Origin of the sequence: Sodalis sp. RH21 (genome assembly GCF_047324175.1) — a bacterium.
Taxonomy (GTDB): domain Bacteria; phylum Pseudomonadota; class Gammaproteobacteria; order Enterobacterales; family Enterobacteriaceae; genus Acerihabitans.
On record NZ_CP178732.1, the window covers coordinates 1 to 115,343 of the forward strand.

General features: G+C 56.3%; 83 protein-coding genes, 13 tRNA genes, 6 rRNA genes, 1 other RNA gene, 2 pseudogenes and 1 riboswitch (1 of these 106 running past the window's edge). Of the genes and pseudogenes, 80 read left to right on the top strand and 25 right to left on the bottom strand.

Annotated features, from left to right (window positions below; genetic code table 11):
* Positions 1–334: 334 nt before the first annotated feature.
* The 7 genes from ACL2XP_RS00005 to birA all read left to right on the top strand — a co-directional run bounded on the left by ACL2XP_RS00005 (position 335) and on the right by birA (position 8,345).
* Positions 335–1,877 (top strand): 16S ribosomal RNA (locus ACL2XP_RS00005).
* 73 nt (positions 1,878–1,950) lie between these two features.
* A tRNA-Ile gene (locus ACL2XP_RS00010) sits at positions 1,951–2,027 on the top strand.
* Between the two features lie 205 nt (positions 2,028–2,232).
* Positions 2,233–2,308 (top strand) — tRNA-Ala (locus ACL2XP_RS00015).
* A 384-nt stretch (positions 2,309–2,692) separates the two neighbouring features.
* Positions 2,693–5,606: ribosomal RNA gene (locus ACL2XP_RS00020) — 23S ribosomal RNA — on the top strand.
* Between the two features lie 111 nt (positions 5,607–5,717).
* Positions 5,718–5,833: ribosomal RNA gene (gene rrf / locus ACL2XP_RS00025) — 5S ribosomal RNA — on the top strand.
* Together the 16S, 23S and 5S rRNA genes with 2 tRNA genes alongside form the textbook arrangement of a ribosomal RNA operon.
* Before the next feature lie 518 nt (positions 5,834–6,351).
* Positions 6,352–7,389, top strand: coding sequence for a UDP-N-acetylmuramate dehydrogenase (gene murB, locus ACL2XP_RS00030; protein WP_413739034.1), 1,038 nt, complete (start codon positions 6,352–6,354; stop codon positions 7,387–7,389).
* Positions 7,386–8,345: a bifunctional biotin--[acetyl-CoA-carboxylase] ligase/biotin operon repressor BirA gene (gene birA / locus ACL2XP_RS00035; protein ID WP_413736596.1), complete on the top strand. Its 960-nt coding sequence runs from the start codon at positions 7,386–7,388 to the stop codon at positions 8,343–8,345. The genes murB and birA overlap by 4 nt, the downstream gene beginning before the upstream one ends.
* Before the next feature lie 42 nt (positions 8,346–8,387).
* On the opposite strand, the gene coaA is transcribed toward birA, so the two are convergent.
* Positions 8,388–9,338: a type I pantothenate kinase gene (coaA, locus tag ACL2XP_RS00040; protein WP_413736597.1), complete on the bottom strand. Its 951-nt coding sequence runs from the start codon at positions 9,336–9,338 to the stop codon at positions 8,388–8,390.
* A 197-nt stretch (positions 9,339–9,535) separates the two neighbouring features.
* Positions 9,536–10,084 (bottom strand): GNAT family N-acetyltransferase, encoded by a 549-nt coding sequence (locus ACL2XP_RS00045; protein WP_413736598.1) that lies wholly within the window; start codon positions 10,082–10,084, stop codon positions 9,536–9,538.
* 357 nt (positions 10,085–10,441) lie between these two features.
* On the opposite strand from ACL2XP_RS00045, the gene ACL2XP_RS00050 reads away from it, so the two are divergent.
* The 15 genes from ACL2XP_RS00050 (at position 10,442) to ACL2XP_RS00120 (ending at position 28,286) form a co-directional block, all read left to right on the top strand.
* Positions 10,442–10,517: transfer RNA gene (locus tag ACL2XP_RS00050), tRNA-Thr, on the top strand.
* 9 nt (positions 10,518–10,526) lie between these two features.
* Positions 10,527–10,611 (top strand) — tRNA-Tyr (locus ACL2XP_RS00055).
* Positions 10,612–10,653: 42 nt separating this feature from the next.
* Positions 10,654–10,780, top strand: a non-coding RNA gene (locus tag ACL2XP_RS00060) — RtT sRNA.
* A gap of 142 nt (positions 10,781–10,922) precedes the next feature.
* Positions 10,923–10,997: transfer RNA gene (locus tag ACL2XP_RS00065), tRNA-Gly, on the top strand.
* A 5-nt stretch (positions 10,998–11,002) separates the two neighbouring features.
* Positions 11,003–11,078, top strand: a tRNA-Thr gene (locus ACL2XP_RS00070).
* A 110-nt stretch (positions 11,079–11,188) separates the two neighbouring features.
* Positions 11,189–12,373, top strand: coding sequence for an elongation factor Tu (gene tuf, locus ACL2XP_RS00075; protein ID WP_413736599.1), 1,185 nt, complete (start codon positions 11,189–11,191; stop codon positions 12,371–12,373).
* Between the two features lie 266 nt (positions 12,374–12,639).
* On the top strand, positions 12,640–13,023 hold the full coding sequence (secE, locus tag ACL2XP_RS00080) for a preprotein translocase subunit SecE (protein WP_413736600.1): 384 nt from the start codon (positions 12,640–12,642) through the stop codon (positions 13,021–13,023).
* Position 13,024: 1 nt separating this feature from the next.
* The gene (gene nusG / locus ACL2XP_RS00085) at positions 13,025–13,570 is read left to right on the top strand and encodes a transcription termination/antitermination protein NusG (protein ID WP_162368659.1); all 546 of its coding nucleotides are present in this window, start codon (positions 13,025–13,027) and stop codon (positions 13,568–13,570) included.
* A 152-nt stretch (positions 13,571–13,722) separates the two neighbouring features.
* Positions 13,723–14,151: a 50S ribosomal protein L11 gene (gene rplK, locus ACL2XP_RS00090; RefSeq protein ID WP_413736601.1), complete on the top strand. Its 429-nt coding sequence runs from the start codon at positions 13,723–13,725 to the stop codon at positions 14,149–14,151.
* A gap of 3 nt (positions 14,152–14,154) precedes the next feature.
* A complete protein-coding gene (gene rplA, locus ACL2XP_RS00095; protein ID WP_413736602.1) occupies positions 14,155–14,859 on the top strand; it encodes a 50S ribosomal protein L1 in 705 nt (234 codons plus the stop codon).
* A 305-nt stretch (positions 14,860–15,164) separates the two neighbouring features.
* On the top strand, positions 15,165–15,662 hold the full coding sequence (gene rplJ, locus ACL2XP_RS00100; protein WP_413736603.1) for a 50S ribosomal protein L10: 498 nt from the start codon (positions 15,165–15,167) through the stop codon (positions 15,660–15,662).
* Positions 15,663–15,728: 66 nt separating this feature from the next.
* Entirely contained in the window at positions 15,729–16,094 is a 366-nt protein-coding gene (gene rplL / locus ACL2XP_RS00105) for a 50S ribosomal protein L7/L12 (protein ID WP_323480557.1), read from the top strand.
* Between the two features lie 447 nt (positions 16,095–16,541).
* On the top strand, positions 16,542–20,570 hold the full coding sequence (rpoB, locus tag ACL2XP_RS00110; RefSeq protein ID WP_413736604.1) for a DNA-directed RNA polymerase subunit beta: 4,029 nt from the start codon (positions 16,542–16,544) through the stop codon (positions 20,568–20,570).
* 147 nt (positions 20,571–20,717) lie between these two features.
* The gene (gene rpoC / locus ACL2XP_RS00115; protein WP_413736605.1) at positions 20,718–24,941 is read left to right on the top strand and encodes a DNA-directed RNA polymerase subunit beta'; all 4,224 of its coding nucleotides are present in this window, start codon (positions 20,718–20,720) and stop codon (positions 24,939–24,941) included.
* Between the two features lie 255 nt (positions 24,942–25,196).
* Complete coding sequence (locus ACL2XP_RS00120) at positions 25,197–28,286, top strand: inverse autotransporter beta domain-containing protein (protein WP_413736606.1); 3,090 nt, start codon at positions 25,197–25,199, stop codon at positions 28,284–28,286.
* Between the two features lie 202 nt (positions 28,287–28,488).
* Here the strand turns inward: ACL2XP_RS00120 and thiH are convergent, their stop codons facing one another.
* The 7 genes from thiH to rsd form a co-directional block, all read right to left on the bottom strand.
* Positions 28,489–29,634 carry a 2-iminoacetate synthase ThiH gene (thiH, locus tag ACL2XP_RS00125; RefSeq protein ID WP_413736607.1) on the bottom strand — a complete coding sequence of 382 codons (1,146 nt, stop codon included), beginning with the start codon at positions 29,632–29,634 and terminating at the stop codon, positions 28,489–28,491.
* Positions 29,634–30,413 carry a thiazole synthase gene (locus ACL2XP_RS00130; RefSeq protein ID WP_413736608.1) on the bottom strand — a complete coding sequence of 260 codons (780 nt, stop codon included), beginning with the start codon at positions 30,411–30,413 and terminating at the stop codon, positions 29,634–29,636. Before ACL2XP_RS00130 ends, thiH begins: the two co-directional genes overlap by 1 nt.
* A gap of 2 nt (positions 30,414–30,415) precedes the next feature.
* Positions 30,416–30,616 carry a sulfur carrier protein ThiS gene (gene thiS / locus ACL2XP_RS00135; protein WP_413736609.1) on the bottom strand — a complete coding sequence of 67 codons (201 nt, stop codon included), beginning with the start codon at positions 30,614–30,616 and terminating at the stop codon, positions 30,416–30,418.
* Positions 30,613–31,383, bottom strand: coding sequence for a HesA/MoeB/ThiF family protein (locus ACL2XP_RS00140; protein ID WP_413736610.1), 771 nt, complete (start codon positions 31,381–31,383; stop codon positions 30,613–30,615). The genes thiS and ACL2XP_RS00140 overlap by 4 nt, the downstream gene beginning before the upstream one ends.
* The gene (gene thiE / locus ACL2XP_RS00145; protein WP_413736611.1) at positions 31,376–32,026 is read right to left on the bottom strand and encodes a thiamine phosphate synthase; all 651 of its coding nucleotides are present in this window, start codon (positions 32,024–32,026) and stop codon (positions 31,376–31,378) included. The genes ACL2XP_RS00140 and thiE overlap by 8 nt, the downstream gene beginning before the upstream one ends.
* The gene (thiC, locus tag ACL2XP_RS00150; protein ID WP_413736612.1) at positions 32,023–33,945 is read right to left on the bottom strand and encodes a phosphomethylpyrimidine synthase ThiC; all 1,923 of its coding nucleotides are present in this window, start codon (positions 33,943–33,945) and stop codon (positions 32,023–32,025) included. The genes thiE and thiC overlap by 4 nt, the downstream gene beginning before the upstream one ends.
* Before the next feature lie 103 nt (positions 33,946–34,048).
* A riboswitch (TPP riboswitch) is annotated at positions 34,049–34,162 on the bottom strand.
* 96 nt (positions 34,163–34,258) lie between these two features.
* Entirely contained in the window at positions 34,259–34,780 is a 522-nt protein-coding gene (gene rsd, locus ACL2XP_RS00155; RefSeq protein ID WP_413736613.1) for a sigma D regulator, read from the bottom strand.
* A 103-nt stretch (positions 34,781–34,883) separates the two neighbouring features.
* Here rsd and nudC point away from each other — a divergent pair, with 103 nt between their 5' ends.
* From nudC to ACL2XP_RS00185, 6 genes are all read left to right on the top strand, one after another.
* Positions 34,884–35,687: an NAD(+) diphosphatase gene (nudC, locus tag ACL2XP_RS00160; RefSeq protein ID WP_413736614.1), complete on the top strand. Its 804-nt coding sequence runs from the start codon at positions 34,884–34,886 to the stop codon at positions 35,685–35,687.
* Positions 35,688–35,721: 34 nt separating this feature from the next.
* The gene (gene hemE / locus ACL2XP_RS00165) at positions 35,722–36,786 is read left to right on the top strand and encodes a uroporphyrinogen decarboxylase (protein WP_413736615.1); all 1,065 of its coding nucleotides are present in this window, start codon (positions 35,722–35,724) and stop codon (positions 36,784–36,786) included.
* 12 nt (positions 36,787–36,798) lie between these two features.
* A complete protein-coding gene (gene nfi / locus ACL2XP_RS00170; protein WP_413736616.1) occupies positions 36,799–37,494 on the top strand; it encodes a deoxyribonuclease V in 696 nt (231 codons plus the stop codon).
* Between the two features lie 58 nt (positions 37,495–37,552).
* The gene (locus tag ACL2XP_RS00175) at positions 37,553–38,143 is read left to right on the top strand and encodes a YjaG family protein (RefSeq protein WP_413736617.1); all 591 of its coding nucleotides are present in this window, start codon (positions 37,553–37,555) and stop codon (positions 38,141–38,143) included.
* Between the two features lie 190 nt (positions 38,144–38,333).
* A complete protein-coding gene (gene hupA, locus ACL2XP_RS00180) occupies positions 38,334–38,606 on the top strand; it encodes a nucleoid-associated protein HU-alpha (protein ID WP_162368642.1) in 273 nt (90 codons plus the stop codon).
* 40 nt (positions 38,607–38,646) lie between these two features.
* Positions 38,647–39,318, top strand: coding sequence for a DUF1481 domain-containing protein (locus tag ACL2XP_RS00185; RefSeq protein ID WP_413736618.1), 672 nt, complete (start codon positions 38,647–38,649; stop codon positions 39,316–39,318).
* 31 nt (positions 39,319–39,349) lie between these two features.
* Here ACL2XP_RS00185 and purD read toward each other — a convergent pair whose 3' ends face one another.
* On the bottom strand, positions 39,350–40,636 hold the full coding sequence (purD, locus tag ACL2XP_RS00190; protein ID WP_413736619.1) for a phosphoribosylamine--glycine ligase: 1,287 nt from the start codon (positions 40,634–40,636) through the stop codon (positions 39,350–39,352).
* A 15-nt stretch (positions 40,637–40,651) separates the two neighbouring features.
* Entirely contained in the window at positions 40,652–42,241 is a 1,590-nt protein-coding gene (purH, locus tag ACL2XP_RS00195) for a bifunctional phosphoribosylaminoimidazolecarboxamide formyltransferase/IMP cyclohydrolase (protein WP_413736620.1), read from the bottom strand.
* 556 nt (positions 42,242–42,797) lie between these two features.
* Between purH and ACL2XP_RS00200 the strand changes: the two genes are divergently transcribed.
* From ACL2XP_RS00200 to yjfF, 10 genes are all read left to right on the top strand, one after another.
* Positions 42,798–44,340, top strand: a 16S ribosomal RNA gene (locus ACL2XP_RS00200).
* Positions 44,341–44,627: 287 nt separating this feature from the next.
* Positions 44,628–44,703: transfer RNA gene (locus ACL2XP_RS00205), tRNA-Glu, on the top strand.
* A gap of 409 nt (positions 44,704–45,112) precedes the next feature.
* Positions 45,113–48,026: ribosomal RNA gene (locus tag ACL2XP_RS00210) — 23S ribosomal RNA — on the top strand.
* Positions 48,027–48,231: 205 nt separating this feature from the next.
* A 5S ribosomal RNA gene (gene rrf / locus ACL2XP_RS00215) occupies positions 48,232–48,347 on the top strand.
* A gap of 105 nt (positions 48,348–48,452) precedes the next feature.
* Positions 48,453–48,529: transfer RNA gene (locus ACL2XP_RS00220), tRNA-Asp, on the top strand.
* A gap of 8 nt (positions 48,530–48,537) precedes the next feature.
* Positions 48,538–48,613, top strand: a tRNA-Trp gene (locus ACL2XP_RS00225).
* A gap of 936 nt (positions 48,614–49,549) precedes the next feature.
* Positions 49,550–50,506, top strand: a complete 957-nt coding sequence (gene ytfQ, locus ACL2XP_RS00230; RefSeq protein WP_413736621.1) for a galactofuranose ABC transporter, galactofuranose-binding protein YtfQ — start codon at positions 49,550–49,552, stop codon at positions 50,504–50,506.
* A gap of 305 nt (positions 50,507–50,811) precedes the next feature.
* On the top strand, positions 50,812–52,281 hold the full coding sequence (gene ytfR, locus ACL2XP_RS00235) for a galactofuranose ABC transporter, ATP-binding protein YtfR (protein WP_413739035.1): 1,470 nt from the start codon (positions 50,812–50,814) through the stop codon (positions 52,279–52,281).
* Positions 52,282–52,295: 14 nt separating this feature from the next.
* Positions 52,296–53,312, top strand: a complete 1,017-nt coding sequence (gene ytfT, locus ACL2XP_RS00240) for a galactofuranose ABC transporter, ATP-binding protein YtfT (RefSeq protein WP_413736622.1) — start codon at positions 52,296–52,298, stop codon at positions 53,310–53,312.
* Positions 53,305–54,345 carry a galactofuranose ABC transporter, permease protein YjfF gene (gene yjfF / locus ACL2XP_RS00245; protein ID WP_413736623.1) on the top strand — a complete coding sequence of 347 codons (1,041 nt, stop codon included), beginning with the start codon at positions 53,305–53,307 and terminating at the stop codon, positions 54,343–54,345. Before ytfT ends, yjfF begins: the two co-directional genes overlap by 8 nt.
* 98 nt (positions 54,346–54,443) lie before the next feature.
* On the opposite strand, the gene hdfR is transcribed toward yjfF, so the two are convergent.
* Positions 54,444–55,262, bottom strand: coding sequence for an HTH-type transcriptional regulator HdfR (hdfR, locus tag ACL2XP_RS00250; protein ID WP_413736624.1), 819 nt, complete (start codon positions 55,260–55,262; stop codon positions 54,444–54,446).
* 121 nt (positions 55,263–55,383) lie between these two features.
* Here hdfR and ACL2XP_RS00255 point away from each other — a divergent pair, with 121 nt between their 5' ends.
* Positions 55,384–55,722, top strand: coding sequence for a DUF413 domain-containing protein (locus ACL2XP_RS00255; RefSeq protein WP_413736625.1), 339 nt, complete (start codon positions 55,384–55,386; stop codon positions 55,720–55,722).
* A 26-nt stretch (positions 55,723–55,748) separates the two neighbouring features.
* Here the strand turns inward: ACL2XP_RS00255 and ACL2XP_RS00260 are convergent, their stop codons facing one another.
* Complete coding sequence (locus tag ACL2XP_RS00260; RefSeq protein WP_413736626.1) at positions 55,749–57,272, bottom strand: YifB family Mg chelatase-like AAA ATPase; 1,524 nt, start codon at positions 57,270–57,272, stop codon at positions 55,749–55,751.
* Positions 57,273–57,285: 13 nt separating this feature from the next.
* On the opposite strand from ACL2XP_RS00260, the gene ACL2XP_RS00265 reads away from it, so the two are divergent.
* From ACL2XP_RS00265 to ilvA, 7 genes are all read left to right on the top strand, one after another.
* Positions 57,286–57,504, top strand: coding sequence for a hypothetical protein (locus ACL2XP_RS00265; RefSeq protein ID WP_413736627.1), 219 nt, complete (start codon positions 57,286–57,288; stop codon positions 57,502–57,504).
* A gap of 130 nt (positions 57,505–57,634) precedes the next feature.
* Positions 57,635–57,736 carry an ilv operon leader peptide gene (gene ilvL, locus ACL2XP_RS00270; protein WP_162367070.1) on the top strand — a complete coding sequence of 34 codons (102 nt, stop codon included), beginning with the start codon at positions 57,635–57,637 and terminating at the stop codon, positions 57,734–57,736.
* A 155-nt stretch (positions 57,737–57,891) separates the two neighbouring features.
* Complete coding sequence (gene ilvG / locus ACL2XP_RS00275; protein WP_413736628.1) at positions 57,892–59,538, top strand: acetolactate synthase 2 catalytic subunit; 1,647 nt, start codon at positions 57,892–57,894, stop codon at positions 59,536–59,538.
* Positions 59,535–59,792 carry an acetolactate synthase 2 small subunit gene (ilvM, locus tag ACL2XP_RS00280; RefSeq protein ID WP_413736629.1) on the top strand — a complete coding sequence of 86 codons (258 nt, stop codon included), beginning with the start codon at positions 59,535–59,537 and terminating at the stop codon, positions 59,790–59,792. The genes ilvG and ilvM overlap by 4 nt, the downstream gene beginning before the upstream one ends.
* A gap of 21 nt (positions 59,793–59,813) precedes the next feature.
* Positions 59,814–60,743 (top strand): branched-chain amino acid transaminase, encoded by a 930-nt coding sequence (locus ACL2XP_RS00285; protein ID WP_413736630.1) that lies wholly within the window; start codon positions 59,814–59,816, stop codon positions 60,741–60,743.
* Between the two features lie 68 nt (positions 60,744–60,811).
* Positions 60,812–62,662: a dihydroxy-acid dehydratase gene (gene ilvD / locus ACL2XP_RS00290; RefSeq protein WP_413736631.1), complete on the top strand. Its 1,851-nt coding sequence runs from the start codon at positions 60,812–60,814 to the stop codon at positions 62,660–62,662.
* Between the two features lie 6 nt (positions 62,663–62,668).
* Complete coding sequence (gene ilvA / locus ACL2XP_RS00295) at positions 62,669–64,213, top strand: threonine ammonia-lyase, biosynthetic (protein ID WP_413736632.1); 1,545 nt, start codon at positions 62,669–62,671, stop codon at positions 64,211–64,213.
* Positions 64,214–64,273: 60 nt separating this feature from the next.
* Here the strand turns inward: ilvA and ilvY are convergent, their stop codons facing one another.
* Complete coding sequence (gene ilvY / locus ACL2XP_RS00300) at positions 64,274–65,194, bottom strand: HTH-type transcriptional activator IlvY (protein ID WP_413736633.1); 921 nt, start codon at positions 65,192–65,194, stop codon at positions 64,274–64,276.
* A 162-nt stretch (positions 65,195–65,356) separates the two neighbouring features.
* On the opposite strand from ilvY, the gene ilvC reads away from it, so the two are divergent.
* The 4 genes from ilvC (at position 65,357) to ACL2XP_RS00320 (ending at position 70,364) form a co-directional block, all read left to right on the top strand.
* Positions 65,357–66,835: a ketol-acid reductoisomerase gene (gene ilvC / locus ACL2XP_RS00305; protein ID WP_413736634.1), complete on the top strand. Its 1,479-nt coding sequence runs from the start codon at positions 65,357–65,359 to the stop codon at positions 66,833–66,835.
* Positions 66,836–67,057: 222 nt separating this feature from the next.
* Positions 67,058–67,336, top strand: coding sequence for a hypothetical protein (locus tag ACL2XP_RS00310; RefSeq protein ID WP_413736635.1), 279 nt, complete (start codon positions 67,058–67,060; stop codon positions 67,334–67,336).
* Positions 67,337–68,697: 1,361 nt separating this feature from the next.
* Positions 68,698–70,101 (top strand): hypothetical protein, encoded by a 1,404-nt coding sequence (locus tag ACL2XP_RS00315; protein ID WP_413736636.1) that lies wholly within the window; start codon positions 68,698–68,700, stop codon positions 70,099–70,101.
* Positions 70,098–70,364, top strand: coding sequence for a hypothetical protein (locus ACL2XP_RS00320; protein ID WP_413736637.1), 267 nt, complete (start codon positions 70,098–70,100; stop codon positions 70,362–70,364). Before ACL2XP_RS00315 ends, ACL2XP_RS00320 begins: the two co-directional genes overlap by 4 nt.
* 45 nt (positions 70,365–70,409) lie before the next feature.
* On the opposite strand, the pseudogene ACL2XP_RS00325 reads toward ACL2XP_RS00320, so the two are convergent.
* Positions 70,410–70,773: pseudogene (locus ACL2XP_RS00325) on the bottom strand (transposase); the annotation flags it as partial.
* Between the two features lie 128 nt (positions 70,774–70,901).
* Here ACL2XP_RS00325 and rep point away from each other — a divergent pair.
* On the top strand, positions 70,902–72,929 hold the full coding sequence (gene rep / locus ACL2XP_RS00330) for a DNA helicase Rep (RefSeq protein WP_413736638.1): 2,028 nt from the start codon (positions 70,902–70,904) through the stop codon (positions 72,927–72,929).
* A gap of 107 nt (positions 72,930–73,036) precedes the next feature.
* On the opposite strand, the gene gppA is transcribed toward rep, so the two are convergent.
* Together gppA and rhlB are read right to left on the bottom strand one after the other, a co-directional pair.
* Entirely contained in the window at positions 73,037–74,530 is a 1,494-nt protein-coding gene (gene gppA, locus ACL2XP_RS00335) for a guanosine-5'-triphosphate,3'-diphosphate diphosphatase (RefSeq protein ID WP_413736639.1), read from the bottom strand.
* 5 nt (positions 74,531–74,535) lie between these two features.
* Positions 74,536–75,831 carry an ATP-dependent RNA helicase RhlB gene (gene rhlB / locus ACL2XP_RS00340; protein WP_413736640.1) on the bottom strand — a complete coding sequence of 432 codons (1,296 nt, stop codon included), beginning with the start codon at positions 75,829–75,831 and terminating at the stop codon, positions 74,536–74,538.
* 118 nt (positions 75,832–75,949) lie between these two features.
* On the opposite strand from rhlB, the gene trxA reads away from it, so the two are divergent.
* The 27 genes and pseudogenes from trxA to ACL2XP_RS00475 all read left to right on the top strand — a co-directional run bounded on the left by trxA (position 75,950) and on the right by ACL2XP_RS00475 (position 102,066).
* On the top strand, positions 75,950–76,276 hold the full coding sequence (gene trxA, locus ACL2XP_RS00345; protein WP_162367082.1) for a thioredoxin TrxA: 327 nt from the start codon (positions 75,950–75,952) through the stop codon (positions 76,274–76,276).
* A 406-nt stretch (positions 76,277–76,682) separates the two neighbouring features.
* Entirely contained in the window at positions 76,683–77,942 is a 1,260-nt protein-coding gene (rho, locus tag ACL2XP_RS00350; protein WP_162367083.1) for a transcription termination factor Rho, read from the top strand.
* Positions 77,943–78,218: 276 nt separating this feature from the next.
* Positions 78,219–79,328, top strand: a complete 1,110-nt coding sequence (wecA, locus tag ACL2XP_RS00355) for a UDP-N-acetylglucosamine--undecaprenyl-phosphate N-acetylglucosaminephosphotransferase (RefSeq protein ID WP_413736641.1) — start codon at positions 78,219–78,221, stop codon at positions 79,326–79,328.
* Positions 79,325–80,371, top strand: a complete 1,047-nt coding sequence (gene wzzE / locus ACL2XP_RS00360; protein ID WP_413736642.1) for an ECA polysaccharide chain length modulation protein — start codon at positions 79,325–79,327, stop codon at positions 80,369–80,371. The genes wecA and wzzE overlap by 4 nt, the downstream gene beginning before the upstream one ends.
* Positions 80,372–80,476: 105 nt before the next feature.
* A complete protein-coding gene (wecB, locus tag ACL2XP_RS00365) occupies positions 80,477–81,607 on the top strand; it encodes a non-hydrolyzing UDP-N-acetylglucosamine 2-epimerase (RefSeq protein WP_413736643.1) in 1,131 nt (376 codons plus the stop codon).
* Positions 81,604–82,866, top strand: a complete 1,263-nt coding sequence (wecC, locus tag ACL2XP_RS00370) for a UDP-N-acetyl-D-mannosamine dehydrogenase (protein WP_413736644.1) — start codon at positions 81,604–81,606, stop codon at positions 82,864–82,866. Before wecB ends, wecC begins: the two co-directional genes overlap by 4 nt.
* A gap of 81 nt (positions 82,867–82,947) precedes the next feature.
* Positions 82,948–83,676, top strand: a complete 729-nt coding sequence (gene rffC, locus ACL2XP_RS00375; RefSeq protein WP_413736645.1) for a dTDP-4-amino-4,6-dideoxy-D-galactose acyltransferase — start codon at positions 82,948–82,950, stop codon at positions 83,674–83,676.
* 4 nt (positions 83,677–83,680) lie between these two features.
* Entirely contained in the window at positions 83,681–84,823 is a 1,143-nt protein-coding gene (gene rffA / locus ACL2XP_RS00380) for a dTDP-4-amino-4,6-dideoxygalactose transaminase (RefSeq protein ID WP_413736646.1), read from the top strand.
* 1 nt (position 84,824) lies between these two features.
* Complete coding sequence (wzxE, locus tag ACL2XP_RS00385) at positions 84,825–86,075, top strand: lipid III flippase WzxE (protein ID WP_413736647.1); 1,251 nt, start codon at positions 84,825–84,827, stop codon at positions 86,073–86,075.
* The gene (locus ACL2XP_RS00390; protein ID WP_413736648.1) at positions 86,072–87,157 is read left to right on the top strand and encodes a TDP-N-acetylfucosamine:lipid II N-acetylfucosaminyltransferase; all 1,086 of its coding nucleotides are present in this window, start codon (positions 86,072–86,074) and stop codon (positions 87,155–87,157) included. The genes wzxE and ACL2XP_RS00390 overlap by 4 nt, the downstream gene beginning before the upstream one ends.
* Positions 87,154–88,497, top strand: coding sequence for an ECA oligosaccharide polymerase (gene wzyE / locus ACL2XP_RS00395; RefSeq protein ID WP_413736649.1), 1,344 nt, complete (start codon positions 87,154–87,156; stop codon positions 88,495–88,497). Before ACL2XP_RS00390 ends, wzyE begins: the two co-directional genes overlap by 4 nt.
* 27 nt (positions 88,498–88,524) lie before the next feature.
* Positions 88,525–89,265: a lipopolysaccharide N-acetylmannosaminouronosyltransferase gene (gene wecG, locus ACL2XP_RS00400; protein WP_413736650.1), complete on the top strand. Its 741-nt coding sequence runs from the start codon at positions 88,525–88,527 to the stop codon at positions 89,263–89,265.
* A 185-nt stretch (positions 89,266–89,450) separates the two neighbouring features.
* Positions 89,451–89,527 (top strand) — tRNA-Arg (locus ACL2XP_RS00405).
* Between the two features lie 91 nt (positions 89,528–89,618).
* Positions 89,619–89,694, top strand: a tRNA-His gene (locus tag ACL2XP_RS00410).
* Positions 89,695–89,709: 15 nt separating this feature from the next.
* A tRNA-Leu gene (locus ACL2XP_RS00415) sits at positions 89,710–89,796 on the top strand.
* Positions 89,797–89,932: 136 nt separating this feature from the next.
* Positions 89,933–90,009: transfer RNA gene (locus ACL2XP_RS00420), tRNA-Pro, on the top strand.
* Between the two features lie 252 nt (positions 90,010–90,261).
* A complete protein-coding gene (locus ACL2XP_RS00425) occupies positions 90,262–90,567 on the top strand; it encodes a SelT/SelW/SelH family protein (protein WP_413736651.1) in 306 nt (101 codons plus the stop codon).
* A gap of 254 nt (positions 90,568–90,821) precedes the next feature.
* Complete coding sequence (locus ACL2XP_RS00430; RefSeq protein ID WP_413736652.1) at positions 90,822–91,214, top strand: DUF4150 domain-containing protein; 393 nt, start codon at positions 90,822–90,824, stop codon at positions 91,212–91,214.
* Between the two features lie 30 nt (positions 91,215–91,244).
* Positions 91,245–91,799: a type VI secretion system lipoprotein TssJ gene (tssJ, locus tag ACL2XP_RS00435; protein ID WP_413736653.1), complete on the top strand. Its 555-nt coding sequence runs from the start codon at positions 91,245–91,247 to the stop codon at positions 91,797–91,799.
* Between the two features lie 33 nt (positions 91,800–91,832).
* Positions 91,833–93,188 (top strand): type VI secretion system baseplate subunit TssK, encoded by a 1,356-nt coding sequence (tssK, locus tag ACL2XP_RS00440; RefSeq protein WP_413736654.1) that lies wholly within the window; start codon positions 91,833–91,835, stop codon positions 93,186–93,188.
* A complete protein-coding gene (gene icmH / locus ACL2XP_RS00445; protein ID WP_413736655.1) occupies positions 93,185–94,378 on the top strand; it encodes a type IVB secretion system protein IcmH/DotU in 1,194 nt (397 codons plus the stop codon). Before tssK ends, icmH begins: the two co-directional genes overlap by 4 nt.
* 16 nt (positions 94,379–94,394) lie before the next feature.
* Positions 94,395–97,940 carry a type VI secretion system membrane subunit TssM gene (gene tssM, locus ACL2XP_RS00450; protein ID WP_413736656.1) on the top strand — a complete coding sequence of 1,182 codons (3,546 nt, stop codon included), beginning with the start codon at positions 94,395–94,397 and terminating at the stop codon, positions 97,938–97,940.
* The gene (locus ACL2XP_RS00455; RefSeq protein ID WP_413736657.1) at positions 97,937–98,950 is read left to right on the top strand and encodes an ImpA family type VI secretion system protein; all 1,014 of its coding nucleotides are present in this window, start codon (positions 97,937–97,939) and stop codon (positions 98,948–98,950) included. The genes tssM and ACL2XP_RS00455 overlap by 4 nt, the downstream gene beginning before the upstream one ends.
* 25 nt (positions 98,951–98,975) lie before the next feature.
* Positions 98,976–99,443, top strand: a pseudogene (gene tssB, locus ACL2XP_RS00460) (type VI secretion system contractile sheath small subunit); the annotation flags it as partial.
* Between the two features lie 72 nt (positions 99,444–99,515).
* Positions 99,516–100,982 carry a type VI secretion system contractile sheath large subunit gene (tssC, locus tag ACL2XP_RS00465; protein ID WP_413739036.1) on the top strand — a complete coding sequence of 489 codons (1,467 nt, stop codon included), beginning with the start codon at positions 99,516–99,518 and terminating at the stop codon, positions 100,980–100,982.
* Between the two features lie 44 nt (positions 100,983–101,026).
* Positions 101,027–101,536 carry an Hcp family type VI secretion system effector gene (locus ACL2XP_RS00470; RefSeq protein ID WP_413736658.1) on the top strand — a complete coding sequence of 170 codons (510 nt, stop codon included), beginning with the start codon at positions 101,027–101,029 and terminating at the stop codon, positions 101,534–101,536.
* Positions 101,536–102,066, top strand: coding sequence for a hypothetical protein (locus tag ACL2XP_RS00475; protein ID WP_413736659.1), 531 nt, complete (start codon positions 101,536–101,538; stop codon positions 102,064–102,066). Before ACL2XP_RS00470 ends, ACL2XP_RS00475 begins: the two co-directional genes overlap by 1 nt.
* Positions 102,067–102,123: 57 nt before the next feature.
* Here the strand turns inward: ACL2XP_RS00475 and tssG are convergent, their stop codons facing one another.
* The 8 genes from tssG to ACL2XP_RS00515 form a co-directional block, all read right to left on the bottom strand.
* A complete protein-coding gene (gene tssG / locus ACL2XP_RS00480) occupies positions 102,124–103,245 on the bottom strand; it encodes a type VI secretion system baseplate subunit TssG (protein ID WP_413736660.1) in 1,122 nt (373 codons plus the stop codon).
* Positions 103,242–105,110, bottom strand: a complete 1,869-nt coding sequence (tssF, locus tag ACL2XP_RS00485; RefSeq protein WP_413736661.1) for a type VI secretion system baseplate subunit TssF — start codon at positions 105,108–105,110, stop codon at positions 103,242–103,244. Before tssF ends, tssG begins: the two co-directional genes overlap by 4 nt.
* Positions 105,103–105,669: a type VI secretion system baseplate subunit TssE gene (tssE, locus tag ACL2XP_RS00490; protein ID WP_413736662.1), complete on the bottom strand. Its 567-nt coding sequence runs from the start codon at positions 105,667–105,669 to the stop codon at positions 105,103–105,105. Before tssE ends, tssF begins: the two co-directional genes overlap by 8 nt.
* A 37-nt stretch (positions 105,670–105,706) precedes the next feature.
* Positions 105,707–106,339 (bottom strand): DUF3540 domain-containing protein, encoded by a 633-nt coding sequence (locus ACL2XP_RS00495; protein ID WP_413736663.1) that lies wholly within the window; start codon positions 106,337–106,339, stop codon positions 105,707–105,709.
* The gene (locus tag ACL2XP_RS00500; protein WP_413736664.1) at positions 106,332–107,438 is read right to left on the bottom strand and encodes a pentapeptide repeat-containing protein; all 1,107 of its coding nucleotides are present in this window, start codon (positions 107,436–107,438) and stop codon (positions 106,332–106,334) included. The genes ACL2XP_RS00495 and ACL2XP_RS00500 overlap by 8 nt, the downstream gene beginning before the upstream one ends.
* Complete coding sequence (locus ACL2XP_RS00505) at positions 107,435–109,954, bottom strand: DUF2169 domain-containing protein (RefSeq protein ID WP_413736665.1); 2,520 nt, start codon at positions 109,952–109,954, stop codon at positions 107,435–107,437. Before ACL2XP_RS00505 ends, ACL2XP_RS00500 begins: the two co-directional genes overlap by 4 nt.
* 42 nt (positions 109,955–109,996) lie before the next feature.
* Positions 109,997–112,471 (bottom strand): type VI secretion system Vgr family protein, encoded by a 2,475-nt coding sequence (locus tag ACL2XP_RS00510; protein ID WP_413736666.1) that lies wholly within the window; start codon positions 112,469–112,471, stop codon positions 109,997–109,999.
* A gap of 96 nt (positions 112,472–112,567) precedes the next feature.
* Positions 112,568–113,206 carry a two component system response regulator gene (locus ACL2XP_RS00515; protein WP_413736667.1) on the bottom strand — a complete coding sequence of 213 codons (639 nt, stop codon included), beginning with the start codon at positions 113,204–113,206 and terminating at the stop codon, positions 112,568–112,570.
* A gap of 307 nt (positions 113,207–113,513) precedes the next feature.
* On the opposite strand from ACL2XP_RS00515, the gene ACL2XP_RS00520 reads away from it, so the two are divergent.
* Together ACL2XP_RS00520 and lpxL are read left to right on the top strand one after the other, a co-directional pair.
* Positions 113,514–114,359, top strand: a complete 846-nt coding sequence (locus tag ACL2XP_RS00520) for a fumarylacetoacetate hydrolase family protein (RefSeq protein WP_413736668.1) — start codon at positions 113,514–113,516, stop codon at positions 114,357–114,359.
* A 468-nt stretch (positions 114,360–114,827) separates the two neighbouring features.
* A protein-coding gene (gene lpxL, locus ACL2XP_RS00525; protein ID WP_413736669.1) for an LpxL/LpxP family Kdo(2)-lipid IV(A) lauroyl/palmitoleoyl acyltransferase crosses the window boundary here: on the top strand, positions 114,828–115,343 show its 5' portion. The gene runs 408 nt beyond the window's last position; 516 of the gene's 924 nt are visible here — the first part of the coding sequence; the start codon lies at positions 114,828–114,830; its stop codon lies off the right edge, out of view.

The following is a 115,343-nucleotide window of genomic DNA, read 5'->3' on the forward strand; positions in this document are numbered from 1 at the left end:
ATAAGAGCTTGTCAGGCCTGAGAAAGTCCCTATAATGCGCCTCCACTGACCGGGAACAAACGCTAACGCGACGCCGGGTCGGCAAGGGGAAAGCGCTCCGCCGCATCACGGGCCGGAGCAAATAAAAGCTTGACTCTTCAGCGGGAAAACGTAATATACGCAACCCGCGCCAGGTGAGTTTTACATCACGCTGGCCATGCTCTTTAACAATTTATCAGACAATCTGTGTGGGCACTCACAAGACGGTATCGAAACACAAAATACCAAGTCTTGAAGAGTGACATACGGTAATTCAAAAGATTAACAGTATGACAATCTTTGAGCATCAAGCTTTTAATTGAAGAGTTTGATCATGGCTCAGATTGAACGCTGGCGGCAGGCCTAACACATGCAAGTCGAGCGGCAGCGGGAAGTAGCTTGCTACTTTGCCGGCGAGCGGCGGACGGGTGAGTAATGTCTGGGGATCTGCCTGATGGTGGGGGATAACTACTGGAAACGGTAGCTAATACCGCATAACGTCGCAAGACCAAAGTGGGGGACCTTCGGGCCTCACGCCATCGGATGAACCCAGATGGGATTAGCTAGTAGGTGAGGTAATGGCTCACCTAGGCGACGATCCCTAGCTGGTCTGAGAGGATGACCAGCCACACTGGAACTGAGACACGGTCCAGACTCCTACGGGAGGCAGCAGTGGGGAATATTGCACAATGGGGGAAACCCTGATGCAGCCATGCCGCGTGTGTGAAGAAGGCCTTCGGGTTGTAAAGCACTTTCAGCGAGGAGGAAGGGGTAGGGGTTAATAGCGCCTATCATTGACGTTACTCGCAGAAGAAGCACCGGCTAACTCCGTGCCAGCAGCCGCGGTAATACGGAGGGTGCGAGCGTTAATCGGAATTACTGGGCGTAAAGCGTACGCAGGCGGTCTGTTAAGTCAGATGTGAAATCCCCGGGCTTAACCCGGGAACTGCATTTGAAACTGGCAGGCTAGAGTCTCGTAGAGGGGGGTAGAATTCCAGGTGTAGCGGTGAAATGCGTAGAGATCTGGAGGAATACCGGTGGCGAAGGCGGCCCCCTGGACGAAGACTGACGCTCAGGTACGAAAGCGTGGGGAGCAAACAGGATTAGATACCCTGGTAGTCCACGCTGTAAACGATGTCGATTTGAAGGTTGTGGCCTTGAGCCGTGGCTTTCGGAGCTAACGCGTTAAATCGACCGCCTGGGGAGTACGGCCGCAAGGTTAAAACTCAAATGAATTGACGGGGGCCCGCACAAGCGGTGGAGCATGTGGTTTAATTCGATGCAACGCGAAGAACCTTACCTACTCTTGACATCCAGAGAAGTTTGCAGAGATGCGAATGTGCCTTCGGGAGCTCTGAGACAGGTGCTGCATGGCTGTCGTCAGCTCGTGTTGTGAAATGTTGGGTTAAGTCCCGCAACGAGCGCAACCCTTATCCTTTGTTGCCAGCACGTAATGGTGGGAACTCAAAGGAGACTGCCGGTGACAAACCGGAGGAAGGTGGGGATGACGTCAAGTCATCATGGCCCTTACGAGTAGGGCTACACACGTGCTACAATGGCGCATACAAAGAGAAGCGAACTCGCGAGAGTAAGCGGACCTCACAAAGTGCGTCGTAGTCCGGATTGGAGTCTGCAACTCGACTCCATGAAGTCGGAATCGCTAGTAATCGTGGATCAGAATGCCACGGTGAATACGTTCCCGGGCCTTGTACACACCGCCCGTCACACCATGGGAGTGGGTTGCAAAAGAAGTAGGTAGCTTAACCTTCGGGAGGGCGCTTACCACTTTGTGATTCATGACTGGGGTGAAGTCGTAACAAGGTAACCGTAGGGGAACCTGCGGTTGGATCACCTCCTTACCGAAAGATGCCTCATTGTGACGTGTCCACACAGATTGTCTGATAACTGTAACGAGCAAGAAAAACCTTCTATAGGCTTGTAGCTCAGGTGGTTAGAGCGCACCCCTGATAAGGGTGAGGTCGGTGGTTCGAGTCCACTCAGGCCTACCAGTTCTACTTACCCTGGTCATTTTCACCGCGGCGTGACCCATGTGCTCACGCACACTGCGTTACTCGCGCCGAAACTGTCTGCGGCTAAGCGAACTGGCTATCGTGCTGTCCCTTATCCCGATGTTCAATTGCTGTGTATCCTTTATGGTGCCCGGTGATTTTTTCGTGGAAAAGACTGGCCGGTATTACGAGGTTTTAACGACTTGGGGCTATAGCTCAGCTGGGAGAGCACCTGCCTTGCACGCAGGGGGTCAGCGGTTCGATCCCGCTTAGCTCCACCATTTCCTTCAGGGCCTGCGTTTGTGACATATGTTTACGGCCTGTGTCTAAGGAAGGGATAGGTAAGATTGTCTGGTTTTTCTTGTTTATTTCAGAGCACACTCTAACGAGTATGCTGCGAAATACCGCTCTTTAACAATCCGGAACAAGCTGAAAATTTGAAATACCATGCTGAGCAAAATCAGTATGCGAGTCTCTCAAATAAACACACCTAAACAGGTCATCGTGTCGATGATGGCCGTGTTGAGGAATGAGCGAGAAAGCACCGGCCAAGGCGCCCGGCGCGCAGTCAGCGCAGTGGACTTGATGTCCATGAGCATGACGAGCACCGCGCAACACCGGCAGGGGCCTTTCGCCGCCATTTCGAAGACATCTTAGGGTTGTGAGGTTAAGTGACTAAGCGTACACGGTGGATGCCTAGGCAGTCAGAGGCGATGAAGGACGTGCTAATCCGCGAAATGCGCCGGTGAGCTGATATGAAGCGCTATCAGCCGGCGATGTCCGAATGGGGAAACCCAGTGCAATTCGTTGCACTATCGTTACGTGAATCCATAGCGTATCGAGGCGAACCGAGGGAACTGAAACATCTCAGTACCTCGAGGAAAAGAAATCAACCGAGATTCCCCCAGTAGCGGCGAGCGAACGGGGAACAGCCCAGAGTCACCATCAGCTTTTGCATCAGGAGAGCGGTCTGGAAAGTCCGGCAACACAGGGTGATAGCCCCGTATCCGAAGGTGCAATGGCTGTGAGCTCGATGAGTAGGGCGGGACACGTGATATCCTGTCTGAAGATGGGGGGACCATCCTCCAAGGCTAAATACTCCTGACTGACCGATAGTGAACCAGTACCGTGAGGGAAAGGCGAAAAGAACCCCGGCGAGGGGAGTGAAACAGAACCTGAAACCGTGTACGTACAAGCAGTGGGAGCCTTGATTTATCAGGGTGACTGCGTACCTTTTGTATAATGGGTCAGCGACTTATATTCTGTAGCAAGGTTAACCGTTTAGGGGAGCCGTAGGGAAACCGAGTCTTAACTGGGCGTCAAGTTGCAGGGTATAGACCCGAAACCCGGTGATCTAGCCATGGGCAGGTTGAAGGTTGGGTAACACTAACTGGAGGACCGAACCGACTAATGTTGAAAAATTAGCGGATGACTTGTGGCTGGGGGTGAAAGGCCAATCAAACCGGGAGATAGCTGGTTCTCCCCGAAAGCTATTTAGGTAGCGCCTCGTGAATTCATCTTCGGGGGTAGAGCACTGTTTCGGCTAGGGGTCCACCCCGGATTACCAACCCGATGCAAACTGCGAATACCGAAGAATGTTACCACGGGAGACACACGGCGGGTGCTAACGTCCGTCGTGAAGAGGGAAACAACCCAGACCGCCAGCTAAGGTCCCAAAGTCATGGTTAAGTGGGAAACGATGTGGGAAGGCATAGACAGCCAGGATGTTGGCTTAGAAGCAGCCATCATTTAAAGAAAGCGTAATAGCTCACTGGTCGAGTCGGCCTGCGCGGAAGATGTAACGGGGCTAAACCATGCACCGAAGCTGCGGCAGCGATACCTTCGGGTATTGTTGGGTAGGGGAGCGTTCTGTAAGCCTGCGAAGGTGGCCTGTGAGGGCTGCTGGAGGTATCAGAAGTGCGAATGCTGACATAAGTAACGATAAAGCGGGTGAAAAGCCCGCTCGCCGGAAGACCAAGGGTTCCTGTTCAACGTTAATCGGAGCAGGGTGAGTCGACCCCTAAGGCGAGGCCGAAAGGCGTAGTCGATGGGAAACAGGTTAATATTCCTGTACTGGGTGTGACTGCGAAGGGGGGACGGAGAAAGCTAGGTTCGCCGGGCGACGGTTGTCCCGGTTCAAGCGTGAAGGTGGAAAGAGCAGGTAAATCCGCTCTTTTATTCAACACTGAGGCGTGATGACGAGCCACTACGGTGGTGAAGGAATTGATGCTACGCTTCCAGGAAAAGCCTCTAAGCTCCAGGTCACATCGAATCGTACCCCAAACCGACACAGGTGGTCAGGTAGAGAATACCAAGGCGCTTGAGAGAACTCGGGTGAAGGAACTAGGCAAAATGGTGCCGTAACTTCGGGAGAAGGCACGCTGGCATTAGGTGGAGGGACATGCTCCCCGAGCCGAAGCCAGTCGCAGATACCAGCTGGCTGCAACTGTTTATTAAAAACACAGCACTGTGCAAACACGAAAGTGGACGTATACGGTGTGACGCCTGCCCGGTGCCGGAAGGTTAATTGATGGGGTTAAGCGCAAGCTGAAGCTCTTGATCGAAGCCCCGGTAAACGGCGGCCGTAACTATAACGGTCCTAAGGTAGCGAAATTCCTTGTCGGGTAAGTTCCGACCTGCACGAATGGCGTAATGATGGCCAGGCTGTCTCCACCCGAGACTCAGTGAAATTGAACTCGCTGTGAAGATGCAGTGTACCCGCGGCAAGACGGAAAGACCCCGTGAACCTTTACTATAGCTTGACACTGAACATTGAGCCTTGATGTGTAGGATAGGTGGGAGGCTTTGAAGTGTGGACGCCAGTCTGCATGGAGCCAACCTTGAAATACCACCCTTTAATGTTTGATGTTCTAACTCCGGCCCGTGATCCGGGTCGAGGACAGTGTCTGGTGGGTAGTTTGACTGGGGCGGTCTCCTCCTAAAGAGTAACGGAGGAGCACGAAGGTTAGCTAATCACGGTCGGACATCGTGAGGTTAGTGCAAAGGCATAAGCTAGCTTGACTGTGAGAGTGACGGCTCGAGCAGGTGCGAAAGCAGGTCTTAGTGATCCGGTGGTTCTGAATGGAAGGGCCATCGCTCAACGGATAAAAGGTACTCCGGGGATAACAGGCTGATACCGCCCAAGAGTTCATATCGACGGCGGTGTTTGGCACCTCGATGTCGGCTCATCACATCCTGGGGCTGAAGTAGGTCCCAAGGGTATGGCTGTTCGCCATTTAAAGTGGTACGCGAGCTGGGTTTAGAACGTCGTGAGACAGTTCGGTCCCTATCTGCCGTGGGCGTTGGAAGATTGAGAGGGGCTGCTCCTAGTACGAGAGGACCGGAGTGGACGCACCACTGGTGTTCGGGTTGTCATGCCAATGGCATTGCCCGGTAGCTACGTGCGGAAAAGATAACCGCTGAAAGCATCTAAGCGGGAAACTTGCCTCGAGATGAGTCTTCCCTGTGGCTTTAAGTCACCTGAAGGGACGTTAAAGACGATGACGTTGATAGGTCGGGTGTGTAAGCGCAGCGATGCGTTGAGCTAACCGATACTAATGACCCGTGAGACTTAACCTTACAACACCTAAGATGTTTAAGAGACGAAAGAATTTTCAGCGACTGTTCCGGATAAAGGCCGATGGTTACCCCGACGAAAGCGGCGGGATAACGGTTGGTTAATCGAATTTGCCTGGCGGCACTAGCGCGGTGGTCCCACCTGACCCCATGCCGAACTCAGCAGTGAAACGCCGTAGCGCCGATGGTAGTGTGGGGTCTCCCCATGCGAGAGTAGGGAACTGCCAGGCATCCAATTGATAAGCCCTCTGTGAAAACAGAGGGCTTTTTCATCTGCTGCAAAAACCGGTCCGCCGGAAAGACGCGGTTATAGCAACTAAAAATTCCCCTACCCTATTTCTTGATAAAATATATCAATTCCGCTACCAATAATTTGGATGAATAAAAAAAGTAATATAAAATTAAATCCGCATAAAATTATATTGTTACTAATCAATAATTTACACAAAGTCATTCAGATAGAAAAACTAGCATAACAATGTAAATATCTTGCCACTGATTATTTTTAGTTATAAACAATATAAATAACCCCACCAAAAGCCAAAACCAATTTCTTATTATCCCCTCGCAACCAGTGCTAAAAAAATATCCCTCATCGCAAAATAAAAATCTTGCATAATACCTCCCCCCATATCAAACATTCAATCGGACGCCGAAAAATTATCACACGCGGCCAGAAAATGTCCCTTACTGGAATCCGGCCTAATCGGGTAGAATAAACCTATTATAGATTTAGAAAGGCTTAACGATCATGACGCACGGTGTGCCGATAAAACACCTAAACACCTTTGCTATCGATGCTACCGCCCAACAGATCGTCACCGCCCATACCGAAGCGGAGTTAACTGCGGCCTGGCAGACAGCCGAACGGCTATCACAACCCGTACTATTGCTGGGAGGCGGCAGCAATGTCCTATTCCTGGAAAACTTTGCCGGCACGGTGCTGCTAAACCGCATCAAGGGAATCGGCGTCAGCGAAGATAATCGGGCCTGGCACCTGCACGTCGGGGCTGGCCAGGACTGGCATGAACTGGTTTCCTATACTTTGGATCGCGGCATGGCGGGTTTGGAAAATCTGGCCCTGATCCCAGGGCGCGTCGGATCGGCCCCCATACAAAACATCGGTGCCTACGGCGTTGAAGTGGAAACGGTATGTGAATATGTCGACCTGCTCGACCTTAACAGCGGCGACAAAACGCGGCTCTCAAGGGCCGAATGCTGTTTCGGCTACCGGGACAGCGTCTTTAAACACCGCTATCGGGGCGGCTACGCCATTGTGGCTGTAGGCTTCATCCTCAGCAAAACCTGGCAGCCGGTGCTCACCTATGGCGATTTAAGGCGCCTGGACAGCCATACCGCAACCCCCCGCCAGGTTTTCGACACCGTTTGCGCCATGCGCCGCGATAAATTGCCCGATCCGACCGTCACCGGCAATGCGGGCAGCTTCTTTAAAAACCCTTTGGTCAGCGCCGACGCCGCGCAAAACTTGCTTAGGCGATATCCCGATGCGCCGCACTACCCACAGCCCGACGGCGAGGTAAAACTGGCGGCGGGATGGTTGATTGATCAATGCGCTCTGAAAGGATATCGCTCCGGCGGCGCGGCGGTGCATGAAAAACAGGCGTTGGTATTAATCAACCATGGCCATGCCTCGGGACAGGATATCGTCACGCTGGCGCATCATGTCCGCCAACGGGTAGCGGAGCAATTTGACGTCTGGCTGGAGCCGGAGGTGAGGTTTATCGGCGCTGAAGGCGAAGTGGATGCGGTTGGAGCGTTATCATGAAAGACATTACCATCCCTTTGACCCTAATCGGGCTGCTTGCCGACGGGGAATTTCACTCCGGGGAACAGTTCGGTGAAACGCTGGGCATGAGCCGCGCGGCCATTAATAAACATATTCAAACCCTGCGCGAATGGGGCGTGGACGTCTTTACCGTACCCGGCAAAGGGTACCGCCTGTATGCGCCGCTGCAACTACTGGATGAAAAAAAAATCCTGCCCCATCTGCCGGGGAAACATATCACCGTATTGCCGGTGATTGATTCAACCAATCAATATCTGATGGAACGCATAGCCCAATTACAATCAGGGGATGCCTGTGTAGCGGAGTATCAGAACCAGGGTCGCGGCCGGCGCGGCCGCCAATGGATCTCGCCCTTTGGCGCCAATCTTTACCTTTCGCTCTACTGGCGGCTGGAGCAAGGCCCGGCGGCCGCTATCGGCCTGAGCCTGGTCATCGGCATCGTCATGGCCGAAGTGCTCCATAATCTGGGCGCGCGGGACGTCAGGGTAAAATGGCCGAATGACTTATATCTGCATGACCGCAAGCTTGCCGGCATTCTGGTGGAAATCAGCGGCAAGGCGGGGGATGCGGCACATCTGGTAATTGGCATCGGCATTAACCTGGCCATGAGGGAATCACCCGATGCGGTGATTAACCAAGGCTGGATTAATTTGCAGGAAGCCGGCATCGAGATCGACCGTAATATATTGGCCGCCACACTGGTCAATGAACTCAGGCAAGCATTGCCGCTTTTCGAGCAGGACGGGTTCGCCCCGTTCCAGAAACGTTGGCAAATGCTGGATAATTATTATAATCGCCCGGTCAAATTGCTGATTGGCGAACGTGAAATCAAAGGCATCGCGCGCGGCATCAACGCCCAGGGGGCGCTGCTACTGGAACAGGATGGCGAGGTGAAACCCTATCTTGGCGGGGAAATCTCGCTGCGCGGGCTGTGATCCCCGCGCGGGTAAAACTGAACGCGCCATGGTTTTGGCGCGCTATTTTCTTAATCGGATATTGTCAACCGCATGGTTCTCGCTTTTGGTCAGAATAAGGCTCGCGCGTTCGCGGGTTGGCAGAATATTCTGTTGCAGGTTTAATCCATTAATTTCTACCCAGAGCTGGGAGGCAATTTGCACCGCTTCCTGTTCCGGTAACTTGGCATAATTATGGAAATAAGAATTAGGATTAGAAAAAGCGCCCTGACGGAATTTCAGGAAGCGGTTGATATACCAATTCTGTAATAAATCTTCCGGCGCGTCTACATAAATGGAAAAATCGACAAAATCGGAAACAAAAACATGATGCGAGCCGTGTTGATAATCCATCCCGCTCTGCAGCACGTTTAAACCCTCCAGAATCAGAATGTCGGGCTGGGAAATGATTTTATTATCGTCGGGCACAATATCGTAAATCAAGTGGGAATACACCGGCGCCGTGACCTGGCTGGCGCCCGATTTAACCTCGGAAACGAAATTGACCAGATTGCGGATATCGTAGGATTCCGGAAATCCCTTTTTCTTCATCAATTCCCGTTCTTTCAACACGCGGTTGGGATAAAGAAACCCGTCGGTGGTGACCAGCTCAACCGAACGATGCTCGGGCCAGCGGCTCAGCAAAGCCTGCAGCACGCGGGCCGTGGTGCTTTTGCCGACGGCCACGCTGCCGGCGATCCCGATGACATAGGGAATATGCTGACCGTTGGTGCCGAGAAATTGTTCCAGCACCGCCTGGCGCCGCAGGTTTGAACTGATATAGAAATTGATTAAACGCGATAACGGCAGATAAATTTCCGCGACTTCGTCAAGGGAGAGATCTTCATTGATCCCTTTGAGTTTTATGATTTCTTCCTGCGTTAGCGTTAAAGGAACCGTATCACGCAAAGCGGCCCATTGCTTTCGGTTGAACTGAAGATAGGGTGTAGTAAGTGATTGATCACGATTTATCATAAGCTTAGCCAGCCTGTTGCGCAGGTCCAACCGGGGCAGCCGAGCCCACCCGGAACGAAAACAAGCTGCATAGTATAGACAGCTTCGTTAACATCGTAGAGTGTTTTTTCTGCTGAGAGTAGGGATTTGTGACAAGACGGAACCGGGGCCAGGCCGAACCGCCGGCCAATCAGGCGCTGGGCCCCGGCTAAGCGTTGCTAGCTGGCAATGGCGCTTATCTGCTGGTCGACCGCAAAAAGACGTTTGTAATAAATTGCGGTGGAGTGGTAGTACCCGTCCGGGGTGCAGGCATAATCAGGAATTTCACCAAGACACCGATATCCCAGCGCCCGATAAAATGTTTCCGCCGCGGAGCCGGACTGCGTGTCAAGATAGATCAAACCCCGTTGCCGCTCCCGCGCTACGCGCTCCAGGGCGGCGATAAGCGATTTACCGATGCCTTCACGCCTGGCCTGGCTATGCACCAGCAATTTTTGAATTTCGGCGCGATTTTGCCCGTTGGGTTTGCCGCACAAGTCCAATTGAATACTGCCGACGATACCGCGCTCATCGCGGGCTATCCAGAGCAAAAGATGGTCTTTGGCCATGGCGGCCCGCAGACTATGGATATAGCTTTCCGCCTCGTCCCGTGTGAGCGTATTGGTATATCCCACCGATGCGCCATGGGCGACGGCGTCAATCAGTAAATCAGCGAGTTCACTGCGGTAGACGGGAAGGGTAGCGGCATTGAGCTGAACGATTTTCATGATGTCATCCTCCGGACTGGGGTATCACAGGAGCTACCCTATATTATTAAGCAATCTCCGTGCCAGGGAAGTATTGACAATGATGGCATCTAATTGATTGATCTGTTGGATGATTAATCGAAAGGTATCGGCAGGCGCGCAATTAAAGTCGGGTACAGGAGAACGGGCGAGCACTCTTTTGGTGCAATGCCGCCCTCATGGCGCGGTAATCCGCGCGGATTTTGCCATCACGCCTGAATAATAATCAAAAATGTGAAACATTTTCAAAATTTGGGCGTTTTCTGAGCGAAAGTGCATTTTACGCAATTTTTTTGTTGCATAGGTCGCCCTCTCTACCTAGAATGCGCTGCACTTGATGCCGGCATAGCTCAGTTGGTAGAGCAACTGACTTGTAATCAGTAGGTCGAGGGTTCGACTCCTTCTGCCGGCACCAAAAAAATCAGGTGGGGTTCCCGAGCGGCCAAAGGGAGCAGACTGTAAATCTGCCGTCACTGACTTCGAAGGTTCGAATCCTTCCCCCACCACCAAATTCGCCGTGGGCAACCAAGGCAATCCCTGACGCAGAGTCAAATCATGCATCAGGGGGAAGGTTGAGAACCTTCGACAAGGTTCGAGTCGAGCAACGCGAGACAACGTCGCTTGCGACGGCCCGAAGGGTGAGGAACGAAGTGACGAATAATCCTTCCCCCACCACCAAATTCGCCGCGGGCAACCAAGGCAATCCCTGACGCAGAGTCAAATCATGCGCCGGGGGGAAGGTTGAGAACCTTCACTAAGGCCCGGAACCAACGAGCCTTTCAACAATCTACAGAAATATCAGGTAGCCGAGTTCCAAGATGCGGGCATCGTATAATGGCTATTACCTCAGCCTTCCAAGCTGATGACGTGGGTTCGATTCCCACTGCCCGCTCCAAATGTGCTGATATAGCTCAGTTGGTAGAGCGCACCCTTGGTAAGGGTGAGGTCGGCAGTTCGAATCTGCCTATCAGCACCACTTCTAGTCTCCCTCCTGATTCACTTTCTGTTAGAAAATAAATTTATCAGGTTTCAGCCTGGTTAATGTGGTGCTACCACCGATTTATTCGTGTCTTAGAGGGACAATCGATGTCTAAAGAAAAGTTTCAACGCACAAAACCACACGTTAACGTCGGTACTATCGGCCACGTTGACCATGGTAAAACGACCCTGACCGCCGCCATCACCACCGTTCTGGCCAAAGCTTACGGCGGCAGCGCCCGTGCTTTCGATCAGATCGACAACGCGCCGGAAGAAAAAGCCCGTGGTATCACCATCAACACGTCACACGTTGAATACGATACCCCCGCTCGCCACTACGCGCACGTAGACTGCCCGGGACACGCCGACTATGTGAAGAACATGATCACCGGCGCCGCCCAGATGGATGGCGCAATCCTGGTGGTTGCCGCAACCGACGGCCCGATGCCGCAAACCCGTGAACACATCCTGCTGGCTCGCCAGGTAGGCGTTCCTTACATCATCGTGTTCATGAACAAATGCGACATGGTTGATGATGAAGAACTGCTGGAACTGGTTGAAATGGAAGTGCGTGAACTTCTGTCCCAGTACGACTTCCCAGGCGACGACACCCCGGTAATCCGTGGTTCAGCGCTGAAAGCACTGGAAGGCGACGAAGCCTGGACGTCTAAAATCATCGAACTGGCCGAAGCCCTGGACAGCTACATCCCGGAACCGGTCCGTGCGATTGACAAACCGTTCCTGCTGCCAATCGAAGACGTATTCTCCATCTCCGGCCGCGGTACGGTCGTGACCGGTCGTGTAGAGCGCGGTGTGGTTAAAGTGGGCGAAGAAGTTGAAATCGTCGGCATCAAAGCCACCATCAAAACCACCTGTACCGGCGTTGAAATGTTCCGCAAACTGCTGGACGAAGGCCGTGCCGGTGAAAACGTGGGCGTGCTGCTGCGCGGCACCAAGCGTGACGACGTAGAGCGTGGCCAGGTACTGGCAAAACCGGGTTCAATCCACCCGCATACCCAGTTCGAATCAGAAGTTTATATTCTGAGCAAAGATGAAGGCGGCCGCCATACTCCGTTCTTCAAAGGCTACCGTCCCCAGTTCTACTTCCGTACCACTGACGTGACCGGTACCATCGAACTGCCGGAAGGCGTGGAAATGGTGATGCCAGGCGACAACATCAAAATGGTTGTCAACCTGATAGCACCGATCGCGATGGACGACGGCCTGCGTTTCGCTATCCGCGAAGGCGGCCGTACCGTTGGCGCCGGCGTGGTTGCCAAGGTTATCGCTTAAGACTGCTGAATTAGTCTTAGAAAGTTATCGAATAACATTTGACGTAGCGCGCAGTAAAAGGGCATCATTTGATGCCTTTTTTCTACGCTGTGACAGAGAACCTATCTCATCAGCGATTTTACGTCATAATCATTGGTGAGATGGGCTCTTCATCAGCGGCGTGAAACTTCGAAGTATTGTTGCTAACAAAGGGCACTCTTCGCTTGGTAGCCTCGCCCTCTGCGGGGCTTAGTTGTTTGTGTGAATCCTACGTGACAGGTTTTTTTATGAGTGCGAATACCGAAGCTCAAGGAAGCGGGCGTAGCCTGGAAGTGGTAAAGTGGATAGCTGTCGCTGTACTGCTGGTGGTTGCGATCGTCGGTAATTATTATTATCGTGATTTTAGCTTGCCGCTGCGAGCGCTGGCTGTCGTGCTGATTATCGCTATCGCTGGCGCCATTGCCTTGTTGACTGTAAAAGGCAAATCGACCGTAGCGTTTGCGCGTGAAGCGCGCACCGAAGTACGTAAAGTGATTTGGCCGACCCGCCAGGAAACGTTACATACCACGTTAATCGTCGCCGCGGTGACCGCCGTGATGTCACTGATTCTGTGGGGACTGGATGGCATTCTGGTCCGTCTGGTATCGTTCATTACTGGCCTGAGGTTCTAAGATGTCCGAAGCTCCTAAAAAACGTTGGTACGTCGTCCAGGCGTTTTCCGGATTTGAAGGTCGCGTATCGCAATCCCTGCGCGAGCATATAAAATTACATGATATGGAAGAGCTGTTTGGCGAAGTCATGGTGCCAACGGAAGAGGTTGTCGAGATTCGCGGCGGCCAGCGCCGCAAGAGCGAGCGCAAATTCTTCCCGGGCTATGTGCTGGTACAAATGGTGATGAATGACGCCAGCTGGCATTTAGTGCGCAGCGTGCCGCGCGTCATGGGTTTCATTGGCGGAACCTCCGATCGTCCGGCGCCTATCAGCGACAAAGAAGTGGATGCGATAATGAATCGCCTCCAGCAGGTTGGCGACAAGCCGCGGCCGAAAACGCTGTTCGAACCCGGCGAATTGGTGCGCGTCAACGACGGCCCGTTTGCCGATTTCAACGGCGTGGTGGAAGAAGTGGACTACGAAAAAAGCCGCCTGAAAGTGTCGGTTTCAATCTTTGGTCGCGCCACTCCTGTGGAACTGGACTTCGGCCAGGTTGAAAAAGGCTGACCGTTCCGCCCATCGATGATTTATAATGCTTGCTCAAGGCGCGAAATTGAACTAGAATTTCGCGCCTTTCGTTTTTATATGCCTGTAGGCATGTAATCGCATTTACACTGGGGAGCCTTAACCGGCGCTATCACCCGCTAGAGGAAATACACATGGCCAAGAAAGTACAAGCCTATGTAAAACTGCAGGTTGCTGCAGGCATGGCGAATCCAAGTCCGCCGGTTGGCCCAGCACTGGGTCAGCAGGGCGTTAACATCATGGAATTCTGTAAAGCCTTCAATGCTAAAACTGAAAGCATTGAAAAAGGTTTGCCAATTCCTGTTGTTATTACCGTTTATTCCGACCGTTCTTTCACCTTCGTTACCAAAACCCCGCCAGCCGCCGTTCTGTTGAAGAAAGCCGCGGGCGTGAAATCAGGTTCTGGTAAACCGAACAAAGACAAAGTCGGTAAAGTAACGCATGCTCAGGTTCGTGAAATCGCGGAAACCAAAGCGGCGGATATGACGGGTGCCGATGTGGAAGCGATGTCTCGCTCCATTGAAGGTACTGCTCGTTCCATGGGCCTGGTAGTGGAGGATTAAGAAATGGCTAAACTGACCAAGCGCATGCGTGTAATCCGCGACAAAGTTGATTCCACTAAGCAATATGACATCAATGAAGCCGTTGCCCTGCTCAAAGAGCTGGCCACCGCCAAATTCGTTGAAAGCATCGATGTTGCCGTAAATCTGGGTATCGACGCGCGTAAATCCGACCAAAACGTTCGTGGTGCCACGGTTCTGCCTAACGGTACCGGTCGTACCGTTCGCGTTGCCGTATTCACCCAGGGCGCTAACGTCGAAGCTGCCAAAGCAGCCGGCGCAGACCTGGTGGGCATGGATGACCTGGCCGATCAGATCAAGAAAGGCGAATTCAACTTTGACGTTGTTATCGCTTCCCCTGATGCAATGCGCGTCGTGGGCCAATTGGGCCAGATCCTCGGGCCGCGCGGCCTGATGCCTAACCCGAAAGTGGGTACCGTAACCCCGAACGTAGCCGAAGCGGTTAAAAACGCCAAAGCCGGTCAGGTCCGTTATCGCAACGACAAAAACGGTATCATCCACACCACCATCGGTAAAGTAGACTTCGATACTGAGAAATTGAAAGAAAACCTGGAATCCTTGCTGGTTGCGCTGAAAAAAGCAAAACCGACTCAGGCCAAGGGCGTGTACATCAAAAAGATCAGTCTTTCTACCACCATGGGTGCTGGTCTGGCTATCGACCAAAGCGGCCTGGCAACGGTTGTTGCTTAATAGCCCTTTACGCGGGCGAAAGATTTGTCTAGAATCTAACGCCCGTTGTTTCGCCATTGGCTGAAGTTTGGCCAGGGCGAACAAATAAAAGATTTTCGGTTGGAGCTTGGCCTTATCCAAGCCTCCGTCCAAGACCGCAGGTGTGTGTCACAGCACTTAATCTTCCTGCGTAGACGGTGACAGAACCTGAATAACATATTCGTTTGCTGGATTCTGCTCACCGTGTTTAGACGCTTACCACCATCTCGGTGATAAGCAGTGAGTCCCGGGTGATTCTCCCCGGCTAAATCCAGGAGCAAAAGCTAATGGCATTAAATCTTCAAGACAAACAAGCGATTGTTGCTGAAGTCAGCGAAGTAGCCAAAGGCGCGCTGTCTGCTGTCGTTGCGGATTCTCGCGGCGTTGCAGTAGGTAAAATGACTGAACTGCGTAAAGCAGGTCGTGAAGCTGGCGTATACATGCGTGTTGTTCGTAACACCTTGCTGCGTCGCGTAGTTGAAGGCACTCCTTTCGAATGCCTGAAAGACACGTTTGTTGGTCCGACCTTAATTGCATTTTCTAACGAACACCCGGGCGCAGCTGCTCGTCTGTTCAAGGCTTTTGCCAAAGACAATGCAAAATTCGAGGTTAAAGCAGCGGCCTTTGAAGGCGAAGTTATCACGGCGGCCAATATCGATCGCCTGGCAACTCTGCCGACTTACGATGAAGCAATCTCACGCCTGATGTCGGCCATGAAAGAAGCCTCTGCAGGCAAATTGGTCCGTACTCTGGCTGCACTGCGCGATCAGAAAGAAGCGGCTTAATCGCCAATTGCTTTCGGTTGTTATTGCGAACGTATAAACACTTTCTGAATTTTAGGAATAATTGTTATGTCTATCACTAAAGAACAAATTCTGGACGCAGTTGCCGAAATGTCTGTAATGGACGTGGTTGAACTGATCTCCATGATGGAAACCAAATTCGGCGTTTCTGCTGCTACAGCTGTTGCTGCTGCTGCCGGCCCGGCTGAAGTTGTTGAAGAAAAAACTGAGTTCGACGTTGTCCTGACCGCTATCGGCGGTAACAAAGTATCCGTTATCAAAGCCGTTCGTAGCGCTACCGGTCTGGGCCTGAAAGAAGCCAAAGACCTGGTTGAATCTGCTCCGGCAACCATGAAAGAAGGCGTGAACAAAGACGACGCCGAAGCTCTGAAGAAAGCTCTGGAAGAAGCTGGTGCTTCTGTTGAGGTTAAGTAAGACCTCCCAGATTGCAGCCTGAATTTAGGCTGATGGCTGGTGACTTTTTGGTCACCAGCCTTTTTGCGCTGTAGGGCGTCAGTGGGGTTTCACACCATTTAGCCACTGATTAGCCTCAATATCTTTCTCTATCGACGACTTAATATACCGCATCCCCTGTAGAACCTCCCTGGTTTAACAAAGTGTGGCGAAATGGTTTAAGAGTGATAGAAACAGGTATTGCGGAAGGGGGTTTTTCTTTCCGAACGTTGCATACCCGATAGATTTCGCATTGCAGGCAGGCGGCAGGCGAGTGAATCCCGAAGAGCTTGCATTAGGTAAGTGATTGGGGTGAGCGAACGTAGCCAACACACGCAATCTGAAAGATGAAGGGTATAAATGGTGTTGCATGACCTGTCCTTCTTGGGCGGACAGAGTGGGTCACTGATCAGCGAGCTGAGGAACCCTATGGTTTACTCCTATACCGAAAAAAAACGCATTCGTAAGGATTTTGGGAAACGTCCCCAAGTGTTGGACATCCCATATCTCCTTTCCATACAGCTTGACTCGTTTCAGAAGTTTATCGAGCAAGATCCGGAAGGGCAGTACGGACTAGAAGCAGCATTCCGTTCTGTGTTCCCCATTCAAAGTTACAGCGGCAATTCGGAACTGCAGTATGTCAGTTACCGTCTGGGCGAGCCTGTATTTGATGTCAAAGAGTGCCAGATTCGTGGAGTAACGTTCTCCGCGCCGCTGCGCGTTAAACTGCGCCTGGTGATTTATGAGCGTGAAGCTCCTGAAGGCACGGTAAAAGACATCAAGGAACAGGAAGTCTACATGGGCGAGATACCGCTCATGACCGATAACGGGACTTTTGTGATCAACGGGACCGAGCGTGTCATCGTATCCCAGTTGCATCGTAGCCCCGGCGTATTCTTTGACAGCGATAAGGGCAAGACGCATTCGTCCGGTAAAGTGCTGTATAACGCACGTATCATCCCTTACCGCGGTTCCTGGCTGGATTTTGAATTCGATCCCAAAGATAACCTATTCGTTCGTATCGACCGTCGGCGTAAGCTGCCCGCAACCATCGTTTTGCGTGCGCTGAATTTCACCACGGCACAGATCCTGGATACGTTCTTTGACAAAGTGGTTTATGAAATCCAAGACAATAAACTGCAAATGGAACTCGTTCCTGAGCGTTTACGTGGTGAAACCGCTTCGTTTGATATTGAATCCAACGGCACCGTCTATGTAGAAAAGGGCCGCCGCATTACCGCGCGCCATATCCGCCTGCTCGAAAAAGACGGCATTGACAAGATTCAGGTACCGGTCGAGTACATCATCGGTAAAGTGGTCGTCAAAGATTACATCGATGAAAATACCGGTGAAATCATTTGTCCGGCCAACATGGAACTGACGTTGGATCTGCTGGCTAAGCTAAGCCAGGCGGGACACAAGCGTATCGAAACGCTGTTTACCAACGATCTGGACCATGGTTCGTACATGTCCGAGACCCTGCGCGTCGATCCGACCAGCGATCGCCTGAGCGCGCTGGTTGAAATCTACCGCATGATGCGTCCCGGCGAGCCGCCGACCCGCGAAGCGGCTGAAAATCTGTTTGAAAACCTGTTCTTCTCCGAAGATCGTTACGATCTGTCAGCCGTGGGACGGATGAAGTTCAACCGTTCGCTGCTGCGTGAAGAGATTGAAGGTTCGGGTATCCTGAGCAAGCTCGACATCATTGAAGTGATGAAGAAACTGATCGATATCCGTAACGGCAAAGGCGAAGTCGATGATATCGACCATCTGGGCAACCGTCGCATTCGCTCCGTGGGCGAAATGGCGGAAAACCAGTTCCGCGTTGGCCTGGTGCGTGTTGAACGTGCGGTAAAAGAACGTCTGTCCCTGGGCGATCTCGATACGTTGATGCCGCAGGACATGATCAATGCCAAGCCTATTTCCGCCGCGGTGAAAGAGTTCTTTGGTTCCAGCCAGCTGTCTCAATTTATGGACCAGAACAACCCGCTGTCGGAAATCACCCATAAGCGCCGTATTTCCGCTTTGGGCCCAGGCGGCTTGACCCGCGAACGCGCCGGCTTTGAAGTCCGTGACGTGCATCCGACCCATTACGGCCGGGTATGTCCAATCGAAACGCCGGAAGGTCCGAACATCGGGTTGATCAACTCCTTGTCCGTTTACGCGCAGACCAACGAATATGGCTTCCTTGAGACGCCGTATCGCCGGGTGCGTGAAAACGTGGTAACCGATGAGATCCATTACCTGTCCGCGATTGAAGAAGGCAACTTCGTTATTGCCCAGGCCAATACCGATCTCGATGATGAAGGCCATTTCATCGACGATCTGATTACGTGCCGCAGCAAAGGCGAATCCAGCCTGTTCACCCGTGACCAGGTGGACTATATGGACGTATCGACCCAGCAGATCGTGTCGGTGGGTGCTTCGTTGATTCCGTTCCTGGAACACGATGACGCCAACCGCGCCCTGATGGGTGCGAACATGCAGCGTCAAGCCGTGCCAACCCTGCGTGCCGATAAGCCGCTGGTGGGTACCGGCATGGAACGTGCGGTGGCAGTTGACTCCGGCGTAACCGCCGTAGCCAAACGCGGCGGCACCATCCAGTACGTCGATGCATCGCGTATCGTGATTAACGTTAACCCCGACGAGATGGTTGCGGGCGAAGCGGGTATCGACATTTACAACCTCACCAAATACACCCGTTCCAACCAGAACACCTGTATCAGCCAGATGCCTTGCGTCTCGCTGGGTGAACCGATTGAACGCGGCGACGTGCTGGCTGACGGCCCGTCCACCGATTTAGGTGAACTGGCCCTGGGCCAGAACATGCGCGTAGCGTTCATGCCGTGGAACGGCTATAACTTCGAAGACTCCATTTTGGTCTCCGAACGCGTGGTGCAGGAAGATCGCTTTACCACCATTCATATCCAGGAATTGGCCTGCGTGTCCCGCGACACCAAGCTGGGGCCTGAAGAGATCACCGCCGACATCCCGAACGTGGGTGAAGCCGCTCTCTCCAAACTGGATGAATCCGGTATCGTTTATATCGGTGCGGAAGTGACCGGTGGCGATATCCTGGTGGGCAAGGTTACGCCGAAAGGCGAAACCCAGCTGACTCCGGAAGAGAAACTGTTGCGCGCCATCTTTGGCGAAAAAGCCTCCGACGTGAAAGACTCGTCGCTGCGCGTGCCTAACGGCGTGTCCGGTACGGTTATCGATGTACAGGTCTTTACCCGCGACGGCGTGGAAAAAGACAAACGCGCGCTGGAAATCGAAGAAATGCAGCTTAAGCAGGTTAAGAAAGACCTGACTGAAGAACTGCAGATTTTTGAAGCCGGCCTGTTTGCCCGTATCCATGACGTGCTGGTTTCCGGCGGCATCGAAGACGAGAAGCTGTCCAAGCTGACCCGTGAGCGTTGGCTGGAACTGGGTCTGAGCGACGAAGACAAACAGAATCAACTGGAACAACTGGCCGAACAGTACGACGAACTGAAGACCGTGTTCGAGAAGAAACTGGAAGCGAAACGCCGCAAGATCACCCAGGGCGACGATCTGGCGCCGGGCGTGCTGAAAATCGTCAAGGTTTACCTGGCGGTCAAACGTCAGATCCAACCGGGCGACAAGATGGCGGGCCGTCATGGTAACAAGGGCGTTATCTCCAAGATCAACCCGATCGAAGATATGCCTTACGATGAAAACGGCGTGCCGGTGGATATCGTACTGAATCCGCTGGGCGTACCGTCGCGTATGAACATCGGCCAGATTCTGGAAACCCATCTGGGCATGGCGGCGAAAGGCATCGGCGACAAGATCAACGCTATGCTCAAACGCCATGAAGATGTGGCCAAGCTGCGCGAATTCATCCAGAAAGCGTATGACTTGGGGGATGATGTCCGCCAGAAGGTGGACCTCAATACCTTTACTGATGACGAAGTGTTCCGTCTGGCTGAAAACCTGAAGAAGGGTATGCCGATCGCAACACCGGTGTTTGACGGCGCCAAGGAAAAAGAGATCAAGGAACTGCTGGAACTGGGCGGCTTGCCTACTTCCGGTCAGATCACCTTGTTTGACGGCCGTACCGGTGAGCAGTTCGAACGTCAGGTAACCGTAGGGTACATGTACATGCTTAAACTCAACCACTTGGTGGATGACAAGATGCATGCGCGTTCTACCGGTTCCTATAGCCTGGTTACCCAGCAGCCGCTGGGTGGTAAGGCGCAGTTCGGTGGTCAACGCTTCGGTGAGATGGAAGTGTGGGCGCTGGAAGCCTATGGGGCGGCGTACACCCTGCAGGAAATGCTGACAGTCAAGTCGGATGATGTTAACGGTCGTACCAAGATGTACAAAAACATCGTGGATGGCAATCATACGATGGAACCAGGTATGCCGGAGTCCTTCAACGTATTGTTGAAAGAAATCCGCTCTCTGGGCATCAACATCGAGCTGGAAGAAGAGTAATTATCCCTGATGGCTTTCAGATTGCAGCCAGAGTGCCTGCGGTTTGACAGATAATGGGGATATCGGCTCGGGTGCGTTCGCACCGGTAATAAGGGCGCCTGAGCGTTTCAGGCGCCTAACAGGTCTAACTCCGACAGGAGCCAATCCGTGAAAGATTTGCTTAAGTTTCTGAAAGCACAAACCAAGACCGAAGAGTTTGATGCGATCAAAATCGCCCTGGCCTCGCCAGATATGATTCGTTCCTGGTCGTTCGGCGAAGTGAAGAAGCCGGAAACCATTAACTACCGTACGTTCAAACCAGAACGTGACGGGCTTTTCTGCGCCCGTATTTTCGGGCCGGTAAAAGATTACGAATGCTTGTGCGGAAAGTACAAGCGTCTTAAACACCGCGGCGTGATTTGTGAAAAATGCGGCGTTGAAGTGACCCAGACCAAAGTGCGTCGTGAACGCATGGGCCATATCGAGCTGGCTTCGCCGACAGCCCATATCTGGTTCCTGAAATCATTGCCGTCCCGTATCGGCCTGCTGCTGGATATGCCGCTGCGTGATATCGAACGCGTGCTGTACTTCGAGTCTTATGTGGTAGTCGAAGGCGGCATGACGAACCTGGAACGTCGCCAGATCCTGACCGAAGAGCAGTATCTGGACGCGTTGGAAGAGTTCGGTGATGAGTTCGACGCCAAAATGGGCGCCGAAGCTATCCAGGCCCTGCTGAAAAACATGGATCTGGAAGCGGAATGCGAAACCCTGCGTGAAGAGTTGCAAGAAACCAACTCTGAAACCAAACGCAAGAAGCTGACCAAACGTATCAAGCTGCTGGAAGCCTTTGTCCAGTCCGGCAATAAGCCGGAATGGATGATCCTGACGGTTCTGCCGGTATTGCCGCCCGATTTGCGTCCGCTGGTACCGCTGGACGGCGGTCGTTTCGCGACCTCCGATCTGAACGATTTGTACCGCCGCGTGATCAACCGCAATAACCGCTTGAAGCGTCTGCTGGATCTGGCTGCGCCGGATATCATCGTACGTAACGAAAAACGTATGCTGCAGGAAGCGGTGGATGCGCTGTTGGATAACGGCCGTCGCGGCCGGGCCATTACCGGCTCCAACAAGCGTCCGCTGAAATCACTGGCCGATATGATCAAAGGCAAGCAGGGTCGCTTCCGTCAGAACCTGCTCGGTAAACGCGTGGACTACTCCGGTCGTTCCGTTATTACCGTAGGTCCGTACCTGCGTCTGCATCAGTGCGGCCTGCCGAAGAAAATGGCGCTTGAACTGTTTAAACCCTTTATCTACGGCAAGCTTGAACTGCGTGGCCTCGCGACCACCATCAAAGCCGCCAAGAAAATGGTTGAACGTGAAGAAGCCGTGGTCTGGGATATCCTGGATGAAGTCATCCGCGAACACCCGGTCCTGCTCAACCGTGCGCCAACCCTGCACCGTTTGGGCATCCAGGCGTTTGAACCCGTACTGATCGAAGGTAAAGCCATCCAGCTGCACCCGCTGGTCTGCGCCGCGTACAACGCCGACTTCGATGGTGACCAGATGGCCGTGCACGTACCGCTGACGCTGGAAGCCCAGTTGGAAGCCCGTGCGCTGATGATGTCCACCAATAACATCCTGTCGCCGGCCAACGGCGAGCCGATTATCGTTCCGTCCCAGGACGTGGTGCTGGGTCTGTATTACATGACCCGCGACCGTGTTAACGGTAAAGGCGAAGGCATGGTATTGACCGGGCCGAAAGAAGCGGAACGCATTTATCGCGGCGGCATTGCCGAGCTGCATGCGCGCGTCAAAGTGCGTATTACCGAGCACGCCAAGAATGAAGAAGGCGAATGGATCGAGAACACGCACATTGTCGACACGACCGTTGGTCGCGCGATTTTGTGGATGATCGTTCCCAAAGGCCTGCCGTTCGCGCTGGTCAACCAGGCGCTGGGTAAAAAAGCCATCTCCAAGATGCTTAATACCTGCTATCGCGTGCTGGGTCTCAAGCCGACCGTTATTTTTGCTGACCAGATCATGTATACCGGTTTTGCCTACGCTGCCCGTTCTGGCTCGTCGGTAGGTATCGATGATATGGTTATCCCGGCCAAGAAAGCGGGGATCATTGAAGAAGCCGAAGCCGAAGTGGCCGAAATCCAGGAGCAGTTCCAGTCTGGCTTGGTGACCGCGGGCGAACGCTACAATAAGGTTATCGATATCTGGGCCGCGGCCAACGAACGTGTTGCCAAGGCGATGATGGATAACCTGTCCACCGAAGCGGTGATTAACCGTGACGGCGTGGAAGAGCGCCAGGTGTCCTTCAACAGCATCTTTATGATGGCCGACTCCGGCGCCCGTGGTTCCGCCGCGCAGATTCGCCAGTTGGCGGGTATGCGTGGTCTGATGGCGAAGCCGGATGGTTCCATCATCGAAACGCCGATCACCGCGAACTTCCGTGAAGGGCTGAACGTACTCCAGTACTTCATTTCCACCCATGGTGCTCGTAAAGGCTTGGCGGATACCGCGTTGAAGACCGCTAACTCCGGTTATCTGACCCGTCGTCTGGTTGACGTGGCGCAGGATCTGGTGGTTACCGAAGACGACTGCGGCACCCATGCCGGCGTGACCATGACCCCGGTTATCGAGGGTGGTGATGTTAAAGAACCGCTGCGTGAGCGCGTACTGGGCCGTGTCACGGCTGAAGACGTCCTCAAGCCGGGCACGGCTGACATCCTGGTTGAGCGCAATACGCTGCTGAACGAACAATGGTGTGACATCCTGGAAGAAAATTCCGTGGATATCATCAAAGTCCGTTCGGTTGTAACCTGCGAAACCGACTTCGGCGTCTGTGCGAACTGCTACGGCCGCGATCTGGCCCGTGGGCATCTGGTCAATAAAGGTGAGGCTATCGGGGTTATCGCCGCGCAGTCCATCGGCGAACCCGGTACCCAGCTGACCATGCGTACGTTCCATATCGGTGGCGCCGCCTCGCGTAACGCCGCCGAATCCAGCATTCAGGTGAAAAACAAGGGTACCATCCGTTTGAACAACGCCAAGTTTGTTGTCAACGGTGCCGGTAAACTGGTTATCACTTCGCGTAATACCGAACTGAAGCTGATCGACGAATTCGGTCGTACCAAAGAAAGCTACAAGGTGCCTTACGGTGCGGTGATGGCCAAGGGCGATGGTTCGGAAGTGGTCGGCGGCGAAACGGTTGCCAACTGGGACCCGCATACCATGCCGGTTATCACTGAAGTGAGCGGTTTCATGCGCTTCACCGATATGATTGACGGCCAGACCATTACCCGCCAGACCGATGAATTAACCGGTTTGTCTTCCATCGTGGTCTTGGATACGGCTGAACGTACCGGCGGCGGTAAAGATCTGCGTCCGGCACTGAAAATCGTTGATGCCAACGGCAATGACGTCCTGATTCCGGGCACCGATATGCCGGCGCAGTACTTCCTGCCGGGTAAAACCATTGTCCAGTTGGAAGATGGTTTGAAAATCACCGGTGGTGATACCCTGGCGCGTTTGCCGCAGGAATCAAGCGGTACCAAGGATATTACCGGTGGTCTGCCGCGCGTTGCCGACTTGTTCGAAGCGCGTCGTCCGAAAGAACCGGCTATCCTGGCGGAAGTCAGCGGTATCGTTTCCTTCGGTAAAGAAACCAAAGGCAAACGTCGTCTGGTTATTTCCCCGATCGACGGTAGCGATGCCTACGAAGAGATGATTCCGAAATGGCGCCAGCTCAACGTGTTCGAAGGCGAACGTGTGGAACGTGGTGATGTGATCTCCGACGGACCGGAATCGCCGCATGACATTCTGCGCCTGCGTGGCGTACATGCCGTGACCCGCTATATCGTCAACGAAGTCCAGGACGTTTACCGTCTGCAGGGCGTTAAGATCAACGATAAACACATCGAGGTTATCGTTCGTCAGATGCTGCGTAAAGCAACCATCGTTAGCGCCGGCGGTACGGACTTCCTGGAAGGCGAGCAGGCTGAATACTCTCGCGTCAAGATTGCCAACCGCCAGCTGGATGCGGACGGCAAGATTGAAATGACCTTCAGCCGCGATCTGCTGGGTATCACCAAAGCGTCGTTGGCCACGGAGTCCTTTATTTCCGCGGCTTCGTTCCAGGAAACGACGCGCGTGCTTACCGAAGCCGCCGTTGCCGGGAAACGCGATGAACTGCGCGGCCTGAAAGAGAATGTCATCGTAGGCCGACTGATCCCTGCCGGGACCGGGTATGCCTACCATCAGGATCGTGCACGCCGTCGCGCGCTGGGCGAAGTGCCGGTAGTGCCGTCGGTTACCGCCGATGAAGCATCCGCCAACATGGCGGAGTTGCTGAATGCCGGATTGGGTGGCAATAACGATAAATAATCGTTATTACACGCTGTATGGCTAACAAGCCGCCCTCAGGGGCGGCTTTTTTTATAGTGAATATAGGAAACATAGATCATAGTTAATTACTATATATAATCTTATGTGTTTTAATTTAAATTTGAATAATTTGAAATATGATTATTCATCATGAAGTCATCATGTTTATCATGTGGATATAGCTCAATCTAGTATAAGTGTATCTGGCTACATTAATTCGTTGCCATATTGTTTTATTATTATGAGATTGAGCTTATGTATATTAAACCCAGGACATCGGTGGGTGAACATCTTACGCAAAAAATGCAGGATCGTTATTCTTGCCGGCGCTGGCGATTCACCGGCTGGTTAACCATTGCCGTTCAACTGGCGCTGCCGCTCAGCGTCTCGTTTACGCCGGCGTTGGCCGCAGTAGATAAACAAAATTCAATACCAACCACGCCTTATGTTTTAGGCCAGGGCGAAACCCCATCTTTCGTGGCTAACAAGCATAATCTGACTCTGGATGAATTACAAAAACTAAATGTTTTCCGTAGCTTTAAACGGCCTTTTGCCTCATTAAGCACCGGGGACGAGATCGATATACCGCAGCGTCATTCCCCATTTTCCATCGATCGAATTAATAATATGCCATCGATTGTAACAGAAGATCGGCTGTCAAGCGCTGCGGGAACCGCTGGGTCATTATTATCTTCAGCCAGTAGCGGTGAGGCTGCGGCGACCATGGCGCGTTCGGCGGTGGCTGGCGAAGCCAATAAATCCGTCGAGCAGTGGTTAAGTCAGTACGGCACTGCGCGGGTCCAGTTGAATCTTGATGAAAAGATGAATCTGGATAAGAGCTCGGCGGATGTGTTGGTTCCGCTGGCGGAAAAACAAAATTCATTGATATTTACCCAATTGGGAATACATAACAATGATAGCCGTAATACCGTAAATATAGGTGTTGGCGGCCGTGTTATATATAATGATTGGATGTATGGTGTCAATACCTTTTACGATTACGACATCACGGGGCAAAATCGCCGACTGGGGGTAGGTACCGAAGCCTGGACCGATTACTTAAAACTTTCCGCCAATGGTTATTTAGGCCTTACCGATTGGCATCAGTCGCGAGATTTCGCCGATTATAATGAACGACCGGCTAACGGATATGACATGCGCGCCGAAGCCTATTTGCCGGCGTATCCGCAATTGGGCGGAAAGCTGATGTTTGAACAGTACCGCGGTGATGAGGTGGCCCTGTTCGGTAAAAATAATCGTCAAAAAGATCCTTATGCCCTGACGGTCGGACTTAGTTATACCCCGATTCCGTTAGTGACGCTGGGCGCCGATTATCGGTCGGGCAGGAGCGGGCAGAACGACAGCAATATCGGCCTGCAATTTAATTACCGTCTGGGCGAACCCTGGCAGTCTCAAATCGACCCCTCCGCAGTGGCCGGGTCCCGTACTTTGGCGGGCAGCCGTTATGATCTGGTGGAACGTAATAATAATATCGTGCTGGATTACCAGAAACAGCAGCAGGTGCGCCTGTCGTTGCCGGAGGCGATAAGCGGTGAGGCAGGCAGCACCACCACCGTCACCGCGCAAGTTACCGCCACCCAGGGATTAAAAAACATCGATTGGGACAGTAGCGCGCTGGCTGCGGCCGGGGGGGCGTTGACCCAGACATCCGCCACCACGGTTGCCCTTACATTACCGCCGTACCGGACTGGCAATAATGTCCATCTATTAAGCGCGGTGGCCTATGATGCAAACGGCAATGCTTCCGAGCGCGCCGTCACGTATATTACGGTACAAGCCCAGGAGGCGAGCGTTGTTTATTCACAAACTACGGCAACGCCTAACGTGCTGTTTGCCGATGGCGTTTCAACCAGCCAAATCGTGGTCAATTTACGCGATGGCGATAATCGTCCGATAGCCGGGCAGGCGGCGCAGTTGAGCCTGGCATTGGAATTCAGCACCGGCACGGCACCCGCTGATTCAACGCGGGGTCGTCAAACCCAGGTACAACTTGGCGAGGTTACTGAAGGCGCTGCCGGTGAATATTCTGTTACGCTGACGGCGGGTACCCGGTTAGGGGACGCGCGGATCGCACCCGTTATTAACGGGCTGGGGCTGGACACGGTACATGTCGCGTTAGTCGCGAGCGGCCTGGATGCAACGCAATCCGGCTTTGCTGCCACCCCCACGACGATTATAGCCGATGATATACAGGCCTCCACCTTGATCTTCAGCGCCAAGGATGCCAACGGCAACGCCGTCAGCGGACTGGATGTGGCATTTGAGGTGAGCAACGTGACCGGCACCACGGTAAGTGATGTGACCGAAACCAACGGCAGCTACAGTGCCACATTAACAGGTGCTACCTCAGGAACGGCGAGCGTGAAGCCGATGATAAACGGTACTGCGATAGGGTCGTTAAGCGCGGCTATCGAGTTGAACCCCGGTTCGATCGATAGTGTGCAATCTACTCTGACGGCAGAACCGAGCGCTATCGTGGCGAATGGTTCGGATAAAACAACATTGAGGTTTACCGCCAAAGATAGCTATGGCAACGCTATTAGCGGGCTAAATGTCGCTTTCGACGTTAGTGGAGTAACCGATACCATTATAAACAGTGCCATCGCCGAACCCGAAGGTGTCTATAGCGCTAAGTTAACCGGGACTACCACCGGTGTGGCAACCGTGGTGCCAAAGGTAGATGGCGTGGTGGTTCCCGGACTCAACGTTGAGCTAACCCTTAGTGCTCCAGCGGCGTTAACGGGTATTTCAGTGAATGGCGCAAACTTCGATATCAATAGCGGTTTCCCAAAAATGGCGTTCGAAGGCGCTACGTTCCAATTACAAGCTAACGGGAGTGTGGCTAATAATAATAAATTTAATTGGTCGTCAGACAATAAAGCGGTTGATGTAGACCAAAACGGCAACATCACTATTAATGATGCAACATCGTCTAACGTAACGATTGAATTATCTGATAAAGTTAACCAATTTAATACAACAAAATTTTCTTTTAAATTAAATGAATGGTTTATTAATAATGGTTCTACTAGAGTTAAAGTACCGGAAGCTGACGCGTGGTGTGCCGCGCAGGGAAATGGCTATAGTACCCCTATTAATACTCAAATAACCATTGATTTCGCCAATCGTAATGCTGCGGGAGGGCTGATCGATGCTTGGGGACGTATGGGCAACTATAGCTCGGGATGGACTAACAATTATTATTGGTTGACCAATATTAATGCTAATGGAAATCGTGCGCCGATCAGCTTTAATTATGGTTGGATGTTAATAAATGAGTCGGAGCATTCCGAGCATTTTACTACATGCGTAAGGAAACTGTAAGTGCAGGCCGGCCCCGTCTTGATGGCCGGGCCGGCGTCATTCCAACGCCACTTTACCTATATATTGCGCAAGACTCAGGTTCGTTAGGGATGCTGATATGTATTCAATAATATAATATTGACCGCGGGCATTGCGTTTGAGTTTTGCCCGCGGTCTGGCAGGCTACTTCACTGGACGGATTGGAGAAGCCTGCGGTCCACCGCTATTCGCATAGACTGCCGGAAGAGGAAACCCGGCCTAAATAACCATCCCAATCCTTCCACACCGGTTGCAGCCCTGCCCGTAACAGCATTTGCGCCACCTCCTGTGGCGAACGATTATCATGGGGTTCAAATTGCTCCAGTTCAGGCGTCCCGCCGGCGTAGCCACCCGGTTGGGTTTTTGACCCCGCGCTGACGCTGTTAACCATAATCGGCACCGCGTTATCCCTGAAGAAGGGCGATTCCCGGGTTGATAACGACAGCTCCACATCCGGGGCCAGTAGCCGGAACGCGCACATCACCTGCAGCAACTGCGACTCATTCATTAACGAGGCCGGCGTAATGCCGCCGGCGCAGGGGCGCAGCCGTGGGAACGAGAGGGAATAGCGGCTTTGCCAGTAGGTTTTTTGCAGATAGAGCAAATGTTCCGCCACCATATAACAGTCGGTGCGCCAGTTATCGGACAGGCCAATCAGCGCGCCCAGGCCGATCTTATCGATGCCGGCGCGCGCCAGGCGGTCAGGGGTTGCGAGCCGCCAGAAAAAATCCATTTTCTGGCCGCGCAAATGATGCCGGTGATAGGTCGCCTCATGATAGGTCTCCTGGTACACCATGACGCCGTCCAGGCCGAGAGTTTTCAGTTCGGCATAATCCTGCTGGGATAACGGCTGGACTTCCATCATCAACGAACTGAAATAGCTGCGGATCAGCGGCACATACCGGCGAAAGTAATCCATGCCGACTTTGGTCTTATGCTCGCCGGTGACCAGCAGCAGGTTATCAAATCCTTTGGCCTTGATGGCCTCGCACTCGTTGATGATTTCCCGTTCATCCAGCGTTTTGCGCTTGAGGCGATTGCTCATGGAAAAACCGCAGTAGGTACAATCGTTGGCGCACAGATTGGAGAGATAAAGCGGTAAATAAAACCCGACGACATTGCCGAAACGCTGCCGGGTCAACTGTTGCGCCCGCTGCGCCAGGGGTTCGATATAGGGCAGGGCCGCCGGTGACAGCAGCGCCATAAAGTCCTGCCGGCTTAACCGGTCGGCGTTAAGCGCCCGTTCGACGTCCCCAGGCGTTTTGGCATTGATTTGTAAACCGGCGTCGTCCCAATCCAATTGGCGCCAACGGGTTTCGAATGTTTCCATCAGGCCGCTCCTTCCGTTTGCCGTAAAAAGCCGGTTAACGGGCTAGTGGCGCTGGCATCCGGCCGGGACGCCGCCAAACCGGCCTGACGGCCCAGCTCGCCGGCTTCCAGCGCTAATTTGAATGCGCGGGCCATGGCCACCGGGTCGCGCGCCACGGCGATGGCGGTATTGACCAGTACGGCATCGGCGCCCATTTCCAGCGCGTCAAGCGCCTGGCTGGGGGCCCCGATGCCGGCATCCACCACCACGGGCACTCCCGCCTGCTCGATGATAATGCGCAGGAAGTCGCGGGTGAGCAGCCCCTGATTGGAGCCGATGGGCGACCCCAGGGGCATCACGGCGGAGCAGCCGGCCTCTTCCAGGCGACGGCAGAGCACCGGGTCCGCGCTGCAATAAGGCAGTACTACAAATCCTTCCCGCACCAGTTGTTCCGCCGCTTTCAGCGTTTCGACGGCATCGGGCAGCAGGTATTTCATATCGGGATGGATTTCCAGTTTTATCCAATGGGTGCCCAGGGCTTCCCTGGCCAGCCGGGCGGCAAATATCGCTTCCTCGGCGGTTTTGGCGCCGGAGGTATTGGGCAATAATTTTACCCCGGCCTGGAGCAGGGCGGGCAGAATGGCATCGGTGCCGTTGCGCAGATCGACCCGGCGCATCGCCATGGTCACTAGCTGGCTGCCCGAGGCGGCAATGGCCTGGAGCATTAATTCAGACGTGGCAAATTTACCGGTGCCGGTAAACAACCGGGATGTAAAGAGAGTATCGGCAATTTTCAACATAATCAGCCTCCGGCTATCGCCTGGAAAAGTAAAATATCATCGCCTTCGTTCACCTGATACTGCGCCCATTGGCTGCGTGGAATGATGGTTTGATTGACCGCCAGCGCGGCGCCCTGGTGCGGATGGCCCAGCTGCGCCAGCATATCCAGCAAGGTCGGCGCGTCATCAAGCTCGACGGGCAAATCGTTTACCGTAATGTTCATCGCGCCGCTCCTTCCCTGCACGGGGCAGGAGCGCAAACCGGGCAATCAGCGGCTCGGCTCAGCCGTACTGTGTGCCAATCCATTGATTTACCATCGAATAGACGCAGTTGTCCGTTAAGGGTGGATGTCATGCCGCACAGGATTTTTATCGCTTCCAGCGCCTGCAAGGTTCCCATTATTCCGACCACCGGGCCCAGTACCCCGGCGGTGCGGCAATTACGCCGGGGTTCGACGGCATCGGGAAACAGGCAGGCATAACATCCGTGGCGGTAGGGAGGCTGCAGTACCAACATCTGGCCGCTGAAGCCGACCGCGCTGGCGCTGATCAGGCTTTTTTGCTGGTGGATGCAGGCGGCGTTGATCTCGTGGCGGGTCTGCATGTTATCGCTGCAATCCAAGACCAAATCGGCCTGCGCCACCGCGTGTTTCAATGTTTCGCCCTCCAGGCGCTGCTGGAGAGGGATGTATTCGCCAAGGGGATTGAGCGCCTGGAGTTGGCGCTGCGCCAGCAAGGCTTTCGGCTGGGCGACATCGCCGCTGCGATATAAAATCTGACGCTGCATATTGCTCAGGTCGAGGTTATCATCGTCGGCCAGCAGCAACCGGCCCACCCCGGCCGCCGCCAGGTATAGCGCCGCCGGCGACCCCAGCCCGCCGAGGCCGGCCAGCAACACGGTGGCGTCAGCCAGTCGCTCCTGCCCTTGCGGGCCAACCTCCTCCAGCAACAATTGGCGGCTATAGCGTAAAAAAGCGCGATCGTTAAGCATTTTCCGCCTCCGCACCTTCGATTTTCTGCAACAACGCGGCGGTGGCCAGCCGCCAGTCATTGGCTTTGGTGATGGCGCTCACCACCGCCACGCCGCCGACGCCGCAGCGCAGCACGTCATCGACTTCGTCGATACCGATACCGCCGATGGCCACGGTTGAAACGCCCCGTAGGCCGGCCACCAGCCGCGCTAAATCGGCCAGGCCCTGCGGCTGCGACGGCATGATTTTGGTCTGGGTCGGGAAAATATGGCCGAGGGCGATATAGGACGGCCGCAGCGTCCGCGCCCGCGCCAGTTCGCGGTCATCATGGGTGGATAGGCCCAGCCTCAAGCCGGCGCGCTGGATGGCCGCCAAATCCGCCGTATCCAGATCTTCCTGCCCCAGATGCACGCCATAGGCGCCGTGTTTAATGGCCAGCCGCCAATAATCATTAATAAAAATCCGCGCCTGATACTGGCGGCCGAGCAGGATTGCGGCTTCGATATCCGGCTCGACCACGCTCTCCGGCTGGTCTTTAATGCGCAATTGCAAGGTGCGCACCCCGGCGTCGAGCAGGCGGACGATCCATACCAGGGAATCCACCACCGGGTAGAGTCCAAGCCGTGGGAGGGTGGGAGCAAACGGCGCGTCGGGAACAATCATTTCGCCACCCCCGTATCTGCGGGCGATAAATACAGCTCGCCGCCGCGGGCGCGGAATTCGGACGACATGGCTTCCATACCGTTTTGCTGAATTTCTATCGCCTGGGCGGCGGCATAATCCCTGACTTCCTGGGAAATTTTCATCGAACAGAATTTAGGCCCGCACATGGAGCAGAAGTGGGCCACTTTGCCGGACTCCTGGGGCAGGGTTTCATCGTGGTAAGCGCGGGCCGTGGCGGGGTCGAGGGCCAGGTTGAATTGATCTTCCCAACGGAATTCAAAGCGCGCCTTGGACATGGCGTTATCGCGGATTTGAGCGCCGGGATGGCCTTTGGCCAGATCCGCGGCATGGGCGGCGATTTTATACGCGATCAGACCCTGTTTCACATCCTCTTTATTGGGCAGCCCCAAATGTTCCTTGGGCGTGACATAACACAGCATGGCGCAGCCGAACCAGCCAATCATGGCTGCGCCGATACCGGAGGTAAAGTGATCGTAACCCGGGGCGATATCGGTGGTCAGCGGCCCCAGCGTGTAAAACGGCGCTTCGTGGCAATGCTCCAATTGCTCGGTCATATTGCGCCGGATCATATGCATCGGTACGTGGCCGGGGCCTTCGATCATCACCTGCACGTCATACTCCCAGGCGATCTTGGTCAGTTCGCCCAGGGTATACAGTTCGGCAAACTGCGCTTCATCGTTGGCATCCTGTATGGAACCGGGACGCAGGCCGTCGCCCAGCGATAGGGATACGTCATAGGCGGCGCAAATTGCGCAAATTTCCCGGAAATGCTCATATAAAAAGCTCTCCCGATGATGGGACAGGCACCACTTGGCCATAATGGAACCGCCGCGGGAAACAATGCCGGTCAGGCGTTTGGCGGTCATCGGCACGTAACGCAGCAGTACCCCGGCGTGGATGGTAAAGTAGTCCACCCCTTGTTCCGCCTGTTCGAGCAGAGTGTCGCGAAAACACTCCCAATCCAGGTCTTCCGCCACGCCGTTGACCTTTTCCAACGCCTGGTAGATCGGCACGGTACCGATAGGCACCGGGCTATTGCGTAAAATCCACTCGCGGGTTTCATGGATATACCGGCCGGTGGAGAGATCCATCACCGTATCGGCGCCCCAGCGGGTGGACCACACCAGTTTTTCCACCTCTTGCTCAATGGATGAACTGACCGCCGAGTTGCCGATATTGGCATTGACCTTCACCAGAAAATTACGCCCGATAATCATCGGCTCCGATTCGGGATGATTAATGTTGGCGGGGATGATGGCGCGCCCTTCGGCTACTTCGCTCCGTACGAATTCCGCAGTGATATCGGCCGGTAAATGCGCGCCGAAGCTTTGCCCGGCATGCTGTTGCAGCAATACATCGCCACGGATGCGCTCCCGGCCCATATTTTCCCGCAGGGCGATAAATTCCATCTCAGGGGTGATGATGCCGGCGCGGGCATAATGCATTTGCGTCACACAGCTACCGGCTTTGGCGCGCCGCGGCGTATGGTTGGGAGCAAAACGCACGTCGTTCAGCCCGTCGTCTGCGCGGCGCTCCCCGGTATAGCGCGAGCTTAAACTGCTCAAGGGTTCGCTATCCTGGCGTTGTTCAATCCATGCCGAGCGCAGGCGATTGAGCCCGGCGCGCACATCGATGTCTACCTGCGGATCGCCGTAGGGGCCGGCGGTATCGTAGACCGGTACCGGCTCGTTGGCTTCATAACGTTGATCGGTTTTATCTCCGCCGATCGGGGTGGGGCTAAGTTGGATCTCGCGCATCGGCACCCGGATATCGGCGCGGGTGCCCTGCAAATAAATACGGCGTGAACTGGGGAACGCCTCGCCTTGCAGGTTATCGATAAATTCCTGCGCCTGGGCGCGCTGCTCGCGGCGGGAAGGGGAGAGATTGGGTGACGACATAGCAATTCCTTAAAATAAACCTCAGGGAAAATTGCTTGTCTGGAGCGCTACGGGAGTAATAAAACGGTGCTGGTGAACCGCTCAAAAAACAAACGGCTAACAGCAATGGATTACTCTTGTTCCCTTCGCGGGCATTAACCCGATCAGGTTCCGCGGATCCCGAATTAACGGTCTCAGCCTGGCGTAATGTACGCGCTAGGCACTCCGACAAGATATATACAGGCTCCGATATGGGGCCAGGGACAACACATCAACTACAATTCATCAACTACGACACATCAACGACAACTCAATATAAACCTTCAAGGGCCGATTAGGCCAGACGTGAAATGTCCGGATTATTCGCGGCCGGCGCAGCGGTAAAATATTCCGCTTTGTATTCCAAGGCTTGCTGGATCAATTTGTCTTCCAGCGCAAAACGGGTAGCCAGGGCTTCGCCGACGCCGGACAGCGCTTGCTGAAATTCCATATAGTTATCATGATCAATGGCCGTTTCCAGCTGGCTGTCATAAAATGACATAATCTGCGTGGTGTTTTCCTGCAACGCCGGATAGAGCTGGGTGCTGATAACACTTTTGGTATCGCTGTTGTCGTTCGAATTCTGGACAATCCGATCGTAAATATGGAAATGGCCGGCGGAAAGGTAGTCCACCAGTTTGTGGCAGAAGTCATCCAGCGCGTCTTCGTCCAGGGGAGTATGCTTTTCTTTATTGGGTTTAAGACCAATCAAATGGTAATACGCCACCAGTAATCCTCTCCGGGCCAGTATCCACTGGTCGATAAGTTCATTACTGCCGCCAACGCGTTGAGCCAGAATGTCCAGCTGGTTGAGCATGATTGACTCCGTCGTAATACGCCGTAATAAAAGTAACGCTGCGTTACTTATTAATAAAAGATAAATTCTAGATTGCCAGCGAATACGAGGTAGTGCAACTAAAATGGAACAACAACTCAGTGGTAGCGAAAACGGCTGGTGGATAGTCAGCCATGAAGGCAAATTGTGGCTGCCCAAAGGGGAACTGCCGTTTGGCCTGGCATCGGCCTGGTCGCTGCAAGGCTTGCAAGCGGCGCCGATCGGGGAATGGGAAGGCGCGCCCGCCTGGTTGATCCGCCAGACCATGCCGCAAGATATGGGTTCGGTCAGGCAGATTATCGATGGGGACGCCGGCCTGTTCCAATTGGCCGGCAGGGGCGTTCAATTGGCGGAATTTTACCGCGCCCACCACTATTGCGGCTACTGCGGCCATATCACGCGCAGCAGTAAAAAGGAGTGGGCCTGTTTATGCGATCATTGCCGTGAACGCTATTATCCGCAGATCGCCCCCTGCATTATCGTGGCGATCCGCCGCGGCGACGATATCCTGCTGGCCCAGCATACCCGCCACCGCGGCGGTATCTATACGGTGCTCGCGGGCTTTGTCGAGGTCGGCGAAACCCTGGAGCAGACCGTGGCCCGCGAAGTCATGGAAGAGACGCGTATCAAAGTGAAAAATGTCCGTTATGTGACATCGCAGCCCTGGCCTTTCCCCCACTCGCTGATGATGGCCTTTATGGCGGAATATGCCGGCGGCGACATCACTCCCGATCGCAATGAAATCCTGGACGCCGGCTGGTTCCGCTACGATGCGTTGCCGCTGCTGCCCCCGCCGGGCACCGTGGCCCGCCGTTTAATTGAAGATACCGTCGCACTTTGCCGGGCCGATCGGGAAAATGACGACCCGCATGCTACAATCCATCCATAACTGCAAGCCATTCATAACTGCAAGGGAACCCTGGATGAATGCGTTGAAAAACGATCGTTATTTGCGCGCCCTGATGCGCCAGCCGGTTGATGTGACTCCCGTATGGATGATGCGCCAGGCCGGGCGCTACCTGCCGGAATACAAAGCGACCCGCGCCCAGGCCGGGGATTTTATGTCGCTGTGCAAAAACGCCGAGTTGGCCTGCGAGGTGACTTTGCAGCCGCTGCGCCGCTTTGCGCTGGACGCCGCGATACTTTTTTCAGACATTCTGACGGTTCCCGACGCCATGGGCCTGGGACTGTACTTTGAGCAGGGCGAGGGGCCGCGTTTTGAGCGCCCGATCGCCTGCAGGGCCGACGTAGTGCGACTACCGGTACCCGACCCCGAGTTGGAACTGGGTTATGTGATGAACGCGGTGCGCACCATACGCCAAAATCTGCGGGGGGAGGTGCCGTTAATCGGTTTTTCCGGCAGCCCCTGGACCCTGGCGACCTACATGGTTGAAGGCGGCAGTACCAAGGTCTTCACCAAAATCAAACACCTGATGTATACCGACCCGGATACGCTGCATCTGTTGCTGGATAAGCTGGCGGACAGCGTAACGCTCTACCTGAACGGGCAAATCCGCGCCGGCGCGCAGGCGGTGATGATTTTTGATACCTGGGGCGGCGTACTGACCGGTGACGCCTACCGCGAGTTCTCCCTGGATCATATGCAAAAAATCATAGATGGCCTGCAGCGGGAAAATGAAGGGCGCAGGGTGCCGGTAACCCTGTTCACCAAAGGCGGCGGCCAGTGGCTTGAGGCCATGGCGCAAACCGGCTGCGACGCGCTGGGCCTGGACTGGAGCACCGATATCCGTGATGCCCGCCGCCGCGTGGGCGGTAAAGTCGCCCTGCAGGGCAATATGGACCCTTCGGTATTGTATGCTCCGCCGCCGCGTATTGAGCAGGAAGTGGCGGCTATTTTGTCCGGCTTCGGTCATGGGGAAGGGCACGTCTGCAATTTGGGACACGGCATCCATCAAGATGTGCCGCCTGAAAACGCAGGTATTTTTGTCGACGCGGTGCACCGGTTGTCGCGTCCCTACCACCAATAGGAGGTATGGGTTATGGATATGGCAGAACTTCGCGCCGAGCAAATTGCTACCGCCGGTAATGTTATCCGCCATGATGCTTTTGATTTCAGCACGCCCGCTATTATCGCCGGGGCGGATGTGGGTTTTGAGCAAGGCGGTGACGTGACCCGGGCGGCGATCGCGCTGTTGCGTTTCCCGACGCTTGAATTGATCGAATACCGGATTGCCCGCATTAAAACCACCATGCCCTATATTCCCGGTTTTCTGTCGTTCCGGGAATATCCGGCGCTGCTGGCCGCGTGGGATCAATTGTCCCAAAAGCCCGATCTGCTGTTTGTCGACGGACACGGCATCTCCCACCCTCGCCGCCTGGGCGTCGCCAGTCATTTCGGCCTGCTGATCGACCAGCCTACCATCGGCGTGGCCAAACGCCGCCTGTGCGGCCGTTTTGAACCGTTAAGCGACGCAGCGGGCGCCAAAGCGCCGCTGATGGATAAAGGAGAGCAGCTTGCCTGGGTATGGCGCAGCAAGCTGCGCTGTAATCCGCTGTTTATCTCAACGGGGCATCGGGTCGGTATGGATAGCGCCTTATATTGGGTGCAGCAGTGCATGCGCGGTTACCGTTTGCCGGAGCCTACCCGCTGGGCGGATGCGGTGGCGTCCAATCGCACCGCGTTTCAGCGCTGGGAACAGGGGCGCAATGAACCGGACTTTTTCGCCCCAGAATAGGGGAACCGGTTAAATTCAGGTACACTGCGGCGCAGATTAAGAGTAATGAGATAGCGCGATGTTACGTAACCCGATACATTTACGTCTGGAAAAGCAGGAAGCCTGGCAGCACGTCGTCTTTATGGCTTCGCTGTGCGAACGGATGTACCCTAATTATCAGATGTTCTGTTTGCAGACCGGCTTTGGCGACCCGGCTATTTACCGGCGGATTCTCGACCTGGTCTGGGAGACACAGGTAGTTAAAGATGCTAAGGTCAATTTTGATTTACAATTAGAAAAGCTGGAAGAATGCATCCCCGCCGCGGATGATTACGATTTTTATGGCGTTTACCCGGCGATCGATGCCTGTGTTGCCCTAAGTGAACTATTGCACTCCCGGCTGAGCGGTGAAACGCTGGAGCATGTTATCACCGTCAGCGAGACGTCAATTCGCACCGTCGCCATGTTGGAAATGACAGAGGCGGAGCGGGAAATGACCGAAGAAGAGCTCAATGTGCTACCCTCAATCGAGCAGGAATGGGATATCCAATGGGAGATTTTTCGCCTGTTGGCCGATTGTGAAAGGCGCGACATAGAATTGATAAAAGGCCTGCGCGCAGACTTGCGTGAGGCCGGAATTAGCAATATTGGGATAAATTTACAGCAATAAGGCAATAAAACGTGATTTAAGACCTGTTTTGCCATGTCTTAATACTTCACATCTGCACCCCGTCTGGTCTACATTTGGGGGGGCATAAAAAAAGTGGCTATCGGTGCGTGTTTGCAGGAGGGTGCCATATTTCGGCATCCCCGTCGTACCCGATGCTTAGCAAGCGATAAACACACTGTAAGGATAACATATGAACAAGACTCAACTGATTGATGTAATTGCTGATAAGGCCGATCTTTCGAAGGCGCAGGCGAAGTCGGCTCTGGAATCTACTTTGGCAGCAATTACCGAGTCTCTTAAAGAGGGTGATGCAGTACAATTAGTTGGTTTCGGTACTTTTAAAATTAATCATCGTAACGAACGCACTGGCCGTAATCCTCAGACCGGTAAAGAAATCAAAATTGCAGCGGCCAATGTGCCCGCATTTGTGTCTGGTAAGGCTTTGAAAGACGCTGTTAAGTAACCACAGTGTGTTGGTGAAAAAAGTAAGCATAGGGGCAACTATGCCCCTTTTGTTTTTACGCCGGTGCGGCTGGGTAGGGCTTATGGCCTGTGCGCTGGCGGCATGTGGTTCCCACCATAAAGCGCCTCCCTCATTTACCGCGAGCGGCTATATTGCCGATCGCGGCGCCGTGCGTTTGTGGCGCAAAGACGACGAGACGCATCAAACGGTTAATCTCGTTAGCGTTTACAGCCCCTACCAGGGCGGAAACACCGTTGTCACCCGCTATCAATACCTGCAAAACGATGTGCGCCAGATTAACCAGACGCAAAGCGGCAGCCATCCCGAGATCGTGCAAATCCGTTTCGATGAACAAGGCAACGCCAGTTTTATGCAGCGTCAGCGCGATGGCCAGCGCGAAAAACTCAGCGACGATGCCCTGGCCCTGTATCAATTCGAGGCCAAACGGTTGCTGGATATCAGCCAGTCCCTGCGGGCGGGCAAAGTGATATTAATCCAGGGGCAATGGCAAAACGGCATGCTGACGACCTGCCAGGGTACTGTGGTCGATCCTGATTTCGATGAGCGTGCGGCGTCATGGATAACGGCGCGGGCCAGGCATTCGACCGGTGCGCTGGGCGTGGCCTGGTTGGAAGCGCCGGAAGGTACGCAATTATTATTGGTCGCCAATGAAAATTTCTGTCATTGGCAACCCAAGAAAAGCGAGCTATAGCCGCAATTGGCGCCTGAACGAGAATTGGTCTTTATTTATTCTCGCGCTCAATTGCCCGATAGCCGATATCCGACCGGTAAAAATAGTCCCTCCAGCCGATGGCCTGCGCCGCCTGATATGCCCTGATCTGAGCATCCGATACGGTCTCGCCCAGCGCGGTCACGCATAGCACCCGTCCACCCTGCGTCACGACCTTGCCGTCTTTAAGGGCGGTTCCGGCATGGAATACTTTTTCCCCTTCAATCTCGCCGGTAGGCAGGCCGGTAATTTCATCGCCGGTGCGATATTCTCCCGGGTAACCCCCAGCCGCCAGCACCACGCCCAGGGCCGGTCGTTTATCCCACAGCGAGCTTTCCCGATCCAGACGGCCTTCGGTGGCGGCCAGGCATAACGCCACCAGGTCGGAGCGCATGCGCAACATGATCGGTTGGGTTTCCGGGTCGCCGAACCGGCAATTGAACTCAATCACCTTCGGTTCTCCCTGCGCATCGATCATTAACCCGGCATACAGAAAGCCGGTATAGACATTGCTTTCGGACGCCATGCCGCGCACGGTCGGCCAAATCACCCGTTCCATTACCCGTTGGTGGATTTCATCAGTCACTACCGGCGCGGGGGAATATGCGCCCATGCCGCCGGTATTCGGTCCGGTATCGGCATCGCCCACCCGTTTGTGATCCTGGCTGGTGGCCATCGGCAAGATATGTTCGCCGTCAACCATCACGATAAAACTGGCTTCCTCGCCTTCCAGGAATTCTTCTATCACAATTCGGTGTCCGGCATCGCCGAAGGCATTGCCGGCCAGCATATCCTGAATAGCCGATTCCGCTTCGGGCAGGGTCATCGCGACAATGACCCCTTTGCCGGCGGCCAGGCCGTCAGCTTTAATAACAATCGGCGCACCTTTACTGCGAACGTAGGCCAGCGCCGGTTCGATTTCGGTGAAATTACCGTATTGCGCGCTGGGGATATGATGGCGGGCCAGGAAGTCCTTGGTGAAAGCCTTTGAGCCTTCAAGCTGCGCCGCCGCTTTGGTCGGCCCGAATACCCGCAGACCGGCCGCGCGAAAAGTATCCACTATGCCCAGAACTAACGGCGCCTCCGGCCCGACAATGGTCAGGCCGATATCATGGCGTTGGGCGAAAGCCAGCAGCGCCGGAATATCGGTGGCATCGATGGCGACGTTTTCCAGCGCCGGTTCCAGGGCGGTGCCGGCATTGCCCGGCGCCACGTAGACTTTATCCGCCTGGGGGGATTGGGCGGCCTTCCAGGCCAGGGCATGTTCACGACCGCCATTACCGATAATCAATATATTCATGGGTAGCTCCTGGGCTTAATGGCGGAAATGGCGCATGTCGGTAAAGATCATGGCGATACCGTGTTCATTGGCCGCGGCGATGACCTCATCGTCGCGAATAGAACCGCCGGGCTGGATCACGCAGCTGATACCGACTGCCGCCGCCGCGTCAATGCCGTCCCGGAACGGGAAAAACGCATCGGAGGCCATGGCCGATCCGCGAACTTCCAAGCCTTCGTCCGCCGCTTTGATGCCGGCGATTTTGGCGGAGTACACCCGGCTCATCTGGCCGGCGCCGATGCCGATGGTCATGTTATCGCGGGCGTAGACAATGGCATTGGATTTAACGAACTTCGCCACTTTCCAGCAAAACAGCGCGTCGCGCAGTTCACTTTCACTCGGCTGGCGCGTGCTGACGATCCGTAAATCCGCCGCACCAACCATGCCCAAATCGCGCTCTTGCACCAGGAGCCCGCCGTTAACCCGTTTGAAATCCAGGCTCGGCACGCGGGCCTGCCAGACGCCGCTGATCAGGACCCGGACGTTTTGCTTGGCGGCCAGGATCGCCAAGGCATCATCGGCAACGGACGGCGCGATAATCACTTCCACGAACTGACGGCTGATAATGGCTTTGGCGGTTGCGGCATCCAGGGGACGGTTGAAGGCGATAATGCCGCCGAACGCCGAAGTAGGGTCGGTTTTATACGCGCGCTCGTAGGCGTCTAGCAGGCCGTTGCCGATGGCCACGCCGCAGGGATTGGCATGTTTGACAATGACGCAGGCGGGCTCGGCGAATTCCTTCACGCACTCCAGCGCGGCATCGGTATCGGCGATATTATTATACGACAGCGCCTTGCCCTGTAATTGCCGAGCGGTGGCCACTGATGCTTCACGCACGTTTTCTTCTATATAGAACGCCGCCAGCTGATGGCTGTTTTCACCGTAGCGCATATCCTGCTTCTTGGTGAAGTTCAGGTTGAGCGTGCGCGGGAAGCGCCCGGAGGGCTCGGTGCCTTCTTCATGATAGGCCGGTACCTGGGTACCGAAATAGTTGGCGATCGTGCTGTCATACGCGGCGGTATGCTCAAACGCTTTAATGGCCAGGTCAAAGCGGGTCGCCAAGGTCAGCGAACCGTCGTGACTATCCATCTCGGCAAGCACCCGCGCGTAGTCGTTGCTGTTTACCACAATAGCCACGTCTTTATGATTCTTGGCCGCGGAGCGCACCATGGTGGGACCGCCGATATCGATGTTTTCCACCGCGTCCTCGCGGGTACAACCCGCGCGCGCCACGGTTTGGGCAAACGGGTACAGATTCACCACTACCATATCAATAGGTTCGATCCCGTGCTGTTGCATGATGGCGTCGTCCTGACCGCGACGACCCAGGATGCCGCCGTGCACCTTGGGATGCAGCGTTTTTACGCGGCCGTCCATCATTTCAGGGAAGCCGGTGTAATCGGAAACTTCAGTCACGGGCAAACCGGCCTCGGCCAATAGCCGCGCGGTGCCGCCGGTAGACAGTAGTTCTATGCCGCGTTGCGCTAAAGACCGAGCGAATTCTACAATACCGGCTTTGTCAGACACACTGAGCAGGGCACGGCGGACAGGACGTGGTTGTTGCATGGCGAATTTATCCCTTGATTGGATAGCTTTAATAAAATCCGGCATGAATTGGCGCTGCTTTCATTAACCTGCCGTCAATTCATGTAAAACCGTAGCGGAGAAAATTTTGCGTGAATTGTAGCGAAAACGATTGCGCGATGCTCGGCAATTTTTGCCTGTCCGCGTTATCTGTGGATAAGTTTGTGCAAAAACAGGTATAAACCCCGGTTTTGCTGTGGAATGCAGCAAACGGTGTTTTTTGCGCAAAATACCTCTTGCGGCTGCGCTCGAAATCCCTATAATGCGCCTCCATCGACCGGGACTGTGAGCAACATCGCAGCGCCAGGAAACGAGTCAGAACGCGGGCCTAAAGGGCTTGACACTGAAAGAGGAAAGCGTAATATACGCCACCTCGCGCCAGACTGATTATAGCGGCGCACTGCTCTTTAACAATTTATCAGACAATCTGTGTGGGCACTCACAAGACGGTATCGAAACACAAAATACCAAGTCTTGAAGAGTGACATACGGTAATTCAAAAGATTAACAGTATGACAATCTTTGAGCATCAAGCTTTTAATTGAAGAGTTTGATCATGGCTCAGATTGAACGCTGGCGGCAGGCCTAACACATGCAAGTCGAGCGGCAGCGGGAAGTAGCTTGCTACTTTGCCGGCGAGCGGCGGACGGGTGAGTAATGTCTGGGGATCTGCCTGATGGTGGGGGATAACTACTGGAAACGGTAGCTAATACCGCATAACGTCGCAAGACCAAAGTGGGGGACCTTCGGGCCTCACGCCATCGGATGAACCCAGATGGGATTAGCTAGTAGGTGAGGTAATGGCTCACCTAGGCGACGATCCCTAGCTGGTCTGAGAGGATGACCAGCCACACTGGAACTGAGACACGGTCCAGACTCCTACGGGAGGCAGCAGTGGGGAATATTGCACAATGGGGGAAACCCTGATGCAGCCATGCCGCGTGTGTGAAGAAGGCCTTCGGGTTGTAAAGCACTTTCAGCGAGGAGGAAGGGGTAGGGGTTAATAGCGCCTATCATTGACGTTACTCGCAGAAGAAGCACCGGCTAACTCCGTGCCAGCAGCCGCGGTAATACGGAGGGTGCGAGCGTTAATCGGAATTACTGGGCGTAAAGCGTACGCAGGCGGTCTGTTAAGTCAGATGTGAAATCCCCGGGCTTAACCCGGGAACTGCATTTGAAACTGGCAGGCTAGAGTCTCGTAGAGGGGGGTAGAATTCCAGGTGTAGCGGTGAAATGCGTAGAGATCTGGAGGAATACCGGTGGCGAAGGCGGCCCCCTGGACGAAGACTGACGCTCAGGTACGAAAGCGTGGGGAGCAAACAGGATTAGATACCCTGGTAGTCCACGCTGTAAACGATGTCGATTTGAAGGTTGTGGCCTTGAGCCGTGGCTTTCGGAGCTAACGCGTTAAATCGACCGCCTGGGGAGTACGGCCGCAAGGTTAAAACTCAAATGAATTGACGGGGGCCCGCACAAGCGGTGGAGCATGTGGTTTAATTCGATGCAACGCGAAGAACCTTACCTACTCTTGACATCCAGAGAAGTTTGCAGAGATGCGAATGTGCCTTCGGGAGCTCTGAGACAGGTGCTGCATGGCTGTCGTCAGCTCGTGTTGTGAAATGTTGGGTTAAGTCCCGCAACGAGCGCAACCCTTATCCTTTGTTGCCAGCACGTAATGGTGGGAACTCAAAGGAGACTGCCGGTGACAAACCGGAGGAAGGTGGGGATGACGTCAAGTCATCATGGCCCTTACGAGTAGGGCTACACACGTGCTACAATGGCGCATACAAAGAGAAGCGACCTCGCGAGAGCCAGCGGACCTCACAAAGTGCGTCGTAGTCCGGATTGGAGTCTGCAACTCGACTCCATGAAGTCGGAATCGCTAGTAATCGTGGATCAGAATGCCACGGTGAATACGTTCCCGGGCCTTGTACACACCGCCCGTCACACCATGGGAGTGGGTTGCAAAAGAAGTAGGTAGCTTAACCTTCGGGAGGGCGCTTACCACTTTGTGATTCATGACTGGGGTGAAGTCGTAACAAGGTAACCGTAGGGGAACCTGCGGTTGGATCACCTCCTTACCGAAAGATACCTCATTGTGACGTGTCCACACAGATTGTCTGATAACTGTATTGAGCAACAGAACGTATGGTTTTGTACGTGAGGCGTCGCCTGACAGTAGGAGAGCAACGCGATGCGTTGTTCGGCTAGAAAAGGGTCGCTGATGTGCACCGTAAGTGTAAGGTGTGGCCTGCAATAGGTGAGCAACGCGATGCGTTGTTCAGCTAGAAAAAGGTCGCTTACTTTCATTAATGAAAGTTTCGCCTTACACGGAAAAGCAACGCGGTGCGTTGCATGCATTTTCCGTGTCCCCTTCGTCTAGTGGCCTAGGACACTGCCCTTTCACGGCGGTAACAGGGGTTCGAACCCCCTAGGGGACGCCAAACCACCTTACGAACTGTCACCCAGACCATTACTCATTGTCTGATCATTTCAGAGCACATTTACGCGTGAAAACGTGCGAGTATGCTGCGAAATACCGCTCTTTAACAATCCGGAACAAGCTGAAAATTTGAAATACCATGCTGAGCAAAATCAGTATGCGAGTCTCTCAAATAAGCAAATCCAAGTTGTTGCCGTGTCGATGGCAACATCTGATACTTTTTCTGTCGCCAAGGTGCGGTTTTTTGACCACGCTGAGGCTAGACGGTGCGAGCGATTACAGGGCAAGGCGCCCGGCACGGAGAAACCGCAGTGGACTGTCTGTCCATGAGGATTTCGAGTACCGGGGCAACGCCGCCATGAAGTCGCGCAGCCCGTCGGACAGAAAAGACAGACATCTTAGGGTTGTGAGGTTAAGTGACTAAGCGTACACGGTGGATGCCTAGGCAGTCAGAGGCGATGAAGGACGTGCTAATCCGCGAAATGCGCCGGTGAGCTGATATGAAGCGCTATCAGCCGGCGATGTCCGAATGGGGAAACCCAGTGCAATTCGTTGCACTATCGTTACGTGAATCCATAGCGTATCGAGGCGAACCGAGGGAACTGAAACATCTCAGTACCTCGAGGAAAAGAAATCAACCGAGATTCCCCCAGTAGCGGCGAGCGAACGGGGAACAGCCCAGAGTCACCATCAGCTTTTGCATCAGGAGAACGGTCTGGAAAGTCCGGCAACACAGGGTGATAGCCCCGTATCCGAAGGTGCAATGGCTGTGAGCTCGATGAGTAGGGCGGGACACGTGATATCCTGTCTGAAGATGGGGGGACCATCCTCCAAGGCTAAATACTCCTGACTGACCGATAGTGAACCAGTACCGTGAGGGAAAGGCGAAAAGAACCCCGGCGAGGGGAGTGAAACAGAACCTGAAACCGTGTACGTACAAGCAGTGGGAGCCTTGATTTATCAGGGTGACTGCGTACCTTTTGTATAATGGGTCAGCGACTTATATTCTGTAGCAAGGTTAACCGTTTAGGGGAGCCGTAGGGAAACCGAGTCTTAACTGGGCGTCAAGTTGCAGGGTATAGACCCGAAACCCGGTGATCTAGCCATGGGCAGGTTGAAGGTTGGGTAACACTAACTGGAGGACCGAACCGACTAATGTTGAAAAATTAGCGGATGACTTGTGGCTGGGGGTGAAAGGCCAATCAAACCGGGAGATAGCTGGTTCTCCCCGAAAGCTATTTAGGTAGCGCCTCGTGAATTCATCTTCGGGGGTAGAGCACTGTTTCGGCTAGGGGTCCACCCCGGATTACCAACCCGATGCAAACTGCGAATACCGAAGAATGTTACCACGGGAGACACACGGCGGGTGCTAACGTCCGTCGTGAAGAGGGAAACAACCCAGACCGCCAGCTAAGGTCCCAAAGTCATGGTTAAGTGGGAAACGATGTGGGAAGGCATAGACAGCCAGGATGTTGGCTTAGAAGCAGCCATCATTTAAAGAAAGCGTAATAGCTCACTGGTCGAGTCGGCCTGCGCGGAAGATGTAACGGGGCTAAACCATGCACCGAAGCTGCGGCAGCGATACCTTCGGGTATTGTTGGGTAGGGGAGCGTTCTGTAAGCCTGCGAAGGTGGCCTGTGAGGGCTGCTGGAGGTATCAGAAGTGCGAATGCTGACATAAGTAACGATAAAGCGGGTGAAAAGCCCGCTCGCCGGAAGACCAAGGGTTCCTGTTCAACGTTAATCGGAGCAGGGTGAGTCGACCCCTAAGGCGAGGCCGAAAGGCGTAGTCGATGGGAAACAGGTTAATATTCCTGTACTGGGTGTGACTGCGAAGGGGGGACGGAGAAAGCTAGGTTCGCCGGGCGACGGTTGTCCCGGTTCAAGCGTGAAGGTGGAAAGAGCAGGTAAATCCGCTCTTTTATTCAACACTGAGGCGTGACGACGAACCACTACGGTGGTGAAGGAATTGATGCTACGCTTCCAGGAAAAGCCTCTAAGCTCCAGGTCACATCGAATCGTACCCCAAACCGACACAGGTGGTCAGGTAGAGAATACCAAGGCGCTTGAGAGAACTCGGGTGAAGGAACTAGGCAAAATGGTGCCGTAACTTCGGGAGAAGGCACGCTGGCATTAGGTGGAGGGACGTGCTCCCCGAGCCGAAGCCAGTCGCAGATACCAGCTGGCTGCAACTGTTTATTAAAAACACAGCACTGTGCAAACACGAAAGTGGACGTATACGGTGTGACGCCTGCCCGGTGCCGGAAGGTTAATTGATGGGGTTAAGCGCAAGCTGAAGCTCTTGATCGAAGCCCCGGTAAACGGCGGCCGTAACTATAACGGTCCTAAGGTAGCGAAATTCCTTGTCGGGTAAGTTCCGACCTGCACGAATGGCGTAATGATGGCCAGGCTGTCTCCACCCGAGACTCAGTGAAATTGAACTCGCTGTGAAGATGCAGTGTACCCGCGGCAAGACGGAAAGACCCCGTGAACCTTTACTATAGCTTGACACTGAACATTGAGCCTTGATGTGTAGGATAGGTGGGAGGCTTTGAAGTGTGGACGCCAGTCTGCATGGAGCCAACCTTGAAATACCACCCTTTAATGTTTGATGTTCTAACTCCGGCCCGTGATCCGGGTCGAGGACAGTGTCTGGTGGGTAGTTTGACTGGGGCGGTCTCCTCCTAAAGAGTAACGGAGGAGCACGAAGGTTAGCTAATCACGGTCGGACATCGTGAGGTTAGTGCAAAGGCATAAGCTAGCTTGACTGTGAGAGTGACGGCTCGAGCAGGTGCGAAAGCAGGTCTTAGTGATCCGGTGGTTCTGAATGGAAGGGCCATCGCTCAACGGATAAAAGGTACTCCGGGGATAACAGGCTGATACCGCCCAAGAGTTCATATCGACGGCGGTGTTTGGCACCTCGATGTCGGCTCATCACATCCTGGGGCTGAAGTAGGTCCCAAGGGTATGGCTGTTCGCCATTTAAAGTGGTACGCGAGCTGGGTTTAGAACGTCGTGAGACAGTTCGGTCCCTATCTGCCGTGGGCGTTGGAAGATTGAGAGGGGCTGCTCCTAGTACGAGAGGACCGGAGTGGACGCACCACTGGTGTTCGGGTTGTCATGCCAATGGCATTGCCCGGTAGCTACGTGCGGAAAAGATAACCGCTGAAAGCATCTAAGCGGGAAACTTGCCTCGAGATGAGTCTTCCCTGTGGCTTTAAGTCACCTGAAGGGACGTTAAAGACGATGACGTTGATAGGTCGGGTGTGTAAGCGCAGCGATGCGTTGAGCTAACCGATACTAATGACCCGTGAGGCTTAACCTTACAACACCTAAGATGTTTAAGAGACGAAAGAATTTTCAGCTTGTAACGGAAGATATAACCAGCAGCCGGTCGAAACACGGACGGGCTGTCAACAACGCGGAGCGTTGGCCTTGCACAGGGGAAATGACAAAATTGCCGGGAGCAATTTTGTACAGCGCACAGCGCTGGCCCGCAGGGCGAGTCTCAGGATGAGACGAGAAATTTGCCTGGCGGCACTAGCGCGGTGGTCCCACCTGACCCCATGCCGAACTCAGTAGTGAAACGCCGTAGCGCCGATGGTAGTGTGGGGTCTCCCCATGCGAGAGTAGGGAACTGCCAGGCATCCATTTAGACCCAGTGTCCTAAAAGACGCTGGTTAACATCTAAAACGGTAGTGATATGCGTTGACCCCGCAATATCGGGTTTTAGATGTAGTACCGAATCGGTGGTGCGGTAGTTCAGTCGGTTAGAATACCGGCCTGTCACGCCGGGGGTCGCGGGTTCGAGTCCCGTCCGCACCGCCACCCTATTTAGGGGCGTAGTTCAATTGGTAGAGCACCGGTCTCCAAAACCGGGTGTTGGGAGTTCGAGTCTCTCCGCCCCTGCCAGATAAAAAAAAGCCCTTCGCTAACGCGAGGGGCTTTTTTTTGCCTTCTTGACTGTAACCGTACAGCACTCAGGCATTGATCGAACGTTGAAAATAACGACTGGCGGCAAGATGGCTAAATTAATGATAGAACTTTCATTCATGAAATTCATATTAAATAGCTCATCGGCTTTAATCAAATAGTAATAAGCCAGTTTCGCGTAAATATAGCCCATGAATGCAGAAAAAAATAATATCCACTCATTCTGGCAGCATATGGAACATATTCTCGGCGGTACTGTTCTGGGAAAACTTCTCACGACCTGAGAACGAGGGCCGCGGGGTTTACAGGGATTTTGATAGGTAAATGAGACCGGCATGCTGGCCGGTTGGCTATGGTTCTCCGCGTACGCTGCCACCGCCGGCTTAAGCGAAGGATTTGCCGTGGTTTTGTCGAGTTTATCTTAGCAGCGCCGATAAGCATGGCCCTCAGGGATCGGTCTTTAAGCTGTGGGCGCGCATAAGTGCCCATGGATAAAAGCAATATTGTCCATGTAAAAAAATCATTTTGACTATGGTAATTTTTATGCTTTGATATCCAGTTGTTATTCCCCGCCCTAACTTACCACCCAAGGTGCGAGAACACGCGTTATTCGCAGCCTCAAATCAATAGCAGTTTTGTACATGCCAGTTTCCTCATTGGTTATGATAATAATTAATTTCATAGTAGGTAATTGCTTATTATTAAAGCATTTATTTTCCTTTCTCAATAAGGCCCGAACAAAAAATATATCCATAACTTGCGGATTTAAATAAAGAATACTGTGACCGGTGCAGCCCTTATTTATCAAAAATGTGATGTAACCCGATATAAAAATACGTTTTTTTGTTTAGTTTTATTATTGCTAGCTATTCTATTGGTATCAGCACCCTTTATGATGATAAGAGGATAATGACTATGTGGAAGCGTTTACTTTTAGTGTCCGCCATTTCTGTTGCCATGTCTTCAGTGGCTTTTGCCGAGTCGCTAACCGTCGGTTTTTCTCAGGTTGGTTCTGAGTCCGGCTGGCGTGCGGCAGAAACCTCGGTGGCAAAAAGTGAAGCACAGAAACGCGGAATTACCCTGAAAATCGCCGACGGACAACAAAAACAGGAAAATCAGATTAAAGCGGTTCGTTCATTCATTGCCCAAGGTGTTGATGCTATTTTTATCGCGCCGGTGGTGCAAACAGGCTGGGAGCCGGTGCTGCAGGAAGCTAAAAGCGCCAAGATTCCGGTATTCCTGCTCGATCGCGCCATTAAAGTAAAAGATGACTCTCTTTATGTGGCGGTAGTCACGGCCGACAATGTCTACGAAGGCCAGCTGATAGGCGACTGGCTGGTTAAAACCGTGGGTAGCAAACCTTGTAACGTGGTGGAATTGCAGGGCACCGTGGGAGCCAGCGTGGCCATCGATCGCAAGAAAGGCTTTGCCGACGCGATTGCCAAAGCGCCCGGTATAAAAATCATTCGTTCCCAATCAGGCGACTTTACCCGCAGTAAAGGTAAAGAAGTTATGGAAAGCTTTATCAAAGCTGAAAACAACGGCAAGAATATCTGCATGGTATATGCGCATAACGACGATATGGTTATCGGCGCCATTCAAGCAATTAAAGAAGCAGGCTTGAAACCCGGTAAAGATATTCTGACGGGTTCTATCGACGGCGTGCCGGATATCTATAAAGCGATGCTGGCCGGCGAAGCCAATGCGAATGTTGAATTAACGCCAAATATGGCCGGGCCGGCGTTTGATGCGCTGGAAAAATACAAGAAAGACGGCACCCTGCCCCCCAAAATCATTAAAACCCAAAGTAAATTATATTTACCCGCTGATGCACAGGCCCAGTTGGACTTGAAAAAAGGTATGGGCTACTAATAACCGAGATGTTGTATCGCGATAAAAGCGATCAAACATTACGTCGTACTTGCTATCCCTTAGGGTTGAGCCGCGGAAGCGGGGCTCAACCTTCAGGGGATACCCATGCTGAATTGCGTGAATACCTCCCGGCGCATTTGTACCTGACGAAGACGTTTCTGCTGCACTTGGCCCTTGGCGCCATCTTCGGCACTGATAGTCGCTGGCCCGATCCTTAACGACATTGTTAAGACTGTTTTTTCGGCTGTGTTTTAGGAGCGATAACCGTGAGTACTAACGATAGTCATGATGATGTATTACTCGAAATCAGCGGTCTGAGCAAAACCTTCCCCGGCGTGAAGGCCCTGGACAATGTGTCGTTAACCCTCAAGCGCGGCGAAATCATGGCGCTGCTCGGGGAGAACGGGGCGGGGAAATCCACCCTGATTAAAGCGTTAACCGGGGTATATCAGCGCGATAGCGGCTCCGTCGTACTCGACGGTCAGGATATCCACCCCAAGAATACCGCCCATGCGCAGTCACTTGGCATCGGTACCGTATATCAGGAAGTCAACCTGCTGCCTAACCTCTCGGTGGCGGATAATTTATTTATCGGCCGTGAACCGCGGCGGTTTGGTTTTATTGATCGCCGGGAAATTAACCGCCGTGCGGAAACGCTGCTCGCCGGGTATGGTTTTTCGCTGGATGTCACCGAGCCTCTGGGACATTTTTCGGTGGCGATGCAGCAAATCGTGGCGATTTGCCGCGCGGTGGATCTTTCCGCCAAAGTGCTCATCCTGGATGAGCCTACCGCCAGCCTTGACGCTAACGAAGTCGAAATGCTGTTTACCATTATGCGGCAGTTGCGCGACCGGGGGATCAGCCTGATTTTTGTCACGCACTTTCTCGATCAAGTGTACAAAATCACCGATCGTATTACGGTGCTGCGCAATGGCGAATTTGTCGGCACGCGCAATACCCGCGAACTTCCCCATATTGAATTGATTAAGATGATGCTGGGCCGCGAACTGGGCGAAAACGCCCTGCAGCGGGCCGGACGAACTCTGCACAGCGATAAACCCATCGTGGCCTTTGAAGGATACGGCAAAAAAAATACCATCGCCCCTTTCGACCTGGAAGTCAGGCCGGGGGAAATCGTTGGCCTGGCCGGACTGCTGGGATCGGGCCGGACCGAAACCGCGGAAGTCATCTTCGGTATACGCGCGGCGGATTCCGGCACCGCCTGGATCAAAGGCAAAAAACAGGCCATACGCTCGCCGAATAAGGCGTCCCGGCTGGGATTGGGCTTTTGCCCGGAAGATCGTAAAACCGACGGCATTATCGCCGCCGCATCGGTGCGGGAGAATATTATCCTGGCCCTGCAGGTGCAGCGCGGATGGCTTCGCCCCATCTCCCGCAAGGAGCAAAATAATATCGCCGAGCGGTTTATCCGGCAGTTGGATATCCGTACGCCCAGCGCCGATCAGCCGATCGAATTCCTGTCCGGCGGCAACCAGCAAAAGGTCCTACTCTCGCGCTGGCTGCTGACCAAACCGCAATTCCTGATCCTGGATGAGCCCACGCGCGGCATTGACGTCGGCGCCCACGCCGAGATCATCCGTTTAATCGAAACCTTGTGTGCCGACGGACTCGCCCTGCTGGTCATTTCATCCGAGCTGGAAGAACTGGTGGGCTATGCCGACCGGGTGGTTATTTTGCGCGACCGGAAACATATCGCGGCCATACCGCTCGATAAATTATCGGTGAGCGCGATTATGAACGCCATTGCCGCCTAAGGAGCGTGAAAGTTATGTCTGGTTCAACGTCACCCGAAACTAAAGTTGTTGTCGCCAGGCGGTGGCCGGTCGGCATGCCGCAGTTGGCCGCCCTGGTGGTAGTGTTAGTGGTTGACAGTATCGTCGCCAATAATTTTTTTTCCATCCATATTCAGGACGGGAGGCTGTTCGGCAGCGTTATCGATATTCTAAATCGCTGTGCCCCGGTGGCGCTGCTGTCGATCGGCATGACCCTGGTTATCGCCACCGGCGGCATCGATTTGTCGGTGGGGGCGGTGATGGCGATTGCCGGCGCGGTTACCGCCACGTTGACCGTGCAGGGGTATAGCCTGCCGGTTATTATCCTGGCGACGCTGGGCGTGGGGGTGCTCTCCGGCCTGTGGAACGGGGTGTTGGTGGCGCTGCTGAAAATACAGCCCTTCGTGGCGACGCTGATCTTGATGGTCGCCGGCCGGGGCGTGGCGCAGCTGGTCACCGAGGGCCAGATTATCACCTTCAATAATCCGTCCCTGTCCTGGTTCGGCAGCGGTTCGCTGCTGTTTTTCCCGGTACCGGTCTTTATCACCTTGATTACGCTGGCCCTGGCCTGGCTGCTGACGCGGAAAACCGCCTTGGGGCTGTTTATCGAAGCGGTGGGGATCAATATCCGCGCGGCAAAGAATGCCGGGGTCAAAACGCGGATTATCGTGATGTCCACCTACGTCCTGAGCGGGCTCTGCGCCGCTATCGCCGGCCTGATCGTGACCGCGGATATCCGCGGCGCGGATGCCAATAACGCGGGTTTGTGGCTGGAACTGGATGCCATTCTGGCGGTGGTGATCGGCGGCGCCTCGCTGATGGGCGGGCGCTTTAATCTTTTACTTTCGATATTGGGCGCGTTGATTATACAGGGGATGAATACCGGTATTTTACTGTCGGGGTTCCAGCCTGAACTGAATCAGGTGGTCAAAGCCGTGGTCGTGCTCTGCGTGCTGGTAATGCAGTCGCCCAAGTTTATCGCTTATATCCGCAGGAGCCGCCGCCATGCTTAAACGTAATCTTCCTTTGGTTATCACGATCGCGGTATTTGTAGTTGGCTATCTTTTCTGCCTGAGCCAGTTTCCCGGCTTCGCGTCGTCGCGGGTTATTTGTAATATCCTCACGGACAACGCTTTTCTCGGCATTATCGCGGTGGGTATGACGTTTGTGATTATTTCCGGCGGTATCGACCTGTCCGTGGGATCGGTCATTGCGTTCACCGGCGTTTTCCTGGCGCGGGTCATCGGCGATTATCACCTGTCGCCGTTGCTGGCCTTCCCCCTGGTACTAATCATGGGCTGCGGTTTCGGCGCGTTTATGGGCTGGCTGATCGATACCCTGAAAATCCCGGCGTTTATTATTACCCTCGCGGGCATGTTTTTTTTGCGCGGTGCCAGTTATCTGGTCTCGGAAGAATCGTTGCCGATCGACCATCCGATCTACGAAACGCTGTCCGGGCTGGCCTGGCAAATTCCCGGCGGAGGGCGCCTGAGCGCCATGGCGGTATTAATGCTGCTGGTGATGGTGTTCGGCATCCTGCTGGCCCGTTATACGCAGTTCGGCAGCCAGGTCTATGCCATTGGCGGTAACGCCACGGCCGCCAATCTGATGGGGGTTTCCACCCGCAGCACCACTATCCGTATTTATATGCTTTCCACCGGCCTCGCCACGCTGGCGGGCATTGTCTTTTCCATCTACACCTCGGCGGGATATGCGCTGGCGGGCATGGGCGTGGAACTGGATGCCATTGCCTCGGTGGTGATCGGCGGCACGCTGCTGAGCGGCGGTATCGGAACGGTATTCGGCACCTTGTTCGGCGTCATGATCCAGGGGCTGATCCAGACCTATATCAACTTTGACGGCACCCTGAGCTCCTGGTGGACCAAGATTGTAATAGGCATCTTGCTGTTTGCGTTTATCACCTTGCAGCGGCTGCTGAACTCGCTGTGGGAGAACAAGCAGAATGCGAAGGTCACGTCCATCCCCATCGCGCGTAATTCCGCGCTCGATACGCCGCGCGGCAACTCGACCGTGCCGCCGGCATAACGGGCCGGCCCCGGGCCTATAACCGGCTTTCAGGGCATCCGGGGCCATTGCCTCTTGTCCCCGCCCATGTGGATAACGGCATGGCGCGCCCTGGGCGGTTACATGACCGGGGTTTTCAGCAATTGGCGAATGAGGGTGCGTTGATCGCTATTTTGTAACCAAACGGCATATAAAGGCCGTACCAGGGGCGGCATATCCGCCACGATGTTCAAGTCGGGATAGAGTTCGGCCCAATGGCTGGGTAAAAACACGCATGCCCCGGTGGCCGGCAGCAGGCTGCGGGCCAGCAGGGCGGAAGTGGTGCTCATGACCGGCAGCGGATGGGCTACCAGCAGGCGGCTTTCGTGGGTATGGAAATCCGCTCCCCACTCCAGCCGGATATAGGGCCGTTCGCCTTCTTCAGGTTCGGCCGAGGCGGTGAACAGGGATAATGAAAAATTACCCAGGAGCTGGCAGGATAATTCTTCCATTTTTGGCGCTTCGGTGGTAATCAGCAAATCTAATTGCCGCTCATGCAGTTGATTTATCAGCGCGTGGCGCAACGCGATACGGGCCTCCAACTGTAAAGCGGGGCGCTGTTGATATAATAATTGTAACCATTGTCCAAGCCACGTTTCCCAAAGTGACGCGGTGGCGCCAATGGATAACAGGTTATGCTGCAGCGAACTCGTCACGTCTTTTTTGGCCAGTTGCCAGGTGGACATCAGATTTTCCGCATAGGGCAACAGCCGCTCTCCCGCTGGCGTCAGCCGGATATTATTACGGTGCCGGGTAAACAAACTGACCCCTAACTGCGTTTCCAATTGGCGTATGCGAAAGCTTATCGCCGACTGCGTCAGATAGAGCGCTTCCGCCGCGCGGCCAAAGTGTCGCGTCCTGCTAACTTCCAAAAAGGTTTTCAGTAATTCCGTGTCCATGGCTATCTCCAAAATTTTTTTATCGTTATGATTTAAATGTTTTGTTTTACAGAAAGTCAAGCCTATCTAATACTCCGCGCCATAAACAGTACGGCTTGTGAAAGGATGGGGAGCGCTTAAGATGGCGGACAGCTTTTCTACTACCAATCGTTATTTCGATAACAAGAATTACCCGCGCGGGTTTTCCCGACACGGACACTTCACTATTCGGGAAGCTCAACTGCTGGAACGTTGCGGCCATGCCTACAACGATCTGGACAGCGGCAAGCGTGAACCGGTAACCGAGGAAGAACAACAATTCGTGGCGGTATGCCACGGGCAGCGCGAACCTTCCACGGAACATGAGAAAGTCTGGTTTAAGTATATCGAACATATTCGCCGGCCCAAGCGGTTTCATACCCTGTCGGGCGGGAAACCGCAGATGGATGTGGTGGAAGACTATACCGACAGCGAAGATTAATTCCGGCATGGGGCGCTGGCCCCATGTTATTCCATTTGCAGCCAAAGTTGTTGCAGCAAACGATCGATACTGCGATAACTTACGGCCTCCGCCAGATGACCGCGTTGTATCTGAGTTACCCCCGCCAAATCCGCCAGCGTACGCGCCACTTTCAGCGTCCGATGCCAGGCCCGCACCGACAGTCCCAGTTTTTCCATCACCGTTTCCAGGAACACCGCATCCTCTTCGCTGAGGCGGCAATGTAAAGCCACGTCCTGATTATTCAGATGCGCGTTGATTTTTTGGCAGCGCCGCAGCTGAATGAGCCGCGCCTCCTGCACCCTGGCCCTGACCGTTGCGCTGGTTTCACCCGAACGGCACTGTTGGCGCAGCATGCCCGGCGGCAACAGCGGCACTTCGATGGACATATCGAAGCGATCGAGGAAGGGCCCGGACAACCGGTTGAGGTAGCGTAAGGTTTGCTGGGGCCCGCTGCGGCTATGCACGCCCTTATGATCCCCCGAGGGGCTGGGGTTCATCGCCCCGACCAGTTGGAAGCGCGCCGGAAGCAGTACCTTGGCCTGCGCGCGGGAAATAGTGATTTCCCCGGCTTCCAGCGGCTCGCGCAACGCATCGAGCACCCGCCGTTGAAATTCCGGCAGTTCGTCAAGAAACAACACCCCGTTGTGGGCCAGCGAAATTTCCCCCGGGCGGGGCAGGGAACCGCCGCCGACCAGCGCCGCCATCGAGGCGCTGTGGTGAGGCGCGCGAAACGGCCTTTGGCGCCACTGAACGAGTGCGGCGGCAGGATTCGTCAGGCTGGTAAGCGAAGCGGTCTCTATGGCCTCTATATCGCTTAAGGGAGGCATTAATCCGGGCAGCCGGCTGGCCAACATGGTTTTACCGGTGCCGGGCGGGCCGATAAGCAGCAAATTATGGCCGCCGGCGGCGGCAATCTCCAGCGCGCGTTTGGCCTGCTGCTGGCCGGTAATATCGTTCAGGTCGGTGCCGCCATATTCCACGGGCGCAGCGTCGGCGGCGGGAACGGACGCCAGTTCGCCCTGGTTTTGCAAAAACCGGCACACCTCCTGCAAATGGGCAGCGACCAGCACGCCGCTGTTGGGCACCAGCCCGACTTCGCTGCGGTTATGGTGCGATAGTATCAACTGGCGCCGCGCCGACGCCGACGCCAGGGCGGCGGGAATGGCGCCCTGCACCGGCCGCAGCTCCCCGGACAGCGCCAGCTCCCCCAGGAACTCATGATCGGCCATTTTTTGCGCCGGCAACTGCTCCGACGCGGCCAGAATGGCCAGGGCGATAGGTAAATCATAGCGGCCGCCCTCTTTAGGCAAGTCGGCCGGCGCCAGGCTCACGGTAATGCGCCGCGCCGGAAAGTCGAAACCGTTGTTGAGCAGCGCGCTGCGCACCCGGTCGCGCGCGCCCTTTACCGTTGCGTCGGGCAGTCCCACCAGGGTAAAGCCGGGCAACCCTTTACTGATATGGGCTTCCACCGAGATCAACGGCGCCTGGATGCCGATTGACGCACGGGTATAAATCAACGCTAGCGACATGGGCGCTCCTTGCATGATGTCAACCTGGCCTCTTATCATGCCCGGCCCGGGCGATAAGCGTTATGGCAATGGCGCGGAATGCGGAGCGCATCCGAAAAAAATCACCCCTGTTGCCCTTTTTGCCGGTGCGGATGCGACCCGCTTCATACGGTTATGCGCTGGCGGTAACCCGCGGCTGCGGGGTAAGCAGAGCGGGAGAATGAAAAAAATTCATGAAAAGACAACTTATTGAAAGCTAGCGCAATTACGCTATTTTTTACCCCAGCCTCCAGACGTGAAATTTAAAAAAAGGTTGTCAGTATCCCGAAAACTGTGATAACTCTGTAGGTATTCATTCGACCAGAAGTAATGAAACCTCTTATATGAAAGCCTTTGTCCAAGTGATTAGCCTAGTCGTGATTAGCGTGGTGGTGATTATAATCCCACCGTGCGGGGCTGCACTTGGACGAAGAAAAGCTTACTAAACAAGCTTAAATCTCAAGAAGACCCCCGCACCGAAAGGACGGGGGTTTTTTTTTGGCTGATTTTCATGACGACAAAAATGCGAAATGAATAAGGAATATAAAATGGAAAATAGCATAAAATCCTGTTCTCACCGCAGACCGGCGGGGAACTGACTATGAATGGTGCTCAGTGGGTAGTACAAGCGTTGCGCGCACAGGGTGTGGATATGGTTTTCGGTTATCCCGGCGGGGCAATAATGCCGGTATACGACGCGCTCTATGACGGCGGGGTGGAGCATCTACTTTGCCGCCACGAGCAAGGCGCGGCCATGGCGGCGATTGGCTACGCACGAGCCACCGGTAAAGTGGGCGTATGTATCGCCACTTCCGGCCCGGGGGCGACCAATTTAATCACCGGCCTGGCGGATGCCCTGCTGGATTCCGTTCCCCTGGTAGCCATTACCGGCCAGGTGGGATCGTCGCTGATCGGTACCGATGCCTTTCAGGAAATCGACGTATTGGGTTTGTCCCTGGCCTGCACCAAACACAGCTTCCTGGTAGAGACCCTGGCCGAACTGCCGGCCATCATGACCGAAGCCTTCGCTATCGCCAGCAGCGGCCGCCCGGGCCCGGTATTGATCGATATCCCCAAGGATATCCAGCTTGCCACCGGCGATCTGGACCCGCACTTGGTCAGTGTTGACGATCAGGCGGGGGTTATCCAGGGCGATTTGGCCGCGGCCCGGGACCTGCTGCGCCAGGCGCGCAAGCCTATGTTATACGTCGGCGGCGGGGTTGGCATGGCGCGCGCCGTGCCGGCGCTGCGGGAGTTTATCGCCCGCACCGGCATGCCGAGCGTGGCGACCCTTAAAGGCCTGGGCGCGCCGGATCGCGATGACGCGTGTTATCTGGGCATGCTGGGGATGCACGGCAATAAGGCCGCCAACCTGGCGGTGCAATCCTGCGACCTGCTGATGGCGGTCGGCGCCCGCTTTGACGATCGGGTTACCGGCAAACTCAACGCCTTTGCCCCTCATGCCAAGGTGATCCATTTGGATATCGACCCGGCGGAATTGGGCAAATTGCGCCAGCCGCACGTGGCGCTGCAGGGAGATTTGAACCGGTTGTTCCCGGCCCTGGCGCAGGCATTATCCATTGACGACTGGCGTACCGAGACCCGGGCGCTGAAGGCGGAATATCAATGGCGTTACGATCATCCGGGGGAGGCGATTTACGCCCCGGCATTACTGAGGTCGCTTTCGCAGCGCGCGCCGGCGGAAACGGTGTTCACCACCGATGTCGGCCAGCACCAGATGTGGGCCGCCCAGCATATGAGTTTCAGCCGCCCGGAAAATTTCATCACTTCCAGCGGCCTGGGCACCATGGGATTCGGCGTGCCGGCGGCGGTGGGCGCGCAGGTAGCCCGGCCCCAGGACACCGTGGTTTGCGTCTCCGGCGACGGTTCGTTTATGATGAACGTCCAGGAGTTGACCACCATCAAACGAAAACGGTTGCCGTTGAAAATCGTCTTAATCGATAATCAGCGATTAGGCATGGTTCGACAGTGGCAGCAATTGTTTTTCGACGGACGCTACAGCGAAACCACTCTTACCGATAACCCCGATTTCCTTATCCTGGCCAGCGCATTTGATATCCCCGGCCAACGAATTACCCGTAAAGACCAGATTGATGCCGCGCTTGAGGCGATGTTCACCCATCAGGGACCCTACCTGCTGCATGTCTCCATCGACGAACACGAAAACGTCTGGCCCCTGGTGCCACCCGGCGCCGGCAATGAAACCATGCTGGAGAAATTATCATGATACAACATCAGCTTTCCATCGAGGCGCGTTCCCGCCCGGAAATCCTGGAGCGCGTTTTGCGGGTGGTTCGCCACCGCGGATTTCGCGTTTGCGCATTAAATATGGCGCCACAAACCAATCCGGAATGTATAAATATTCAATTGACCGTTGCAAGCCTGCGTCCGGTCGATTTACTGTCTTCACAACTAAGTAAACTTATGGATGTCGCCTGTGTCGAGATCCAGCAACTGACATCACAACAAATACGCGCCTAAGGCACGAGTAAGGAAAAGAAAATGACGACGAAGAAAGCTGATTTTATTTGGTTCAACGGCGAGATGGTGCCATGGGCGGAGGCCAAGGTCCATGTGATGTCCCACGCGCTGCATTATGGATCGTCAGTCTTCGAAGGTGTGCGTTGCTATGACTCGCATAAAGGGCCTGTGGTGTTCCGCCATCGCGAACATATGCAGCGCCTGCGTGATTCCGCCAAAATTTATCGTATGCCGGTTACCCAAAGCGTGGATGAGTTAATGGAAGCCTGCCGCGCGGTGCTGCGCAAGAATAAACTGGTGAGCGCGTATATCCGTCCGCTGGTCTTCGTGGGCGACGTCGGTATGGGGGTCAATCCGCCGCCGGATTACACCACCGATGTGATTATCGCCGCCTTCCCGTGGGGCGCGTATCTGGGTGAAGACGCCCTGGATCAAGGTATCGACGCCATGGTCTCCTCGTGGAGCCGCGTCGCCGCCAATACCATCCCCACGGCGGCCAAGGCCGGCGGCAATTATCTCTCCTCCATGCTGGTGGGGGCCGAAGCCCGCCGTCACGGCTATCAGGAAGGGATCGCGCTGGATGTCCACGGCTATGTTTCCGAAGGCGCCGGGGAAAATCTGTTTGAAGTAAAAGAGGGCATTCTGTTTACGCCGCCGTTTACCTCGTCCGCCCTGCCGGGCATTACCCGCGACGCCATCATCAAACTGGCCAAAGACGCCGGCATTGAAGTGCGCGAACAGGTCTTGTCCCGCGAGTCGCTGTATTTGGCCGATGAAGTCTTTATGTCCGGCACCGCCGCGGAAATCACCCCGGTGCGCAGCGTCGACCGTATCCAGGTGGGCATCGGCCGCTGCGGTCCGGTGACCAAGCAACTACAGAAGGCCTTTTTCGGCCTGTTTACCGGTGAAACCGAAGATAAATGGGGCTGGCTTGATCCGGTCAACAACTAATAATAATACCTTATTGCCTAGCAGGCGGCGTACGCCGCCTGCCGAAAAGATAAACTGGAGTATTGAGCATGCCTAAGTACCGTTCCGCTACCACCACCCATGGCCGCAATATGGCCGGCGCCAGAGCCTTGTGGCGCGCCACCGGTATGACCGATGACGATTTCGACAAACCGATCATTGCCGTGGTGAACTCCTTTACCCAATTTGTGCCGGGCCATGTCCACCTGCGCGATTTGGGTAAACTGGTTGCCGAGCAAATCGAAGCTTCCGGCGGCGTGGCGAAAGAATTCAACACCATTGCGGTGGATGATGGCATCGCCATGGGACACGGCGGCATGCTGTACTCCCTGCCGTCGCGCGAGCTGATTGCCGACTCGGTGGAATATATGGTCAATGCCCACTGCGCCGACGCCATGGTGTGCATTTCCAACTGCGATAAAATCACCCCGGGGATGCTGATGGCGGCGTTGCGCCTTAACATTCCGGTTATTTTTGTTTCCGGCGGCCCGATGGAAGCCGGCAAAACCAAGCTGTCCGATAAAATCATCAAACTCGATTTGATTGACGCCATGATCCAGGGCGCCAATCCGAACGTATCCGACGCCGACAGCAACCAGATCGAACGTTCCGCCTGCCCGACCTGCGGGTCGTGCTCCGGTATGTTTACCGCCAACTCCATGAACTGCCTGACCGAGGCCCTGGGCCTGTCCCAGCCGGGCAACGGTTCGCTGCTGGCGACCCATGCGGATCGCCGGCAATTGTTCCTTAACGCCGGCAAGCGCATCGTCGAGTTAACCAAACGTTATTACGAACAAGACGATGAAAGCGCGTTGCCGCGCAGCATCGCCTGTAAAGCAGCGTTTGAAAACGCCATGACGCTGGATATCGCCATGGGTGGCTCCACCAATACCGTGCTGCATCTGCTGGCGGCGGCGCAGGAGGGGGAGGTGGATTTCACCATGGCGGATATCGATCGTTTATCCCGCCGGGTGCCGCATTTGTGCAAAGTGGCGCCGAGCACGCAGAAGTACCATATGGAAGATGTTCACCGCGCCGGCGGCGTGTGGGGCATTCTGGGCGAATTGGATCGTACCGGCCTGCTTAACCGCGACGTCACCAATATTCTCGGCCTGAAACTGCCCGAAGCCCTGCGCCGCTATGATGTCATGCTGACCGACGACGCCGAAGTGAAAAGCATGTATTCCGCCGGTCCGGCCGGTATCCGCACCACCAAAGCCTTTTCGCAGGACTGCCGCTGGCCGTCCCTGGATACCGATCGCAAGGAAGGCTGTATCCGCTCCCGTGAATTCGCCTACAGCCAGGATGGCGGGCTGGCGACGCTGTACGGCAATATCGCCCTAGACGGCTGTATCGTGAAAACCGCCGGCGTGGATAAAGGCAGCCTGCTGTTCCGCGGCCCGGCGAAAGTCTACGAAAGCCAGGAAGAGGCCTCCGAGGCGATTCTCGGCGGTAAAGTCGTGGCTGGCGATGTAGTGGTGATTCGTTATGAAGGGCCGAAAGGCGGGCCGGGCATGCAAGAGATGCTCTATCCCACCACCTACCTTAAATCCATGGGGTTGGGCAAACAGTGCGCCTTGATCACCGATGGCCGCTTCTCCGGCGGCACATCCGGCCTGTCCATCGGCCATGTATCTCCTGAAGCCGCCAGCGGCGGCCTGATCGGCCTGGTGCGCGACGGCGATATCATCGATATCGATATCCACGGGCGCAGCATCGTATTGGACGTGGCGGACAGCGAATTGGCCGCACGGCGCGAAGCGCAACTGGCGCGCGGCGCCGCCGCCTGGACGCCGGTAAACCGCGTGCGCCAGGTGTCCTTTGCCCTGCGCGCCTATGCCCTGTTGGCCACCAGCGCCGATAAAGGCGCGGTGCGCGATAAAAGCAAGCTGGGGGGCTAACCGGCCATGGCTGACTCCTTACCGCTGTCCGCCGCGCCCTGTGCCGCGGAGTATCTGCGCGCCACGCTGCGTTCGCCGGTCTACGAGGTGGCGCAGGTCACTCCATTGGAAGTCATGGAGAAACTGTCCGCCCGCCTCGGCAACTGCATTTTGGTCAAGCGCGAAGATCGCCAGCCGGTGCACAGCTTTAAGCTGCGCGGCGCTTACGCGATGATCTCAGGCTTGAGCGAAGAGCAAAAGGCCCGCGGCGTGGTTACCGCTTCGGCGGGCAATCATGCCCAGGGCGTGGCGTTATCCGCCACTAAGCTGGGCATAAAGTCGCTGATCGTGATGCCGGTGGCGACCGCCGATATCAAAGTCGACGCGGTGCGCAGCTTTGGCGGCGAAGCCTTGCTGTACGGCGCTAACTTTGACGAGGCCAAAGCCAAGGCCATCGAACTGGCGCGCGATCATGACTACACCTTCATCCCGCCGTTCGATCACCCTGCGGTGATTGCCGGCCAAGGCACGCTGGCCATGGAGTTATTGCAGCAGGACGCGCACCTCGACCGGATATTCGTCCCGGTGGGCGGCGGCGGCCTGGCGGCCGGCGTCGCGGTGCTGATCAAGCATTTGATGCCGCAAATCCAGGTTATCGGCGTCGAGGCGGAAGAATCCGCTTGCCTGTGCGCGGCGCTCAAGGCGGGCGAGCCGGTAGATCTTCCCCGGGTTGGCCTGTTTGCCGAAGGGGTAGCGGTCAGGCGTATTGGTAATGAGACCTTCCGTTTATGCCGCGAGTTTCTCGATGACGTGGTTACCGTGGACAGCGATGCCATCTGCGCGGCGGTGAAGGATTTGTTCGAGGATGTCAGGGCGATCGCCGAACCGGCCGGCGCGCTGGCTTTGGCGGGCATGAAAAAATATATTCAGCAGCACAATATCCAGGGCGAGCGGCTGGCCCACGTGCTGTCCGGCGCCAATATGAATTTTCACGGCCTGCGTTATGTGTCTGAGCGCTGCGAACTGGGCGAGCAGCGGGAAGCCCTGATGGCGGTGACCATACCGGAGCAGAAGGGCAGCTTCCTGAAGTTTTGCCAACTGCTGGGCGGCCGGGCGGTGACCGAGTTCAACTACCGTTATGCCGATGCGGATAATGCCTGCATTTTTGTCGGTATCCGCCTGACCCGCGGCCCCGCGGAACGCGATGAGATCCTCACCGAGCTTGGCGCCGGCGGTTATCAGGTGGTGGATTTATCCGATGACGAAATGGCCAAGCTGCACGTGCGGTATATGGTGGGCGGGCGACCGTCGAAACCGCTGCGCGAGCGCCTGTTTAGTTTTGAATTCCCGGAATCGCCGGGGGCCTTGCTGAAATTCCTGCATACCCTCGGCACCCATTGGAATATTTCATTGTTCCACTATCGCAGCCATGGTACCGATTATGGCCGCGTCCTGGCGGGCTTTGAATTGATCGAGCGGGACCCGGAGTTCGAGCGTCATCTTTCGGCGCTGGGTTATGAATGCCATGACGAGACCCTGAATCCGGCGTTCCGGTTTTTCCTGCAAGGATAACCCTTCCCGTTCGCGCGGCGGCGGCGGGGCATATTTCGCCAACCCGGCTTCGCCGCGCGGTCAGGCTGGCGCAGAGGCCCGGCCGGCGGAACCGTTAAGCGAAAGTAGCTGCCAGAAAGCCTCGATCAGCGGCTCTTGCAGGCGTTTGCGCTGGACGCAAACCCCCAGTTCCAGCGGTTCGACCACGGTATCGTGTTCAAGGACCTGGATACGGTTGCGTACCGGCTCAGGGCTGTTGTCAACCACCACCTCCGGGATTAGGGCGATGCCGCAGCCGAGCGCCACCATCGATACAATGGCCTCATGCCCGGCCACCGTGGCGTAAATCAGAGGGTTGGTTATGCGGTTGCTGCGAAACCAGTAATCGATGCGCCGGCGCGCCGGGCCATGCTCGGGCAAAATAAACGGCGTGTGGGACCAGTCGGGGGTGTCCGCCGTGGCCTGCGCGCGTACCGGGCAGGGCAACGCGGGGGCGATAAGAATCATCGGTATTTCGCCTATGGGGGCGAAATCGATACTGGCGGGCAGGATTTCCGGATGCCCGGCAATGCCCAAATCCGCATCATTGGATTGTACTTTATCCACCGCGTCGGCGGCATCGCCGGTGGTCAGCTTAATCTCCACCAGGGGGTGTTCGGCCCGGAAATGATCGAGTATCGGCGGCAGGTGGCTATAGGCGGCGGTCACCGAGCAAAATAGCCGCAGCTCGCCGCTCAGCGAAGGGCCGTGCTGGCCCAGGCGGTGGCGCAACTGCTGGTAGTGCAGCAGCGTTTGCTGGGCGAAGGTTTTTAATTGTTCGCCGGCATCGGTTAATTGCACCGTGCGATTATCGCGCAAAAACAGGGTTTGTCCGACGTCTTCTTCCAGGCGCTGGATTTGCCGCGACAGCGTCGAGGGACTCACATGGGTCGCTTTGGCCGTACGTCCGAAATGGCGGCTTTCCGCCAGATGAAGGAATAATTTAAGATCCCGTAGATCCATAACATTGCCGCCTGTTTGGAGCATTGCATAATATGCAACATCAGATTGTTAATATATCAATTTAAGCAACATCTTTCCTGCTATATAGTGGAAAGCATAAGCATTCCCGCACGGCGGGAATATCCTACATCAGATCCAAAGCACTCTATACGGAGTAGTACCATGGCTAATTATTTCAACTCTTTAAACCTGCGCCAGCAACTGGAGCAATTGGGTAAATGTCGCTTTATGGCCCGGGATGAATTCGTGGATGAAGCGGGTTACCTGAAAGGTAAGAAAGTGGTGATAATCGGCTGTGGCGCGCAGGGGCTGAACCAGGGCCTCAACATGCGCGATTCCGGCCTGGATATCTCCTACGCCTTGCGCAAAGCCGCCATTGACGAAAAACGTCCGTCATGGCGTAAAGCCACGGAAAACGGCTTTAAAGTAGGCACTTATGAAGAGCTGATCCCGCAGGCCGACCTGGTGGTCAACCTGACGCCGGACAAACAGCATTCGGTAGTGGTTCAGGCGGTGCAGCCGTTGATGAAAAAGGGTGCTGCGCTGGGCTATTCCCATGGTTTTAACATCGTCGAAGTGGGCGAGCAAATCCGTAAGGATATTACCGTTATCATGGTGGCGCCGAAATGTCCGGGCACCGAGGTGCGGGAAGAGTATAAACGTGGTTTCGGCGTACCGACGCTGATTGCGGTGCACCCGGAAAACGATCCCCAGGGCGAGGGCATGGCGCTGGCGAAAGCCTGGGCGGCCGCCACCGGCGGTCACCGCGCGGGCGTATTGGAATCGTCGTTCGTGGCCGAAGTCAAATCCGACCTGATGGGCGAACAAACCATTCTGTGCGGCATGCTGCAAGCCGGCTCGCTGCTGTGTTTTGATAAAATGGTCGCCGATGGCGTCGACCCGGCCTACGCTGAAAAACTGGTGCAGTTCGGCTGGGAAACCACCACCGAGGCGCTGAAACAGGGCGGTATCACCCTGATGATGGATCGCCTGTCCAATAGCGCCAAGCTGCGGGCCTTCGCCCTGTCGGAGCAGTTGAAAGCCCTGATGCAGCCGCTGTTTGAAAAGCATATGGACGATATCATTACCGGCGCGTTTTCCAGCGGCATGATGGCCGACTGGGCCAACGATGACGTGAAATTATTGACCTGGCGGGAAGAAACCGGCGCGTCGGCGTTCGAAAATGCCCCGCAGTTCGAGGGTAAAATCAGCGAGCAGGAGTATTTCGATCACGGCGTGCTGATGATCGCCATGGCCAAGGCCGGGGTAGAGCTGGCGTTTGAAACCATGACGCGCTCCGGGATTATCGCCGAATCGGCTTATTATGAGTCGCTGCATGAGCTGCCGCTGATCGCCAATACCGTGGCCCGCAAGCGCCTGTATGAGATGAACGTGGTGATTTCCGATACCGCCGAGTACGGCAACTATCTGTTTGCCAACGCCGCGGTGCCGCTGCTCAAAGAGAAGTTTATGGCCAGCCTGCAGCCGGGTGATTTGGGCAAATCCGTGCCCGCCGGCGCCATTGATAATGCGCAGCTGCGCGATGTCAACGACGCTATCCGCCATCATCCGATTGAAATCATCGGCGCTACCCTGCGTGGCTATATGAAGGATATGAAGCGCATCGCGGTAGCTAACTGAGGTTAATCGTCCGCGCAATAACTGGCGCGGACGATTTTCGATTCCCGTTGAGGTGCTTAAGGTTGAACTTGCGGGTTGCAAAATCCTTATGCTTGGCGTGGAATTATTTAACAGTTGACGGTGTCGTCAACCGTTTTATCGCAACGCATCCTCGTAGCCTTCAATCTCCCATGGTGGGGATCGCCGTAATGACCCATGGTTGTTACCGGCTAAGGCGGAAACATGCACGATGCACCCAATTCATCTCGTTCAGTTCAGACGATGAGAGATTGCACCAGTATGATCGCAACGGTTTCGTTGCGTCACAGTGGCGACTCGCTCCAAATTCGCCACCTGAATAAAGAAGGTGCCCTCAAAGACCAGCACTTCCTTATCACGATCAAAAGCAATGTCGACGGTGCTAAGTTTTCCGTTAAGCCTTTTGCTGAATTGATTGCGCTCAACAACCGCTTACATTCCTCGGCGGAAAGACGCGTGGCTAACCAATGGCACCTTCGTTAATTGTAGGCTATCCAAAAAATCTCTAGCAGTTTCCTGAATGTGATTCCCGCGATAAGCTCCGGGTCGTTTATTTAATCACTCCTGACTTCAGCGTTGTTCGCGTTACCGAGCGGGTATTGGTCAATCAGACGATTTACGGCGCGATATGCTTTTGGTTGGCCGAGTTCAAGTTTATGACGACCTCCAGCAGCACTTTGTGGACATTCTCATGCTAGGCGGTGTTGGGCATGGAGGCGAGAAAATGTATAACCTATGAGTCATTGTGACGAATAATGTGCAATATAGAATGCAATTTTGAGATGTCCTCGAAGAGGAAAATACTCAGACCGAAAGGTATTGTCATGAGTTGGCCCGCCATGGTATTGCAGTTAAGCACCTGCAAAATCAGGCGCGGGGATTAGTCTCCCGAAAACCATACTGGCTACCTATGACGCGCTCGCGTCTTTTGTATGTCGTGCCACCGGTTCTGAAAGTGATACGCTGCTGTTTCCCCACACAAATTTACGCGTTACTCTCCATATCCTCACTCCAACCCCTGATTTCACCGAGCTGGTCGCCAAAGCATTAATGGGAAACAGCCTTGATGTACTCCGTTTAACCTGGCGATATTGTAATGCGTCCCACGCCAACGATAACATCAAGGCATGATGCCAAAAATCGCATTCACCTACGGGCTTCACTTGTAGGAAGTAAACCATATCCGTAAGGTCGGATGCATGGCGCATGCACGGCATAATACCCATGATTTCGACATGCGGCATCAAACGCCGGCCGCCACTGAAGCGCGGAATCGGCTCTTTTCATCAGGATGATACGTAGCAACTTACCAAGGAGGGTATATGGGACGTGTAGGCGGTGATGGTAGAAGTTCAGGAGCAGGAGGCCGGGCAGGAACAGGGTCCTGTGGTCCGGCAAATAGCGGCAATTGCGGCGGAGCAAGCGCAGGCCAGTGCGGGCCCCGGGCAAAACTGTAACTCAGGCGGTAGTGTGCGCAGCTATGGCGGTCGGGGACGGGGAGAGGCAAGTCAGGGTAATTATTCAAGAGGCTCCGGGGATGTTTCAAATCAATGTTCTCCCCGCTTATGCATGGTCAGGGCTATAGCCGCCCACCAATCCACTATTAAACTGGCAAACGGTTCCACAATTATCGTGATATTTTCAATAATGTTTTTTCATCAACGGGCAGAATCACATTTTCTACGGACTCCGCTTGGGTAGCCGGTAATACTGTTCATAGCATCTCTAATTTTTCACAAGATGCGTCGGGCAATCCTGCTGCTAAAAACATTCATGTAATTAAAACGAATCATCAGGGCAATAGCTGCGTTTTCCGTTTCCCCGTTAACTTATCGGCCATTGGGGTGCCCATTGGGCAGGGCATTCATGGCGAGATAGCAACCGCTGGCTGGATTTTCGGCCGCCACCTGAATGAAAAAAGACTCGATCAGCAGGACGCCAGGGAAAAAAATAAAGCCGAGGCCCGACAACGAAACCAGTTGCAAGCCTGGGATCGGTATAGGCTTTTGGAGCGTATGCGAACTGAGCAGGCGGTCTGCGAACGTGAAAAAAGCGCATTACAACGCCAAACGCAGTTAGATGCATGGGATCGCGCGGCACAGCATGAACGGCAATGCGCCTTGGCGGCAAACAGCGCGAGCCGCAAACAGCAACCCGCGGCGATTAAGAGCGTACAAAACGAACCTTCATCAAGCTCGTGCGCTATGCCCGCGTCAGCGGCGCCTTCCATAGCGGATGTCTATGCACAGCGCGGTGTTGCTTTATCCGGCATGGCGTTAGCTACGCGGCCAGCCGCGGCTTTGGCTCCGCTCGCTGCCGGCGCTGAGGGCGGACTGGCCTCCGCTGTCGGTGGTGCGCTAAGCGCTGCGACTAACAAAGTAGGCTCTGCTGCGCTGGGGTTGGCTAAGTTTCCCCTTGGCGCGGGGGTGGGGTTGCTAACCTACAGCGGGAAGGTGGGAGAAGGCAGCGATAAAGTGCCGGGGCGCGATCTGGCGCAACGTTTCGCCCCTGCCGTCTCGACACCTTCTTCCAACGCCACGTCAGCACTGCCTGCTGGTTTCTCTACGAGAAGCGCCGCCGTCGCGGGGGTAGAAGGACAAGGAAGCCTGTCGGGTGCAAGCAGCGGTTATGTCGCTGAGCCGAGTGGTGACGTCTGTGAAGGCACGCGCGCGCAGTGCGCGGTGCGTGATGGGACGCGCGGGCCGGGACGTATGGAGAGTTGCGGTGAAGAGAGTGGTGAGGCCAAACCGAATCTGGGCAAGGACATAGCCAAAGTCACTGACGCGCAAAAAGCGGAGCTGGGCGGAGTGGGATCGGGAACTCCTGGAGGCTGGGGACCGGGGGATGAGCAAAGTGCCCGCAATAAAGAATCTCAAAAGCAAAATGAAGTTCAGAGTCAGGCAAAAACTTCGCCTGAAGGTACTGAGAAACTAGTTTGGGATTCTTGGCAAAATCACCCTAAGGCCTCGATTAATGGTCGCCCATATGCTCAAATTGGTGATCGATATTATGCGCAGCACGCGGTAGACAGGATGCAACCATCAAGCCTCGGTTCACCCGCAGGAACGGTCGGGCCTGGCAGGAACGTCACTCCTAAAATGGTAGAACACGTTATCAAGACTGGTTCGTCCCAAAACAATATTATTAATGGGGTAACTCGGACTACTTATTGGAGCGGTGACGTCGGTGTTATAACGGAAAATAATGGCAATGTGGTTGTTACTATTCTTCGCAGGAGTGGCAAATGAATGATTGGATCTATCCCGAGGTAATTAATCATCTCAAGAAATCATGTATTGATTTTCTCGATGAGAAAATAACAATTCATGATATTCAATCGGAGATTTTTAGCGCTGAAAATCAGGTGGTTGCGCTTGAGGAAAAATGGCTTCGCACTGTCTTGTTTGACGCAGAAAACGAGATTGAGCTGTTACGTTACACCACTAACGAAGATCGGTTGGTTGGTTCAATAAAACCTATAGTCCAGGATATCTTAAATAAAATACAATAAGTACCCCCGGCGAGCCTGTACATGATTCCGTGTAAATGCCTTTTCTCAGCAGTGGCCGTCCAGGCGGTCGCCGAACTCGATGATAAAGCGGCTCATAGCCATTCGCCAGTCCCTTAGCGGCATCGTCCATTTCTGCGATGCTGCCTGGATCGCCAGCCATACCATCTTTTTCACTGAGTCATCTGTCGGGAACACTTTACGTTTTTTGAACGCGTGGCGGATCACGCTGTTCAGCGACTCGATGGCATTGGTGGCGCAGATCATCTTGCGGATGTCCGTCGGGTAGGCGAAGAACGTGGCAAGATTCGTCCAGTTTGCCTGCCGGCTGCGGCTTACTGCGGATATTGGCATCCCAGGCACTGGCGAACGCTTCCAGCGTCTGCACGCATGCCTCTTTCGCTGGCCCGCGGTCGGCTGCCCCCATTGGAATTTTTAGTATGAGGTGTCAACTACCCTGCCAGAAGGGGTCAACCTCGTCCCGCCTTTCTGCTACAATCCCAGGCCGTCGTCGATCGTTATTACACCTTGGAACTCACCATGCGCCTGAACCCCAGCCAGCAGCACGCCGTCGAATTTGTTACCGGGCCTTGCCTGGTGCTGGCCGGCGCCGGGTCGGGCAAGACGCGCGTGATCACCAATAAAATCGCCCATCTGATTCGCCAGTGCGGCTACCAGGCGCGGCATATCGCGGCGGTGACCTTCACCAACAAGGCCTCGCGGGAAATGAAGGAGCGCGTGGCGCAGACGCTGGGGCGGCAAGAGGCGCGCGGCCTGACCATCGCCACGTTTCATACCCTGGGGCTGGAAATCATCAAGCGCGAATATAAAGCGCTGGGCATGAAGGCGAAGTTTTCGCTGTTTGACGAGCACGACCAGCAGGCTTTGCTCAAGGATTTGACCGAGCAGTGGCTGGAAGGGGATAAGGATTTGCTCAAACAGCTGGCCTCGACGATCTCCAATTGGAAAAACGATCTGCTCGATCCCGGCCAGGCCGCGGCGCTGGCCCGTTCCGAACGGGACAAACTGTTTGCCCACTGCTATGAACTGTACGATGCCCACCTGCGGGCCTGCAATGTGCTGGATTTCGACGATCTGATCCTGCGCCCCACCTTATTGCTGCAACGGGATACCGACGCGCGTGAACGCTGGCAAAATCGCCTGCGTTATCTGCTGGTGGATGAATACCAGGATACCAATACCAGCCAGTACGAACTGGTGAAAATGCTGGTGGGCAGCCGCGCCCGGTTCACCGTGGTGGGGGATGACGATCAGTCGATCTATTCGTGGCGCGGCGCGCGTCCGCAAAACCTGGAACTGCTGCAAAAGGATTTCCCGGCGCTCCAGGTGATAAAACTGGAGCAAAACTATCGCTCCACCGAGCGCATCCTGAAAGCCGCCAACATCCTGATTGCCAATAATCCGCATTTGTTTGAAAAACGGCTGTTTTCGCAGCTGGGTTATGGCGAAGCGCTTAAGGTGGTCACCGCCAATAACGAGGATCACGAGGCGGAGCGCGTGGTGGGGGAGCTGATCGCCCATCACTTTATCAATAAAACCCACTACCGCGATTATGCCATTCTCTACCGCGGCAATCACCAGTCGCGGTTGTTTGAAAAAATGCTGATGCAAAACCGCATCCCCTATCGCATTTCCGGCGGTACGTCCTTCTTCGCGCGTCCCGAAATCAAAGACCTGCTGTGCTATTTGCGGGTGCTGACCAATCAGGACGACGACAGCGCCTTCTTGCGCGTGGTCAATACGCCGCGGCGGGAAATAGGTTCGGCCACGCTCCAGAAACTGGGGGAATGGGCCACCGCGCGCAACAAAGGCCTGTTCGCCGCCAGTTTTGACCTGGGGCTAAGCCAGACCCTGAACGGCCGCGGCCTGGAATCCCTGCAGCGGTTTACCTACTGGATGGCGGAGATTGCGCGGCTGGCCGAAGGCGATCCGGTGCAGGCGGTGCGGGATTTGATTCACGGCATGGAATATGAGAGCTGGCTTTATGAAACTTCCCCCAGCCCCAAAGCCGCCGAAATGCGGATGAAAAACGTTAACCAGCTATTTTCCTGGATGACCGACATGCTGGTCGGGTCGGATCTGGATGAGCCGATGACGCTGGACCAGGTGGTGACCCGTTTTACCCTGCGTGAAATGATGGAGCGCGGCGAAAACGACGAGGAGCTGGATCAGGTGCAATTGATGACCCTGCATGCCTCCAAGGGGCTGGAGTTCCCTTATGTCTTCCTGGTGGGGATGGAAGAAGGGTTGCTGCCGCACCAAAGCAGCATCGATGAGAATAATATCGAAGAGGAGCGGCGGCTGGCCTATGTGGGCATTACCCGCGCGCAAAAAGAGCTGACCTTCACGTTATGCCGCGAGCGCCGGCAGTATGGCGAGACTATCCGGCCGGAGCCGAGCCGCTTTTTGCTGGAGCTGCCGCAAGACGATCTGGCCTGGGAAACCGTGCGCAAGATCGTCAGCGCCGAGGATCGCATGACGCAGGGACAAAGCCGGGTGGCCGGTCTGCGCGAACAGCTGGCCAAAGCGAAAGCGCGGGGTGGCTAAAGCTCCCCGCCAGCATAGGTGAGAGGCAAGGCGGATTTTCGTTTCGACAACCCATTGCGACCGCGCCAGGCCTGCATGGTGATGGGCTACGGTATTTTTCGCTAACGCTAGCCGATTTCCTCAAGCAACAGCGGCCAATGGACGTAGCTTTGCCATTGGCTCTCCTGCTCAAGGTATTCGGCGCGCAGCGGGTGCTGCGCCAGCCAGCCGCGGGGCAACAGTACGTGCAGCGTGTCGTCCAGCGCCCGCAGTTTGACCTCCGGCACCGTCTCGTCGCGACGCCGGCTGGCGAAAATAATCGCCAGGCGCATCAATCGGCACAGGCGCTGCGCCTGGCGCGCCGGCAAGCTGTTTTGCTGGGTCAGTTGGGATAAGTCGATATGATGGCTTTGGTTTTGCAGCAGGATGGCAATCAGTTTTTGCTGGGCCGGGGTAAAACCGGGTAAATCGGTATGCCGGATCAAATAGGCCGCATGCTGGGGCGCGTTTTTGATATCGATGCTCAGGCCAATCTCGTGGATCATGGCGGCGCAATGCAGGATGGCGAAACATCGCTCGTCCAGTTGCCATGCTTTGGCCACCTGGGCGGCGAAATTGTCGGCCAGCGCGCTGACCCGCTGGGCCTGCTCGGTATCAAGCAAATAGCGGCGCTGCATATTCTGCAAGGTGCGCTCGCGAATATCTTCACATACCGGCAAATCGAGCATGCCGTACATAATGCCTTCGCGCAACGCCCCGCCGGCCAGGGTCATGGTCTTGATGCCCAGCTCATGGAATATGGCCAGCAGAATCGATAGCCCGCTGGGAAACACCAGCGCCCGATCCAGGGTCAGGCCCTCGATTTCCAATTCTTCAAGCTTACCGCACTGGATCGCCCGCTGCTTGAGCTGGAGCAGTTTGCTCAGGGTAATCTGTTCATCCATGCCCTGGGCCACCATAATCTCCTGCAGGGCCTGCACCGTGCCGGAAGCGCCCACGCAGACCTGCCAGCCCGATGCCAGCAGTCTGGAAACCACCGGGCGAATCATCTCGCGCGCCGCCTGTTCCGCCTGCTCGAAGTTCTCCTTGGTCAGGCTGCGATCTTTAAACCAGCGATCGAGCCAGGTGACGCAGCCCATTTCCAGGCTGAACAGTTCCAGCGCTTGCGCCCCGCGGCCAACCACCAGTTCGGTGCTGCCGCCTCCGATGTCCACCACCAACCGTTCATCCGATCCGCCGGTGGTATGCGCCACGCCCTGGTAAATCAGCCTGGCTTCTTCTTCGCCGCTGATGACCTGCACCGGACAGCCCAGAATTTCCCTGGCGGTAACCAGAAACGTCTCGGCGTTGGTGGCAATGCGCAAGGTCGCGGTGGCGACGACGCGGATATGCGTCGGCGGGATATCCTGCAAATGCTCGGCGAACAGCCGCAGGCATTGCCAGCCACGCTGCATGGCTTCGGGGGTAAGCTGATTGGCGGCGTCAAGTCCGGCGGCCAGACGCACTTTGCGTTTAATCCGCGCCAGCGTCTGGATGGTGCCGGCCACCTCACGCGCCACTAACATATGGAAGCTGTTGGAACCTAAATCAATGGCGGCATAAAGTGAGGTGCAACTTTGCATAGCGATCAGCCCGGACGTTTACGGTTATGGCGCGGCGCGCCGCCCGTGCCGCTGCGGCGGGATACGGAATTACGGCGCGGACCGGTACCCGGACGTGCGCGCGTCAGCCGTTTCGGCGCCGGCAGCTCGGTCAACAGCGCATCGCTATTGTATTTGCTGACGGGGATCTGATGGCCGATGTAGCTTTCGATCGCCGTCAGGTTCAACGCATATTCCTCACAGGCCAGGCTGATGGAACTGCCGCTTTCGCCGGCGCGTCCTGTACGGCCGATGCGATGCACATAATCTTCGCAGTCATCCGGCAGATCGTAGTTGAACACATGGGTGACCAATGGAATGTGCAGGCCGCGGGCGGCGACATCGGTGGCGACCAGGATATCCAGCGTTCCCTGGGTAAAGTCTTCAAGAATGCGCAGGCGCCTTTTTTGGGAAACATCGCCGGTCAGCAACCCGACGCGGTGCCCGTCAGCGGCCAGGTGGCCCCAGATATCCTCGCAGCGGTGCTTGGTATTGGCGAAAATAATGCAGCGATCCGGCCACTCTTCTTCAATCAGCGTCTGTAATAGGCGCATTTTTTCTTCATTGGAAGGATAAAACAGCTCTTCCTGTATTCGGTAGCCGGTTTTTTGCAGCGGCTCGACTTCCACATATTCAGCGTTATTCATATGTTCAAACGCCAATTCACGTACTCGGTAAGATAAGGTGGCGGAGAACAGCATATTCAAACGCTGTTCAACGGCGGGCATACGGCGGAACAACCAGCGAATATCTTTAATGAAACCCAGATCGAACATGCGATCGGCTTCGTCGAGCACCACAACCTGGATCGCGCCCATATTGACATAGTTCTGTTTGGTGTAATCGATCAGGCGGCCGGTGGTGCCAACCAGGATATCCACGCCGGATTCCAGCACCTTGAGCTGCTTGTCGTAACCATCCCCGCCGTAGGCCAGACCCATTTTCAGGCCGGTCGCCTGGGCTAATGGTTCAGCATCGGAGTGGATTTGCACCGCCAATTCTCGGGTTGGCGCCATGATCAGCGCTCTGGGCTGATTGGTCTGGCGCTGCTCGTCGGCGGGCGTTGTCAGTAAGTGATGAAACGTGGCAGCGAGAAATGCCAGCGTCTTTCCGGTACCGGTTTGCGCCTGTCCTGCGACATCTTTGCCATCGAGGGTGATGGGTAATGTCAGCGCCTGAATAGGCGTACAATTATTAAATCCTTGTTTTTCAAGGGATTCAATAATAAGCGGGTGCAGGGCGAAGTCGGAAAACTTCTTTTCGGTTAAGTGTGTTTTGCTCATAGTGTGGTAGAATAACAGTTAACTATTGCATTACGAAAGCGTATCCAGTGAAATAAAGTCAACCGGGCGTTGGTTAACCTTAAACCGGCCCGGTAAAGATAATCCTGTGGAGTAGAACATGAGCGATAAAATTATTCACGTAAGTGACGACAGCTTCGAAAAGGACGTGTTGCAGGCAAAGGGACTGTTCCTGGTGGATTTCTGGGCGGAGTGGTGCGGTCCATGTAAAATGATTGCGCCCATCCTGGCTGAAGTCGCTGATGAATTCGAAGGCAAATTGACTATCGCCAAGCTGAACATCGACGAAAACCCGGCTACCGCGCCTAAATACGGCATCCGCGGCATCCCGACCCTGCTGCTGTTTAAAGACGGCGAAGTGGTGGCGACGAAAGTCGGCGCGTTGTCCAGAAGCCAGCTCAAAGAATTCCTGAATAAAAATCTTTAATCGTCAAAAACGGTTATCCCCATCGGGCGCTGGCGTTCACTATGTTTTCTCGTATTGACCGCTAGACGCCCGCCAAGAACCATGCTAAGTTTAGATCCACTGCATTTAGATCTTACCTAGTTCGAGTCCGATAGTTTGAATCTGAGTTTTACTCTTTGCCCGAGTCCCGTTGTAGAACAGCATTAGCGCGATCAAGCAAGGTGTTCAGGCAATCTGGATTTGAATTGATCCGTTTTTAGGCGCTCTCAATCTTCAGTCTTCTTGTATTCATTTTGCATGATTTGCTGTTCATCAGCCCAAACGGGATGTACTGGGATTAAATGCCGTTAGACAGGCACGATTATACGCTGCCATACCATCCACAAAAATAGTTCGAGATTTACCCCGAGTTTAAGAACCCACCATTATGAACCTTACCGAATTAAAAAATACGCCGGTTTCTGAGCTAATTACTCTCGGCGAAAACATGGGGCTGGAAAATCTGGCCCGTATGCGCAAACAGGACATCATCTTCGCCATTTTAAAGCAGCATGCTAAAAGCGGTGAGGATATCTTTGGCGATGGCGTGTTGGAAATATTGCAGGATGGATTCGGTTTCCTCCGCTCCGGGGACAGTTCGTACCTCGCCGGCCCCGATGATATTTATGTTTCCCCCAGCCAGATTCGTCGCTTCAACCTTCGCACCGGCGATACCATTTCCGGCAAAATCCGTCCGCCGAAAGAAGGCGAGCGTTACTTTGCGCTGTTGAAAGTCAACGAAGTCAACTACGACAAACCGGAAAACGCCCGTAACAAAATTCTCTTTGAAAACCTGACCCCTTTGCATGCCAACTCCCGGTTGCGCATGGAACGCGGCAATGGTTCCACCGAAGATTTGACGGCGCGGGTGCTGGATTTAGCCGCCCCCATCGGCCGCGGCCAGCGTGGCCTGATCGTGGCGCCGCCCAAGGCCGGTAAAACCATGCTGCTGCAAAACATCGCGCAGAGCATCGCTTACAACCATCCGGACTGCGTGCTGATGGTGCTGCTGATCGATGAGCGGCCGGAAGAAGTGACCGAAATGCAGCGCCTGGTTAAAGGCGAAGTGATCGCGTCGACCTTCGATGAGCCGGCTTCACGCCACGTGCAGGTCGCCGAAATGGTGATCGAGAAAGCCAAGCGCCTGGTCGAGCATAAAAAAGACGTCATTATCCTGCTGGACTCCATCACCCGTCTGGCCCGCGCCTACAATACCGTGGTACCCGCATCGGGCAAGGTGCTGACCGGCGGTGTGGACGCCAACGCCCTTCATCGTCCCAAACGTTTCTTCGGCGCGGCGCGTAATATGGAAGAGGGCGGCAGCCTGACCATTATCGCCACGGCGCTGATCGATACCGGCTCGAAGATGGACGAAGTGATTTACGAAGAATTTAAAGGTACCGGTAATATGGAATTGCACCTCTCGCGCAAAATTGCCGAGAAGCGTGTATTCCCTGCTATCGACTATAACCGCTCCGGTACCCGTAAAGAAGAGTTGCTGACTACTCAGGAAGAGCTGCAAAAAATGTGGATCTTGCGCAAAATCATCCATCCGATGGGTGAAACCGACGCAATGGAGTTCCTGATGAACAAGTTGGCGATGACCAAGACCAATGATGAGTTTTTTGACATGATGAAACGCTCGTAATTAACAAAAAACTCGGGTAACGCCACGTCAATACGTGGCGTTTTTTGTTTCTAATGCTAGGATAGTCAGATCTTACTGGCCTGGCCTTTGATATCAGAGGGTAAGCCAAGCGGTCTTTTTGCTTCAATTCACCTGACGGAGATTCGGGTGGTACGGAAAAGATGACAAAGACAATATTTCAGTGTCACGAAATCCAGTGACAATTGAGGCACAAAGTGAGATGTGTTGACACGGTAACGCATCAAACAGCCTAATGGATGCAGAGAGCTTTCTATTGTGAACTTACTCAATATGAGTACTGATTTTATTGCCATTTTTTTGTTTTCAATGGTTTTTTTGTTTTTCTCCCGCAAGGTTGCCAAGAAGATAGGCTTGGTTGACAAACCCAATTACCGTAAACGTCACCAGGGCCAAATCCCGCTGGTAGGCGGTATCTCCATTTACGCTGGCATCTGCTTTACTTTTATCTATACCGACCACTTCGTGCCCCACATCGGGTTGTACCTGCTATGCTCGGGCATCCTGGTGCTCACCGGCGCGCTGGACGATCGTTTCGATATCAGCGTCAAGTCGCGCGCCACCATCCAGGCGCTGGTCGCCATAGTAATGATGGTATTTGGCGGCCTGTATATCAACAGCCTGGGTTATGTGTTTGGTCCCTGGGAGATGGTGCTGGGGCCGTTTGGCTATCCGGTTACCCTGTTCGCCGTTTGGGCGGCCATCAATGCGTTTAACATGGTCGATGGTATCGACGGGCTGCTGGGCGGGCTTTCCTGCGTGTCGCTGGGGGCGATGGGCATCCTGATGTGCCTGGATAATAATCCCAGCCTCGGGTTGTGGTGTTTTGCCATGATCGCCGCCATTTTGCCCTATATCCTGCTTAATCTCGGACTGTTCGGCCGGCACTATAAAGTGTTTATGGGCGATGCGGGCAGCACCATGATCGGGTTCAGCATTATCTGGATTATCCTGCAAAGCACCCAGGGCACCGGCCATCCGATGAATCCGGTGACCGGCCTGTGGATTATCGCCATCCCGCTGATGGATATGATCGCCATCATGTACCGCCGCATGCGCAAAGGCATGAGCCCTTTTTCCCCCGATCGGCAGCACATCCATCATTTGATCATGCGTGCCGGCTTTAGTTCACGGCAAGCCTTTGTTATCATTACCGTTACCGCCGCGCTGCTGGCCACGTTCGGCGTGCTGGGCGAACGATGGCTGGTATGGCCGGATTCGGTGATGCTCGCCCTGTTTATCGTGGTATTTTTACTTTATGGCTACGTGCTTAAATGTGCCTGGCGGGTGGCGCGTTTCGTTAAGCGCACCAAGCGGCGGTTCGGCAACAAACACTTACCCACTAACCGTAACGCGGGGCGGAAATGACACCAGAGGCTCAACCGACATCCAGAGAATCCAGGCTGGACAACGAACTTGACATCCGGGGGCTGTTTTGCGCCCTGTGGCGCGGTAAACGGTGGATTATCGGCATGGCGCTGCTGTTTGCCGTAATCGCCCTGGCTTATTCCTATGTGGTCAAACAGGAGTGGACCGCCGTCGCGATCACCGATAAACCGACGGTCAATATGTTGGGCAGCTACTTTTCCCAACAGCAGTTTTTGCGCAACCTGGATGTGAAAAATACCGCGTTGCCCACCTCCGATATGCCGTCCATCGGCGATGATGCGTATCAGGAATTTGTCCGCCAGCTCGCTTCTTATGACACCCGGCGGGAATTCTGGCTTGCGAGCGAATATTATACCTCGCGCAAAGAGGGCAACGCCCACGGCGATGCGGTATTGCTCAGCGAGCTAATAGACAATATCCAGTTTATTCCCCGTGACGATGCCAAAAAACAGCCGGATCAGGTGATGCTGGTGGCTGAAACCGCGACGGACGCCAATAGCCTGCTGCGTAATTATGTGGCGTTCGCCAATCAGCGCGCGGCCAGCCGCTTGAATGAAGATATCACCGGGGCCTGGGCGGCGCGCACCGTCTCCCTGAAAGCGCAGGTCAAACGCCAGGGGGCGGTGGCCAACGCCATTTATGAGCGCGACCTGAATGCGCTGCGCCAGGCGCTGGATATTGCTAAGCGGCAGGGCATCAGTCATAGTCAAACCGACGTACCGGTGGAGCAGTTGCCGCAGTCCGGCCTGTTTTTATTGGGGGTGCCGTTATTACAGGCGCGGCTGGAAGCGTTACAGGCCGCGGGGCCGGGTTTTGACGTGGAATACGATCAGAATCGCGCCATGCTCGCCACGCTGAACGTCGGACCGACACTGCAAAATTCATTTGGGACTTACCGTTATTTAAGAACGCCCGAGGAGCCGGTAAAACGCGATAAACCCCGCCGGGTGTTCCTGCTGATTCTCTGGGGCGCCATGGGCGGCTTGGCGGGCGCTGGCATCGCATTGGCCCGCCGCCGGTGAGGGCGCCGCAAAAGTAGCGCCAGGCCGGATGGATGCGCCGCCCGCTGCGCGGCAGAACTTATACCAGCCACGCGTATGGCTTATTCGAGACGGAAGGGAATTGCTGTGAAAGTGTTGATCGTCTTCGGCACCAGGCCGGAAGCCATAAAAATGGCACCGCTCATTCTGGCCCTGGCCAAAGATCCGGCGTTTGAGGCCAGGATCTGCGTCACGGCCCAACATCGGGAAATGCTTGATCAGGTCTTGCGTTTGTTCGAGATTGTGCCCGATTACGATTTAAACATTATGCGTCCCGACCAGGGCCTGACGGAGATCACCAGCCGGATACTTATCGGCATGAAACCGGTATTGGAATCTTTTCAACCGGATGTGGTGCTGGTGCACGGCGATACCACCACCACCCTGGCCACGAGTCTGGCGGCCTTTTACCAGCATATCCCGGTAGGACATGTGGAAGCGGGCCTGCGTACCGGCAATCTCTACTCGCCGTGGCCCGAAGAAGCCAACCGCAAGCTTACCGGCCATTTGGCGATGTACCATTTTTCCCCCACCGAGAATTCACGGCGGAACCTGCTGCGGGAAGGGATAGCGGCGGATAGGATATTTGTCACCGGTAATACCGTCATTGATGCCTTATTTTGGGTACGCGATCGCGTATTGAATAACGCTGAGTTGCGCAACACGCTTGAAAAGCGCTACGATTTTCTCGATCCGCAGAAAAAAATGATCCTGGTGACCGGCCACCGGCGCGAGAGTTTCGGCGATGGTTTCGAGCGCATATGCAGTGCGCTGGCGCACATCGCCCGCCACCATCCCGAGGTGCAGGTGGTTTATCCGGTGCACCTCAATCCCAACGTCAGCGAGCCGGTTAACCGCATTTTAAGCGGAATACCCAACATAAAACTGATCGATCCCCAGGATTACCTGCCGTTTGTTTACCTGATGAATCAGGCGTATATGATCCTGACGGACTCCGGCGGCATCCAGGAGGAGGCGCCGTCCCTGGGTAAACCGGTGCTGGTCATGCGCGACACCACCGAGCGCCCGGAGGCCGTCACCGCCGGCACGGTGCTGCTGGTGGGCACCGATCCAAAAACCATCCAGGAAGCGGTTTCCAAACTGCTGACCGATGTGGATGAATACCAGGCCATGAGCCGGGCGCATAACCCTTATGGCAACGGACAGGCTTGCCAGCGAATTATCGATGCGTTAAAAAATAATCAGGTGAAAGTATGAGTTTTGAGACCATCTCCGTCATCGGGCTGGGTTATATCGGCCTGCCCACCGCCGCGGCGTTCGCCTCGCGCCGTAAAAAGGTGGTGGGCGTGGATGTGAACCGCCATGCCGTCGACACCATTAACCGCGGTGCGATTCATATCATCGAGCCCGATCTGGATGAAGTGGTTAAACGCGCGGTTGGCGAGGGTTATCTCGCCGCGGTGACGGAGCCGGAGCCGGCCGATGCTTTCCTGATTGCGGTGCCGACCCCGTTCAAGGACGGGCACGAGCCGGATCTGAAATATGTGCGGGCCGCGGCGCTCTCCTTGGCGCCGGTATTGAAACCGGGGGATTTGGTCATCCTGGAATCCACCTCGCCGGTGGGCACCACCGAACAGATGGCGCAGTGGCTGGCCGCGGCGCGTCCCGACCTGCAATTTCCCCAGGCCGCGGGCGAGCATGCGGATATCAATATCGCTTACTGCCCCGAGCGGGTGCTGCCCGGCAAGGTGATGGTGGAGCTGATTAAAAACGATCGGGTCATCGGCGGCATGACCCCCCGCTGCTCCGCGCGCGCCAGCGAGCTGTACGGCATCTTTCTGGAAGGCGAATGCGTCATTACCAACTCCCGTACCGCTGAAATGTGCAAATTGACCGAAAACAGTTTCCGCGATGTGAATATCGCCTTTGCCAATGAGCTGTCGCTGATTTGCGCCGATCAGGGGATTAATGTCTGGGAATTGATCGCGCTGGCCAACCGCCATCCGCGCGTCAATATCCTCCAGCCGGGGCCAGGGGTGGGCGGTCATTGTATTGCCGTCGATCCCTGGTTTATCGTGGCGCAAAATCCCCAGCAGGCGCGCCTGATTCATACCGCCCGTTTGGTAAATGACGCCAAACCCCGCTGGGTGCTGGAGCGCGTCAAATCGGCGGTGGCTGATTGCCTGGCGCAAAGCGACAAACGGGCCAGCGAAGTGACCATCGCCTGTTTCGGGCTGGCGTTTAAACCGGATATCGACGATTTGCGCGAAAGTCCGGCGGTGGCCATTACCCATGCGATTGCCGAGTGGCATTCCGGCGCCACCCTGGCGGTGGAGCCTAACGTGGCGCAGTTGCCCGCGGCGCTGGCCGCCCATGTCGCCTTGACCGACCTCGATACCGCCCTGCAATCCGCCGACGTGCTGGTCATGCTGGTGGATCACCGGCAATTCAAGGCGCGTCATCCGGCCGACATTACCCAGCGTTGGATCATCGATACCAAAGGTGTCTGGCGGTAAGCCCGGCGCTACTACCATCCAGGCCAGACACGCCGGTATTGGCAGCCACCGGCGGCGGCCGATACCTGTGGGATAGACGTCATGTCCATACGCGCCAAGGTCGAACCCCTGAGCTGGGAGAGCGATTTTTTCAATATCTCCAGCGGCAAAATCGTATTTGATCCCGCTTGCGGGCCGCTGGCATCAAGCGCCCTGGACGCATTTAAGGTCGTCCAGGCCAAAGTGGCGGCCGATGCCCCGGCGCAGGTTGATGCGCTGGCAACGCTGGGGTTTCGGCTGGTGGAAGGCGAAATCGATTGCAGCCGCAGTCTGGCCGTAGAGGACCCGCCGGCGCGGGAGCCTTCCGCCGGCGTTTCGTCCGGCAGCGCCGCGCCGCGTATCGCGGGCGCGCAGGATATCCAGGCGGTAAGGCAACTGGCGTCGTCGGCATTCACGCTTAGCCGGTTCCGCGAACCCTGGTATCGCGCGCCGGACTGCCGCCGTTTTTATGCGGTATGGGCGGAAAACGCCATTCACGGCACTTTTGACGATCTGTGCCTGGTCATCGGCCCGCCCGGGGCCATCAAAGGCATGGTGACGCTGCGTTCCACCAGCGCGGACGAGGCGCGGATCGGCCTGCTGGCCGTACAGCCGGGACTTGGCGGGCGCGGTATTGGCCGGGCGTTATTTACGGCGGCGCTGGCCTGGTGCGGCCAACGGCAAAAATTACGCCTGCGGGTCGCTACCCAAACCGGCAATCTTGCCGCTTTAAGGCTTTATATCGCGTGCGGTGCCACCATTGACGGCGCCGCCTATTGGCTATACAGGTGAATATATGATTCCGTTTAATGCGCCACCGGTGGTGGGAACCGAAATAGAATTTATGCGCGCGGCGATGGGCAGCGGCAAGCTATGCGGCGACGGCGATTTTACCAAGCGCTGCCAGCTCTGGCTGGAACAGCGCTTCGGCAGCGCGAAGGTGTTGCTGACCCCGTCTTGCACCGCGTCCCTTGAGATGGCGGCCATCCTGCTGGATATCCAGCCGGGTGATGAAGTCATCATGCCGAGCTACACATTTGTTTCCACCGCCAATGCGTTTGTCCTGCGCGGCGCCACCATCGTGTTCGTGGATATCCGCCCCGATACCATGAACATGGATGAAACGCTGATAGAGGCGGCGATAACCCCTAAAACGCGGGCCATCGTGCCGGTGCATTATGCCGGCGTCGCCTGCGAAATGGACGTTATCATGGCGCTGGCGGCCCGGTATGGACTGGCCGTGGTGGAGGATGCGGCCCAGGGCGTAATGGCGCAATACCGGGGCAAAGCCCTCGGCGCCATTGGCCATATCGGTTGCTTTAGTTTCCATGAAACCAAAAACTACACCGCCGGCGGCGAGGGCGGGGCTACGCTGATTAACGATCCCGCCCTGATCGACCGCGCGGAAATCATCCGCGAAAAGGGCACCAATCGCAGCCAGTTCTTTCGCGGGCAGGCGGACAAGTATACCTGGCGCGATATCGGCTCCAGCTACCTGATGGCCGATTTGCAAGCCGCTTACCTGTGGGGGCAACTTGACGGCGCCGATATCATCAATCGTCGCCGGCTGGCGCTATGGCATCGCTATTACACCGAGCTGCAGCCCCTGGTGGCACAGGACCGCATCGAGGTGCCTTTCGTGTCCGCGGGATGCGAGCAAAACGCCCACATGTTTTATCTCAAACTGCGTGATGTCGCGGATCGCACGGCCTTTATCAATCATATGAAAGCGGCGGATATTCTGACGGTGTTCCATTATATTCCGCTGCATGACAGCCCGGCCGGGCTGCGTTTCGGCCGTTTTCACGGTGAAGACCGGTTTACCACCCGCGAAAGCCGGCGTTTGGTCCGGTTGCCGCTGTTTTATAATTTATCGGACGAAAATCAGTCCCTGGTGATTGACGCCATCAACCGGTACTTCCACCGGCATCCCGCCTGATATGTCGCTGGCAAGGGCATCGTTATGGACGGCCGGGTCGACGCTGGTCAAAATTGGCGTCGGACTGCTGGTGGTGAAATTACTGGCCGTCGCCTTCGGGCCGGCCGGGGTCGGCCAGGCGGGTAATTTCCGGCAATTGGTTACCGTGCTCGGCGTATTGTCCGGGGCGGGGATTTTCAACGGCATTACCAAATATGTCGCCCAGTACCAGCAGCAGCCGGAGCGGCTGCGCGCGGTGCTGGGTACCGGCTCCGCCATGGTGCTGGGGTTTTCCACGCTGCTGGCGGCCATCTTTCTGCTGGCGGCCGAACCGATTAGCCGCGCGCTGTTCGGCCACGGTGATTACCGCAACGTGGTGCGGGCGGTGGCGTTTATCCAATTGGGCATCGCTTATGCCAACCTGATGCTGGCCATCCTGAAAGGATTTCGCGACGCGGCGGGGAATGCGCTGGCCGTAAGCGGCGGCAGCGTACTGGGAGCGGGCGCTTACTTTCTTTGTTATTGGCTGGGGGGATACCCCGGCGCGCTGGCCGGTTTGGCCGTTGTGCCGGCCATCACGCTGATTCCGGCCGCCCTGGTCCTGGCGTGGCGGCGCCATATCCGGTTGCGCGATTTGCGACTGGCCTGGGATCGGGCGCTGGCTACCCAGCTTGGCAAATTTACCCTGATGGCGCTGATGACGTCGTTCACCCTGCCGGTGGCCTATATCATGATGCGAAATCTGCTGGCGCAGCGGTTTAGCTGGAATGACGTGGGGATTTGGCAGGGGGTCAGCAGTATTTCGGATGCCTACCTGCAATTTATTACCGCCTCTTTTACCGTCTACCTGCTGCCCACCCTGTCGCGCCTGACCGATAAGCGCGCCATCGGCCAGGAAATCGGCCGCTCGCTGCTGTTTGTTCTGCCTGCCGTCGCGACGGTAAGTTTGCTATTGTGGCTGCTGCGGGATGTGGTCATCCGCCTGCTGTTTTCCATGCAGTTCGACGCCATGCGCGATTTATTCGCCTGGCAACTGGTGGGAGATGTACTGAAAGTGGGCGCTTACGTATTTGGTTATCTGGTGATTGCCAGGGCCTCGCTGCGGTTTTATCTGCTGACGGAAATCAGCCAGTTCCTGTTATTGACCGGCTTTTCCCATTGGTTGATCCCGCTGCATGGCGCCCTTGGCGCGACGCAGGCATATATGGCAACCTATATGGTGTATTTTTTACTTTGTAGCGGCGTGTTTCTAGTTTATTGCAGGAAAAAATGACCCAATTGATCCATGTGCTCGGCTCGGATATTCCCCATCATAATCTGACGGTGCTGCGTTTTTTTAACGACCAGCTGGCGGAGGGCCTTCCCGCGGCCTTAGTGGGGAGTTTTATGGTGGCGGCCGTAGACGATGCGCCTTTTGCGGCGTTTGAACGCCTGGCCATCGAGACCTTTGCCGATAAGCGGACGCTGGCCCGGGCGGTGATTAAACGGGCCGCCGCCGAGCCCGCCGCGCATTTTTTCCTGCACGGGCAATTTAATCCCGGATTATGGCTGGCGCTGCTGACGGGTAAAATAACGCCGGCCCGGGTCAGTTGGCATATTTGGGGGGCCGATCTGTATGAGGATTCCCCGAATTGGAAACACCGGCTGTTTTACCTGCTGCGCCGCCGCGCCCAGGGCCGGGTCGGGCATGTGTTCGCCACCGAGGGGGACCTGTCGGTATACCGGCGCAACCATCCCCGGGTGCCGTCATCGCCGCTCTATTTCCCCACCCGCATGAACCCGGCGTTAGGCTACGATCGGCCTGGGCCCGAGGCGGATAAGCTGTTCACCGTGCTGGTGGGCAATTCAGGGGACGGCACTAATCGTCACCTGGAGGCGCTACAGGCGATTCACCGGCAATTCGGTCCCGATGTGCGGGTTATCGTGCCGCTGGGTTACCCGGCCCGCAATGGGGCCTATATCGCCCAGGTACGCGCCGAGGGGGAGAAGTACTTTGCACCGGGGCGTCTGGAGCTGTTAACCGAACCGGTGGCGTTCGATGATTATCTGGCGATATTGCGCCAGTGCGATCTGGGCTACTTTTTATTTAACCGCCAGCAGGGCATCGGCACGCTTTGCCTGCTGATCCAATTTGGCGTGCCCTTCGTGCTGAGCCGGTTAAATCCCTTCTGGCAGGATTTAACCGGACAACAGGTACCGGTATTATTCCACGGCGATGCCCTCGATCGGGCGGTGGTCGGCGAAGCGCGGCGGCAGCTGGCCGGCGTGGATAAAACCCGCATCGCCTTTTTTTACCCCAATTACCTGGACGGATGGCGGCGAGCGCTGGCCGTGGCGGCGGGGACGCCGTCATGACCCTGGGCCAGTTCGGCGGCGTGCTGGTGGTTTACCTGCTCTCGCTGCTATTTGTCCTGACCCTGACCTACCGGGAATTCCGGCGCATCAGATTTAATTTCAATGTGTTTTTTTCGCTGCTCTATTTATTAACCTTTTATCTTGGCTTTCCCTTGACCTGCATCCTGGCGTTCCGTTTTCAGGTACAGGTGGTGCCGGTGGAATACCTCACGCAGGCTTTCCTGGCCGCCACCGCGTTTTATGCCATTTATTATGTCAGTTATAAAACCCGCTGGTTTCCCCGCGACCAGCCGCCGCGCCGGGCGATACTCAGCCTTAACCGGGTAGAGACCCATTTAACCTGGATACTGCTGGCGCTGACCGCCATCGGCACCGTGGGCATATTTTTCATGCACAACGGTTTTTTGTTATTTCGCCTGCACTCCTATAGCCAGATATTTTCCCGCGATGTATCTGGCGTAGCGCTCAAGCGCTTTTTCTATTTTTTCATTCCGGCCATGTTAATTATTTATTTCCTCAACCCCACCCGCCGCAGTTGGTTATTATTCCTGTGCGGTACGGTGGCCTTCGGGATTTTCACCTATATGGTAGTGGGGGGCACCCGGGCCAATATCATCATCGCCTTCGCCCTGTTTTTGTTTATCGGCATCCAGCGTAATTGGATCAGCCTGTGGATGCTGGGCAGCGCCGGCCTGGCGGCGGTGGCGGGCATGTTCTGGCTGGCGCTGAAGCGCTATGGGCTAAACGTCAGCGGCGATGAGGGGTTCTATACTTTTTTATACTTGACCCGAGATACCTTTTCACCCTGGGAAAACCTGGCGCTGCTGCTGCAAAATTACGATAAAATCTCCTTCCAGGGCCTGGCGCCGATTATTCGCGATTTTTATGTTTTTATCCCCGGCTGGGTATGGCCGGAGCGGCCGGGCCTGGTGCTCAATACCGCCAACTATTTTACCTGGGAGGTATTGAATAACCATTCTGGCCTGGCTATTTCGCCGACCGTTATCGGTTCGCTGGTGGTCATGGGCGGCGTGGCATTTATTCCCCTGGGTGCTATCGTGGTGGGATTGGTCCTCAAAGGTTTCGATACCCTTTATGAACGGGGAAAGTCGGCCAGGGATCGCTACCGTTCGGCGGTATTGCAGGCATTTTGCTTCGGCGCGGTATTTAATATGATTGTACTGGCCCGCGAAGGCGTGGACGCCTTTGTTTCGCGGGTGGTCTTTTTTGGCCTGGTATTCGGCGCTTGCCTGATATTGGCAAAATTGATTTTTTGGTTGCTTAACCGCGCGGGTTTGATTCGGCCCCGGCATACGCGCGGCGCGACAGAGGCATTGTGAGCGGTTAAACCTCTGAAGGGATAATAAATGGAAAACATCGACGGGATTCCACGCTACCATATTCGTGGTTTGGCGATTTGGGGCTTTCGCGATCAACAGCAATTTATCGAGTATTTATTCGGCGGCCCCATGGTTAAAATCGGTAGCCTGGTGGCGATAAATGCTGAAAAAGTCCTGACCGCTGAACGCGACGCCGAGCTGGCGGCCCTGTTAAACGTCGCGCAATACAAATATGCCGACGGCATCAGTATCGTGCGCTCCATTCGCCGTAAATATCCGTCCGCCGAGGTATCACGCATTGCCGGCGCGGATTTATGGCAAGGCATCATGGCCCGCGCGGGCAAAGAGGGCACGCCGGTGTTTTTGGTCGGCGGCAAACCCGCGGTGCTCGACCAGGTCGCGGCGCTGCTGCGTTCTAAATGGAGTGTGAATATCGTGGGTCTCCAGGACGGCTATTTTACCCCTGACGACCAGGGCTCACTCTTTGCCCGCGTGCAGGCCAGCGGCGCGGCTATCGTTACCGTGGCCCTGGGATCGCCAAAGCAGGAAAAATTTATGCGCGATTGCCAGGCCAGCTATCCCAATGCGCTTTATATGGGGGTAGGGGGCACCTACGACGTCTTCACCGGCCATGTGAAACGGGCGCCGCTGTTCTGGCAGCGCATGGGGCTGGAGTGGCTGTACCGCCTGCTGCGCCAGCCGAGCAGGATTGGGCGCCAGTTTAAACTTTTGCGCTTCGTGGGCTACTATCTCAGCCGGCGGTTATAAGCCCGCAAATGCCGCAGACACTATGCCTTTGGCCGAAAATAACGGCATCGGCGGCCGGCATAGCGGAAAAAGCGCGCGAACCGGGCAGGAAATGAGCAAAGGGTCATCAAACCTATCAAAAGTATGAAAAAGCACTAGACAGTGAGGCCGCGATTCCGTACTATCCCCACCCGCAACGGCGCTAAGCGCCCGTAGCTCAGCTGGATAGAGCGCTGCCCTCCGGAGGCAGAGGTCTCAGGTTCGAATCCTGTCGGGCGCACCATTAAATTTGTGCGCAAGTGCCGTGGTAGTATCGTGTTAGTATGCGTATTAACATGTTAGCCGCGTTGCGGAAGTAAGCAGTATTAGTAATGGTGATTGTAGCTCAGTTGGTAGAGCCCTGGATTGTGATTCCAGTTGTCGTGGGTTCGAGCCCCATCAGTCACCCCATTAATTAGTGGCCATGCGAAGGTGGCGGAATTGGTAGACGCGCTAGCTTCAGGTGTTAGTGTCTTAACGGACGTGAGGGTTCAAGTCCCTCTCTTCGCACCACAACCTCTTTACCGGTAATTTTGCTACCGATGTCTGTACAAAATAATGTACTTACATAAAAAGCCTATGTCGTTTATATAACCTATGTCGTTTATATAAATAGGCGAGCACGAATTTGTAATAGCACCACAGTAAACGGCGAGTAGCGCAGCTTGGTAGCGCAACTGGTTTGGGACCAGTGGGTCGGAGGTTCGAATCCTCTCTCGCCGACCATATTCCCGATGGTTTGGTTTGCCGGAGTGCAGGCCAGGCCATAAGAAAACGGTACGTCATCATGACGTACCGTTTTTTTTTGTTTCCAGCCAGGTATTTTCCCCAGGTCTTGATATCCAGGGACAGTAGTCGCCTTACGGGGGGTAATGCGCAACCGACGGCCGCATGATCCAGAGGGTCGGGGCCGGGGGATTGACAAGCAAGGTCCATCATCTGAAGATGAAACCTTAGCCCAGCATAAGGCCCGTTCAGATGAAAAACGCTCCTGCCGTCACCATTCACTATTGTTCTCAATGTAACTGGCTGCTGCGCGCCGCCTGGATGGCGCAAGAATTATTACAGACCTTCAGCAACGATCTGGCGTCGGTCACCCTGATCCCCGGCACCGGCGGTATTTATGAAATCGCCGTGGATGGCGAGATTTTATGGGAGCGTAAACAAGACGGCGGCTTTCCAGACGCGGCGCAATTAAAACAGCGCTTGCGCGATCGCTGTTTTCCCGATCGCGCGCTGGGGCACGTTGATAAACCGCGCGGTCAAAATGATACCCGCCCATAGCGGGTTATTCCCTATGGCGCTTTAATTACTTGCGTATATCCTATATTCCCATAGCTAGCGGCTATTTTAGCATCCTATTGCAAGATTATTATCACCGCCGACGATTGCTAATCGGCATCAATACTATCGCCTGCCCTATCAGGCCAGTGGTTGAGCATAAAATCAGGTAAATACCGTAGAGAATTTCCGAGTTTGTTTGGTAGCTTTGTCGCCAATGATTATGGCCTGGCATAGGCGCCAAAAGGGAACGGGAAATGTTTGCTAACTGTCAATTGTTCGGTATGGATCTGGCATTTCCCGACGTCTGTTTGACTCCCATGCCATTGCCGGTACCGGTGCCTTATCCCAATATGGCCTTGGGCTGCATGGCGACCCCGCATACTTATAAAGTCCTGTTTGCCGGTTTGCCCGCGCATAATATGGCGACGTTGACCTATACCAGTTTCGGGGATAATCCAGGCGTGAATCTGGGGGTGATGTCCGGAACGGTAATGGGAACCTCGCGCCACTTAATCGGTGCTTTCACCACCCTGATTAAAGGCTCCCCCGCCACGCGCATGACCAGCCTGAGCTTGCAAAACGGTACCAATATGGTTGGCCTGCGGCTTATCCCCAGCCAGTTTAAAGTCATGATGCTTGGCTTTTAATTGCCGCCGCAATAATTACAGGACCTGTTAATGCGCCAGACGACGTTGCCGCGCCGTTATTTTAGCCGTATCAGAACATCATATTATCTGCTTATCCTGGCGGCGGTTATTTTAATCGCCGGCTGTGCGGCGGATGACAATAAACCGGTAAATAATACCCTCCTGACTTTTACCAGTTCCGGCCTGGTTAATAACGGGGCGCCGCTAAAAATCACGATATTACAGTTAACTCATCAATGTCGTTTTTTGGCCGGGGATTATTACGATCTGCAAGGGGACGCGAATAAGGTGCTGGCGGAACATCTGCTTGGCAAAAATGAGCTTTTCCTTATGCCCGATGACGCCGAAAAATTAGCAACAGCTATCGCGATCGAATTAGCCCCCGGCGTCCGTTATCTGGGTATTTTCGCCGAATATAAAGGCATGGCGCATAAAACCTGGCGGTTGGCCGTTGCCCTGCCGGCGCTAGCGAAACCGCTTTTTTTAACCAGGCTTTGGACCGGTCCGCGGCCGGACGAGGCCCTGACGATCGAGGTGTCCCCGGCCGGTTTGCGTTACACCGCCGCGGCCCCAGGCGACCGGTAGGCGTAAACAGAACGAGTGGCAGGAACATTAAACATGAAAAACGTGCATAAGGTGCTTTGGACCGAGGGAATGTTTTTACGTCCCCATCATTTCCAGCAGGCGGAAGAGTATCTGGAAAGCTATCAATGGGGCATTCAGCAGAAAAGTTATCCCTGGGGATACTCATACCTGAAAGTGGACGAAAGCCTGCTGGCGCTGGGCAAGGTGGCGCTGGCGGGGGCGCGGGGCGTTCTGCCGGACGGCACGGCGTTTGATTTTTCGGATGTGTTCGACGCGCCGGCGCCGTTGGATATTCGCGCCGATCGCGGCGCATTCACCGTGGTGCTGGCATTGCCGGTCAGGCGCGCCGGCCGTGAGTCGGTGATTTTTAGCGAAGCCGCGGACTCGCTGGCGCGTCACCTGGCGTTTGAAAAAGAGGTCGACGATGTTAACGCCCTGTCCCTGGGCCGAGCGCAAGTGCAGTGCGGCAAGCTACGTCTGCGACTGATGCCTGAACATGAGCTGAACGGCGAATGGGTTTCCATGGGCGCGGTGCGCGTGCTGGAAAAAGACCGGGAAGGAAGCGTGGCGCTCGATAAGGGATATATCCCCCCGCTGCTGGTCAGCCGCGCCAGTCAACCGCTGCAAGGTTATCTGCAGGAACTGATGGGCCTGTTGCACCAGCGCCGCCAACGGCTCAGCCGCCATCTGCAACGGCGGGAGGAGGGGCGGGACACGGTGGCGGCGGACTTGCTGTTGCTGGCGCTTGTTCACCGGTTCAGCGCCCGGGTGAGCCATTTGCTGGATTTACCGCGCGTCCACCCCGAACGCCTGTTCGCCGAATGGTTGCCCTTTGCCCTGGAACTGGCCGTATACCGCCCGCCCCATACCTTCGAGGGTGATTTGCCCCATTATGACCATGGCGACATCGGCCGCTGTTTCGGCGAATTGATGGCCATGCTGCGCCAGGGTCTGTTTATCATGCTGGAAGAAAGCGCCATTGCATTGCCATTGACCAAACGGATGCCGGGACTGCAGGTGACGACGTTGCCGGACCGGGATATGTTCAACCAATTCGACTTTATCCTGGTGGTGGACGCGGAGCTGAAGTCCGACGCGCTGTCGACCGGTTTCCTGGCGCAGATAAAAATTGCGCCGGCCTGCCGTATCAGCGATCTGGTACAACTGCAATTACCCGGCATTCCCCTGCATCGCCTGCCGCTGGCGCCCCGCCAGCTACCTTACCGGGAGGGATGTTGTTACTTCCAACTGGCGAGAGACGGCGCTTTGTGGCCGCAACTGGTGGAAACCGGGGCGTTCGCCATTTATCTCACCGGCGAATTCGCCGCGCTGAATTTGTCGTTCTGGGCCGTAAGGCGTCCGCCTGCCCAAGGTAACGCCGGCGCATGAACGATCGCGAACTGACCACGACTCAGCGAACCGGCCACGTTAATCCATTGCTGGAGGCGGCCTTTCCGCTGCTAAACGCCATTTCGCATTTTCGCTACGCGCCCGCGCCGGACGATCCGGCGGCGCTGCGCCAGAAAATGATCGCTGAAGTGCGGCGTTTTGAGAAGACATGCCAGGCACTGGGCCTGGACTATAACGTTATCGTCGGCGCCCGCTATGGTTTGTGCACGTCGCTCGATGAAGCGGCGGCATTAACCCCATGGGGTAAAAGCAGCATCTGGGCGGGAAACGGCCTGCTGGTAGCGTTTCATAATGAATCTGGGGGCGGGGAGAAATTCTTCCAACTGATGGCGGCGCTGCTACAGCAGCCGGAGAAGTATATCGACCTGCTGGAACTGCTTTATTTCTGTCTGCTGTTGGGTTTTGGCGGCCGGTATCGGGTAATGGAGAATGGCCTTTACCGGCTGGAGATCGTGACCCAGCGCCTGGCGCAGCAAATCCGGCGCATCCGGGGCGATTATGCGCCATCCCTCAGCGATCCGCGGGTCATTTCCCCGCCGCAGCGGCGATCTTCCCGCGGCAGGAATATGCGGTTGGCCAGCGCGCTGCTGTGCGTCGTCGTCTTGTGTTCCCTCTATATCGGGCTGGACGCCAGGCTGGACTCCGCCGCCGACCGGGTGGAAAAAAGGATTTATAGCCTGCCGCTGCCCAAACCCCTGCCGCTGGCGAGCGGGTTTTCATTACCCCAATTGCTGCGGGCGCTGGAACCCGAGATAGCGGCCGAAAAAGTTGCGGTAAGCGTCGTGGACCAACGGGTGACCATTACCCTGGGCGGCGGCGATCTGTTTCCCTCGGCCTCGTCGCTGCCGGACCCGTCTTATCATCCGGTTATCAGGCTGATCGCCAGGCATTTATCCTTGGCGCCCGGCGTCATTACCGTGCGCGGACACAGCGATAATCAACGGATCGCGACCGCCGATTTTACGTCCAATCACGCGCTGGCCGCGGGCCGTGCCGCCAGCGTGGCGCAGTTGCTGCGCCAGGAATTGTCCCATCCTGAACGGATCAATACCGCAAGCGTCGCGGGGGCGGCCCCCCTGGTGCCCAACACTACGCCGAAAAACCGCGCGATCAATCGGCGCATTGACATTGTCTTTAGCATCGCGACCGGCGCCAACGGCATCTCATGAAGCAGGAACCCATAGCATGTTAAGGACTTTAACGGCGCTCGCCGGCAACGGTTTATTTTGGCGCGCCGTCGCCGTCGTTGGGCTTTGCCTGGGGATATGGACCCTGGGGCCGTTAATCGGCGTCGGGGCGCGCCAACCCTTGGCCTCGGCGGCGGCGCGGCAGGCGGCCATCGGCGCCACGATTGCCATCTGGTTATTGCTGCGGCTGGTTCCCGGCATCCGCCAGGCCCGTTTCCAGCGCAATCTGCGCCGGCAATTGCAGCCGCTTGATAGCGCAGACGCGGGAGACACGGCGGCTGACGTCACATTGGCGCAAAGCGTTAAGGGGGCGATGCGTACCCTTAAGCGGCATTATTTCGCCGGCGGCGGCTTAAAACGGCCGTGGCTGGCGGGGTTCAGCCGGCAATATTTATATGCCGCTCCCTGGTATCTGGTGCTCGGCGCCAGCGGCAGCGGCAAATATAAAGCGTTACAGAGCGCGGGGCTGGATTTTTCCGATCCTGCTCATCACCCGGACGGCGCGGCGCGGGGCAGCCGGCCGCCAAATCATTGCGCCTGGTATTTCACCCCGCAGGGCGTGCTGCTTTGTCCTTCGGGCTGCTTTTTGCGGGAGGGGAATACCGCCTGGAGCACGCTGCTGGGGCTGCTCAGGCGCCACCGTTCCCGCCAGCCGATCAACGGCGTGGTATTGGCGGTCAGCGCCTGCGATTTGCTGCATGCATCCCGCGACGAACAGTATCGCCAGGCCCTATCCCAGCGCAAGCGGCTGCATGAGCTGCGCCGGCGGTTAGGCATTAATTTCCCGATATATGTCATGATCACCAAAGCCGATCGCCTGGCGGGATTCAGCCAATTTTTCAGCCGGTTCGACGGGCCTGAGCTGGAGCAGGCCTGGGGCATGGCGTTTGTTTTGCCAAGCCAGCCCCCGCACGGCTTCGCCCCGGCCTATGACCGCTTGCAATGGCGATTAAATGCCGCGCTGGCGGATACCCTGCTGGCGGAGCAAGATCCGCACCTGCGGGCCAGGAGCTTTGTCTTCCCGCAGGCCTTTGCCGCACTGCGGCCGACGCTGCTGCGTTATCTCGATATTCTTTTCGCCCCGTCCCAAGGCGATCCGAACCTGTGGCCGCGCGGGGTCTACTTTACCAGCGCCAATCAAAAAAATGTCCGGGCGCCAGCCGCGCCGCCGGCGTGCCAAGACAGCATCTTCGATTACCGCTTCACCCCGGAGAAGATGCCCGCGGCCAACGAGGATAACCCCCCGGCGCCGCAGAGCTATTTTTTGCAATCGTTGTTCAGGGATATTATTTTCGCTGAGAGCGGCCTGGCGGGGACGCATTATTGGCGCCTGTATCGCCGGCGGCTGCTGGTTATCGCCGGCTGCGGCGCGCTATCCGTCCTGCTTTGCCTGGCGGGGGGCTACTGCATAACCAGCTACCATAATAACCGGCTTTACCTGGCCCAGGTGCAAACGCGCCTCCAGGCGCTGGAACAACAAAGTTCCGCCATACTGCGCGCGTCGGGGGTCGGCCTGCCGAATTTATTACCCTTTCTTGACGATCTGCGGTTATTAGCCGGCCACGATAAATTCGATGTGCGCCATCCGCCGCTGGACTATCGCATGGGGTTGTATCGCGGCGCCATGCTAACGGGTTCGGCCGATGCCGTTTACCAGCATGCGCTTAAACGCATCCTGCTGCCGCTGGTGGCCCGGCAGGCGGCTACGGTGCTGAGCCTGGCGGATTTCAGCGAGGCGGATAATACCTACCAGGCGCTCAAGGCCTATCAAATGCTCCATGAGCCGCGCCATTACGATGGGGAATTTTTGCTGGCCCGGGTCGTCATGACCCTGGAACACATGCCCGGCGCGGCGGGGCTGGACGCCGCCGGACGCGAGCAGTTGCGCCGGCATCTTTCCCGGCTGATCGACGGCGGGCCGCTGCGCTCCCCCTATCCAAGAGACTGCCGCCTGGTCAAGGCCGCGCAGCGCGCCATCCAGCAACAAACCCTGTCCCAGCGCGTATATCATCGTTTGAAGCAGTCATTGCTTAAGGACGGCGGGTTCAAATCGGTCAGCCTGGTCGATCTGGCGGGCGGCGCGGCGGAACAAGAATTGGTGCGCATCAGCGGCATGCCGCTAACCGCGGCGGTGCCGGGGCTGTTTACGCCGCAAGGATACTGGCTTGGTTTTCAGCAGCGGCTGGCCGGGGAGATCGCCGGACTGCGAGCGGAGGACCGCTGGGTGTTGAATCGGGATCATCCGCTGGCAGAGGACGATGTGGCGGGCAATGTGCGCCAGTGGTATATGAACGATTTTATCCTGCGCTGGGACAGCTTTCTCAGCGATATCGGCCTCAGGCCCACGCTTGATCTGCACCAGCGCATTAACAGCGTGCGGGTGCTCTCCGGCGAGCGTTCACCGCTGCGCTGCCTGGTGGTGGGTATCAGCCAAGTTCTCTCGCTGCCGCCGCCGGACATGGCCCGGGGCAAGTTGGCGCATGCCAGCCGCCGCCTGGGCGAAAAAACCGCGGGCGTGCTCAATAGCCTGTTTTTCCCCACCGGTGCAAACGACGGCGGTGTTTCTCCCGAACAAACGGTGAGAAACCACTACCGGGATATTATCGACCTGGCCCGCCCGCAGGGCGATAGCATCGCTTTCGACCCTATCCTCCAGCAGCTCGGCGCCTTATACCGCTCTTTAATTGCGCTGCAAAATAGCGCCGATGCCGCTGTCGCCTCCGGCGATATCGTGGCCGGACTGCGGGCCGATGCCCAGCGTTTACCGCCGCCGCTGCGCGGCCTGGTGCTCGGGCTGGCCAACGGGGCCAGCCAGGATACCCAGCGCCAGGCGTGGCTCCGGCTGCGCCGGTTATTCGACACCCAGTTGGGCGACTACTGCCGCCTGGCCATTGCAGGGCGCTATCCCTTAGCGCCGAACGGCGCCATCGACCTGGGCCCTGACGATCTGGCGCGCATGTTTGCGCCCGGACAGGGACTGTCCGACCGGTTTTACCAGCAGCATCTGGCGGACAAGGTGAATACCGGCGCCGGCCGGTGGCATTTTTTCCCCTGGGTGCAAGCCGGCGGCAAACCCGGGGACGACGCGATGCTGCAATTTTTCCGCGCGGCCCGTTATGTTGGCGATGCGTTTTTCCCGCCGGGGGCGCTGCGGCCCTCGTTTTCCTTTACCCTGCGCCCGCAAACCATGGACCACGGTATTCTGAGCCTGACGCTGGATATTGACGGCCAAACCCTGAGCTATAACCACGGGTCGCCCGCGGACTACCGCCTGAGCTGGCCGGGACCGCGCCAAAGCGGCAAGGCGCGCCTGACCATGATGTTGGCCGGCGGCGCGACCAGGACTATTGAAAAACAGGGGGCCTGGGCCTTTAACCGCCTGCTGGACTGCGGGAAACATCAGCGGGTCGGCGATTCCATGACCTGGCGTATTACCTTCACGCTCGACGGCCACGCCGCCACGCTGGAACTCATTCCCGACAGCGTGCGCAACCCTTTTACCATGCCCCACTTCAGCTGTGCCGCGCCGGCGGAGCCACTATGAATATCGATCTCTTGCTTACCCCGGTGAGCCACGACGCCCCCTGCGGCGAAAATCTCGAATATGACCCGGTCTTTATGCAGGTGTGCCAGCTGGCGCGCGGCAAGCCGGAACAGCAGTTTGGCGACACTATTATCCCGGCGGTCGAACCGGACTGGCGCGAGGTGGAAAACCGCGCTTTATCCCTGCTGCGGCGCAGTAAAGATCTGCGGCTGATGCTGCTGCTGGCCCAAAGCTGGACCGCCCTGCGCGCCTTGCCGGGCTACGCCGACGGAATGGCGTTGCTCAGCGAAGCGCTGTCCCGCTATTGGCCGTCCCTGCTGCCGCCGCTGGCGCTGGACGGCGAGGCCGACCCCTTTGTGCGGATTAACCTGCTGCGCGAACTGGGCGACGATTTCACCCTGGCGAAACTGCTGCGCCATAGCCGGTTCATGGCCGCCGGCGCGGGCCAGCTGACCTTGGCCGAGGCCGTGGCCGGTATTGACGGGAGCATGCCGCCGCCGGGGGACTACCCGGGCGGTCCGACGCGGCTGGCGGCTGATATCCAGCGCGGCATCGATGCCCTGGCGGGTCCCATCGCGCAGATCAACGCCGCCACCGAACGCATTTTTAGCCTGCTGCGCCATCATCTTGGCGACGGCGCGCTACCGGAAATGACCTATCAGTTAAGTGCCATGGGCGCGCTGGCCAGCGCAATCAGACCCGCGCCGCTTGCGCCGGACAGCGCCGAACGGCCGATCCCCGCGCCGGTGTTATCTCCGGCCGCGGGGGCGCCGGCGGCATGCCATGGGGCAATCCGCACCCGGGATGAAGCCTATGAGGCGCTCGAACGCGTCAAAACGTATTTTAACCGATATGAGTCAAGCCATCCTGCGCCGCTGATGATTGAGCGGGTGCAGTTACTGATGAGCCAGGATTTTATGGCGATAGTGCGTAATTTGGCGCCGGACGCTGTGGGGCAACTGGAGCATTTTTTTGGCTGCGACAATCAGGGTAGCGGCAATGTGGAGTAATAAGGGCTTTCAAGGAGAACCATAAATGAAATCAAAAAATAACGGACAAAAATTTATTTCCCGCAATCGAGCGCCTCGCGTCCAGATTGAATATGAAGTGGAGCTGTACGGCGCGGAACGCACGGTCCAGCTGCCATTCGTGATGGGCGTCCTGGCGGATTTGGGTGGCGGATATCAATCATCGGCGCGTATCGACGAGCGCAAATTTCTCGATATTGATGCGGATAATTTTAATGAGCGCATGAAGTCATTCCAGCCGCAGGTCGCTTTTCAAGTGGCGGATACCTTAAGCGGCCAGGGCGATTTATCGGTGGCGCTCACCTTTGATCATATGGACGATTTTTTGCCGGATGCCATCGCGCGCCAGGTGGCGCCGCTGAACCTGCTGCTGGAAGCCCATGTCCAGCTGTCTAATCTGCTCTCTTATATGGACGGCAAACACGGCGCCGAAGAACTGCTTGCCTCGATTTTACAGGATAACTCGCTGCTGGACGGCCTGGCCGACGCACCGCCGGAACTGGAATCCGGGGAACCCGCCGGCTCATGCGCCTCCCCGCGGCCCGCATTGACGCGCCATGACGGCGTGACCAAAACCAGGGCATTGCTTGAAGAGAAGTTTCGCCCGAAAACCGAACAGGCACGCTATGCGGTAGAGCAGGCGGTACAAACGCTGGCGCGCCAGGTGCTGCAAAACCCCATCGCGATATCACGCGATGCTTTTAGCGCCATCCAGGGACTGGTCTGCGTGATTGATCAAAAAATGTCCTGCCAGATCAACGCCATTCTGCATCATCCGGACTTCCAGCGGCTGGAGGGCACCTGGCGGGGCCTGCATTACCTGGTCAACAATACCGAAACCGGCGAGATGCTGAAAATCCGCGTCATGAACCTGGGTAAAACGGAGCTGGCCCGCACGCTGAAACGCTATAAAGGCGCCAGCTGGGATCAAAGCCCGCTATTTAAACGTATCTATGAAGAAGAATACGGCCAGTTCGGCGGGGAACCGCTGGGATGCCTGGTGGGGGATTTTTACTTCGATCATAGCCCGCAGGACGTGGAGTTGCTCGGCGAACTGTCGTTAATCGCCGCCGCCGCCCATTGCCCATTTATCAGCGGCGCATCGCCGGGCGTCATGCAGATGGAAACCTGGCAGGAGCTGTCTAATCCCCGCGATCTGAGCAAAATATTCCAAAACACCGAATATGCCGCCTGGCGCATGCTGCGCGAATCCGAAGACGCGCGTTATATCGGGCTGGTCATGCCGCGCCTGCTGGGACGCTTGCCCTATGGCGCGCCGGAAAATCCGGTGAATTCATTTAATTTTACCGAGCACACCGCCGGGGCCACGCACGCTAATTTTGTCTGGATCAACGCGGCATACGCCATGGCGGTCAATATTAACCGATCGTTTAACGAGTATGGCTGGTGCACGTCCATTCGCGGAGTGGAGTCGGGGGGCGCGGTGGATAATTTATTGTGCCATAACTTCCCCACCGACGACGGCGGCGTGGATATGAAATGCCCGACGGAAATCGCCATCAGCGATCGCCGGGAGGCCGAACTGGCCAAAAATGGCTTCATGCCGCTGGTGTATCGTAAAAATTCTGATTTTGCCGCCTTTATCGGCGCCCAATCATTGCAAAAACCCGCGGAATACGGCGATCCGGATGCCAGCGCCAACGCCAATCTTGCCGCGCGCCTGCCTTATCTGTTCGCTTGCTGTCGCTTTGCCCATTACCTGAAATGCATTGTGCGCGACAAAGTGGGCACTTTCCAAACCCGCGATGAAATGGCGCGCTGGCTAAATAACTGGATTATCAATTATGTGGACGGCGATCCGCTTAATTCCTCACAGCAAACCAAAGCGCGCCGGCCCCTGGCGGCGGCCGAGGTACAGGTGAACGAGATGGCCGACAATCCGGGCTATTACCAGGCCAAGTTCTTTCTGCGTCCGCATTACCAGTTGGAAGGCTTGACGGTATCCCTGCGGCTGGTGTCCAAATTACCTTCCCTCAAACAGGGCGGCAACTAATATGCCGCGCTTAGCTAAACCATTCCCCAATAGGAGCGCCCCCCATGCATAACAGTATTTACCTGCGGGTAGAAGATGTGACCGGCGAGGCCAAAGATGGCGGCCATAAAGAGTGGATTGATGTGCAGCATTTTCAATGGCAGCTCCGGCAGCCCACCGAGAACGGCGTGGGCGGCGGCGGCGGCAGCGGCCGGCTGATGGTGCGGGATCTTGAGGTCTTTGCCCGGCTTGATAAGGCCATGCCGACCATGATGACGCTGGGGGCCCGCGGCTCCCGGCTCAAAACCGTAACCGTCGCCCTGAGCAAAGCCGGCAGCGGCCAAAAGGATTACCTGAATATTACGCTGAAAAACGTCATATTGAGCGGCGTGGAAATGATGAAGTATACCGGGGCGGGCGGCATGGAGGGCAATGCGGTCGCCGCTGGCGCCATGGGCGTCGTTTATCGTTTTTCACCGTCGCTGGTGGAAGTCAATTATTACGAGCAAAACGAAGACGGCGAGCCGGGCGCGCCGGTGACCTTTAACTGGGACGTCAAAGGCAACGTGCAGTAATGGCGGAACCGGATATCGATCGGGTATTAGCCGCTCTGCTTGACGGCGCGCCGCCGTCCGGCCGCACGACGATTGACGAGTCGGCGCTGGCCGGCGGCCCGCAGCTGTTCGAGGGCGGCGAAACCGACCCCACGCGCTTGTTCTTTCATCCCGCCGCCGCCGGCGGACCGGATTTCAGGTATGCGCCGGCGGCGCCGCGCACGCAAGAACCCACGGGACTTGCCCCGGCGCAGCGCCAGGCGATGCAGCGGGCGCTTACCGCCTGTTTTGCCGAAATTCTGCCCCGCCTCGCTCCCGAGCATTGCCCGCATATGCCGGGGGCCGGCCGCATCCCCTGGCGGCTGGCCGGGGCGCATAAGCGGCGGGGATGGCGCTGGGCGGAATACAGCGCGAGTTATCGCCATGCCAGCGCAATCTTGCTGAGCGATCTCGCCTCCGTGTTTGACTCGACCTTCCTGACGGTATATCAGCGGGAGATGAAGCGCGCCGGCGATGATTATCCCGGCAAACCGGCTCCGGATCGCCAGTAAGCGCGTGTTAAACCGCGCCCGACGGCCATCAGGGAGGATGGCCACGGCACGCCGCCATTAATTTCCCGCCGCCCCGGCGATATCGTCGCCAGCATAGACCCAATCTCCCCGATGGCGTTGCCGGACATTATGTCCCAGCCAGCAATTCCGGCCCAGCGGCTGGCCGTCGCCTAAGGCGCAGCCCCGATAATGGTCCCGATGGAGGATCAGCCTGGCTTCCCAGGCGTATTCCATGCCAACGTAGTGAATCACCCACTCGCGCAGCTGCGCCAGTTTTCCCGGCCGACGGCGCCGGGCGGGTAAAAATTGCGCATATTGCCGCCGGGACAGCGGGCCGATATCAATGGCGAAGCGATATTGCCTGTCGGGAGCGGCGACGCCGAGGCAACTGGCGATCCCCAGACGGGTTGCCGCTCCCGCGGCGTGCAGGCACAGGCGGCCGCCGCGGGGAAGCCGCAGCCACTGGAACACATTTTCCCGCACCCTGGCCGGCACGGAGAAAAAGTGGCGGATTATCGCGCCCAGGCCCTCGCTGTTGCGGGGGTGGCGGGTTAAATGCCCCGCCATATAATAACGCGCCAGGGCGCTCAGGCCGCCCTGGCGCTGTGCGGGCCGGCCGATGCCGATCAGGCAGGCGGCATAATCGTCGAAGCGCCGGTTATCCGGCCGATCGAACGACACGCACTGCTGGGCGTCCGCCCAGGCGCGATAAAACAGCATGATCAAGCGGTGGTGGAAGATATTGGCGAAAGCCGTCAGGCTAGGGTCATTATCCTGCTGCGCGCGCTGAAAGGCATACTCCGTCATATGCAGGGGCAGCGGACCGTTGGGGCCGAACAGACCAAAGCCCACGATGTCCACCTGTCGCAGCCCGGTGTCGGCGTAAGGGGTGATGGCGGCGATATTGGCGGCGGTAAACGCCAGCTCAGGGGTCTGGCCCAGGCGCAGCGGTTCATAACGCGGCAGCGGGGCGCGGCCTAATGAATAGCGTCCCCCGGCTTGGGCATCGATACGCCGCAGCAACTGGAACAGATCGTATCGCCAGGGCGCGGACGCGCGGGCCGACCAAAACCGATCGTCCAGGTTTTGCGCGCCGTCAAGGTAGACGCCGCCGCGCGCGGGAGGCGGGCGCAGCCGCGGTATGGCGCCGCGGCAGGGCCGGAGAGCGTGGATTTTCATAATGGCGTTTTCTCGCCGGCGCTCGCCGGCCAATGGCCGATCCGGCCCCGCTGGCGGGAATGGAGCGTGGTTTCGGTAAAGCTGTTGATAGCGGCCAGGCGCGTAAACAGGCGCGCCAGCACGCTGCCCAATAGCCAGGGGCTAAGCCCGGAGAAGGCCTGTTCATCAACGCTTATTTCGATGCTGACGCCGCGCGCCACCAGTGCGGGCGGCGCCAGCAGCCGGGTGCAGGGCGACAGGCGGCACTGGAAAATGCCGGCGATTTGCTGCGCGACGGCGCTGTCGGCCTGTCGGGCATGCACCTGGAGCAATTGGCGCAGGGCCGCTCCTCCCTGGCCGCTGGCGCAATCCATCAGGCTGAAATAGTTCAGCTGTAGAAGGTTAATCAACTGCCAGCTCGCCTGGCCTTCCGCCGGCGCCGGACGCGGAGCGCTGGGACCTTTGCGTATGCGCACGCCGCACACCGGCATGGAATCCCGTATTACCAGCCGCCCCATCTCCTGTTGCATCAGCCGCAGCGGCAGATCCCGGTTGGAGCACAGCACCTCGGCGTTGAGGAAGGTTAAGTCCCCATGCCAGGGCGGATGCCGTTCGTCGGCCAGTGAGATAAAAACCTCCGACCCCGGATAACCGGTATCCGTACCGCGCGGGGCGTCGGCGGGGGACCAGGGGCGCGGTTCGCGGCGCAAAGAAAACCAGCCCGTATCCCCCTCGCCGTCGTCGCTCAACTGGTCGTAAAACGGTTTGAATACGCGCCGAAAGCCGTTTTCGCCTTTACCGCCGCAGCCGTGTAGCCGGCGGATAGAATGAATTTCGTAATCCAGGGGATGCAGGGTATCCACCACCACCTGATACTCGCTCCGGCGTTCATGCAGCAGGATACGTTCGGCGGCGGCGGGGAATAAATTAATCACCGGCGTGCAGTGCAGCGCGAGATGATCCCGATCCACCCGCCGTTCCAGGTCGGGGACGGATTTATCCAGCAACAGCACCAGTTCCAGCGTTTGCCGCTTGCCGCCGCCGGCCAGCAGCGGTTGCAGCCCCCGGATGCTGAAAAATTGCAGGCGGGCGGGAAAGCAAAAATATTCCTGCATCAGGCGAAAGGCATCCAGGTTGCGCAAATCCCGCGGCAGCATCGCCTGGTCGGCCCGGAACCCTTCGTGGCGCAGCGCCTGCCGGCCCAGCACCAGGCGCTGCGCGGGCGCTCCGCCGATGTGGCACACCACGCTTTGTGTATGCTGCATAATAAGCTCAAGCAATCGTTGCGCCGGTATATCCCCGGCGCAAAGATAAAACATCAAGCGATCGCAGCGCATTTCCCCAAGCGACACATGGTCAAAACAGCTGAGCCGGATACGCAGCGCGCTGGCGGTATCCCTCAGGCCCAGCGCGGCGGGGGCGATATCCGCGGGTACGCCGCCCAATTCCACATGGTCGATGCGTAATGGCTGCAAATCGACTTCGTGGGCGGTGCGATAGCGGCAGGTTATCCCTTTGGCCTTCAGCGCCAGATTGTCCATTACCGTGCCGCGCGGTACGCGAAACCCCTGGCTTATATCGCCCTTGTGCGCATCCGGTTGCAGTTCCACCACCGCCATCGACGGGGTGCCCGCCAGGTAGTTCGGATGCAGCATTTCCAGCAACTGGCGGGTAAAGCGCGGAAATTCGGCATCCATCTTGAGCTGGATACGCGACGTCAGGAAAGCGAATCCCTCCAGCAATCGTTCTACATAAGGATCGGCGCGGTCGCCGTCCGCCATGCCCAGGCGCCCGGCCACTTTGGGATAGTGCCCGGCGAATTCCGCGCCGCGCTCGCGCAGCCACGCCAGTTCGCGATTGTAATAATCCAGTAGCCGGCTATCCATGGTAATCCTTATCGGCCAGTTCAAAATGGCCGCTTTCCAAATCCACGCGGCTGATAAATGCGAAATCCAGCGGTTCGGGCGACCACCACAGGCGCCCCTGGATATCAAACGACAGCTTGTTGTGCGCAGCCAGCTTGAGGTCCTCATCGGCGCAGCCGATGGTAAGCTCCGAGGCGATAATGCGCGGTTCGAACCGAGCGATGGCCCGGGCAATGGCGCGTTCAATCTCATGCCAGGTAATGTCGGACAGCACTTTACCGGCCAGCGGCGGCACCCCGTAGTTAAGGGTGCTATCGCTGACGTGGGGCCAGGGGGCGAGATCGCGGGCGCAAGCGAAATGGGCGCAGTTCAACAGCGCCTGTAAATTCGCCAGCACCGATTGCTTCAGGGCCCGCCGGGAGTCCGCCCTGTCCGCCTCCGTTTCCCAGGCTATATGCGGCGCGTCGTCGGTCAGCCGTTCCAGAAGCAAGGGCAACACCGGCTGGCGGGGACGGGGAGCCGGTCTGTCGCCGGTCAAACCCGGCAGGCCCGGCACCATAGTCGCGCGGTTTTTTAACATACTGATGGTTTTCCTGGTGAATAGGGCCGGGATTGCGTTAGCCCATATGGATTTGTTCGGAATCGAGTTTGGTAATGGCGTCGGAGGTAATAATGACGTTTTGCCCATGAATGCGGGCATAATCCGTGGCCTGGTAATCCAGCTGGCCCACCCGCGCGTGCTCGGTGTGCGTGACCTTGCGCAGCAGCCGGTGGCTGATTTGCACCAGGGTTTGCCATACCGATTCGAGACGCTTGCCCACGATGCATAGGGTGTCGACCCAGGCCGACAGATCCTGGCCGTGGTATTGCATCCGTCCGATATGGCACTCGCTGCGATCGGCATTGATGTTTACCGCCGGTCCGTTCAACTGCAGGCGCCTTTCGCCCGTCAGGGTTAATTCCCCGCAGGGGGCGATGCGCAAATCGCCGGGCACGCTCAGGGAGAAGGGGCGGCCGCTATCGGCACGGGTAAGTACGGCCAGCAACCACAGCTGGGCTTCGTCGCCGGCGATCAACACCTCGTCCCCCGGTTCCGGGGTCAATAAACAGCTGGCGGCCAGACGGCATTGCCAGCCGCGCTGCTGGTGGCGCACGATAAAAAAGCCCTCGGGCAGGATATTCACCACCCGCCCCACGGCCTGGCGGGGCGGCGCTGTCCCATGGTTAACGGTGGCATGTCGGTTAATCATAATCGGTCTCTCTGGGATATTGATAAGTAGGCGGGCCGGGTTGCCGCAGGCGGGTCCATTCTTCGGCGGCGAACAGCGCCTCGTCCCGCGCCAGGATGCCTTGATCCGTGGAAAACAGCGTGTCCCGCCGCCGGGCGCGGTGCATGCGGGTGCGCAGGAAACGCGCTTGCCGCAGATCGGCGGCGCTGATATCGGACCAGCTGAAATCGGCATAAGTCAGATCGCAGGCCGCCAGCCGGCAGCCGCCGGCCCGCGCATAGTGGAGCATGGCCTGTACCAGGGATGAATGGGAGAAGTCCGCCTGGCGCAGGTCGGCGCCGATAAACTGGCTTTGGTCAAAACAACCGCGCCGGGCGCGGGCGCGCCGCAAATCGCTGTCGATAAATAGCGCCTGGGCGCTGCGGACGCCGTCAAGCCGGGCGTCGCGCAGGGAGGCGCCTTTAAAACAGCTGCCGGTCAGGTTGCTCTGACCGAAGTTGACGTTATCCATGGCGTTATCGGTAAACTGGCAGCCGGTAAAACGTTGCCCGCGGTAGTCATTGTTGCGGTGATCGCAGCCGGCGAAAATGGTGCGATCAATATTATTACCAGTCAGCAAGGTGGCCTGGAGGTCGGCATCAAACAGCGTGGTCTGCGATATCCGGCAATCTTGCAGGCGGGCGTTGGCCAGGGTGGTCTTGAAGAGCGTTACTTTCTCCATGACGCCATGTTCAAATAGCGCGCCGTCCAGCGGGCATTGCAAAAATTGGGTTTCAGTCAGCGCGGCCCCGCCAAATCCGCCCCGGGTCAGATCGCAATGGTTAAATACGCTGCTTTTCAAGGTACAACCGGCAAAATTCGCCCGGCCCAGCGAGCAGCGGTTGAACCGGCAACCGTCGATGGCGCCGCCGGCAAAACCCGCATCCTCCAGCCGGCATCCATCGAACAACACATCTTCAAGCTGCCGGCGGCTGAAATCGGGGCGGATAAATACCACATCGTTGAATATCGCCCCCCGCAGCGTCACGCCGGTGAGCTGGGCCGGGTCGAGCACCAGGCCGGCGATAATTTCGCCCTGGCTGATTTTTTGTTGTAGCTGCAAAGCCGATAGCGGGGTCATGACGCCGGCTCCCCTGCGCGCGGCAGCGTTTTGCACTGCGCGATATACGCGTCCCGCAGGCGGGTTTGCGCATCAATGGATGATTGCGACAGGTCGGCGCGAAACAGATTGGCGTGGCTCAGATCGGCGCCCGCCAGCCGGCATTTTTGCAGCAGGGCGCCCATCAAGTTGGCGTTGGGCAGGGATGCGCGGGTGAGATCCGTGCGGATAAACAGGCAGCCGGCGGCGTTGATCTCCCCCATGACGGCGTCGCACAGGGCGGCGGCGCTGAAATCGCTGTTGCGGGCCAGGGCGCGGGAAAAATCCGCGCCGTTGAGCGGCGTCTGGCGAAAGTTACAACCGCTCAGGCGCGCGCCGCGAAATATTGACCTCGACGCATGGGTGCCGCTGGTAAAAACGCAATCGTCCAGCCGGCTCTCTGCGAAGCGGATCTCATCAAGGGCCATGGTGACAAATGAGCAATTCGCCAGCCGGGCGTGGTTAAAGCTGGTCCCGCATAATTTACCCTGGAGAAAGGTCGTTTTCTCCAGCCGGCAGCGGTCGAAATCCAAATCAGCCATATCGGGTTCGAGGAAAACGCAGTTTTCCAGGGTGGCATGGCTGAACCGGCAGCGATTAACCGCGGTGTGGTAAAACAGCAATCCGCTGAGCTGCGCCTGGTCAAAGCGGCAGTTATCCAGCGCGGCTTGTTGTAACAGGACGCCGGTTAAACGCGCGGCGGTGAACCGGCTGTTGCGGCAGCGGGCGCCGGTCAGGCAGGTATCAATCAACTGCGCGCCGCGCAGCGAGGCGTCGGCCAGCGAGGCGTGGGCCAGCATGGCCTCGTTAAGATTGGCCCCGTCCAGCAGACAGTTATCCAGCCTGGCGCTTTCCAGCAAGGCCTGGTGAAAATTAGCCCGGCGCAGATCCATTCCGCTGAGATCGGCGCCGGTCAGATCCAGGCCGCTGAAATCGCGCGAATGCGCCATGCCGTCAAGTACATGACGGCGGATCGCCGCCGTTTGCTCCGCGCCCAGGGGCGCGGCCGCGGGCCGGGTATCGGCGGACAGGCGGTAGATTTCAAACAGCCCGCGCTGCGCGTCTTTGCTGCCCGTATCCGGGACCGGACGGGAGGGGGACGTTCCCGGCTGGCGCAGCGCGTCCATCATCCGATAATAGCTGGCCGGCCCCGCGGCGGCGTCGGCGGTCATGTCGGGAGCCTTGTCCTGCGCCTGTCGCTGCAAATCAGCGGCCTGCCGGTCGAGGCGGGCCATAAAATCCGGTAAATCATCCAGCGCCGGGCTTGCGGTTAACGGCGCGCCGGCCGTACTGCCGTCACCAGCGCGGCCGGCAGGCGAGAGCGTTTCCCGATGCCGGGCGCGCAGCCGTTTTTCCCGCGCGGCCAGATGGGCGGCCAGGGGACTTTCGGCTGACCGGGGCGCGGTATCCAGCCACGGCCCGATCAGGCTTTCCGCCACCAAATCCCGCTCGCGCAGCGCGTAAGCGGCGCCGGTGGCCTTTTGCCCGCGCAGGTGCAGCACCTGCTGATAAAACGCCGTGGAGCGGCGCTGCGCGGGCAGTTCAATGGCGGCCAGCAATTGCTCGACATCCAGCGCATCGTCCTGCGCTATCGTGCAACTGCCCTGCCAGATCAGCACCATTTGCTCCAGATGGGGGAAAAACCACAGGGTGGTCGCCCGCAGGGCAACCTCTTCCAGCGCCGTTTTCCCTGCGCGCCGAATAAAACACCGGGCCTGCCAGGCGGGCAAGGTTCCTTGCTGTAGCGGCTGGCGGGGATGCATATTCCAGATTTGCCAAGGCGCGCCGGCAGGCAGCGCCGCGGCCTGCGGCCACCACTGGTCGCTGGCGGCCCGGTTAAACACATGCCAGTCGATATCCCGCGCAAAGCCGGGGTAATCCCGCTCCAGCCATTGCTGGTCGTGGCGTTGGCCAAGGCGCTTGAAATTAGCGGGCGCAGCGAAGTCCAGCGGACCGAAACCGGCGGGAGTTATCGTCCGCCGCGCCGGGGTATAACCTTGGCCGGGCAGCTCGATGTTGGCCAAGGGGTGGCACGGCGCGCCGTCGCGTATTACCGGCGCCGCGCCCATGCCCCTGGGGTTCAGCGCGTCGTTTTCGCCGCCGAAAGCGTGTTCCCAATCCAGCCGCAGACGTTCAAAGGGCAGCGCGGGGGAAGGTTGACCATTGACCCAGTAGCGATCGCCAAACGCCACCAGGCTTTTTTCCCGTTCCCCCACCCGGATTTTAACCAAACAGGCGTTTTTTTGCGGCTGGTGCCGGGTATAGGCGTAGCCGGTGGCCAGGAACTCGGCGCAGGCTTTGGGGATCGCCAAATCCAGCAGACCGCCGCTGCCGGTGAGTTCCTGGGCCGCCAGTTGCCAAAGTTCGGGTTCGGGGCGCAGGCGGGGGGCGGAGCCCATATCAGCCAGGGCCAACAGGGAAACCCCCAGTCGGTTTTTGCCCTGCCAGCGCCAGGGGCGATGCAGTACCCCCAGTCGCAGCGGTTTGATGATTTTCATGGTTTAGTCATGGCATAGTGCCCGATAAATGGCGTGTCGCATTCAGAGAAAAAGGGTGATGGCGCTGGTATTAAGGCTGAGCAGCGTGGTGCGGATATCCAGCTGCCCCTGGCCGATATTGACCCCCACCGTTTCCATCCGCATATCGGTTTTGGCCAAATTCACCTTGGTGGTCGAAGTTAATATCTCGTTGGTTTTCACCGCCATTTTCGACATTGAAAAGCTCATCGAATCAATGGATTGAGAAAACCCGGTTACGTTCAGCGCATGGGCGGAATGGGTTTCGATATGCCCTTCGATTTTATGCACCATCTCTTTGGTCTCTATTAATACTTTGCCGCCGGCGTTCAGGGTGGCGTCCCCGCCGGCCCGGATCGACAGATCCTGGCGCACATGTTCCCGCCACCGGCCGCTGATATCGCGGGTGACGTCCCCTTGCGCCTCGATATCCTGATTGCCGGCGATGCGCTGTTGATCCACTCCGTGTATGTCTTGGTTAACGCCTTTGGTATATACCACGCGGGTCGGTTCGCGCCGGCTTTGCTGTCGCCTGGACCGCTGGCGATCGGCTATTTCCCGCGCGGTGGGCCCGTACGCCGCCGCCAGGTCGGTTTGCGCCAGATTCCCTTCGGTATCATGCCCGGCGGCCAGGTAGAGACTGGCGCCAAAAATGATTTTATTGCCGGCGTCGAACATAATGGAATCCAGGGCGTGGTGGCTGATGGTCCCGCCGGCGTGGCGGCAGAGATCCTCGCTGACGCGCTGGCGGGAAGGGCCGGTCACCTGCTTATACTCGCCGCCGATGATGGCGTCGGCCCTGCCGCCGGCGGTAATCAGGGCGGATTTACCCTGATGAAAGGTTTGCATATCGGGCTGGAGTTTGCGGGTGGTGCAGGAACCCAGATGGGTAAATTGCGTCCGGCCTTTTATTTGCCGGGCCAGGTTGCCGTCGATGCTGACATGTTTATCCCGCCCGACCGTGATATTCATATCGCGCCCGGCATGTAGGGAAAATGACTCTTGCCCCGGCGCGTCTTCCATAAACCAGAAGCTGGCGTTGCCGACGCCGCCTTCCCTGCTGCGGCTCATAAACCCCATTCTGGCGGCGGCGGCGGGCAGTTCCCAGGGCGGCAGGGATTCTTGATTGTAAACCCGGCCGGTGATAATGGGCCGATCGGGATCGCCGTTGATAAAATCCACAATCACCTCTTCGCCGACCCTTGGCACCTGCATGCTGCCGTATTTCCAGCCGGCCCACTGGCTGGAAACGCGTACCCAGCACGAACCGGTGTCGTCGCCCGCGCCGCGCCGGTCCCAGCGGAACTTCAGCTTTACGCGGCCATATTTGTCGGTCCATATGGTTTTATCCACGGGACCGGCGACCTCGGCGGTCTGGGGGCCGTGCGTCTTCGGCCAGGGGGTAAGGCGGGCCGGGCGCCAGGGAACGGTGGCGGGGACGACTGTGAACTCAACGCTAAAACAGTCCTGGCCACCGTCGTGCCGGTCATTTTCATGGTGATAGCGGCTATCGCACAGGCTATATTCCACCGCGGCCACCAGATAGTTTTGCTCGTCCAGCGGCCGCGGGCAGTTGTGGATGCGAAAGGTATGCCCCGGGGACAAACCGCGCGCGGTGGCCTGGCCGCAAACCTGCTGTTGCCCGGCCGCACAGGCCTGCTGGCGGATCTGCGCCAGGAATTGGCCCTGCTGGTTATCCTCATAGCGGCCGGGCCAGTCGAACAATTCCGTTTTACCGGCGGCGAACGACGCCCCGTTCAGGCAGGACTGCGCCAGATGGGCCCGGGGTTTGCGAAAGTCGTAGTCATCTATGCTGCACAGTTCGGGAGTAACGCGCTGGGATATATTCCAGCGCGTAATGCCTTCGCGATGGTCGGTCAGGCCATATCCCGGCTGCTGGTAAACAATGTCTTGATAGCCGGGAAATGGCCGGTGCGCCAGCGGCGAGTCCGCCAGTACCAGCGTATGCCCGCGGGCATCGTGTTTGAAGTAATAATAAATACCCTCATGCTCCATCAACCGGCTCAGAAAAGCAAAGGTGCTCTCCTGGTACTGTACGCAATAGGGGTGCGGGGGATAGGCGCTGGACAGCAGATTTTCAAACGCAATGTTAAACTCGGCGAGAACGGCGCTAATGATGTCGGGTATGGTCTTTTCCTGCCAGATGCGGCAATCGCGATTTTGCGTGAGGTACCATAAAGCCGGATGCAGGGTAACGGTATACAGCTTGTATTTTTCTTGTTGTAAATCGTAGCCGCTGAAATCGACGCGGGTGACGTGGCCATGTAAATACCGGCTGCCTCCGCCGGCTAGTTTTATTTCCAGGGCCATATCTTTTCCTAATAATGAATTTATGTCCAAATCATTATGTCGGCTAAGAAATTCCGCGCTGAATTGATATATCGCTGACAGAGATTCGCGGCCGGTTAAGCGTTTAAAAATAAAGTCATCGGCGGCGCTGCCGTTCAATGGCGTATGCGCAATAATTTGGTCCGGCATGCGGTTCCTTATGCTTGGTGAAATTGCCGCGGCATAAATGGGATAGTATATAAACGCCGCGCCGGCGGTACATCAGGTAATCACCGGATATGACGGCTAATGATATTCCACCAGCCCCAACCGATGGGACCAATGCACCAGCTCAACGGCTTTATGGACATCCAGCTTGCGCATGATATTCAGGCGATGGGTTTCGACCGTTTTCGGGCTGATGGAGAGATTGGCGGCAATGGTTTGATTGCCCGCTCCTTCGGCGATCTGCTTGAGTACCTGCCGCTCCCGCAGGGTGAGTAAAAGGGGATGGGCGCCGGTTTCCTCCAACAATTGGAATACGCGGAAATGATCCAGGGAAGGATCGATATAGCGCCTGCGGGCCAATACCCCCGGCAGGGCTTCCAGTAAAATATGCTGCGGGCTTCCCTTGAGCACAAAACCCAGGGCGCCCAGGCGCAGCGCGCTGGCGGCATGATGTTCCCCCTGGCGCGACGTGAGGACGATGATGCGCATGCCGGGCCAGCGGCGCAGGAGCTGGGCGATGACATCCTGCCCGTCCATGCCGGGCAACCCTAAATCCAGAATGACGATATCCGGATTATTGTCACGGCACAGGCGGTACACGTCCAGCCCGTTATCGGTCTGGCCTATAATGTGATAACGCGGATGGGGGGCAAGCATTAATTTAATGCCATTAATAATTAATTCATGATCGTCAACCAATACCAGTTTTATTTTCATTAAAAATATCACACCAATGAAAATATGGGGGCCAGCATAAAAATACCTGGATAATGCGCCGGATGAATAAACGCCACGAGCATAATGCAACGCCGAAATAAATCAAGGCATCGTCCAATGAAACCGACAATATAAGTCGGATGTTTCAATCCGGTTTAGCCGGCCCCGCTGCCGGGGGACTTACGAAGGCGCATTAAGTGATCTCCTTCATATATTTAGTCTATGACAGGTTGTTTTGGTGGCCGGGGTATGCCGCGGGGCATAGTATTTCCATCGGTTATCTTACGCAAAGAACCCAGGAGAAAAGATGAAGTTATTGCGCTATGGTCAGCCGGGCGCGGAACGCCCCGGAATCTTGGATAATGACGGCCGGATTCGCGCCCTGTCCGGACATATCAGCGATGTAGGCGGGTCGGCGCTGTTGCCCGCCTCGCTCGATCTACTGCGCGCCGTGGATATTTCCCAATTGCCGCTGGTGGAGGGCGAGCCGCGGTTGGGGCCTTGCGTCGGCCAGGTGGGCAAGTTTGTCTGTATCGGCCTGAATTATGCCGATCATGCCGCTGAGACCGGCGCCGCCATCCCGCAGGAACCCATTGTCTTCAATAAATGGGTCAGCGCCATCACGGGTCCCAATGATGACGTGCAAATCCCCCGCCAATCCGCCAAGACCGACTGGGAAGTAGAGCTTGGGGTGGTCATCGGCCAGGGCGGGCGTTATATCAGCGAACAGGAGGCAATGAACCACGTGGCCGGGTACTGCGTGGTTAACGATCTTTCCGAACGGGAATGGCAAATCGAGCGGGGCGGCACGTGGGACAAAGGCAAGGGCTGCGATACCTTTGGTCCCATCGGTCCCTGGCTGGTGACCGCGGATGAAATTGCCGATCCCCAGGACCTTGACCTGTGGCTGGAAGTGGACGGAAAACGCTATCAGAACGGCAATACCGGCACCATGATCTTCGGCGTCAGGCAGATTGTCAGTTATCTGAGCCGCTTCATGAGCCTGCAGCCGGGCGACATTATCGCCACCGGCACGCCGCCAGGGGTGGGATTAGGCCAAAAGCCGCAGCCGGTTTTCCTGCGGGCGGGCCAGCGGCTGCGTTTGGGCGTTGCAGGATTGGGCGAGCAGCGGCAATTGACGGTATCGGCTTGAGATTGCAATACCTCGCGTGATCTTTGGCATTTTTCTTAAATTATCCCGGCAAAAAACCGGCCTGCCGGGATAATTAACGGCAGAAGATCCATGAACGCTGACCGTAAATGAATTAAACTCGTTGCCGATTGTCTTAATTGGCTGTGTTAGTAAGAAATTATAATACCGCCCGGTACTACTCAGATTAAAGCCATCGCGTCTGATTAAAAATACCGGGGTCGTGATGGGTTGCCTTTTTTCTGTAAAATAAAATGGGTACTCTTATCTGGATATTTTTATATCCTTGTAACGTTATGGAAACGGACCGGAAGGTCGGCTTTTTATTTTAAATACCAGTGAATGCACTGTTGGGACAATGCAAATAAAGCAAGAATAGCCAGGTTGCAACGCCGCGCCAGAGAGGTGAAAACCTGAGTTATCCGAGCTGCCGGTTTGTTCGTACCCGCCTTATGCATCTGAGAAAATCATATGTTCCAACGCTGGATATTACCGTTAAGCTATGTACACCCCAGATACTGGACGCTGTGGCTGGGCCTCGGCGTACTTTTTTTGCTGGTGCAACTGCCTTACCCGATTTTGATCAAGCTTGGCGGCCGAATGGGTTTGTTATCCATGCGTTTTTTAAAAAGGCGCGTCTCCATCGCCAAACGCAACCTCGAACTCAGTTTTCCCACCGTTGAACCCGAACAAATACAACTAAAACTCGCCGATAATTTCGCGTCCCTGGGCATGGGACTGATGGAAACCGGAATGGCGTGGTTCTGGTCCGATCGGCGGATAAAAAAATGGTTTGATATAATTGGCCTGGACCATCTTGACGCGGCCGCGGAAAAAAAGAATGGCGTGATCGTTATCGGGGTGCATTTCATGACCCTGGAACTGCATTTCCGTATTTTAGGCCATTGCAGACCCATGACCGTAATGTACCGGCCCCATAACAGCAAAATTATGGAACTGGTACAGAAATGGGGACGTTCGCGGTCG

What these genes read in the sequence shown, in the direction of transcription:
- birA (WP_413736596.1), top strand. Translation starts at nt 7,386, where the DNA reads ATGAAAGACATTACCATCCCTTTGACCCTAATCGGGCTGCTTGCCGAC.
- coaA (WP_413736597.1), bottom strand. Translation starts at nt 9,338, where the DNA reads ATGATAAATCGTGATCAATCACTTACTACACCCTATCTTCAGTTCAAC.
- ACL2XP_RS00045 (WP_413736598.1), bottom strand. Translation starts at nt 10,084, where the DNA reads ATGAAAATCGTTCAGCTCAATGCCGCTACCCTTCCCGTCTACCGCAGT.
- tuf (WP_413736599.1), top strand. Translation starts at nt 11,189, where the DNA reads ATGTCTAAAGAAAAGTTTCAACGCACAAAACCACACGTTAACGTCGGT.
- secE (WP_413736600.1), top strand. Translation starts at nt 12,640, where the DNA reads ATGAGTGCGAATACCGAAGCTCAAGGAAGCGGGCGTAGCCTGGAAGTG.
- nusG (WP_162368659.1), top strand. Translation starts at nt 13,025, where the DNA reads ATGTCCGAAGCTCCTAAAAAACGTTGGTACGTCGTCCAGGCGTTTTCC.
- rplK (WP_413736601.1), top strand. Translation starts at nt 13,723, where the DNA reads ATGGCCAAGAAAGTACAAGCCTATGTAAAACTGCAGGTTGCTGCAGGC.
- rplA (WP_413736602.1), top strand. Translation starts at nt 14,155, where the DNA reads ATGGCTAAACTGACCAAGCGCATGCGTGTAATCCGCGACAAAGTTGAT.
- rplJ (WP_413736603.1), top strand. Translation starts at nt 15,165, where the DNA reads ATGGCATTAAATCTTCAAGACAAACAAGCGATTGTTGCTGAAGTCAGC.
- rplL (WP_323480557.1), top strand. Translation starts at nt 15,729, where the DNA reads ATGTCTATCACTAAAGAACAAATTCTGGACGCAGTTGCCGAAATGTCT.
- rpoB (WP_413736604.1), top strand. Translation starts at nt 16,542, where the DNA reads ATGGTTTACTCCTATACCGAAAAAAAACGCATTCGTAAGGATTTTGGG.
- ACL2XP_RS00120 (WP_413736606.1), top strand. Translation starts at nt 25,197, where the DNA reads ATGTATATTAAACCCAGGACATCGGTGGGTGAACATCTTACGCAAAAA.
- thiH (WP_413736607.1), bottom strand. Translation starts at nt 29,634, where the DNA reads ATGGAAACATTCGAAACCCGTTGGCGCCAATTGGATTGGGACGACGCC.
- ACL2XP_RS00130 (WP_413736608.1), bottom strand. Translation starts at nt 30,413, where the DNA reads ATGTTGAAAATTGCCGATACTCTCTTTACATCCCGGTTGTTTACCGGC.
- thiS (WP_413736609.1), bottom strand. Translation starts at nt 30,616, where the DNA reads ATGAACATTACGGTAAACGATTTGCCCGTCGAGCTTGATGACGCGCCG.
- ACL2XP_RS00140 (WP_413736610.1), bottom strand. Translation starts at nt 31,383, where the DNA reads ATGCTTAACGATCGCGCTTTTTTACGCTATAGCCGCCAATTGTTGCTG.
- thiE (WP_413736611.1), bottom strand. Translation starts at nt 32,026, where the DNA reads ATGATTGTTCCCGACGCGCCGTTTGCTCCCACCCTCCCACGGCTTGGA.
- thiC (WP_413736612.1), bottom strand. Translation starts at nt 33,945, where the DNA reads ATGTCGTCACCCAATCTCTCCCCTTCCCGCCGCGAGCAGCGCGCCCAG.
- rsd (WP_413736613.1), bottom strand. Translation starts at nt 34,780, where the DNA reads ATGCTCAACCAGCTGGACATTCTGGCTCAACGCGTTGGCGGCAGTAAT.
- nudC (WP_413736614.1), top strand. Translation starts at nt 34,884, where the DNA reads ATGGAACAACAACTCAGTGGTAGCGAAAACGGCTGGTGGATAGTCAGC.
- hemE (WP_413736615.1), top strand. Translation starts at nt 35,722, where the DNA reads ATGAATGCGTTGAAAAACGATCGTTATTTGCGCGCCCTGATGCGCCAG.
- nfi (WP_413736616.1), top strand. Translation starts at nt 36,799, where the DNA reads ATGGATATGGCAGAACTTCGCGCCGAGCAAATTGCTACCGCCGGTAAT.
- ACL2XP_RS00175 (WP_413736617.1), top strand. Translation starts at nt 37,553, where the DNA reads ATGTTACGTAACCCGATACATTTACGTCTGGAAAAGCAGGAAGCCTGG.
- hupA (WP_162368642.1), top strand. Translation starts at nt 38,334, where the DNA reads ATGAACAAGACTCAACTGATTGATGTAATTGCTGATAAGGCCGATCTT.
- ACL2XP_RS00185 (WP_413736618.1), top strand. Translation starts at nt 38,647, where the DNA reads ATGCCCCTTTTGTTTTTACGCCGGTGCGGCTGGGTAGGGCTTATGGCC.
- purD (WP_413736619.1), bottom strand. Translation starts at nt 40,636, where the DNA reads ATGAATATATTGATTATCGGTAATGGCGGTCGTGAACATGCCCTGGCC.
- purH (WP_413736620.1), bottom strand. Translation starts at nt 42,241, where the DNA reads ATGCAACAACCACGTCCTGTCCGCCGTGCCCTGCTCAGTGTGTCTGAC.
- ytfQ (WP_413736621.1), top strand. Translation starts at nt 49,550, where the DNA reads ATGTGGAAGCGTTTACTTTTAGTGTCCGCCATTTCTGTTGCCATGTCT.
- ytfT (WP_413736622.1), top strand. Translation starts at nt 52,296, where the DNA reads ATGTCTGGTTCAACGTCACCCGAAACTAAAGTTGTTGTCGCCAGGCGG.
- yjfF (WP_413736623.1), top strand. Translation starts at nt 53,305, where the DNA reads ATGCTTAAACGTAATCTTCCTTTGGTTATCACGATCGCGGTATTTGTA.
- hdfR (WP_413736624.1), bottom strand. Translation starts at nt 55,262, where the DNA reads ATGGACACGGAATTACTGAAAACCTTTTTGGAAGTTAGCAGGACGCGA.
- ACL2XP_RS00255 (WP_413736625.1), top strand. Translation starts at nt 55,384, where the DNA reads ATGGCGGACAGCTTTTCTACTACCAATCGTTATTTCGATAACAAGAAT.
- ACL2XP_RS00260 (WP_413736626.1), bottom strand. Translation starts at nt 57,272, where the DNA reads ATGTCGCTAGCGTTGATTTATACCCGTGCGTCAATCGGCATCCAGGCG.
- ACL2XP_RS00265 (WP_413736627.1), top strand. Translation starts at nt 57,286, where the DNA reads ATGATGTCAACCTGGCCTCTTATCATGCCCGGCCCGGGCGATAAGCGT.
- ilvL (WP_162367070.1), top strand. Translation starts at nt 57,635, where the DNA reads ATGAAAGCCTTTGTCCAAGTGATTAGCCTAGTCGTGATTAGCGTGGTG.
- ilvG (WP_413736628.1), top strand. Translation starts at nt 57,892, where the DNA reads ATGAATGGTGCTCAGTGGGTAGTACAAGCGTTGCGCGCACAGGGTGTG.
- ilvM (WP_413736629.1), top strand. Translation starts at nt 59,535, where the DNA reads ATGATACAACATCAGCTTTCCATCGAGGCGCGTTCCCGCCCGGAAATC.
- ACL2XP_RS00285 (WP_413736630.1), top strand. Translation starts at nt 59,814, where the DNA reads ATGACGACGAAGAAAGCTGATTTTATTTGGTTCAACGGCGAGATGGTG.
- ilvD (WP_413736631.1), top strand. Translation starts at nt 60,812, where the DNA reads ATGCCTAAGTACCGTTCCGCTACCACCACCCATGGCCGCAATATGGCC.
- ilvA (WP_413736632.1), top strand. Translation starts at nt 62,669, where the DNA reads ATGGCTGACTCCTTACCGCTGTCCGCCGCGCCCTGTGCCGCGGAGTAT.
- ilvY (WP_413736633.1), bottom strand. Translation starts at nt 65,194, where the DNA reads ATGGATCTACGGGATCTTAAATTATTCCTTCATCTGGCGGAAAGCCGC.
- ilvC (WP_413736634.1), top strand. Translation starts at nt 65,357, where the DNA reads ATGGCTAATTATTTCAACTCTTTAAACCTGCGCCAGCAACTGGAGCAA.
- ACL2XP_RS00310 (WP_413736635.1), top strand. Translation starts at nt 67,058, where the DNA reads ATGCACGATGCACCCAATTCATCTCGTTCAGTTCAGACGATGAGAGAT.
- ACL2XP_RS00320 (WP_413736637.1), top strand. Translation starts at nt 70,098, where the DNA reads ATGAATGATTGGATCTATCCCGAGGTAATTAATCATCTCAAGAAATCA.
- rep (WP_413736638.1), top strand. Translation starts at nt 70,902, where the DNA reads ATGCGCCTGAACCCCAGCCAGCAGCACGCCGTCGAATTTGTTACCGGG.
- gppA (WP_413736639.1), bottom strand. Translation starts at nt 74,530, where the DNA reads ATGCAAAGTTGCACCTCACTTTATGCCGCCATTGATTTAGGTTCCAAC.
- rhlB (WP_413736640.1), bottom strand. Translation starts at nt 75,831, where the DNA reads ATGAGCAAAACACACTTAACCGAAAAGAAGTTTTCCGACTTCGCCCTG.
- trxA (WP_162367082.1), top strand. Translation starts at nt 75,950, where the DNA reads ATGAGCGATAAAATTATTCACGTAAGTGACGACAGCTTCGAAAAGGAC.
- rho (WP_162367083.1), top strand. Translation starts at nt 76,683, where the DNA reads ATGAACCTTACCGAATTAAAAAATACGCCGGTTTCTGAGCTAATTACT.
- wzzE (WP_413736642.1), top strand. Translation starts at nt 79,325, where the DNA reads ATGACACCAGAGGCTCAACCGACATCCAGAGAATCCAGGCTGGACAAC.
- wecC (WP_413736644.1), top strand. Translation starts at nt 81,604, where the DNA reads ATGAGTTTTGAGACCATCTCCGTCATCGGGCTGGGTTATATCGGCCTG.
- rffC (WP_413736645.1), top strand. Translation starts at nt 82,948, where the DNA reads ATGTCCATACGCGCCAAGGTCGAACCCCTGAGCTGGGAGAGCGATTTT.
- rffA (WP_413736646.1), top strand. Translation starts at nt 83,681, where the DNA reads ATGATTCCGTTTAATGCGCCACCGGTGGTGGGAACCGAAATAGAATTT.
- wzxE (WP_413736647.1), top strand. Translation starts at nt 84,825, where the DNA reads ATGTCGCTGGCAAGGGCATCGTTATGGACGGCCGGGTCGACGCTGGTC.
- ACL2XP_RS00390 (WP_413736648.1), top strand. Translation starts at nt 86,072, where the DNA reads ATGACCCAATTGATCCATGTGCTCGGCTCGGATATTCCCCATCATAAT.
- wzyE (WP_413736649.1), top strand. Translation starts at nt 87,154, where the DNA reads ATGACCCTGGGCCAGTTCGGCGGCGTGCTGGTGGTTTACCTGCTCTCG.
- wecG (WP_413736650.1), top strand. Translation starts at nt 88,525, where the DNA reads ATGGAAAACATCGACGGGATTCCACGCTACCATATTCGTGGTTTGGCG.
- ACL2XP_RS00425 (WP_413736651.1), top strand. Translation starts at nt 90,262, where the DNA reads ATGAAAAACGCTCCTGCCGTCACCATTCACTATTGTTCTCAATGTAAC.
- ACL2XP_RS00430 (WP_413736652.1), top strand. Translation starts at nt 90,822, where the DNA reads ATGTTTGCTAACTGTCAATTGTTCGGTATGGATCTGGCATTTCCCGAC.
- tssJ (WP_413736653.1), top strand. Translation starts at nt 91,245, where the DNA reads ATGCGCCAGACGACGTTGCCGCGCCGTTATTTTAGCCGTATCAGAACA.
- tssK (WP_413736654.1), top strand. Translation starts at nt 91,833, where the DNA reads ATGAAAAACGTGCATAAGGTGCTTTGGACCGAGGGAATGTTTTTACGT.
- icmH (WP_413736655.1), top strand. Translation starts at nt 93,185, where the DNA reads ATGAACGATCGCGAACTGACCACGACTCAGCGAACCGGCCACGTTAAT.
- tssM (WP_413736656.1), top strand. Translation starts at nt 94,395, where the DNA reads ATGTTAAGGACTTTAACGGCGCTCGCCGGCAACGGTTTATTTTGGCGC.
- ACL2XP_RS00455 (WP_413736657.1), top strand. Translation starts at nt 97,937, where the DNA reads ATGAATATCGATCTCTTGCTTACCCCGGTGAGCCACGACGCCCCCTGC.
- ACL2XP_RS00470 (WP_413736658.1), top strand. Translation starts at nt 101,027, where the DNA reads ATGCATAACAGTATTTACCTGCGGGTAGAAGATGTGACCGGCGAGGCC.
- ACL2XP_RS00475 (WP_413736659.1), top strand. Translation starts at nt 101,536, where the DNA reads ATGGCGGAACCGGATATCGATCGGGTATTAGCCGCTCTGCTTGACGGC.
- tssG (WP_413736660.1), bottom strand. Translation starts at nt 103,245, where the DNA reads ATGAAAATCCACGCTCTCCGGCCCTGCCGCGGCGCCATACCGCGGCTG.
- tssF (WP_413736661.1), bottom strand. Translation starts at nt 105,110, where the DNA reads ATGGATAGCCGGCTACTGGATTATTACAATCGCGAACTGGCGTGGCTG.
- tssE (WP_413736662.1), bottom strand. Translation starts at nt 105,669, where the DNA reads ATGTTAAAAAACCGCGCGACTATGGTGCCGGGCCTGCCGGGTTTGACC.
- ACL2XP_RS00495 (WP_413736663.1), bottom strand. Translation starts at nt 106,339, where the DNA reads ATGATTAACCGACATGCCACCGTTAACCATGGGACAGCGCCGCCCCGC.
- ACL2XP_RS00500 (WP_413736664.1), bottom strand. Translation starts at nt 107,438, where the DNA reads ATGACCCCGCTATCGGCTTTGCAGCTACAACAAAAAATCAGCCAGGGC.
- ACL2XP_RS00505 (WP_413736665.1), bottom strand. Translation starts at nt 109,954, where the DNA reads ATGAAAATCATCAAACCGCTGCGACTGGGGGTACTGCATCGCCCCTGG.
- ACL2XP_RS00510 (WP_413736666.1), bottom strand. Translation starts at nt 112,471, where the DNA reads ATGCCGGACCAAATTATTGCGCATACGCCATTGAACGGCAGCGCCGCC.
- ACL2XP_RS00515 (WP_413736667.1), bottom strand. Translation starts at nt 113,206, where the DNA reads ATGAAAATAAAACTGGTATTGGTTGACGATCATGAATTAATTATTAAT.
- ACL2XP_RS00520 (WP_413736668.1), top strand. Translation starts at nt 113,514, where the DNA reads ATGAAGTTATTGCGCTATGGTCAGCCGGGCGCGGAACGCCCCGGAATC.